Genomic DNA, 115,343 nt, shown 5'->3' with positions numbered 1-115,343 from the left:
GTGCTACGTCAAGGACCGGATCAAGAACATCATCATCCGGGGTGGGCAGAACATCTACCCTGGTGAGATCGAGGAGGCGATCCACGCTCACCCAGCCGTCGAGGACGTAGCCGTGGTCGGCCACGAGCACGAGATCTACGGTGAGGTACCAGTGGCGTACGTCACGATCGATGAGCATACAGACGAGAAGGCGCTGGAGAAACGAATCAGAGAAGACTGCACCGAGCGTTTCGCTGACTTCAAGATTCCCGAGGCGGTGTATATCCTCGAGGAGTTCCCACGAGGGGAGACAGGGAAGATTCTCAAGGAGCGGCTGTAACCCCTCGATTCAGCTTCACCATGTAGTTAGACGCCCGGCCAGTGGGCTCAACTCTTAAGGCTATCGCCGGAGGTCATCAGGGTAGATGTCCGCAGCGTCTGAACTCGTTGTCTACTTCGACGAGGTCTTCATCGAACACGAGGCACCGGATGGCGCGTACCACTTTCCGCCACATGACCTACTCGCGGTGACGGAACCTCACCCTGATCGCCCGGAACGCCTCATCAACATCCGCCACGCGATCAAACGCGCGCTCGCCGACGTAACGACCTGGGAAGCGGTGGTCCCCGCAACGTCCGCGCACCTCGAGCGCGTGCACGAGGTCGAGTACCTTGCTTACCTAAAGCAGCGGAGCGCCGAGGGGAGCGGTCGACTGAATCCCGCTACGGGTGTGAACGAGGCGACATTCGAGGCTGCCAGACATGCGACCGGCGCGGCGATCCAGACCGCGGAGCGCGCACTCACGGGCGGGCCTGACGAGGTGCCGTACGCGCTGGTACGACCGAGCGGCCACCACGCCCAGCCCGCCACTGCGGACGGCTACTGCTATCTCAACAACCTCGCGGTCGCCGCCGCCCATGCCCGTGCGACCGGACGGGCTGAGCGAATCGCGATCGTCGACTGGGACGTCCACCACGGCAACGGCACCCAAGAGATCTTCTACGACAGAAGCGACGTGCTCACGATCAGCGTGCACAACGACTTCGGCGCTTGGGGTCCACATCATCCACAGACAGGAAGGGCAAATGAACAGGGAGTTGGAGAGGGGATTGGATACAACGTGAACGTTCCCGTCCCGCCCGGGACCGGCGACAGGGGATACGCGTACGTGTTCGATGCGATCGTCGAGCCGATTCTCGAAGTGTTCGAGCCAGAACTGCTACTTGTGGGCGCCGGCCAGGACTCTGGCCAGATCGATCCAAACGGGCGCAATCTTTTGACCAAAGAAGGATTTCATGACTTGGGATGTCGGATGCGCGAACTGGCGGCGCACTGCGCTGGGGGAAGCCTCGGTATCGTTCAGGAGGGTGGCTACCAGTTGAGCCACCTGCCCTTCGGGACGCTAGGCGTGCTTGAAGGAGTACTCAACGTTGACACTGGCGTCGAGGACCCGTTTACCCTCCTTGAGGAGTATCTTCCACCGGTCGAAACGTGGACCCGTGAGGCCGGTGCGATCCACGCCCATCACTGGCCACTCCAGTTCGATCCAGCCTCAGACAAATGACTCTATCGATATTCCAATATAATCTGTACACGGGAAGAACATATCGCACTACTTATCACCTCTATCCTCGAGTCACGTCGGTGGTCACCACAGAGAGTACAGAAGTAAATACGCGTATATTTCGCCACCACGTGGGAATGGAACTGATTCTATATTGATATAGATAAAAGGAGAACTAAACCGTGTTTTCCACCTCAGTACTGGCTAAGCCAGAGTTTCTCCGCTACCCGAATTCAAGAGTGTTATCCATTTATCAGTGGATAATGTCACACTGTCGTACGTCCTCTGAGGAATATATAATTAAGCAAATATGACCGCCATCAAATGCTATTGATCTCCAAAATTCCATCTCACTAGCGTATGAATAGTAAGAGCTGTCTTTGCAGGTGATTGGATACCGCCTTTTGAGTGAACGAACAAGCAGTAGTAGCGCGCTAGATAGCCAATGTCCTCTTTGGTGGCGGCTGACAGGATACACGCGCAGAAACAGTCGTTTAGACACCCGAGGTTCTGAGAGCCGCACTCATCGCGATGCCCGAAACAAGTTCTAACCCTCGCTTATTACAGTTGTCCCGTTGCACTGCCGCGTCAATATCTCCCTCCACTGAAGCAGCTCATCTTCTTCAGAGAATCGAGTGATTAGTATTACTGCTACCGTTGTTGTCGACATAAACGCGAGTGGCGTGACGAGGGTACCACCACGTGTCGCAAAGGGCACGATTGTGAGCCGCTCACTGAATACCGTCGAAGCAGCTCTGTCGACATACGACCCTTAAGAGGCGTCGCGATCCCTCGCCATTCCGTCTCAAATCCGATCTCGAAGCCATCCCGACAGACGTTTCCGTGGCCGTTATCGCCCTCGACTTGGCTGCCGGTCAACAGCGGAGAATGAACAGCACCATGGCCCATGATCGTAGTACGGATCCAGCCGGCGAGGAGGTAGACGCGTACGGGGGTGATACGCCTGGGGGCGACGCCGAGAACGGGGACTTATAGAGGGAGATGACCGACGAACCGGCCACACGTTCGAACGGACGGTCGAGCGCCGGGGATCATCGAATACGCCTGCGTCCCGCACGACCGGAACGAACGCGCGTCGACGCGGGTCCGCGAAGTCGTGAAAAAATGTTGTGGTAGTATTACACCCTAATTTATATATACCTCCATTCCACACGGATAGTCGGACTATGACGAAAGATAACAAAGGAGGAACCGCCGGCGGGCTGAGCCGTCGCGGTCTCGTGAAGGTCCTCGGAACGACCGGGATCGCAAGCGCGCTGGCCGGCTGTGGGGGTCGCCGCGCAGCGAGCGACAACGGTGGCGGCGGCGGTGGCGGCGGCGGATCGACCGACACGGCACTGACGTTCGCCCAGTGGGCGGTTCCGCAGGACTCCCAGTACAACCCCTGGAACAGCAAGAACTTCGCGGAACCGCGCCGCATGCTGTGGGACCGGTTCATGCGCTACAATATCGCCGAGCAGAAGTTCTACCCGTATGCGATCTCTGACTGGACGTTCGACAACGACTCGGCGACGCTGACGGTCCGAGACAGCCTCTCGTGGCACGACGGGACGCCCGTGTCCGCGACGGACGTCGTCAACCAGCTGAAGCTGGACATGTACACCGGCGGGTCGCTGCGCCAGTACGTCGACGGCGTCGCTGCGGCGGTGACGAAGCAGGACGAGAAGACCGTCGAAATCACCCTGAATCAGAGGCTCAACGAACAGATCCTCCTGTCGTACCTCCAGCCGAAGCGGCTGGTCGCAAAGGACAGCGTCTACGGAGAGTACGTGAAGCGAGCCGACGATGCCGGCGGGGAGGAGGCCCGTTCGAAGGTCATCTCCGAGCTACAGACCACGGCGATCACGGACCCCGTCGGCAACGGCCCGTTCAAGTTCGAGGACGCAGACACCCAGCGCACGCTGCTCACGAAGTACGAGGACCACCCGGACGCGGGCAACATCAACTTCCCGAATATGGAGTACCTCTACATGCCGACGAACCAGAAGCGCTGGAACGCGCTCATCAACGACCGGACCGACGGGTCGGCGACGCTGTTCATGCCCGCGAACAAGCTCAAGCAGTTGCCGGATCACACCCACGTCGGTCTCATCCCGCGCCACTGGGGACTCGGCCTGGTGTTCAACTTTCGCAACGAACACCTCGCGAAGCCCGAGGTCCGCAAGGCGCTCGCCTACGTCATCGATCGGAAGGCCGTTGCGAAGAACTCCGGTGCCGGCACGGACTCGAAGCTCCCGGTCGAGTACCCGAGCGGCCTCACCGGCCAGTTCAGCGGCGCGATCGAGGACCGGTGGCTCAAGGGCGTCGCGGACACGTTCGAGAAGTACCAGCCCGACCCCGCGAAGGCGACCGAGCTGCTCGAGTCGGCCGGCTACGCGAAGGAGGACGGCACGTGGAAGGACGGGAGCGGAGCGGCGCTCCAGCTCGACATCTCCGCGCCCGCGGGCTTCACCGACTGGGTGGCCGGCGCGAAGACCGTCACGAGCCAGCTATCGTCGTTCGGGATCAAGTCCCAGCTCAACGCGCAGGACACCTCGACCTACTGGGGGAAGGTGTACACGAACCACGAGTTCACCATCGGACTGCAGGGGTGGGCGGACTACGACAACAGCTACCCGTACTTCCACTTCGACTTCCTGTTCAGCAGCACCGACTCCAACGACTACTGGAAGGTGCCCGAGCGCTTCGAGGTCCCGCCGCTGTCTGACCCGTCGGGCGAGCCGCGGTCGGTCACACCCGGCGAACTGGTGACGACGCTCACCGAGAGCAGCGGCGAGGCCGCGCTGAAGCAGATCCAGGAACTCGCCTGGATCACCAATCAGACGCTCCCGGTGCTCCCGCTCCAGGAGAAGCTCGCCCAGACGTTCCTCACCTCAGACGACTGGAACGTCCCCCCGGCGGATAGCGAGAAGATCCAGCTGTACTGGCCGACCGAGTGGCTCCCGCGCACGGGCGACTGGACGGCCAAACAGGGGTGACGGAGGGTGAGGGGCACTACCACATGAGCTATCTCCTCCGTCGCACCGGGCAGGCGGTGTTCACCGTCTTCGCGGTCGTCTCTCTATCGTTCGGCATCATCCGCCTCCTCCCGGGGGGACCGGCCGACTATCTCCGGGCGCAACTCATCCAGCAGGGCGGCGGCCTCACGCAGGAGCAGATCAACCAGCGCATCGCCGCTCAGACCAACATCGCCACCGACGAGCCGCTGTACGTCCAGTACGTCGACTACGTCTGGGACGTTCTGCACCTCGACTTCGGGACCTCCATCTGGTACAACGAGCCGGTGACCGCCGTCCTCGGCCCGGCGCTACCGTGGACCGTCTTCCTGATGGCGTCGGCGCTGTTCATTCAATTCGTAATCGGCGTCTCGCTGGGCGCGTTCATGGCCTACCGGGAGGGAAGCCGCTTCGACACGGCGGCGACAGCGGTGTCGCTCGTGTCGAACTCCATCCCCTTCTACGTCATCGGCCTCCTGTTCATCGCGTTCCTCGGGTACCGGTTCGACCTGTTCCCGACGGGCGGCCGGTACGCGTCGAGCGTCCCGGTCGGTCCGAACCTCGACTTCGTCCTGAGTGTCCTGTACCACGGCGCGCTTCCCATCCTCTCGCTGGTCGTCGCCAGCTTCGGCGGCTGGGCGCTGACGATGCGGGGCAACAGCATCCGCGTCCTCGGCGAGGACTACCTTCGGGTGGCGCGCCTGCGCGGCCTGCCCGAGCGCCGCATCGCGCTCCGGTACGTCGGGCGGAACGCCATCCTCCCCATGTACACGGGGCTGCTCATCTCGATCGGGTTCATGTTCGGCGGGTCGGTCATCCTCGAACAGATCTTCGCCTACCCCGGCGTCGGCTACTACCTCATCCAGGCCATCGGGCAGCGAGACTACCCTGTGATGATGGGGGCGTTCATGATCATCGCCGTCGCCGTCACCATCGGCGTGTTCATCGCCGACCTGACGTACGGCTACATCGATCCGCGGGCGAAGGGAGGTGGGAACAGTGAGTCCTACTGAGGGGACCGGAGCGAACGCCGCCCAGTCGGACTTCGAGACCGTCGCCGGCACGAACCTCTCCCGGCGCGAGCGCTACCGACGATCGTTCGAGGAGGTCGTCGTCGCGCCCGCGAGCATCGTCATGAGCGACCGGCGCGCGCTGTTCTCCTCGGCGATCATCGCCGGGTACGTGCTGATGGGGACCGTCGGCGTGCTGCTCGTTCCCGAGCCGCAACCCAACCAGGGGCCGGCGCTCCTCGGCGCGTTCTACAGCCTGGCGCACCCGCTGGGGACGACGTACTCGGGGGTCGACATCTTCGCGCAGATCGTCCACGCGACGCCGTCGATGCTCGTCATGGTCCTGTCGGGCGCGGTGTTCTCGGTCGCCCTCGGCACCGTCCTGGGGACCGTCTCCGGCTACAAAGGCGGCACCGTCGACAGCGTCATCATGACGTTCACCGACGTCGCCATGACCCTCCCCGGTCTCGTGCTCGTCATCGTCCTCGCGGGCGCGCTGCAGGACGCTCTCACCGGCAATCCGGCCGTGATCGGCGTCCTGCTCGCGATCAACGCGTGGGCGGGGCTGGCGCGCTCGATCCGCTCACAGGTGTTGACCCTGCGCGACGCACCCTACGTGGAGGCCTCGCGTATCCTCGGCATCCCGACGCGGAAGGTCATCGCGGTCGACATCGTCCCGAACCTCATGCCGTACGTCACCATGAACTTCGTCCAGCAGGCCCGAAACGTCATCTTCGGCTCCGTCGCGCTGTACTTCCTCGGCATCCTGCCGTACACCGAAGCGAACTGGGGCGTGATGATGGACAACGCGTACAGCCAGGCCGGCGCGGTCTCCTCCCCGGCGGCGTTCCACTGGCTGTTGATGCCGATGCTCGCCGTCATCGGCCTCGCGCTGGCGCTCACGATGTTCGCGCAGGCCGCTGATCGCCTGTTCAACCCACGGGTCCGCGCTCGACACCTCTCCCGGACGGCGACCGACGAGGACGTCGACGACAGATCGACCGACGCCCGCTCGACGGGGGTGGTCCGCTGATGGCGACGACCGGGCAGCGCCGCGACGAGGCCACCGAGAGCGACACGATCATCGAGATACGGAACGCCGAGGTGACCTTCGAGATGGACCGCGGGGTCTCCCGGGTGCTGAACGGCGTCGACCTCGACGTGAAGCGCCAGGAGATCGTCGGCGTCGTCGGGGAGTCGGGGTCGGGCAAGTCGATGCTCGCCTCCGCGATGCTCGACGCCGTCGATGAACCGGGTCGCCTCACCGGCGAGGTCACCTACTACCCGCCGGACGGCGATCCGGTCGACGTGCTGAATCTCTCGGGGGCGGAACTGAAGCGCCTCCGCTGGGAGGAGATCGCGATGGTGTTCCAGGGGGCGATGAGTTCGTTCAACCCGACGATGACCATCGCGAGCCACTTCGAGGAGACGCTGAAGGCCCACGACGCCGACGTCGGAGCGGGGATGGACCGCGCCCGCCGGCTGCTCTCCGATCTCTACCTGGACCCGGAGCGGGTGCTCGAGTCTTACCCGCACGAACTGAGCGGCGGGATGAGCCAGCGGGCGCTCATCGCGCTGTCGCTGATCCTCGAGCCGAACGTGCTGGTGATGGATGAGCCGACCGCCGCGCTCGACCTCCTCATGCAGCGGTCCATCCTCTCGCTGCTATCCGAGCTACAGGAGAAGTACGATCTGACCGTCATCTTCATCACCCACGACCTGCCGCTGGTCGCCGGGCTCGCCGATCGCCTGGCGGTGATGTACGCCTTCGAACTCGTCGAGGTCGGCCCGGCTGACGAACTCGTCCGGAACGCCACGCACCCCTACACGCGGGCGCTGTTGAAGGCGGTGCCGAACCTCGACGCCCCGCTCGAGACGATGGACTCCATCGCGGGGAGCGCGCCCGACCCGGTGAACATCCCGTCCGGGTGCACCTACGCCGACCGGTGTCCCCTCGCTGACGACCAGTGTCGCTCAGTCGATCCGCCGATGTACGACGCCGACGACGACGGGCACGTCGTCGCCTGTCACCACTGGACGGAGGCGAGCGAGGCCGTCGACTACGACCTCGGGTCGCTCGACGACGAGATCGACGCGGCGGAGCGAACCGGGACGACCGCGACGACCGGGCCGCCCGAAGCGGCCGGACCGACCCCCGACCGCCTCGACGACCGCGACGCGGTCGTCTCGCTCGACGACGTCGAAGTCCACTTCGAGAAGGAACAGGGGTTCGTCGAGGGGCTGTTCAACGACCCCGAGACGGTCGGCGCGGTCGACGGCATCAGTCTCGCGGTTCCCGAGCGCGACGTCGTCGCGCTCGTCGGCGAGTCGGGCTGCGGGAAGACGACGCTCGGCAAGACCGCCATCGGCGTCCAGCGTCCCACCGGGGGGAGCGTGCGCTACCGCGATCGGGACGTGTGGGAGGTGAGAGACGGCGGCGGAGACATCCCCTTCGGGGAGATCCGAAAGTCCCTCCAGATCATCCACCAGGACCCGGGGAGCGCGCTGAACCCGAACCGGACGGTGATGAAGACGCTCGCCGCGCCGCTGAAGCAGTGGCAACCGGACCTGGGGAGCGAGGACCGCCAGGCGCGCATCCTGCGGATGCTGGAGCGCGTCGGCATGAAGCCCGCGACGGACTACGCGCACCGCTTCCCCCACCAGTTGAGCGGGGGGGAGCAACAGCGGGTCGCGCTCGTCCGCGCGCTGCTGATGAATCCCGATCTCATCCTCGCGGACGAGGCGGTGTCGGCGCTCGACGTCTCGCTCCGCGTGGAGATGATGGACCTACTGCTCGAACTCCAGGAGGAGTTCGGTACCTCCTACCTGTTCATCTCGCACAACCTCTCGAACGCTCGCTACCTCGCCGAGACTGCCGGCGGCCGCGTCGGCATCATGTACCTCGGCGAACTGGTCGAGGTCGGGCCGGCCGAGGAGGTACTCCGAAATCCGCGACACCCCTACACGAGGGTGCTCCGGTGGGCGACCGCCGACCTCGATCCCGATGACGACGTCGACGAGCCGCCTGTGCGGGACATCGACATCCCCGATCCCGTCGATCCGCCCAGTGGCTGTCGGTTTCACACCCGCTGTCCGAATGTCATCCCGCCGGACGGGATGGAGATCGACCAGGCGGTGTACAACGAAATCATGAGCCTACGCCACGCGCTCGACGAGCGTTCGGCCGAACTGTTCGGCGAGAGCCCGACCGGATCGACGGTCGACGACCTCCGGGAACGCGCCTTCGACGAGGCGCTCCCCGAACCCCACCGCGAGCGCGTCGACGAGGCGCTCGCGGCGGTCGTCGAGGGCGACTGGGAGCGCGCGAGTGCGGGGCTTCGCGAGCACTACGAGAGCGTCTGTGAGCGGGCTCGACCGGCGGCGGCCGCGGGCGGCCATCCGGTCGCCTGTCACCTGTACGATCCCGACCGGTCGGGCGAACCGAGGGGGTTCGCGGACTGACCATGAGCCGGAGCGGACCCGTCGACGACGAGACCCTCAGACGAGAGCTGAACACGTTCGGCCTCTCGGAGAAGGAGATCGAGACCTACCTCGCCGTGCTCGACCGCGGGGAGGCGACCGCGAGCACGATCGCGGACCACGCCGACGTCTCGAAGCGGTACGTCTACAGCATCGCGTCGCAGCTGGCCGATCGGGGGCTCGTCCAGATGAACGATCACGCCTCGCCGACGACCGTCCGGGCGCGCCCGCCGTCGGAGGCGATCGCCCGGATGTCAGAGCGACTCCAGTCGCTGACGCCGACGCTGGAGAACCGCCACGCGGAGACCGAGCCGCTGACCGCCCGGTTCCAGACGGTGAAGTCCCGACAGACCGCACTGAAGTACCTCCGCGAACTGATCTCGAACGCCCGCGAGGAGGTCTTCCTCTGTCTCCCCCTGTCGGTGCACGAGTCGGTTGCGCAGGACCTCGCGGACGCCGTCGATCGCGACGTGCTGGTGATCGGTCTGTACAGCGACGCGGGGCCGGAGCCGACGCCCCCGTCCCGGTTCGAGGGACGCGCCAGCGTCGTCCGCACGTGGACGGAGAACACCCCCTTCATGCTCGTCGCCGACAACTACGACGCCATCCTCGGCGACGCCGACCTCCTCGCCGGCCCCCACGCCGACGACACGGCCGTCGTGCTCTCGCAGGTCCACCTCGCTGGGTCCGTCCTCGGCTCGTTCATCGGGAGCTTCTGGCCCGTCGCGAGTCAGCGGTTCGTGACGGAGCCGGAACCCCTCCCCCGCCGGTTCGCGTCCTTCCGCCACGCGGTGGTCCAGACCGTACTCCACCTCCGCGCCGGCACCGATCCGGTCGTCGAGGTGGAGACCGCGGCGGGGGAGGAGCTGTCCGGCCGGGTCGTCGACGTCAGACAGAGCCTCGTAGCGCCGGAGACCGGCGACTTCCCGGTCGAGAACGGGATCATCGTCGAGACCGGGGACGGCGGGACGGTGAGCGTCGGCGGTCCCGGCGCGTTCGTCGAGGACTACACGGCCGAAACAATCACCGTGCGGAGGACGTGAGGGGGAACGAGGCATGTCTGCTATGACCGTCTGGCGGGCGATGTTCGCGCTCGATCTCGTGCTGTTGACGCTGCTCGCCCTCGCCTACCCGTTCCAGCCGCCGGGGTCCGCCGCCCGCACGATCTCGCTGATGGCGTTCGTCGTCATCGGCGTCTCGTTACTCGGCCTCGGCCTGCTCATTCGGGCGGACTGGGACCCGTTCTGACGGCGGACGACGCGTCGACGTCGGAGCCGGGGACGCCTGCTTGGAAGCTCGAGACCGCCGTCGGGGCGTCGAACCGGCGTGGGCGATCGTCCGGCGGTCGTTCGCTCACCGCTCCAGTATCCCGTAGTCGTCCATGAGAGCGACCGTCGCCAGCCTGAGCGCGTGGGGCCACCCGAGCGGGGTGGCGCTGTCGGGTGTCCCGTCGTCGAACACCTGCTCCGGGAGGTAGCCGCTGTCGAGACAGAGCGGCCCGCCGGGGAGGACGAGCGCGAGCAGGTCGCGCGCGGTCGCGGCGAGTCGGTCGGCGCGCCCGTCGCCGCGGTCCGCGAGGAGCGCCGCCAGCGACGCGGCCGCGTGGGCACCCCACGCCGTCGAGACCGTCCAGATCTTCTCGCGTTCCTGCTCGCGCCGTCGCCACTCGTCGCCCTCGTACCGGACGAGGCCGGCGACCGCGTCCGTGTCACGGCGCAGTTCCGCGACGACCGTCTCGACGTGCGAGACGAGCCGGTCGAGCCGACGTTCGTCGAGGTCGCCCTTCCGGGCGTAGGCGCGGTGTGCGCTCGCGAGCGCGAGCGTCGCCGAATCGCACCGCCCGTCGAGGTCACCCGCTCGCTCGTGGCCCTCGCCGTACTCCCGCAGGGCGTAGACGCCGCGGTCTTCCATCCAGAGGTCGTCGAGGGCGTCGTAGACGCGCTCGGCGCGATCCGCGGCGCGATCCGCGATCCCGTCTACCCCCGTCGCGACGAGCGCGGAGTACGCCTCGAGGAAGGTGGCGGCGGTGTGTGCGAACCGTCCGGACATGTCCTCCCAGGCGTTCTGACAGGTGACCGGCCGACCGTCTGCCGCGAGGCCGGAGTCGAGTCCGTCGAGCGCTCGTTCGAGCGACCCGCGGTTGTCCCCGTCGGCGTCGGCGAGGAACGCCGCGACGCTCCCCGTCTGGTCGGCCTGGTAGTCGACACCGTCGCCCGCTTCCAGCCGCGCGTTGGCCCACCCCGGGGCGAGCGTGGCGTCGAACGGCCAGACGCGGTGGGGCCACGTCCCGTCGTCGAGTTGCGTCTCGCGGTAGACCGCCGCGCTGCGCGCGTGCCAATCGTCGAGCCCGAGGTCGAATCGGCGGTCGGCCTCCAGGAGGAAGCGGGAGATCTCCGAGTCGTCGCGGAACCACGAGTAGCCGTAGCCGCCGGAGTGGGCGTAGTACGGATCGAAGTCCGGGCCGGCGACGCGCAGGCCGGTCCGCCCGGACAGCAGCGAGAGGACGCGCAAGTCGGCCGCGAGCGCGTCGGGGTGGGGGAGGTCCGAGGCGACCGTCGGCGGTCCACGGCGGTCCGCGACCCGCTCCAGCGACGCGCGGTCGTGGTCGCGTGCGGCCGTGCGGACCGCGTCGAGCGCCGCCTCGCGCGGACGGTTGGCGCGCGTCGTCAGGAGCGTCGCGAGCGTCGCCGTCCCGGCGTCGGTCGGAACGACACACACGACGTCGCCACTCAGCGGGTGTGCGTCGGGGGTAGCCGAACCGCCGCGCGGGTACTCAGCAGGCGTCCGATCGAGCAGTTCCTCGAAGCCGCCGAACGCGACGCCGCGGACCGCCTCGACCCCGGTCGCACTCGCGAGGTAGTCGGTCTCCTCCGCGTGGTACACCTCGACGACGTCGCCGTGGTGAAGCTGTCCGACGCGCGTGTCCCGACCGTCGGGGGCGAAGCCCACGCAGGCGACGATCTCGAGCGATCGGTCGGCCGCGCTCGCGTCGAAGTGCGTGACGTGAACGTCGTCGAGCGCGAGGTCGTACTGCGCGACGCGTCCGTACGCCGTCTCGTGGTCGGTCGCGATGAGCGCGGTGCCATCGCGGTAGCGCTGCGTCGCGCCGGCCTCGAACCACGTCACGTCCGCGTCCCCGGCGTCGGCCGGGCGGACGCCGAACCGGGAGCGAGCGATCCCGGCTAAACCGACGAGCGGGTAGCTGAAGTCCCTGACCGAGCCGTCCGTCTCCACGTGGACGAGTCGCCCCCCGTCGCCGGCGAAGCGACCCGTCGTCGTCCGCCGCTCCCCGGGAAACCTCGTCCGGTCGCCACGGTACCGTTTGTAGTCGTTCAACGCGTCACGCAGGTGCATCGCCGGGGGTTCGGCGGCACGTCGTAATAACGTTGGTGTACTTTTACTTCACGAATTTTTCGAGTGTCGTTCGGCTCGCCGACGCCGTCCTGCCCGCGGTGACCGTGGCGGGGCGCTTCGAGGAACGGCGGACGCGTCCACCGAGCGATGTAAGTACGACCCTCGTACAGTTCGCTCATGGACGACGCGTCGCTGGAGGAATCGCTACGGCGGCAGGGGTTCTCGGCCAAGGAGGTCGACACGTACCTGACGATCCTGGAACTCGGAGAGGCGAAGGCGAGTCCCGTCGCGAACGAGTCGGGGGGCTCCAAGCGGTACGTCTACAGCATCGCCGAAAAGCTCGCCGAGAGGGAGTTCGTGGCCGTCGACGACCACGTCGTCCCGACGATGATCAGAGCCAACCCCCCCGATCGCGTCGTGGCGGCGCTGACGGACGACCTCGAACGGATGCGTCCGGCGCTCGAATCGCGCTTCTCGCGAGCGACGCCACACTCGCCCCGCTTCGAGGTCGTCAAGTCGCGCGTCACGGTGATAAAGCGCGTCTCGGAGCGACTCGACCGGGCCGAGATGGAGGTGACGCTCGCGATTCCCCACCGGTTGCTCGAGGAGGTGGCGGCCGAACTCCGGGCCACGGTCGAGCGCGGCGCGCTCGTCCTCCTGCTCGTCACCGGCGTTAGCCCGGACGATGGCCTCGGCCTCGACGGCGTGGCCTCCGTCGCCCGCGCCTGGGAGCAACCGATGCCGACGATGCTGACGGTCGACCAGCGGGCGGGGCTCGTCGCGCCCGGCGAGATGCTCTCGCGATCCGACAACCCCGCGCAGGCTATCGTCTTCGAACAGGAACACCTCGGCCCGGTCATCGTCGGATCGTTCCTGGGGAACTACTTCCCGATGGCGACGGAGGTGTGTACCGCCGACCCCGACGCGCTCCCGGTCACGTACCGGAACTTCCGTCACGCGGTCCTGCAGGCGGCGCTCCACCGACGCGCCGACGCCCCGGTCCGTGCGCGAGTCGCGGGACGTCCCCTCCACGACGCGGACCTGCCGCCCGAACTCGAGGGGCGCGTCGTCGACGTTCGCCAGTCGCTCCTCGAACCGCAGACCAGTTCGTTTCCCGTCGAGAACACGCTCACCGTCGAGACCGACGAGGGGACCTACAGCGTCGGCGGGCGAGGCGCGTTCGTCGAGGACTTCGAGGCCACCGGGGTCGAACTGCGGCCGGCGGACGCGCCGATTTGACGTCCCGTACGCGATCCCGTCGCGACCCTCACGACCGTCGGTTTCGATGTGACTTCTCGTGGGCAATACGAGTCGTAAGTAAAAACTCGCTTCGACCGTCCGGGATGAGGTTGCGTGTGGCCACTCCGAACGTCGGTCGACTGAGGTCGAACCGCATTACTGCGTAGCGTCTGTCGAGCATCGATCCGCCTCGTTCGGACCCGACGTTCGTTACACCGTCGATGATCGACCAAAGGACGTTTGATGTCCAATAGAGGGCAGAATTCGTTCCATCTAAGCGATCAGGTGAGAAGAGAATAACACTCGTAGCTCGGCGGTCATATAGTCGAAAGAACGAGTGATTACATCGAACGGCACTGTCTAGTTTAGCATCACCTCGACCGGTGTTCGTCCATCGAGCGATTGGTGCGGTCTGGGATGGTTGTAGTAGTGCTCAGATAGCGCAAGCCATTGGCTGACGCTCCGCCGACTGTCCACCCACGAAGTATGGAAGCGGTCGACTCGCATCTTGAGGGTGTGAAACCACGTTTCGATCGGTGTCGTCGACCCGACCGCTCAGTCCAAGTCGAGCAAGGGCAGTCCGATAGCCGAACTGATCGACCAGAAACACGGTGTCTGAGAGATCGTGTTTCTCGGAGAGGCCAGAGAGAAACGCAGCCGCTGGATCGGTGCCGTGGCGTCCGAACAGCTCCACACCCAGAATCAGCTTTGTGTCGAGGGTCTATTGCAGCATACACCCACGACCATTCGCCGTTGATCTTGACAGCGGTCTCGTCGACCGCGACCCGCGACGGCTTCGCCGTCGGCGGGTTCGGGTGCGCTGTCAGACAGTCGATGTACCCAATTCCAGACCGCCCCATGCGACCGTTCAACGCCGAGAGACGCAAGAATAGAAGCTGTCTCCCTGAGCGAACAACCGGTCGCGTGGAGGCGGACGGAGAACGCCCTGACGCAATCGCCGTCCGCTCACGCTCCCAACATTCTTCTAGATCGACTGCCAACGACTCACTGAGCAGGTCTGCGAGCATCTGAACCAATTCACTCAACGACCTGCTCGCTTCTCAAACTGACTCAACTAGACAGTGCCGATGAAAGTAACCAGTACACGAGATGGGGCCGGTTCCAGATCAGTACCAGTCATTTTTGCGGTGGTTCCTCCGATCGGGATGCTATTCGGAAAGTCATAAGAACAACCGGCATCTCGTTTACGTATCGTAAACGAATAATGTCAGATCGATAAGAGTGGACCTTCGAGTGGAGAGTACCCGTCTCACGTTCGTTTCGCAGAAGAACCAGAAACGGCGAGTGTACGATCGGCGAATTCATTGAATCGACGTGAACTCGGCGTGTTTACTAATCAGACAGTACTGTGAGTGTTGTAGAGTACCACATCTCTTTTACTGCAGACTGGCTCATCCCTGAGCTTTTAAGTTCTCGTCTCGTGTTGGCACGTATCGATGGAGTTAGATGCGATACTCGAACGTAGCTGTGAGCGCGACTGGCAAACCACTCCCGCGGAATCGGTCGACACACTCCGTGTCGCTGTCATCGGCCTCGGATGGTTCACGCGCGGGCGTGCCCTTCCCGCACTCGAAGGGAGCGGGTACTGTGAACCGACAGTGCTGGTAAGCGGGTCGGCGGAGAAAGCCCGGAGCGTCGTCGCGGAGACGGACAGTGCCACCCACGGGATAAGTTACGACGACTTCCACGACGGCGTCGCCAGCGACGCCTACGATGCCGTCTACATCGTGACCCCGAACGCCCTTCACCTCGACTACGTCCGGACTGCAGCAGAACTCGGGAAGGCGGTACTGTGTGAGAAGCCCGCCGAACGGTCCAGCGAGCGGGCAGCGAAACTCGTCGAGACGTGCGAGACGCACGACGTCCCTCTGATGATCGCTTACCGGATGCACACCGAGCCGGCGGTGCGCCGAGCGCGGGACGTCATCGATGCCGGCCTCATCGGCGACCCACAGGCAGTCCGGGGGAGTATGAGTCAGCGCCTCCTCGACCGCATCAACGACGACCCAGACCAGTGGCGACTCGACGAGAATGTCGCCGGGGGCGGTGCGCTGTTCGACCTCGGTGTGTACCCGCTGAACACGGCTCGCTTCCTCCTCGGTTCGGATCCGGTTGCCGCCTGTGGACGGACGAAACGCAGTCACGACGCGTTCGACGAGGTCGACGAGACGGTCTCTTTCACCGTCGAGTTCCCCGATGACGTGTACGCATCCTGTTTTGCGAGCCACAACGCCCGCCAGGAGAGCGAGATCGTCGTCACCGGGACGGAAGGACAGGTCGCGGTTCGTCCCGCCTTCTTCCAGGACCAGGCCCGGTCGATTCACGTCTCGCGCGGTGCTGGCCGCGCGTCTGTCGAACTGGAGGTCGTCGATCAGATGCTCGAAGAGTTCGACTACTTCGCCCATCAAGTCCGGACGGGAGACGAGATCCTTGCGGACGGTACGCACGGGCTCGTGGATATGCAGGCGATGGAGGCCGTGTACGAGTCCGAGCGAACCGACGGCTGGGTGGCGCTAGACTGAGTCGGGAAATCCGGCGTGGAAGCCGACGAGCTTCTCGCGGGAGAAGTGCTCAACCGCGTACTTGATGCCCTCTTTTCCGACGCCGCTGTCCTTGAACCCGCCGTACGGCATGTGGTCCGCGCGGAATCCGCTGACCGTGTTGATGTTGACGCCACCGGCGTCAATCTCGTCCGCAGCACGCTTGGCACGGTCGAGATCCTGCGTGAAGAGCCCCGCTTCGAGTCCGTAATTCGTGTTGTTCGCCTCCGTGAGGGCTTCCTCGAAGTTCTCAACGGCGATGACGGGGAGGAGTGGGCCGAACACCTCCTCTTTCGCAGCGGGCATCTCGGGCGTCACTCCGGAGAGCACGGTCGGTTCGAACAGACGACCGTCGTAGTTCCCACCGCACTCGACGGTCGCTCCGGCATCGACCGTGGCCTCGAAGAGCTCGACGACTTTCTCGGCCTGGTCGTCGTCGACCATCGCGGCAACGTCGGTGTCGTCGTCGAACGGATCGCCAACGGTGAGTGACGTGGCGTGCTCGACGAGCGCTTCGACGACCTCGCGCTCGATGTGTTCGGGGACGATAATGCGCTCGACGCTGTTGCAGACCTGTCCGGCATTGGCACACGCGCCGCCGACGACCTGTGCGGCCGCCCGGTCGATATCGGTATCGTCCCAGACGATGGTCGGGTCGTTTCCGCCGAGTTCGAGCGTGAGTTCGCGCATGCCACTGTTCTCTGCGAGGTACTTGCCCACGGCCGTACTTCCGGTGAATGAGATAGCTTCGACAGCGTCGTGCGAGAGGAAGACATCGCCGATGGTGCTCCCACGCGCAGTGACGACGTTGACGAGACCATCGGGGGCGTCGACTTCCGCGCAGGCTTCGTCGAGATACTCGAACAGCGTGACGGCACAGAGTGGAGTCTTCAAAGCGGGTTTGCCGACGACGGCGTTCCCTGCGGCGAGTGCGGGGCCGACCTTGTGAACCATCAGGTTCAGCGGGAAGTTGAACGGGGTGATGGCAGCGACCACGCCGAGCGGTTCGTGCTGAGTGAACGCGTGGCTCCGTGCGAAGCCCTTCTGTGCGTCCATCGGGACGTACTCGCCGAACTGGCGTTTCGCCTCCTCGCCGGAGAGCCGGAGCGTCTGGACGGCGCGGTCGACTTCGACTCGGGACTCGGAGAGCGGCTTCCCCTGTTCGCTCGTGACGAGACGGGCCATCTCCTCGGCGTCGTCTTCGAGTCGCTCGGCAGTCGCGTAGAGGAGTTCGTAGCGTTCGTATGCCGAGAGGGTGCTCTCTTCGGAGGCGCGGTGAGCGGCGTCGACCGCGTCGGTGACCTGTTGTTCCGTCGCGACAGGGACGGAACCGACCGCGCTCTCGTCATAGGGATTCGTGACAGTGGTGCGGTCGTCGCTGTCGACCCACGTGCCGTCGATGAGCATCCGGACGTCGTACTGGCTGGTCGGCTCGAGATTCATGCGTAGGTAACAATCCGACTATCTCTTGTTAAAGCTTGCGCCAGCACCGACGCGGTGGGGACCACGACGGGTTCGAAGGAGTGTCGCCGGTCGAACGAGGGAAAGATATTTACGGGTCGTCTACAAGTCATGTTGTATGTTAATCGCCGGGACAGTCGTCCCTATGGTGACTCCCACGACGGGTCGCGATGGGACGGTCGACGAGCCCTCGCTAGCCCGCTATACCGAACACCTAGTGACGAACGGCGTCCACGGTCTGTTTCCGTGTGGCTCCATCGGCGAGTTCTCCAGTCTCACTCACGACCAGCGAAAGCGCGTCGTCGAAACCGCCGTCGATGCAGCCGATGGCGTACCCGTTCTCGCCGGCTGTGGCGACACCAGCGTCGCCGCCGTCAACCGGCACGTCAGGACGGCTGCAGAGGCCGGTGCCGACGCTGCCGTCGTCGTCACCCCCTACTATCTATCGACGACGCAGGACGGGCTCACGGACTTCTACACCGACGTCGCCACGGACGCCGGCCTCCCCATCGTCCTCTACAACATCCCCGCGCTGACCGGAGCGAAGCTGGATGTCGAGACGGTCGTGGAACTCGGCGAGAACGCGAACATCGTCGGCATGAAAGACACCTCGGGAGACATGACGTACCACCGGCGACTCATCGAGGAGACACCGGACGGCTTCGGCGTCCTGCAGGGGTCGACCGAACTGGCCGTGACCTCGCTCGACGCCGGCGCCGACGGCATCATCGCCGGGCCGGCGAACGTCTTCCCCGGCGTCCTTGCGGACGTCTACGACGCACACCACAGCGGTGACCGCGACCGTGCGGTCGAACTGATGAACACCGTCGTCAACCCGGTGTTGACCGCCACCAGCGACCTCCCCACCGCAGCAGCGCTCAAGTACCTCCTCACGCTCACCGAGTGTGAAACGGGGGCACCGCTCCCACCACTCCCCCAACTCGACGACAGCGAGCAGCAGGCGCTTCGTCGCTGTTACCGGCGCGCTACCGACGGGTACAACGTCACGTCACGGGCGTAATCGGGGACGCTGCCTGGTGGACGAACCGAGCACTCAACACCCCTACTCGTTCTTTCGAGCGGCCACTCCCCAGCCACGGCACGGGAGTGAAACGGAATGACGCGTCGGTGGGGGGCTGCTATCCGTTCGCCTCGCCTGCGAGGTCGCGGACCTCCGCCCACAGCTCATCGTCGACCGTGACTGTGTCGGCGTCGGCACGCTTGACGGACGATTCACCTGGAAGTCGGATCTCGTCGACCGCGCTCGCCCGGGCTGTCCGTTTCAGTGAGCGGACGAACGCCGTCGCACGGTCGGCGAACGCCTCGCCACCGAGCGCCTCGGGGTCGACGACGACGAAGAGGTCACCCTTGGTGCACCGGTTCTCGGTGTGGTAGGTCCCCGAGACGTCGGTCCCCATCGCGGCATCGACGAGTCCACCCGCAAGGATCTCAATCGCGATGGCGAGTCCCGATCCCTTCGCGCCGCCAAACGGGAGGATGACGCCCTCCAGTGCGGCAGCCGGGTCTGTCGTCGGCTCGCCGTCCGCGTCGAGCGCGACACCCTCCGGGAGGGTGCCGCCCTGCTCTTTCAGTTCGAAGACTTCCCCGCGAGAGATACTCGACGTGGACATATCGAGGTTGAACGGAGGATCCGTCGGGATACCCACCGCGAGCGGGTTCGTCCCGAGGATCGACTCGGCACCGCCGTACGGCGGCATGGCAGGTTCGGTGTTCGTCATGCCAATCGCGACGTACCCCGCCGCGCGGACCTGGTCGGTGTAGTACCCGAGCATCCCGAGGTGGTTCGAATTTCGCACCCCGACGACGCCGACACCGTAGTCGTCGGCCCGTGCCATCGCTTCCGCGACCGCCTCGCTGGCGACGACCGGGCCGAGCCGTGATCCACCGTCGAGGGTCGCGGTCGCACCACGCTCGCGGACGACAGTGATGTCGCCGTGGGGATCGACGTTGCCGTGTTCGATGCCACGGACGAACCGCGGGAGTCGCAACAACCCGTGTGAGTGCTTGCCCCGGGTATCGGCGTCGACGAGGACCTCGGCAGTCAGTTCGGCGTCCGCTTCGCTACTGCCGTGGACTTCGAAGGCTCGTGCGGCGACGGCCTCCGCGCGGCATCTATCCACGTCCATCAGTCTATGTGGACGGGCCGATGCGGTGGATGGCGAACTGGCTCTCGCCCATCGTCTCCGAGAGCGTCAGTTTGCCGTTGACCACGTCCACGATTTCGCCCCATAGCTGATCGGTCGCCCACTCGAGCGTCTGGTCGCCGACGAGAGCCTCGCTCACGTCGACGTCGGTTTGCTCGGGCACACGTTCAGCGCTTCCGGGGTTGCCCGTGATTTTGATCGTGGGCATGACGGCATTCGAGAGCGTGTGGCCCTGTCCGGTCGAGATGACCATGAAGTGGGCCCCGCCCGCCCCAATGCCGGTCACGGACTCAGCGCCGTGGCCCGGCGTGTCCATGATGTACATGCCGGACTCGTTGGGGATCTTCGCGCCGTAGTCGACGAGGTCCTGAATCGGGCCGTCTCCCGACTTGACTAGCGCACCCAACGACTTCTCCTCGATGGTCGTGAGCCCACCGTCCATGTTGTCGGGCGTCGGCTGTGCGCCACGCACGTCGTAGCCCGTCGCCCGCAGGCGCTTGTCCCACCGTTCGACGCGGTCGAGGATCGTCTGTTCAACCTCCTCGTCGACCGCGCGGGCTGCGAGGCCCTCTTCGCCGCCGAAGAACTCGGGCGTCTCGGCGAAGACGCCGCGTCCTCCCTGGTCGATGAGTCGCCAGACCGCACCGGCGGTCGCGTGGTGCTGGCAGAGACCGCTCGTCGTGTCCGACGTCGCACAGTTGATCCCGAAGGTGAGCTTCGACATGTCGTGCGGTTCGCGCTGCATCGCACTTGCATCCTGAACCATCTCCTGTGCGGCGTCGACGGCTGCGTCAAGCGCGTTCATCACTCCCTTCTCGTCGTGGATGTTGATCGAGGTACTCGGGCGGCCGGTCTCGGCTGTGTCGTCCGCGAGTTCGTCGCCGTCGACGATCTCGCCGGCGTGTGCGACGACGACGGCGCCGTAGACGTTCGGGTGCGTGGCGTAGCCGAGCAGGGTGCGGTACGTCTGAAAGACGTCCGGTCTGGTCTGGCACCGCCCGAGCGGGTGGGTAATTGGGATCGTGTTTTCGACGATATCCGCCGTGCGTTTCACCGTGTCGTTCGCGTAGGGGGCCGTCGAGACGACGACGACGTGGTTTCGAATGCCGATGCTTCCGTCGGGACGTTCGTAACCGAGGAATTCAGTCATTGTTGAATCAGTGGTGTCACCGGGTCGTTATTCGTGGATCGCCTGCGCTTGCCCGTCGCCCGCGAGGTCGCCGCGGCCGTAGTTGCTGTCGACGTTGTGAACATGGACCCGGTCACCGGCGGCGATGTCGGTGCTTGCGTAGCCGATACTCAGTCCGTACTTGTAGACGGTGTCACCCTCGGGGATGTCCTCGATGGCGACCTTGTGGCCGAAGTCGATGTCTTCGGCGACCGTGATGGTTCGAACCTCCTCGCCGACCTCGACGTCGGCTGTCTCGTTTGCCTCGACGTCGCGGAGAACAGTAGCGACGTTGTCACTGTTCTCTACGACCTTCAGGTAGCGGTCTGGCATACACATTCTCACACAGAATCGACTCTAATAACTCTTCGGATTAAAACAGGAGCGCGATCGCGACGAGTGAGAGCGTACTCACGGTGACGAGGGAGACGAGGACCAGGAGAACGGGCGCGAAACCGACCTGCCGCATCTCTGCGAGGCGAATCTCGAGTCCGAGCCCCGCGAACGCGAGTGCGAACAGCCAGTCGGCGGCCGCATCTATCGAGGCGACCTGCGTGGCCGTCGCGCCGCCGAGGTTGACGAGTGCCGCAACCGCGAGAAAGCCGAAAACGAACTTCGGGAAGCGCGTCCACAGCTCACCGATCCCGGCCCGCTCCGCCCGTGACCGGGCGTAGTACACCGAGTAGGCGAGCACGACCGCACCGATGAGCGAGTTCCGGACGAGCTTCGTCAGCGTGGCCCACTGCCCGGCTATGCCCGAGTGGGCAAACCCGGCCGCAGCGACGGGACCGGTACTGAACATGCTCAGTCCGACCCAGATGCCGAACGTCCGTCCGGAGAGCACGAGCCCTTCACCCGCTATCGGAAACGCGACGAGTGTCACCGCGTCGAAGAGCAGCACCGTCGCGGCCGCGTAAGCGATCTCGTTCTCGTCGGCGTCGATACCGCCGGCGACGGCGACGACCGCGGAGACACCACAGATGCTCGACCCGGCGGCGAGGAGCGACCCGGTTCGCTCTCCCAGGTCGAACAGCGTCCGCGAGAGCACTTCGATGAACAGGACGCCGAACGCGACGACGACCACGACGAGACCAGCCACGAGGGGGCCGGTTTCGAGCACCTGCCCGAGCGTCAACCGCGCGCCGAGGAGAACGATTCCGATCTCGAGGAGGAGCTTGTGGGTGTCCACCCCCGCCTGTGCCCACGCAGGGGTCCCAACGAGATTCGATATGAGGGCGCCCACGGCGACCGCGAGGATGAGATCACTGACTCCGGGGATGTGCGCCGCGGCCAGGTTCGCACCGAGGGCGACGAGCCCCAGCAGGACGAGTCCCGGAAGTCGATTCGGGAGACGAGCGGAACCCATCGGTTACGGGAGCGACAGCGCCAGCTCCGTGGCAGCGATGACGAAACCCAGAACCGCAGCTTTCCAGCCGCGGTCGAGATGGGACCACCACTCTGACGCCTGTGTACGGAGAGAGTCGACGCTCGGGCCGAGCATTGGCTGCGTTGCGATCATGATTCCGTGACATCGCGGTGATGGTAGATCACCCACATAAAACCACGCATCCGGGCCACGGGTCGCGGGGAGTCTCTCCGATGCCCTGACGTTCGCGTACTCGACGCCTCGAGTGTCGAACCATCGCAACCTACGCGTCGCCACGAAAGTAGGCTCTTTCCCGGAGTCGGGAAACTCATAGAGATTATCGTAGCCACCCGAACGAGTTCGTTCAGCCTCACGATCCACGTGCCACAGTTCCCCGACCAGAACTCTATGAACATCTACGATACTCCCTATCAGTCGTCCAGCCGTCGCCGGATGAACCGCTCGAACTCGTCGTGAGATCGGCCGTTCGTCGCCAGCACGGTCTCACGTCGGTTCGCGTGCGATCCCCGGAAGTCCGTCACTGTGCCGCCTGCCTCCTCGACGAGAAGGATTCCGGCGGCGGTGTCCCACGGACTGAGGTCGGTCCGGTAGTACGCGTCGAGCGTCCCGTTGGCCACGGCCACCAGTTCCGCCGTCGCCGACCCGAACCGTCTCACGCCGTGGGCACTGTGTACGACAGACTGGAGTACCTCGAGGAGCCGCTGGTCGGGTTCGGTTCCCGGGGAGAACCCGGTTCCCACGAGCGAGGCCTCGACGGCGTCCGTGGACGAGACGGAGAGGGGTTCGCCGTTTCGATACGCCCCCTCACCACGGACGGCGGTGTACGTGTCACCGGTCGGCGTATGGTGGACGACGCCGACGTCGAGACGACCGCGGCGTTCGAGTGCGATCGAGACGCCGTAGTGTGGAACGCCGTGACAGTAGTTCGTCGTGCCGTCGAGCGGATCGACGATCCATCGGTTCGTCCCCTCACCGTCCTGTCCGGATTCCTCACCGAGGACGGCGTGATCCGGGAACCGCTGGGTGAGCAGGGATCTGACCGCTCGTTCGGCCTCTCGATCGACCGCAGTCACTAGATCTCGCCGCGATTTGTACTCGACGGCGTTCGTCACGTCCGCATCGCGGCGGTGAATCGCTGCTGCTCGCTCGGCGGCGTCGACGGCCGTCCGCAGGTGCGCGTTCGCTACGGGTGGCTGCGATGTCATTACTGGTTCACGTCGGTGAGACGGTAAAACCGTTCCGACCGCGACACCTGAATAGTCGAGTCGTGGGCCGGGAGCGTTACTTCCCGATGCCCGCCGTCAGTCCCTTCACGATCTTCCGCTGGAAGAACAGGATGAACAGGACCAGCGGGATGATGGACATGAACGTCGCCGCCGAAATCGTCCCCCACGGGAAGCTGTACTCGCCCTGGTAGAGCGCGATCCCGACGGTGATGGTCCGCATCGAACCCTGAGTCATGAACGTCAGTGCGAAGAGGAACTCGTTCCACGCGTACACGAACACGATGATCGCGGTCGTCGCCATCGCCGGCGCGGACACCGGCAGGATGATGCGGAAGAGAACGCCGAGGTGCGACAGACCGTCCATCAGCGCGGCCTCCTCCAGCGACGCCGGCAGTTCCTTGAAGTACGCCTGGAAGATCCAGACGGCGAACGGGAGCTGGAACGCGGCGTACGGCAGGATGAGACCGAGGTGCGTGTTCAACAGCCCGGCCGAGCGGAACAGCCGGAACAGCGGGATGAGCCGTCCGATGAACGGCAGCATCGCCGAGACGAGGATGAACATGAGCAGTGGGAGCTTCCCGCGGAAGTCGAGACGCGACAGCGTGTAGCCGGCCATCGCACCGAGGACGACGTCGATGAGCGCCGTCGCTGACGCGATGACGAAGCTGTTGAACAGGTAGGTCGCGAACGGCGCCTGTTCGAGCGCACGTCGGTAGTTCCCGAGGGTGAACGGGTCGGGGAGGTACTGGATGGGGAACTGCGCGATCGTCGACGGCACCTTCAGCGACGTGATCAGGATCCAGACGACGGGGAAGAACGACACGACCACGAGGATACCGACCGCACCGTAGAACCCGACGGTCTCGCCGACCTCCTGTAGCGCGTCGTTCACGTTCCGATATCGGTCTACGATGCTCATGTTAGCGCACCTCCGGTTCGTACAGCGTCACGACGTAGATGAGCGAGAGGCCGAGCGCGATGAGTGTGATGACCGTCGCGCCGGCGGCCCCCTCGCCGAACGCCAGTTGCGTGAACGTGAGCCGGTGGTCGAACAGGACGAGCGTCGTCGTCACCTCGCCAGGGCCCCCGCCGGTCAGCCCGAATGGCAGGCCGAACGCCTGAAACGCCGGGAGAGTGCGGAAGATGAGCGCGACGAGGATCGTCGGCTTCAACAGCGGGAGCGTGATATCGCGGAACTGTCGCCACTTCGAGGCACCGTCCATATCGGCGGCCTCGTAGAGGTGCTCCGGGATGCTCTGTAGCCCGGCTAGCAGGATGAGCGCCATGAACGACGTGGTCTTCCAGATGGTCACCACCAGCATCGACGCGAACGCGATCTGGGGGTGCGCGAGGAACGCGAAAGGTTCTTCGAAAAACCCCACGCGCACGAGGATGTCGTTGAACAGTCCGAACTCGCCGTGGTACAGCCACTGCCAGATGCGCGCGTTGATGATGGTCGGGAGCGCCCAGGGAAACAGGATCGCCGCCTGCGCGACGAACTTCCCGCGGAACTGTCGGTTCACGAGGAGCGCGACACCGAGCCCGAGAACGAGTTCGATTGGAACGCTGATAACGACGTAGAGGAGGCTCACCTTGAGGCTGTTCCAGAAACTGCTGTTGTCGAATAGCGACTCGTAGTTCGCAAGCCCCACGAACTGTGACTCCACCGTCGGGTTCAACATCCCCTGGTGGAAGCTGGTCCACACGTTCATCACGATGGGGTAGTACGAGACGGCGAGGAGATAAATCACGACCGGGCCGAGCAACAACGTGGCCAACTCCGGGTCGGTGAAGTGGAACCGCTTGTATCGACTGTACCGTGATTTCAGCTCGTGAACGGACCTGGCGATACGAGGCCGCGACGTTTCGGCCCGATCGCTGCCCTGTGCAAGGGGAGACATTACACGGATGATACCAACCATCACTATTAAAACTACGGGGTGTCGACAGCGGTGGGGCCGCTACAGCACTGCCCGAACCGTCCTGTCGGTGGCGTCGTACGTCCATTCGCCCCTAGCGGGGTCGGCGTCGACCGCCCGCAGGTCTTCGCCGTTCACGCGGAGGGTGGTCGGGGGGTGGTCGATGTCGACGACGTCCGCGACGAACGAGGGCGTAGCGTTCGGGTCCTCGACCGAGAGGTCGATCGCCTCGCCGTCGGCATCGATGTCGCATTCGAGCGAGACCACCCGGTCCCGGTCCTCGTCGTAGAAGTCGAACGTCGCGCGCGTCTCGCCGGTACTTACGGGCGTCACCCGAAGCGTGGCCTCGTCCGGTGACCCCTCCTGGACAGTCTGACTAGATTCGTGCAGGGGGAGGATACTGCCCGCGCGGACGAACAGCGGGATCTCGTCGAGCGGAACCGTACGATGAAGCGTCTGTCCGCCCGTGTACCGCTCGGCGCTCCAGTAATCGACCCACTCACCCTCCGGGAGGTAGACGTCGACGTCACCCGTCTCCCTGAACACGGGGGCCACGAGAAGTTCCTCTCCGAGCAGGTACTGCGTGTCGAGGTTGTACGTCGTGGGGTCGTCGGTGTATTCGAGGACCAGCGGACGGACGACCGGGAGCCCGGTCCGACACGCGGTTTCGGCGTACGAGTAGAGGTAAGAGATGAGCCGGTATCGGAGCGTAGCGAACTTCTTGAAGACCCGGACGGCCTCCTCGCCGAACGCCCACGGTTCCCGGGGCGTCGTGCCGTGACACCGCGAATGGCTCGAGAGGAGGCCGAACTGGACCCAGCGGATGTACGTCTCCGTCGACGGGGTTCCCCTGAATCCACCGATGTCGTGGCTCCAGAACGGGAACCCTGTCAGGGAGACGCTGAGTCCGCCCCGGAGCGCGGAGTGCATCCCGTTGAACGAGGGCTGTGCGTCCCCGCCCCAGTACATCGGGAACCGCTGGTTTCCGGTCCACGCCGACCGCCCCCAGACGAGGGCCTCGTCGGAACCGTTCACGTCCGCGATCGCCTCGTACACGGTCCGGTTGTAGAGGAACGGGTAGTAGTTGTGCATCGACGCGCCGGTGCGACCGTTCGCGAACACGGCGTCTTCGGGGATGCCCTCGCCGTAGTCCGTCTTGAAAACGTCCACCCCCATCTCGACGAGTTCTCGGGTTTTCTCCTGCCACCAGTCGACCGCGTCCGGGTTGGAGAAGTCCACGATCGCACCGGCGTAGTCGCCCTGACACAAATTGTCCATGACGTACGGCTTTCCGGTCGCGTCGGTGACGAAGTAGCCGTTCTCGCGCGCCGTCTCGAACGCGTCGGTGCCGGTGGGAACGTACGGGTGCTCCCACAGCGACAGGTGGAACCCCTCCTCGTGTAACCCGGCGATCATCGATTCGGGGTCGGGAAACTGGTCGATGTCCCACTCGAGGTCACAGGAATGGAACTCCCGCATCCAGAACGGGTCAAGGTGGACGACGTCACACGGGATCTCCTCCTCCCGAAGGCGGGCCGTGATCGACTCGAGGTGTTCGCGGGATTCGTACCCGAGTCGGGACATCCACACGCCGAAGCTCCACTTCGGGGGGCGCGTCACGCGACCGGTCAGGGCGGTGTACTCCTCGATGATGGCTTTGAACGACGGGCCGTAGAAGAAGACGAACGAGAAGGTGTCATCCGACACCTCGACTGTTCCACTCGCCGTCGACGTGTTTCCGACGTCGTACTCGACTCGGTTCGTCGTGTCGACGAGCATCCCGTACCCCCGCGTCGACAGGTGGAACGGGACGTTCTTGTACGAACGCTCGGTCTCGGTACCGAGCGCTTCGACGTGCCACGATTCGATCCGCTGGCCACGTTTGTCGAACCCAGTGAACTTCTCGCCGAACCCGTAGACGTGTTCGTCGGGGGCGAGCGTAAACGCCGTCCCGGTGTTCGTCACCCGGTTGGGGCCGTTGTTCCGTTCCACGGTCGTGTACCCGAGCGGGTCGACGCGCAGGTCCCCGTGTACGTCGATATCCTCGCGCTGTTCCTCGAAAACAGTGCGCCCATCGGAGGTCGTAACCGCGAACGACCACGCGTCGAGTCCGACCGTCACGCGGAGTGCATCGGTGTCGATTCGGAGGACCCCCTCGTCCGCTTCGACGGTGAGGTCGACAGGTTCGATGATGGCCTCTTCGTCGAACTCGTTGAGCGTCTCGGTGGCTCCGGCGTCGGGGTTCGCGGCGAATTCGAATCGGAACGTCGTCGGGGTGTAGAAACTGAGCGAGACGGGGACGGTTCCGCCGGTGCCGACCTCGGTATCAGTCCCCTCTCTGTACTTCCAGCCGACCGCTTCCTCCTCGTCGTCCGTGATACACTCGAGGGTGACGGTGTCCGTTGACCATCGATACTCGTCGACAGCAACCACTGCGCTTCGTTGCATATAGTTCCCCCCTTCCTGTGTGAACATATAACTTGCGTCGGAGACCGGCAGTACAGGACGGCCGGTCATCTCCTCGCAGCGTGGCCGAAGGAGCAGGACGGGGCCCGAGAGAAGAGCGTCGGTGCGGTCGAGGGATGCCGCCTACGCGTCGTTCACCTTGTTGTCGATCTTCTTCTGGGCAGCGTCGAGTGCCGCCTGCGGCGTCTTGCTCTGGACGAGCGCGGCGTTCAGGTCCGTATAGACGATCTGTGAGAACGTCGTGTACTTCGGCGTCGCCGGACGGGCGTTCGTGCGGGGGAGGATGTCCTTGTACAGTTCGAGCTGTGGGAACTCCTCCTGGTACTTGTCCTCCTCGTAGATCTCTCTGCGGACGGGAAGCCGGCTGAACTCCGTCGCGAGCCGGCCCTGCACCTCTTTGGTCGCCATGAAGGAGGCGAACTTCTGTGCGGCTGCCTTGCTCTGGGAGAACTTGTTGATGAAGATGTTCCATCCGCCGAGACAGGAATTCTTCGCATCGGGATGGTCCTCGTGGGTTGGGAGTGCCACGACGTCGAACTTGTCCTTGACAGCCGACCCGTCCTCGTTCATAACGCTGATGGCGTACGGCCAGTTGCGCATGAACAGCGTGTTCCCGTTCTGGAACGTCTGGCGGTTGCCGTCGGTCTGGCTCGCTGGGACGGACTGAGGGGTCACCTTGTACTTGTGAATGAGGTCGACGGCGTGCTGGAGTGCCTGGACGCCCTTCTCTGTGTTCACCTTCAGCTTTCCATCGTGGTGGACGGTTCCGTCCATCCCCCACAGCCAGTTGAGCCACATGATGGTCAGCCCCTCGTTCGCGCCGCCCTGCCAGATGTAGCCGTTCCAGTCTTTGTCCTCTTTCTTCTTGATGGTCTGGACCTGGTTGACGAGTTCCATGTACGTCTCGGGTGGGTCCATGTCGTACTTGTCCAGGACGTCCTTCCGGTAGTACAGCGCGTTCGCGTCGGTGTAAAGCGGCATCCCGTAGAGCGTCCCGTCGATGGTCGCCGCCTTGACGGGCGTCTCCAGCATCTCGTCGGTGTGTCCCTCCGGGTCGTCCACCTCGGCGATCCAGCCGTTGCTGGCGAACTCTGCCGGCCAGATGACGTCCATCTGGCCGACGTCGAAGTCCGACGACTGCGAGATAAACTGGTTGACATAGTAGTCGTGACTCGACGCCGATTGTGCGGGCGTCTGCTGGTGTTCGACGGTGACGCCATCGGTCTGGTTTTCGAATTCCGGGATGAATGCCTCGGCCTCGCCACCGAACGTCCCGAGATGCGTGAACCTCACCGTCGCGGGCTGTTCTCCACCGCCGTCGCCGCCGCCGTCGCCACTGCCGCCCAGACACCCAGCAAGGCCGCCAATTCCGGTCGCTGCAAGTAGTTTCAGTTTGGCTCGCCGGGTCAACAGCCTAGTCTGATCCGTGTCGGACCTGTTACTCGCTGGCATGGTGTGTTCCGAACTAAGAGCAAAGTATCTTAAATGTTTGGGTGCGTGTGACGAGATAGTCAGTAGCCGGGGGGCAGTGACAGACGAAGTTGTCGCCGTTAGCTACGGTCGTGCAACGGTTGTCATCAAAGTTACACGTTAACGCCGTTGACGACGTTCTCGATCTCCTCGCCCTGCAAGGCGGCGAGGACGTTCTCTGCGGCCGCTCGACGGCGCTCTGCGTTCGCTTCTTCAGAGTACCACGCCACGTGTGGCGTCGTAACCACTCGCTCGTGATCGCGGAGCGGGTGGTTGGCCGCTGGCGGTTCCTCGGGGAACACGTCGAGTCCAGCACCGGCGAGTGCCCCGCTGTCGAGTGCAGTGGCGAGCGCGTCGGCGTCGACGATCGGCCCCCGAGCGACGTTGATCAGCGACGCGGAGTCCTTCATGCGGGCGAACGCGTCGGCGTCGAATAGGTCACGGGTAGACTCCGTCAGCGGCGAGTGGACCGTGACGTAATCCGACCGGGCGAGGAGTTCCTCGAACTCGACCAGTTCGGCGTCGAAACCTGCGACGTCCTCGGGGCCGAGGTACGGGTCACTGACGAGAACGTCCGGGCCGAACCCGCCGAGACGTTCGGCCACCGCCTGGCCGATCGCCCCGAACCCGACGATACCGACCGTCTGCGTCGATAGTCGGTGCAACGGCACGCCGACGTCGCGATCCCACGCTTCATTGGCGACAGAGTCATCGTAACGGACGACGTCGCGGGCCAACGCGAGCACGAGGGTGATGGCGTGCGTGGCGACCTCCTCGAGACAGTAATCGGGAACGTTCGTCACCGGGATGTGCCGCGCGGCGGCGACGTCGACGGCGATGTTGTCGACGCCGATTCCGTAGCGGGCGATGATTCTACAGTTGCCGAGACGGGCGACGGCGTCGGCGTCAAGGTCGTATCGCAGGTTCAGGATGCCGTCGGCCTCGGCAAGTCGTTCGGTGACGTCCTCAGCTGTGTCGCCGATGCCGTCGGTCAACTCGACGACATCGGCGACGCCTCTCAGGACTGCACGTTCGATCGAGAGCTCTTCGAAGTCGTGGTCTGTCACCACTACGGTGTATGCTGCCATGTGCCAGCGGACTCCGGATGCAGATAAAAAAGCTACGGCGTCCTCAGATGATGAGTTCCGAGCCGTCAGTGAGGTGTTCTTCGGCGAGGTCGCGGTCGAGTTCCACGCCGAGACCGGACCCTTCCGGAACGTCGATGTAGCCGTCTTCGAGGACGGGGCCGCTCCCGTGGGTGCGGACGGCGAGGTCGTTCCACCACGGGACGTCACGGGCGTGCCACTCCATAGCCACGAAGTTCGGAATCGCCGCGGAGATGTGTGCGCCGGCAACGGTGCCGAGCGGGCTGGAGATGTTGTGTGAGGCGATCGGGATTCCGTAGAGGTCACAGATCACCGCGATCTTTCTGAACTCCCAGAGACCGCCACACTTGTTGATGTCCGGCGCGGCGATGTCCATGATGCCCCGGCTTGCGGCCTTGTTGAACTCGGCTGCGGTGACGAAGTTCTCGCCGCCGAGGACTGGCAGGTCGAGTTTGTCGCGGACGTGCTTCTGTGACTCGTAGCGCTCCGGCGGGACGGGGTCTTCGAGCCACGCGAGGTCAAACCGTTCGAGTTTCTTCCCGAGGCGCACCGCGGTTTCGGTCGTAAAGTTCCAGTGGAGGTCCATCCCGAGATCGATGTCGTAGCCGATCTCGTCGCGCACGGCCTCGACGAGCGAGACTTTGTGTTCGATCGCTTCGTTGTCCATCCGGCGGTTCGCCGTGTCCGTGTGTCGGTGGGTCGGCACGTCGAGGTCGAACTTCAGCGCCTCGAACCCCTCGTCGACGACTTCGCGAGCGGCGCGCGCGTAGGACTCTGGGGTGTAGACGTCCTTCGGGTCGTGCGAGTCGGCTTCGCCGAGGGACTCGCCAGCGTGCGTGTCGCAATAAATCTTGATCTCGTCGCGGTACTTCCCGCCGAGGAGTTCGTACACGGGCACGTCGAGGATCTTGCCCTTGATGTCCCAGCACGCGGTTTCAATCGCGGTGAACGCCGCCTGACCGATGCGTCCACAGCCGGTGTAGCGCTGATTGAGGAGTTCTGTGATGCGGTCGATGTCGAGCGGGTTCTCGCCTTCGAGGTCAATACCCATTCGCCCGGCCATATCGAGCGCGGCCTCGGCGCGGAACGTCTCTCCGAGCCCGTAGACATCGGCGTCGGTTTCGACCTTGACGATGCCCCACGTGAAGTTGCCCGCGATGGCCATCGTCTCGATGGCCGTGATCTCGATGTCGCGTTCGTCGGGTCGGTGCGTTTCCTCGCGGCTGAGGTTTCGCCACGGGACCCCGCCACCCTGTGGGATACGGTAGTCCGGTTCGTCGTGAGATGACATCACGTAACTCCTCACGAAAATAGTTAATAAGAGTTGTGATGGAACGAATTGCCACCGCCACCTACCAGGGGGAAAATCGGGTTAACGCACCTGGGCGACTGCCACAGAGGGAGAGTCGGCGGCGAGAGGCACTCAATCTATGTAGCGGGCCTCTAAAGGGAATGGATTTATTATGGAGAATCGAATAGGTGGCACATAGATAACCATGGGAGAATTAGAACTCGACACCCTTCGAAAGGTGTTCGGCGAGGGTAGCAAGGACATCGTGGCGGTCGACGACCTCGATATCACCATCGAGGACGGCGAGTTTCTCGTGCTCGTCGGACCGTCGGGTTGTGGCAAGTCGACGACGCTTCGCTGCATCGCGGGGCTCGAACAGGTGACGAGCGGCGAGATCCTGCTTGACGGTCGCGATGTCACCCACGCGAAGCCGAAAGAGCGTGATATGGCGATGGTGTTTCAGAACTACGCGCTCTACCCGCACATGACCGTCCGACAGAACCTCGGCTACGGTCTGAAGATCACGACCGATCTCTCGAAGGCCGAGATCAACGAGCGCGTCGAGAGGATCGCGACGAAGCTCGAAATCCCCGACCTCCTGAACAAAAAGCCGAAAGAGCTCTCGGGGGGGCAACAGCAGCGCGTCGCACTCGGGCGAGCGATCATCCGAGAACCCGAGGTGTTCCTGATGGACGAACCGCTGTCGAATCTGGACGCGAAGCTCCGGACGACGATGCGCACAGAGATTCAGCAACTGCAACAGGATCTCGGTGTGACGACGATCTACGTCACGCACGACCAGACGGAAGCGATGACGATGGGCGACCGCATCGCCATCCTCGACGGCGGCGAACTCCAGCAGATCGGAACGCCGCTCGAGTGTTATCACGAGCCGGTGAACCAGTTCGTCGCGGGATTCATCGGGAGCCCCAGTATGAACTTCGTCAAGGTCGACCACGACGACGGCAGCCTACACCACGACGATTTCGTCTACACCCTCTCTCCGGAACTGACCGAAACGATCGGCAACGAGGCCAAGGCGCTCACCATGGGAATCCGTCCAGAGCACATCGAGATAGCGTCCGCGGACGCACAGAACGGCATTCGAGCGTCGGTGAACGTCGTCGAACCGATGGGTGAACTGTCCTACGTCTACCTCGATATCGGTGGTCAGACATACACTGCAAGCGTCGACGGCGACACGCATCTCACGGCCGGTGACGAGGTGACGGTGGTCTTCCCGGAAGAGAAGGTTCACCTCTTCGATCGCAAGACCGGTGACACGATCATGAACAGTACGCGAGACAGACAGACCGTAGCGAAAGGCCACGTATCTTCGTAGCCGTCGCTTCAGGGAGTGAACCGAAACGGCGATTTTCGTTTACGGGAGGGAAACGCCCGGGCGATCGGAAACCCTCTCTGAGCCGACGGCAGCGGATGTTGCGCGCGAAACACGGGCGGAAACCGCGGTCAATCCGAGAGATGGACGGACCTCCGTTTACGACGGGAAAACAATTAAGCATGAGAAACACGGAGGGTAGCGTATGACAGAAAGGGTCGAACGGACGGGTGGTCGCCAGGTGCAGGCCGTACAGATATCCTGCGACATCCTCCAGGCGCTACGAGAACTGGACGGGGGCGGTGTCACCGAACTCGCAACACACCTCGACGTCTCGAAAGCCGCCGTACACGGTCACCTCTCGACGCTGTACCGCAACGAGTTCGTCGTGAAAGAAGGCGACACGTACCACGTAAGCCTCCGATTCGTCGACTTCGGTGAGTTCGCCAAGAACAGCATCCCGATCTACGAGATCGCACGCGAGGAGACCGACGCGCTCGCCGACCAGACAGGCGAGGTCGCACAGCTCATGGTCGAAGAGCACGGCCGTGGGGTCTACCTCCACAAGGCAGTCGGCGACAAAGCCATCAAGACTCGGTCGTACGCGGGTGAACGGAAGTACCTCCACTGTACCGCACTCGGTAAATCGATTCTCGCTCATCTTCCCATGGAACATGTCGACGAGATCGTCGAACACCACGGCCTTCCGAAGCAGACAGATCGAACGATCAGTACTCGAGACGAGTTGAAGACTGAACTCGAACAGGTCCGAGAACGGGGTGTCTCGTTCGACGACGAAGAGATCCTTCAGGGCCTCCGTTGTGTGGCCGCGCCCGTGATCGGTCACGACGACACCTTGTACGGAGCGATCAGCGTCTCCGGACCGACGAGTCGTATGAAGGGCGAACGGTTCACCGAAGAGCTCCCCGAACTGGTCAAGGGGGCAGCGAACGTTATCCAGGTGAACACGACTCAATTGTAGGGAGACCAGCGCTTCCTCAATAGAAGCTCTTCGCATACATTGGCGTTTACGACTCGAGAACAGAAGAGAGGGCAACGCAGCGAGACACGGGTCGGTGAGAGACATCAGAGCACTGCTGATGTCGCCCAACAGACCATCCCATCGGCTGAAGACGTACGCCTGACATGCCACCAATGACGGGATTCGTTCACCAACGCGTCTCAAGTATCCTGTTGAGGCGCTCTCCGAGCAGGACGTGCAGCGGAAGAACAAAATCCTATAACAATTGTATAATTGTTATTCCCGAAGTGGCGGTGGCTCGTTACAGTAGAACGACATTGTGTTGGAGGCAGCCGATCGAGAACAACGCCGTCGTTTCGCTACGCTAGTGCTTTGTATTCTGCCATGCTCCGAACCTATATAACCGGCGCGAAGGCCAGAAGTTCCGAATACGAGGGTGTCGTGCATGGATTGGGGGCAATCGGCCGGGTGAGCACATGCTAGCCAATGCACGAGCAGCAGGGTACTATCCACTGCGACGTACCCGGGTACGATGCTCGCCATAGGATCAGCGTCCACATCCGCTCCTGCCTCCGCAGCTGACCTCGCCACACAGGTACGAGAGCACTTCGACGCTGGAGTACTCCCGTTCGCCGTGGTCGCCGACACTGACATTCCCGTGACGACAGCCGACGATCGGTATCCTGCCTGGCATTCTGACGCACATCCCTTCGATGCGATCGTCAACGCCCCTGTTCATCAAACAGCTACGCGGGTTCAGTTACGCCCGACTGCATCGAGCGTTGGTCGCGCAACCCGATCACGCGGCGGCGTTCGGCTTCGATCCGGATCGGATTCCGCATCGATCAGTGTTCTCACAAGTGTGGCAATATCGCCTCACCGACGAGGGCCGAACCCCCTGACTGAGAGTGCAGAGCAAATTATCGCTGAGACGCATCCGCTGGCACGGCAATAGCCGTCTCTCGCCGATGCCAAGCCACGAGCGTCTGCCGCTCCTGATCAACCGGTCGGAAACGGGTCCGCGGCGGAGAGCGATCTGATCACGACGCCGCCCCTCACAGCCGTGACGACACAGCTCCGCAAGCACGTTGTTGCGCACTTCGAGACTGAAAGCGCCGCTAACGCACGATATCTGAATACGGCATTCTATGAAGTTCAGAACTACATGAGGCCGCCGAACAAGGAACCACCCTGTTTGCTGATCAGAAGACATGTGAAGGAGGCGCGCTAGGTACTGATACTCATCTCCACACGATTAAACGGTTTGCTGGGGACGAAGGTGGGTGACAAGCACGCGTGAGCGTAGCGGGTTGCCACGCGAACGGCCGTGGGCGAGACGGTCGCATCCACACCTGTGCTAGTGCCCGTCGAAAAGGGGATAACCCGGAGCGAAATCGTCCGCACTCTCGTTTCGACTGCCCAGGAATACCTCTAGATCCAAACGGTACTGGTTGCCAGTGAATTCGCCTCAATTGTGTAATTTACGCGGAAAACGAACTGAACAGCGAGGATCTGATCAAATAACTGCACAAGCGCTGTGAGCAGCGCTTCAGCAACCGACTGAACGACGAGGTTGCGACCAAGCGGGACACGAAACACATAATCAGGACGAGACAGGTCACATCGGTTACGAGCGGTACAATATATTAAAAGTAATAACTTAGATAGAGGACCACTACATCAAAAAATGGGCGTGCATGGTATCGAGGTAGGGACTTAGTCGAATATCGAAACATACCCGACATACGTGACATTAATTGTTTTAAGCCCATATATTTCGATATTGGTTGGATATTTCAACAGAATCATAGAACCTATATACATACTGCTACACCAGGCAACTACCTCATCCTATTGGCTACGCGCAGTGAGGATTGTCTTCGCAGGTAGCGAGATACCGCACCCCGAGTGAACAAACGAGCGGTAGTACGCACGCTAGACAGATAATGCCCTCTCTGGAGGCAGCAGAGGCTGGAGAGTCCAACAGGAAACCGCAGGTCGCACGGAAACGACGCGGTTCCACCTGCACCGACTTCTTCATCGAGTCGATGCCGACTACTGTGGCGGCCATATCCCACCACATATTCGCGTTTTCCGTCGAATTCGTCGAGGTCTGCTGAACGACGCGCCGATGCAGTCGCTGGCACGTCGTCCCCCGCTTCTATCGGTGGTTCGTGTAGCGTTTCTTCCAGCTGTGTCGGCCGCTTTCGCTGGGTTTTCGCGGCCGACCTCTTCGGCACTCGTCGTAGAGAGCTGACTCAAGCGGCTCAAAGAGGAACAACTTGAGTCAGCTAGAGTTCGTCCGGTCCTGATTTCACATCATTTAGCGAGTTCTGTTCGCGAGATACTGCTTTGTACGGTGTTGCCGCCGTCCGGCCCTGTACCAGCTTCTCTGCTTCAACCTCGTCGAGTGCCAGTTGGAGTTCTCTGACAGGAACCTGGGTAATACGATTCACTAAACTCATATTTATCGGGTAGATAATTTTAATGTTTTCTACAGACCATGCTGTGTACTGACATACTCTTTATCGACCGTGTAGAGCACTCGATGAATGAACACCGGTTGAAGAGGCGCTGCACCAGACATCGTCATAACAATCGTAATTGTGTTACGGAGCTGGATCCGTCCGTGGACTGCCAACCGTGGTCCACCTGATATCGCGAAATGTGTCGATGAGAGGGTGAACAGTCCGTTAGTGAGGTATGCTATCGGGCTCAGATCCATTTATCAACTTGGGGTAGCACTTCCCCCAACTACTGTAATTTACGGTGCTGGATCGATTTCGAAGGCGCGATGTACCGATCATTACTCCTCTCTTTGATGCACGAATCATACTCGAGACCCTTGTAGCCCCTCCTATCCAGAAACCTAGTCCCAACCTAACCGTCATGCGGAAACAACCACCGGAACCGTCTGGTATAGACATCGTTTCAAGCACCGAAGGTGAAAGCGTAACGCATCGGACGGATAGAGGAGCACCCCCTTCGAGCTACAAGAGCGTTCCACGTAGTAAAACCGATTACTGAGTTTTTTGCGTCTGCCGATTTCACCCTCACAATCCTCTGAAGCTATCTTTCAAACGTCATATTAGTTCGGTTGTCGACTTATTTCGGCCGGGAGTTCGACCGAACACTCACGAATAGCGAATCTCGAGCTCGACCACGTTCGCCGCGTTCTTGACGAGTTCGGGGATCTCCTTTCTGAACCGTTCGTTTTTCATCCTACTCGTGGGAGCAGCGACCGAGATCGCGCCTAGAACCCTCTCGTTGTGCGTTATGATCGGCGCCGCAACCGTTCGTAGTCCCTTGACGCGCTCTTCGTCGTCGAACGCGATTCCCTCCGCCCGAATCGTTTCGAACTCTTCGAACAGCGTCTCGCGGTCGGTAATCGTGTTCGGCGTCATTGCCGGCAGGCCGAAACGGTCGAGGATCCACTTGACGCGCTGTTCTGGGGTGTATGCGAGGATCGCCTTTCCCAACGCGAAGGTGTGGAGATACACGCGCATCCCCGTTCGAGTATCCGTGCGAACAGCGTTCTCGCCCGCGGTGATGAAGAGAAAAACGCCCTGTCCGTACTCCTCCGTACTGATCCCAGAGAGTTCGCCCGTCTCCTGAGCGAGCTTTAGCACCTCTGGCTTTGCCTTTTGAAAGAGCACGTGCCGGGAGCGCGCGCTCTCTCCAAGCTCCAGATACCGCAGCCCCAGACGGTACGAATCACCAGTTCTCACGACGAATTCTTCCTCTTCGAGCGTCTTCAGGTGATTGAACACGGTCGTCTTTGGAATCCCGAGATGCTCTGCGAGCTCTGTGATGGTCGCATCCTGCAGTTCTCTGAGACCTTTCGTAATCTGCAGTGAGGTCTGTACCGATCGAATCGGCCATTTATTCTCGGTCATGGGGTTTGATCACGTTCCTCACAGTAAAATCTATTCCTCGTAGAGCTACACGTCCGGGAGAATACGCGCAGTCGGTCGTCGACTCTCCGTCTGCAGAGCGGCAGACGGCTGTCGCGTTCAGGTACCTCAACCGCCTCCCTCGGAAGGACACGCCTGAAGGGACGGGTACACGGTTAACTGTTATATTGTCACACGTTACCAGTCCACTCAGTGAAACAGAGTTGGTCGTTCGGCTTCGACAGACGGGGAAGATTCCTCACAGATATCGCACCAATTCGACGAGTAATGCTTACGTCTTCCGCCTCCCGAACCGACGATTCGTCCGCTCTCGTCAGGGATTTCCCTCGAGCAGAGCCCCGGCCACAGTACGACGGCCATCTAGAAACCACGAAAAATCATGGACAATCGTTTCACTTTGTGGAACGATCCAAAGACGAGGGCACTCGGCGGAAAACGAGAGGATGGATCGAGTGATCGTGGTCAGTGATAGCCCGGTAGAGCGCGCGACCGCCCGCTATCCGGACTCGGCGGTCAAGCGCGACCAACGCGACCGCTGCACGTCACGCAAGGAGACGGTCGCACGGTGAACGCGACCTCGGTGAGGAGTGCCCGGTAACGGGTGATTCCGAGCAGAAAACTTGATAATCGCGGACAGAGAGTCCGACACATGGTAGACATTGTCGACCTCGCCCAGCCGATCTACTCGGGCCACCCCGTGTATCATACCCATCAGAAAACCCAGATCTGGACCGACACCTCTCACGAGGACACGGCTCACGTGTTCTCACGGGAACTCGGTCACGAACCGCCGTTCACATTCGAAACGAACGCACTGTTGCTGTGCGACCACGGGCCGACACACGTCGACGCTCCCCGGCACTACAGACCCGACGGCGCATCCGTCGATCAGTTGTCGCTCGAACGCTTCTACACGCCCGGAAAGGCGATCGACGTCTCTCACCGAGAGCCGGGGGAGTACATCTCGGTCGCGGATCTCGAGACGGCGTGCGAACGGGCGAACGTCACCCCGAACGACGGCGACACCCTGCTCATCCGGACTGGTCACTACGACGATACCTATCCGACACGGGCGTACTCCGAGAATTACCCCGGACTGAGTGCCGATGCGACGCAGTGGATCATCGACAACGGGGTCACGAACTTCGGCGTCGATCAGCCAAGCCCTGACACCCCGGACGACCTGACGTACCCCTGCCACACGCTGTGCAAGGAGTACGACCTCCCGCACGTCGAGAACTTGCGCAACCTCGATCGGATCGTCGGCGTCGACTTCACGTTCGTCGGCTTTCCACTCGCGATCCGTGACGGGACCGGGTCGCCGATACGTCCGGTCGCGCTCGTCGAGGAGTGACTCGCTCGAATGTGGGGACAGTCCCTCAGAACAGGGTCCAGGCCCGGCTCAACGAGACGAGGCCGACGAGCACGTACGTCGCGATCATCGCCTTCGCGATCGTCGGCTCGGAGAGACGGCTATTGAAAAACGCCCCTACCTGGCCGCCGACTAGTACGACCGGCGCGATAATCCCCGCGACATACCACGGAACCACCACCTCTTGCCCCGAGAATACGCCGAACTGAACCACGCCGAGGTTCGTGAGCGTCGCGGCGAGGAGCGTGAGATAGAGCACGAGAGTGCTCGTCCCGACGGAGAACTGCATCGGAACGCCGTTTTTCGCGTTCAGAATGGTGTTCGAGACCTCCCCCACCGAGAAGCCGACGAGTCCCGCGAATAGGCCCGAAACCCTGAACGCGATCGCATCGAACGCCGATATCCGGATGGCTACCGCCGAACTCCCGGCAGAGGCCGCGCGACGTGTCGACCCCCACCGCGTAGAGTGAGCGACGGCAACGACGACTGCCAGCACCAATACGAACACAGCGAATAGCGCTAGGAGCCACGAGGAGGGTACCAGAAACGAGATCAATCGCGCGAACACGGCGAACGGAATCGTGAGGACGAGTATCGCTCTCGCGGTCTGCCAGTCGATCTGCCCCCGATACCAGTACCCGCTGACGGCGCTCGTCTGGCCAAAGACCATGATGACGAGCGTGAGGCCGACAGCGCCGTTCGTAGTAAGGGTGGGAAAGCTAGGAACGAGCCGGGGAAAGACGACGAGGATGATCGGGACAAAGAGCGCAGCGCTCTCGATCGCGAGCGCGGTGGCGAGTACACACACCGAAAAGGAGACTAGGACGATACAGAGCAGGTCCCAGACAGCAAAACCGAAGAGCATGGCTGTCCGTTGGACGGTCGACGCTTGAATATTTCGCCCCCTGAACCGTAGTCGTAGTCCGACTGGACTGGTTGCACGTTTCGATCGTCGAGGCGCCGTAGCGAAGTCGTCCGTGTCGCCTCCGGAGTGGAGAGATGAACCACACCGACGACCACCGGTGCCTGAACGGAGTAGGGGATAACAATCGAACGGTGCCAACGTGTCCTCGTGACGTGCGGCGACCGTGCGTACGAGATCGTTTTGAAAAATCAGTCGAACCGTTCGTCCCCAGGGTCTTAATAGTACTTTTCGGGATACGGGTGTTCGAAGTCGTTCTTGAGGATGTGGCGGACCAGATTCGCGGACGTTCGGTCCGCGGGATCGTCACCGATCTGCTGGTAGCGCACGATACCGTCGGTATCGACGATGACGGTCGACGGGACAGGGATCTCTCCGTGCTTGCTGTTGTCCTCCGTGTCGGTGTACTGTCTCGTGACCTCGAGGTCCTCGTCCGAGAGGAGTTGAAGGGTGAGCTCGAACCGGTCGCGCATCTCGACGAGGTCCGGCACCGTACTGCTGCTGATCGGGAGGATGTCCACGTTCAGATGCCGCCACAGGTCGTAGTTGAGGTGGCTGAACGTCCGGAGGTGTTCCTGGCAGTACGAACACCAGTAGCCGCGGAAGAAGACGATCACAGTCGGACCATTACTCAGCGTGTCCGATAACGTCACCGTCTTTCCGGACGTACTTTCGAGTTCGAAATCAGGTGCTTGCTGGCCTACTAAGCTCATACGGTCAAGGATCACAGTGAGCGTATAAATACGTTCCCATCAATCAATTGGCTATCAATTCGTGGGCGACTGCGCTGGACGTTCTGCCTGATCATCAGTTAAAGTTATGTGTCTATAATATTGTATAGTGGACGAGGGTATCACATGTCAGGTCATGAACTAGCATACGGACTCATAGTCGCTGGATACTTGGTGATAATCCTGGCGATCGCACTGTACGTGGGAAAGAAATGGATAGGCGACGAGAGCGACTTCATGGTCGCCGGTCGGGAGATGGGGGCCGTGATCACGAGCGCGAGTCTGGTCGCGATCATCCTCTCCGGGGGGTTCGTTCCCACAGTCGTACTCATGGGGTTCCTCTTCGGGATCGGTGGGGCCTGGTTCCTGTGGGGTTGGGTCGTGGGAATGGCGCTCGTGATGGCCACCTGGGCCGGTTTCTGGCGCTACACCGGCGGATACACGCCCGCGGAATACTTTGAGTACCAGTACGGTGTGAGCGGCAGGCTCTCGGTGCTCGTCGCCACGATGGTGTTCGGCATCATCGCCGGCGCGTTCCAGTACGTCGGCGCGGGTGCGCTGGTGGCCGGTGCCTTCGGCACCGACACGACCGTCACGATAATCGTGATCGGCGGTACGATCACGATCTACGCCCTCCTGGCCGGGATGTGGGGCATCTCCATCACCGATTTCATCCAGGCGATCTGGGTCGTTACGGCGGTGTTCATCGCAGTTCCGGTCTACCTGTTCGTGAACCACGGATTGCCGACGGTGGGCGAAAATATCACGCCCGAGATGCTCTCGTTCCCGTTCGGGTCGATGGAAGTCTTCGGCCTGGCTGGTGGAACGGTCATCACGTTCGTCTGGCTGAACATCCTGCTCGCGAACTCGGCGCACTACTGGATGCGGGCGAGCGCCGCGCGAAACGAACGAACCGTCAGACGAGGCTGGATGCTCTCGATCGTCATCGTGGGGTTCTGTGGCCTCATGGGTGCGGTATTGGGCCTCTGGGCCCGTATGCTCGTTGCGCCCGACGACCCCGCACAGGCGTTCGGGTTACTGCTCGCCCAGGAAACGCCGGTGTGGCTGGGCGCACTCGCTGTCAGCGGCGTGATCGCGGCCACGATGAGCACCGCGGACATGATGTACCAGATGGTGGCGAACACGGTCACCCGCGACTTCTTCCAGCGGTTCACCGGTATTAACTCGCGAAGGGAGCTCCTGCGGTACAGCCGTATCACCATCCTCGGCATGGGCGTGCTGACGATCTTCCTCGCGACGTCGTATCCCGGCTCGCTTCCACAGATGATCGCGTTCGCACTCTCGATGGGTGGGCCGCTGTTCGTCCTCTCGATGGACTCTTGGCTCACCAGATTCGGCACGAAAGAGGGCACCGTGATCATGATCGCTGCGGTGATCGTCGCGATCTTCTACTGGGAGTTCTTCAGCCCTATCAACGCCCAGATTCAGACGCTCTGGATCTCCGGTGCCGTGAGTCTCGTCACGTTCTACAGTGTGAGCGCCCTCGTCCGCATTACTGGCTCTTGGTGGGGCAAATCGACCGAATCGCTTTCGACCACCACTACGCCCAAAGGAGGCGACTAGTATGTCAACGAACGCAACAACACAACAGTCGGACGAACTCTCAGAGATCGATCTCACGATATTGACCGCGGTCAACAAAGGATTCCGCTACGTGGCGGACATCCTCGACTACTGCGGCCCCCAGCTGGACCAGGAGGGACAGGGGTGGGACTGTTCGACCTATATGCTCCGAATCGATCGGTTGATCGATCTGGACTACCTGCGACGAAACGGAAATCGCTTCAACGGCTTCCTCGAAATAACCCTCACCGAGCGGGGACGATCGGCCGTGCCGCCCCTCTCCGAGGAGGAGACGAGCCTGCTGGGGGAGTACGGAATCTCTATCGAGGCGTTGAACGTCCTCAAAGCGGTCATCGAGTACGAGGAGGAACACGGTACGTTTCCGTCGACGAACCAGCTCATCGAGCGGACCGAGTTCAGCGACTCGTGTTACCAGTGTACAGCCCTGTTCAACCGGATAGTCGACGCCGGACTGGCCGTCGAGAGAGGGATCCTCCGGTATAAGATCGAACCGACCGACGAGGGGCGAAAGCTGGTCGCGAACCGTGAGTGAGCGGACCTCCATTCCCGAACCGCTTCTCAACCGTCGGGGGGTAGCGCGGGAACTCCGGTGGAACGAAGCTGCGGGGGCCCCTCAATCCACTATCCGCCGTAGGCTGATGCCGGTGAACGGTACAACGCCAGGAGGATTCAATACACCGACGATCGAAGAGTGCACAGGGGAGTGTTAAACGGCTGCTCAGTAAGCCGGAGCGACAACCCACAACCATGATAGACGACACGATGGACGATTCAGATGGCATGATCGGGGAGGAAGTCGATCGACAGGAGGATCCGCGGTTGATCACTGGCACGGCGACGTATATCGACGACATAGCGCGACCACGGATGGTTCACGCAGCAATTCTCCGCAGTCAATTCGCCCACGCTCGTATCAACAGCATCGATACGAGCGAAGCCGAGCGTCACCCGAAGGTCCTCGCCGTCTACACGGCGACAGACCTGGAGAACGCGGGTGTGGGAAGCATTCCCTACATCTATCGGGTACCGAACATCGCCGACACCGACCACGCGGTCCTCGCGCGTGAGAAGGCGAGATACCAGGGAAAACCGATCGCAGTGGTCGTCGCGGAGGACCGGTACGCCGCGCACCACGCGACTGATCTCATCAGCGTGGATTACGAACGGCTCGAGGCAGTCATCGACCCGACGGAGGCGATCGCGGAGAGCGCACCCTCGATCCACGAGCGCGCGGAGAACAACGTCGCCTTCACTTGGGAGACGGGCGATAAGCAACGAACGGCTGAGGCATTTGCGGACGCAGACCGGACGTTCAGCTTCGAGTTCGAAAATCAGCGAATCGTCCCGAACGCGCTGGACCCGCGGGGGGCAGTAGCCGAGTATAGCTCCGTCACGCAGGAGTTGACGGTTCACCTGCCCAGTCAATTTCCGTTCACCCATCAGGAGGCGATGGCCCAGGTACTCGACCACCCGAAGCGCAAGATACGCATAATCACCCCGGACGTCGGCGGTGGATTCGGGAGCAAGACGATGTACTACCCGGGAGAGACGCTGACTGCGTTCTGTGCCATGCAGCTCGAACGTCCGGTTAAGTGGATCGAAACCCGCACCGAGGCGTTTCAGGCCGACGAACACGGTCGAGGACAGGTCATCGAAGCCGACGTTGCGGTACGCGACGGACGGATCTCCGGCCTGTCCGTCACCACGTACGCGGGGATCGGTGGTGATCTCTCGTCGAAGGGGGTCGTGGGAGCCGCGACGACGTTCGGGCCGCTTCTCTCGGGCCAGTACACGATCCCGGAGATCTACTTCGAGAGTTTCGGCGTGTTCACCAACGCAACCCCGACAGCGCCATACCGGGGGGTGGGGCGAGCCGAGGCCGCATTTACGATCGAGCGTGTGATGGAGCTGGTCGCCCGCGAACTCGACGAGGATCCGGTCGAGTTTCGCCGTTCGCAGTTCATCCCGCCCGAGGCGTTTCCGTACGAGACGCCGCTCGGAAGTACGTACGACAGCGGCGACTACGAAGGGACCCTGGAGAAAGCGCTCGAGATGGTCGACTACGACGAGTTCCGCGAGCGCCAGGCGGAGCTACGCACCCGTGGCAGGTACGTCGGAATCGGCTTCTCGTGTTTCATCGAGCCCGGCGGCTTCGCGCCCACGAACGCCTCGAAATTGCTCGGGGTGGATCTCCCCGAGTCGACGATCAGATCCAGCTTCTGGGAGAGCGGCGTCGTCCGCGTCCACGAAACCGGTGAAGTGATCGCCTACTGTGGCACCGCGAGCCACGGCCAGGGGAGCGAGACCACTCACGCACAGGTCGTCGCCGATACACTCGGCGTGGATGTCGAGCAGGTCGCGGTGACGGAGGGTAAGGACACGAAAGACGGCCCGGCCGGGAGTGGAAGTTTCGGCAGCCGCGCGGCCGTCATGGGTGGGAGCGCGCTCGTCAAGAGCGCGGAGAAGGTCGTCGAGAAGTGCCGCCGGATCGCAGCCCACCGCTTCGACGTACCACTCGAGGACGTCTCCTTCGACCGCGGGCGCTGCGTCGTTCGGGGTGAGCCCGACCGTTCGCTGACGCTGGCGGAGATCGCGGTGATCGCACACCTCGCGACCGACCTCCCGGAGGGGATGGAGCCCGGCCTGGAGGCGACCTCGTACTTCGATCCGGACGGCATGACGTGGTCGTTCGGGACCCACGTCGCCATCGTCGAGGTCGATCCCCAAACCGGGGACGTCGACTTCGAACGCTACGTCGCGGTCGACGATTGCGGTACGCAGATCAATCCGAAGATCGTCGATGGACAGATCCACGGGGGGGTCGCACAGGGTATCGGGGCCGCGCTGTACGAAGGGGCAGTCTACGACGACAACGGAACCCTCGTGAACGGTTCGTTTCAGGACTACACGCTCCCGAAGATCGAGCACGTTCCGCAACTTGAGTTGGCGAGCACCGTCACCCCCTCGCCGCTGAATCCGTTGGGCGTGAAGGGGGTCGGCGAAGCGGGCACGATCGGCGCACCGCCGGCGGTCGTGAACGCAGTCACCGACGCATTGCGTCCCTTCGGTATCGATCACCTGGAGATGCCGCTCACGCCGGAGAAGGTGTGGCGAGCAGTGCGGGACGCGACCGACGACTAGGGAGCGTCCGCGTCCTCGGACGCTCGCAGAGTCGGCTCCGGGCTGTGGTAAACAGCCTGCTCAACGGGGTCGTGGCACTCACCAAAGAAACCGTTTCACTGATCGTCGATTACGCGTCTGGCCAGCGCTCGATGTAGATCGACTTGTCGGTGTAGAAGTGAATCATGTCCTCGCCCTGCGCGTGGAGATCACCGAAGAACGAGTTCTTCCGACCGCCGAAGTGAAAGAACGCCATCGGAGCCGCCGTGCCGACGTTGATCCCTAGATTACCGATATCGGCTTGGTGGCGGAACGTCCTCGCGTCCGCGCCGCTCCCCGTGAAGAGACTGGCCGCGTTGCCGAAGCGGGTTCCGTTCAGAAACTCGATCGCCTCGTCGATATCCGCAGCCGGCATGAGGCCGAGAACCGGACCGAATATCTCCTCCTGCGCGAGGACCGTCTCGGGCCCGACGTCACCGAAGACGGTGGGGCCGAGGAAGTTCCCCTCCTCGTAGCCCTCGACGCTGAGACCCCGGCCGTCGAGGAGCAGCTCCGCCCCTTCGGAGATCCCCGTCGCGATGAACTCTCGAACGGCGTCCACGTGATCGGGCGCGATGAGGGCGCCGATATCCACGCCGTCTTCGAGCCCATAGCCGACCGTCAGTTGCCTCGCCTGCGCGAGGAGTTCCTCCGCGAATTCGTCGTAGACCGACTCTTCGACGACCGCGATGTCCGTCGCGAGACACCGCTCTCCGCCGCAGGCGAAGCACGACGAGAGTGTCTGCTCGGCGGCGAATTGGATGTCTGCGGTCTCAGTAACGATGAGGTAGTTCTTCGCGCCGCCCTGGGCCTGCACCCGCTTGCCATTCTTGGCCGCGGTCTCGTAGACGTGTCGCGCGACCGGCGTGCTGCCGACGAACGAGATTCCGGCGATGCCCTCGTGTTCGAGCAGTGCGGTCACGGTCTCCGGCCCACCGTTCACCAACTGCACGACACCGTCCGGCAGGCTAGTCTCTCCGATCAGCTCGACGAGTCGGGACGCGACGAGCGGGACCTTTTCGCTCGGCTTGAGGACGAAGCAGTTCCCCGTCGCGACGGCGTAGGGAAGGAACCACAGTGGGATCATACCTGGGAAGTTGAAGGGAGTGATCGCGGCAAAGACGCCGAGCGGCTTCCTGACGGCGCTTTCGTCGATGCCCGGGGCAGCGTTGAGCAGTGACCCGGACTGGAGCATCGTGGGGATCCCGCAGGCGACCTCGACGTTCTCGATACCACGGCGCAGCTCTCCCCTCGCCTCGGTCCTGGTCTTCCCGTGGTCGCGAACGAGGAATTCGGTCAGTTCTTCGAGGTTCTCCTCAAGCAGCCCCTTCAGCTCGAACATCGGTTGGATACGCTCGACGACCGGTGTGGATCGCCACTCCTCGAACGCCTTCCGCCCTTCCGTGACCGCCTCGTCGACGTCGGCGACGGAACTGAACTGCGTGTACGCTAATCGTTCGCCTGTTGCGGGGTTGACGACGTCCTGCCCGGACTCGCCAGTCGGCGCCTTCCACCGTCCGCCGACGTGATTTTGGATTTCACCGCTCTTCGAACGAGATCTCGACTCTGCCATACGCGAACAGAACGCACTCACCGGCTATTAAAGGTTCGCGTCGGCGCGTAGATCCGCCATCGTAATGGCTTCTGTTCGCTACCCACGGCGAAGTGCGGACTCAGTCGTCCCTCGATCGACGCGTCGAGGACCCCTGTATGTAATAACACGCTCCCCGAACAGATCGAGACGGGTCGCGTCCGTCCGATCTGCGGACACCGAGCGGATACGGAGCACAAAGATTGAATACGGTGGGGGCAATCTACTGTGGCATGTGCTCCCAGTGGAACGCACGTAACGGCTTTAGAGGTGAAACATGGAGTTCAATGGAACGTTCGAGATAACTGACTCGGGTATCGACGAGGTCTGGGACGGACTGTCAGACCCCGCAGTGATCGAACGCGCACTTCCCGGGTGCGTGTTCCTCGTCGAGGTCGATGACGACGCCGAGGTGAATTTCCGTGAGTTGGCCGACCGGGAGAGCGACGGGGAACCGGACGATGCGGACCGGCCGTCGTTCGAGGAGGGGAAATCGTACGCGGCGTTAGTGCAAGTCAACGTCGGGGCAGTAACGCCACGCTTCGAGACCGTCGTGACGATCGATAAACGCGAGTTTCCCGAAATGGAGGCGTCCGGCGAGGGAAAGTCGGGTTCCAGTTCCTTCGAGATGGCCTCGGGGATGACCCTCACCGAGACCGACACGGGCGTCACGGTCGACTGGTGGTCGAGCGCGGACGTGTTCGGCCGAATCGCACAGATGGGCCAGCGACTGCTGAACCCTGCCGCGAACAAGATCGTACAGCGGTTCTTCACCCAGATCCAAACGGAGATCGCTCGAGAAAACGAGCGTTCGGACGACAGCCAGGTGGAGAGTCGGACCACCGAAGCGGACGAACAGTCGACCGCCGAGGCCGACGGCGGCCTCACCGGCCGGTTTCAGTCGTTCGTGTCCCGTGACGGGAAGTGACGCCGGGGCCGGAGCGAGCGCACAGTAGTCCACACCCCACCCACGGAGGAAGGATCAGTAAGATGTCAACGCACAAAATCGAACTCACCGTGAATGGGACAGAACACGAACTAGAGGTCAGGTCGAATGAACTGCTGGCTCACACGCTCCGGGACACGCTAGGATACACCGGGACGAACGTCGGGTGTGAGAGCAGTATCTGCGGCGCGTGTAGCGTATCGTTGAACGGTGACGTCGTGAAATCGTGCACGGTGTTGGCGGTGCAGGCTGACGGAACCGCGGTACGGACAGTCGAGGGGATGTGTGAGGATCACGAGTTGCACCCGATTCAGCAGGCGTTCACCGAGGAACACGGGCTCCAGTGTGGCTACTGTACCCCGGGGATGATGATGAGCGCGGCATCGCTGCTCGAAACCACGCCGGATCCAGACGAAGCCGAGATCGAACACGCACTCGAGGGCAACCTCTGTCGGTGCACGGGGTACCAGAATATCGTGAAGGCAGTACAGTCTGCGGCGGAGAAGATGGCACCGTCAGAGTCCACGCTCGAGGAGCACCGTGAGGAGTAGCGTGTCCGTGAGCGACGCTCGTCGGCTCGCAGGCGGGCCTCAGTTCCGGCGCGCGCGAGCGGCCGAGTTGATCCCTTCGGTCGTCGGTCGAGGACGAACAGTTCCGATACGGAGCAGTCATGTATCCTAGGGAGTTCGACTACTACAGAGCCAAGACGGTCGCCGAAGCGATCGCGTTGCTCGAGGAGCATCGCTTCGAAGAAACGGAGCTGCTGGCTGGCGGGCACAGCCTGATTCCGACGATGAAAACAGGGTTGGCCGCTCCCGACATCGTCATCGACATCGGCCACATCGACGAGTTGAACGGTATCGTCGATGACGGAGGGCACTTCTCGATCGGGGCGCTCACCAACTACGACGCGGTCGCGAGTTCGCGCCCGCTCCGCGAGCGTACCCCGGCGTTCGCGGAAGCGGCAGCGGCGGTGGGTGACGTCCAGGTTCGAAATCGCGGGACGGTCGGGGGGAACATCGCCCACGCGGATCCTGCCTCCGACCTGCCCGGCGCGGCTCTCGTCTCCGAGGCGGTGATCGTCGTCCGTGGGCCAGATGGTGAACGGACGGTGCCGGCCGACGAGTTCTTCATGGGAATGTACATGACCGATGTTCAGCCTGACGAACTCCTCACACACATCGAACTCCCAGCCCTCGACGCCGTGGGAAGCGGCGGCGCATACGTGAAGAGGGCGAGTCCGTCGTCCGGCTTCGCGATCGTCGGAGTGGCCGCCGTCCTCGAAATCGCCGACGATACCATTCGAACCGCTCGCGTGGCCGCGACTGGCGTCCTCGACCACGCCGTTCGGCTCCCAGCAGTCGAGCGCTCGCTCGTCGGCGCCGCGGCGACCCCCGAAACGATCGCTGATGCGGCCGAACACGCGGACGACAGCCTCGACGCGGCGCTAATTATGGAAGACATCCACGCCTCGGGCGAGTTTCGCCAGCAATTGCTGAACGTGTACACGGAACGCGCACTCGAATCGGCGGCTGAGCGAGCCGACGTCGGATCGAGACCGAACAGCCGCTGACACGAGCCACGGCGATCGTATCCGAGGGCGCGCGAATCCGAACGACGTGTGGAACGAGCCGACGTCACAGGCACCTGCGCACCCGACTCGTCTCAGCCACCCCGTAGGCGTCGTTCGGGTGTATGATTTATATCGACCTACTCCGATAGCAGTCGTGGAGGTATCAGTATGAACGATAGAGAGCCGTTCACGGCGGAACTACGAGTCTCGTCCGAGGATACGTACAAGACGGCGACGCTGCGCGGCAAGCACGAACTCGTCGCGGACGAACCGACGTGGCTGCCCGGTGGGTTGGCGGGACACGACGATCACCCCGCACCCGTCGATTACCTCGTGATGAGCCTCGCCTCGTGTCAGGTCTCCGTTCTCGTCCAGTGTCTCGAACGGAACGGGGTCGACACGTATCGGATCGAGTGCAATGCCGTCGTAGATGAGTACTATCGGGACGACGACCACCCCGAGGAGATGCCGCCACACACCGCATTACGTCTCGGCCACATCACCGTAGAGATGGTACTGACCACGACGGCGGCATACAGAGACCAGGCCGATCAGTGCCTGATCACGTACGACCAGGGGTGTATCGTCGGACAGAGTCTCTCGGGCGGCATCGACTACACGCCGCTTACCGCGCTCGAAATCGTCGATTCCCCGCTCGGCACGGTTGATGAGCAGTGAGCCATGGATCCAGACATATCCCGTTTCCGCTACGTTGTGTCGCCGCAACAGGAACCGAATTTACTGAGAGTGAAATGAAAATTTATATCAATGGTGTAGAGTGATTGGAATCGTCAGGCTCGGTAGTATGAGGAAGCCGACGGTACTCAACCCCCGATTCGGGTGACGCCATCGTCGAGTACGACTGCTCCCATGAATTCGTCGACGAATTGTCGACGCTTGATGACCGGTCTGTCCTCGTTTTCGGCTTCGACTGCCGGCGGGAGGATGGTGACCTCGGGCCAGTCCGCCTCGATCAGGTTGCCCGTCTGATCTTCGGGGTACAGTGGACGACGCTGACGGGAAGGACGTATAGTGGGGCGTCGCCGAATTATCCTCGCTAGCGAACAATCTGCTTTCCACGATAATCTCTAACGTCAACTAGAAATCTCCACGGTGAGGCCGACGTGGTGGTACTCCAGCGCGGGAACCTCACGCTCGAATAAGTGGAGCTATCCGTCGCCGCAGCTCGCCCACGCCACCGGCACCTCGAAGTTGGGCGTCGGGAGGCGTTCGAGTCCGGGCGCCGTCTCGTAGAACACGACCGATTCCTCGAGGTCGTGGGCGACGACGCTCGCGTGGGTGAGGCGCACGACGGCCGTGTCGATCCCGTGTTAATCACGCAGCCGCGCTTCCGCGGAGAGCTGGTGGGCGTGCGTGTCCTCGAGTTCACAGATCTTCGCCGCGTGGGGGGCGAGGTCGGCCGCCGCCTCGGCAGTCAGCTCCTGGTGCGTCGGCGTCTTCAGGTAGGTGCCAACCCAGATGCCGCTGCTGTAGCGGGCGACCTGCAGCGTCGGGAGACAGTGGTTCGTCCCGACGGCCTTGTCGCCGAACACGACGGGGGCATGCTCCCCGATGAACAACGACCCGTAGTTGTAGAGGTCGTCGACGAGTTCCCGGGGCGACTCCACCATGAGCTGGAGGTGCTCCATCGCGTACTCGTTCGCGAGGTCGACGGCCGCCTCGCGGTTCGGGACGACCGCGACCTCCCCGTTTTCCTCCCAGCTCTCGCGGGCGGTCTCCTCCGTTCGAATGCCGGGGAACTGCGCGTCGAGTTCGTCGAGGACCTCGCGGCCGAAGGACTCCGAGAGCGCGATGAGCACGGCTTTCGCGTTCGGGTCGTGTTCGGCCTGCGCGAGGAGATCGGTTGCGACCAGTCCCGGATCGGTCGACTCGTCGGCGACGATGAGAACCTCCGTCGGGCCGGCGAGGAAGTCGACGCCGACGTGGCCGAAGACCTGCCGTTTCGCCTCCGTCACGAACACATTGCCCGGACCGGTGACGATGTCGACCGACGGGACGGAGTCCGTTCCGTAGGCCATCGCTCCGATCGCCTGCGCACCGCCGATCGCGTAGATCTCGTCGGCACCGGCCCGGTCCATCGCGTAGAGCTGTGCGTCGTTGACTGTCCCATCCGGTTGCGGTGGCGCGCAGGCGACGATTCGCTCGACGCCGGCGACCGTCGCGGGGACGATGGTCATCGCGGGCGTCGCGACGAGCGGGTGGGCCCCACCTGGGATGTAGACGCCGGCCGTCTGAATCGGGACGACCCGCTGGCCGAGCATCACCCCTGGCCTGAACTCCCGCTCGAACCCCTGGATGTTGTCACGTTGTGCGCTGTGGAACTCGCGCACGTTCTCGATCGTCTTGTCGATCGCCTCCGTCTCGTCGGCCTCAAGTCCCTCCGTCGCGACATCGATCTCGTCGTCCGTCACTCTGAACGAGTCTCGCTCTACGTCGTCGAACTTCGCGGTGAAGCGGCGAACCGCCCCGTCTCCGTCCGTCCGAACCGCCGAGAGAATGTCCGCGACGGAGTCAGTCACCTGTTCGTTGATCTCGCGTTCCGTCTCCGTCGCTTCCTTCAGATAGGTATGCCCGACCATGGCTTACCATGCGCGGATTTCAGTATAAAACTATGGTCGGTAACAAACGCGACGGCTCCCTCGGAATCATCCGACCGAGCCACCGTCCGGCGGCCTGGTTCACGTCGTTCGCGCTTGCGCTCGCTCAGCCTGCGCCGTTCGGTCCGCCGAGAACATCGTCCGGTGACTAGTCTAGTGAGGGTGGAGCCACCTACCACAACATCTATTCAGGAAGGTGTGAACACATGACTATGCTTCAGGACGTGAATGCGTTCGTGACGGGCGCAAGCCAGGGTATCGGACGGGAGATCGCGATTACGCTCGCCGACTACGGGGCGAACGTCGCGCTCGCGGCGAGAAGCGACGGCGTTTACGAGACGGCCGACGAGATAGACACGAAGGCGTTGCCGCTCACCGTCGACGTCACGGACGAATCGTCGGTCATCGAGGGAATCGAGGAGACGGTAGATGCCTTCGGCGGCCTAGACTGCCTGATCAACAATGCGGGGATCGCCGGTCCGACTGCACCGATCGAGGAGGTGACGGCAGAGGAATGGGATCGGACGATGGCCGTCAACGTCCGGGGAATGTTCCTGACTACGAAACACGCCGCGAACCACTTGCGAAACAGCGACCGTGGCCGAGTCGTCAATATCTCGTCGATCAGCGGTAAACGGCCGCTACGAAATCGAACGCCGTACACGGCTTCGAAGATGGCGGTCATCGGACTCACCCGAACGCTCGCTGTTGAGTTCGGGAACGATGACGTCACTGTCAATGCAGTATGTCCTGGAGCGACGAAAGGGCCGAGAATCGAGGCCGTCATTGACGCTCAAGCTGATGACCTAGGTATCGAGTACGAGCAAGCCAAACGGCAGGTGTTTACCGATGACTCCGCACTGGGTTCGCTCGTCGAACCTAATGACGTTGCCGAGGTAGTCGCGTTTCTCGCCAGCGGACGTGCCCAGACGATCACCGCCCAGGATATAAACGTAGACGGTGGAACGGCGTGGTACTGACTCTACATGGCGAACCACCAGGGTTGTCTGCCTGTTTCAAGTTCTGAACGGTGCAGATGCGGCTTTCTCTCGCCGAGATTTACGTTGCGGGGAGATGGAAGCGTTCCGAATACGGGACGTAGCGATTAACACCAACCCTCATCCCGACCGGTTGTAACTCCCAGTAGCAAGGAGTTCGTTAGCTGCTATTGACGGACAGGGATTCGATATACGTGTTCCTTCTTGATTCGGACGAGTGCTACGAGCGACACCGTCGTTCCGAACCAGGCGGAAAATCCGCTCAGCCGTTCCCTGCCCTGTGATCGGTCCAAGAGTAACACAGATATGCCTCCAGCCACTGGTCATCAGTGATGGAATCAAGTGCATGGAGTGCCCCGGTCCACGAGGTTCACTCTACCATCGCGGCGATGGCCGACAGTGATCGCCGGGCGGCACTGGCGACCGTCGTCGCCGTGGAGGGCAGCGCCTACCGGCGCCCTGGTGCGAAAGCGGTGATCAAGGAGGGAGGCGACGGGACCGGCACCATCACCACCGGCTGTCTTGAGGACGAAGTCGTGGAGTTGGCGAGTAAGGTGATCGAAAGCGGGAAACCCACCGTCGTCACCTACGACCTGATGGACGACGACGACGTCTGGGGGCTGGGCGTCGGGTGTAACGGGATCACCGACATCCTTCTCGAACCGCTGGACGCCTCGTTCGAACCCGTCGCTTCCGCCTACGCGGACGACGATCCCGTTGCAGTCGTGACCGCCGTCGAGTCGGCCCGCGACGACATCGTGGTGGGAAATCGGACGGTCGTGCGCCCCGACGGATCGACCGACGAGGGAGGTCAGCTGCCGATATCCATCGTCGACGCCGTCGCGGACGCGGCAGCGGATCTCGCGACGAACGGGAAGTCGAGATCAATCGCCGTCCCCGGTGAACTGGTCACGGTCTTCGTCGACGGCGTCGCACCGCTGCCGGTGCTCGCGATTCTCGGCACCGGGCACGACGTAGTCCCACTGGTCGAGTGCGGGAAGCGAAACGGGTTCCGGGTCCAGGTCATCGGGTTCCGAGGCGGGACCGATCTCGCGACGAGGTTCCCCAAGGCCGACGGAACGGGGACCACGAGGGTGGCCGATCTCCGGACGGACTACACGTTCGACGAGCGGACCTATGCCGTCGTGATGTCGCACAACTTCGTCGACGATCGCTTTGCCGTCGCGGAACTCCTCAAGACGGATGTCCCATACCTGGGTCTGATGGGACCCCGTGAGCGATTCGAGGAGATACTCGAGTCGTATGACGAGGAACAGCGACGGACCGTCGAGGCGAGCCTCGGTCGGGTGTATACGCCGGTCGGCCTCGACCTCGGCGGCGGCTCGCCCCACCAGATCGCGACGAGCGTCGTCGCCGAAGCGCTAGCCGTCCACAACGACCGGACGCCGGGGCACCTGAAGGCCCGCGAAGGACCGATTCACGACCGCGTCGAACTCGGATCGACGGGGCGAGGCCCCTGAGGTGGGTCGCGGATCATGACGGACGGAAACGATGACGGCGGGCGATTGCCGGTCGTGGACCGGACGGATGTCAACGACCGCGAACCGGTCCGGCAGGGATCCGTCGCAGGAGTGGTGCTAGCGGCCGGAACCGGAAGCCGCTTCGGCCCGGAGAACAAACTCTTGGCGTCCCTCGACGGGACGCCGGTGGTGGAACGCACCGTTCGGACGGTCGACCGGGGCGGCCTCTCGCCGCTGGTGGTCGTGCTCGGTCACGAGGCCGACCGGGTCGAGACCGCGCTCGGCGACGTCAAGGTAGGGACCGTATATAACGCGGACTACGAAGCGGGACAGGCGACGTCAGTCGCGACGGGGATCGAGGCCGTCCGTGATCGGGCAGATGCGGCGCTCATCGCGCTGGGGGACATGCCGTTGGTGGCCGTCGAGTCGATCCGCACCCTCGTCCGTGCCTACCGCGTCGGGATCGGTGACGTCCTCGCGGCTGGCTACGAGGGACGACGAGGCAATCCGGTGGTGTTCGACGAGCGGTATTTCTCGGACTTGACCACCATCCGCGGAGACGTGGGAGGACGACGGCTCCTCCTCGAGGGCGATCGATCGATACTCGTGGAGACGGGTGATCCGTACGTCCGCCGGGACGTGGACACGCCTGCCGACCTCGAGTCCATCGCTACCGGCCGGTAGCGACCTCGACTGCGTCGAACGAGGCGGTGCCGGTGGCTGGAGTGCCGGAGGTGGACTGGCGGCATGGACGAGGCATCACTCGTTCAGGTCGGCGCTCATTCCCACCAGTCGTAACTTCCAGTAGCGACGAGTCCGTTAGCTGCCGTTGATGGACAGAGACTCGGTAGAACTGTTCTTTTCTGATCCGGACGAATCTTACGAGCGGCTCCGTCGATCCACCCTGTCTGTCGTATCAATCAAAAATAAACACTCATTTCTGGATCGAGAGTCGTTCAGGAGCGCCATCGACACTGCGTCGAGTTCGTCGAGCGACCCTACCGACCGGTGCCAGGAGCCTTCCGGAGCCGTCTCCGGTCCGTTCCGACCGGATCGAGTTCCGGCGAGTCTCGCGGGCGTGAGGTCGTCGCGGACCTGGCGATCGTGACGGCCGAGATTCGGAGATATAGGGCACGGTCGGGACGACGACCCCGCCTTGTCGGAATGATCGCGTAGGTGGGAACGAACTGTTTCGCGCTCGGCGGTAGCGTGCTCCTCGAATCGACCGAAAAAGCGATCATCGCCCTCCCATACCCCCGTCGAGCGGGCACGTCCGAGCGGGTCGAACTTCGATTCGACCGAAGACCGCGTGCGCGCGGCGACCCCGCGGCGCGCAACTCAATCTTGAGTCGCTCGAGCCAACTGTAGATTGTCCGCCGCTGAACGTCGTACCACTCGGCTCGCTCGGTCTGTGTGATACCGTTCTTGTACGCGATTGCTGCCAACAGTCGTTATGTCGGCTTCTTTCCGTCTACCTTGTTTAGAGCATCTTGCAACTCTTCGATAGAGAGCTTGTCAAGGTGCTCCACCTCCTACTGCAACACTTACGAGTAAATAATTCTAATAGCTACTATACGTGCCAGTAAAACACAAAAAACACTTCACAGTCACTTTTCGAGTTCGTTCGTACATTCGTCAACGTATAGTCGATATACTCGAAGCGGTAGGTGATAGATGCTAGCTAGGTCCGGAGATGGCCTCCGTTATGACACGGTGGAGTATCGATTCGTATTCCCCATCAGTGAACGTTAAATATACTCGGTGTATGGACACTGAATATGGATCCAAACCGAAACACGCCAGGGAAAACGATCAAATCACTCGATACAGCATTCGATATCGTCGAACATCTGCACGAAGTCGACGGTGCTCGGATTGCCGAACTATCGAAGTCACTCGGGATGCCGAAAAGTACGATCCATAGCCACCTTGCCACTCTCCGAAATCGGGGCTACGTGGTCCAGGAAGGTGATATCTACTACGTTGGACTCCTGTTTCTCAACCTCGGAACCGGCGCACGAGAACGGCACGTTTTATACGATATTGCTAAGCCGAAGATGGAACGACTGGCAAAAGAAACCAATGAGCGGACACAACTCATGATTGAAGAGCAGGGACGGGGAATCTACGTCTACCGAGCCCGCGGAAGTCGTAGCATCCAGACGGCGAGTCGAATCGGTGAACCTCGGTACCTGCACACCTCGGCAGCAGGCAAAGCGATTCTCGCGCGATACCCAGACGACCAGGTCGAACGTATCATTGACCAGTGGGATCTGAAATCCATGACAGAACAGACGTTGACGTCTCGTGACCAACTCTTTGAAGAACTAGCCACCATCCGTGAGCAGGGTTATGCGACCAATCGAGAAGAGCGAATTGAGGGACTATGGGCGATCGGTGCCGCGATAACCGCTCCTCGTAGCGTGTTGGGCGCGCTGAGCGTCTCGGGACCGACCTTTCGCATCAAGGAGCAACAACGAGAGACAGAGATCCGTAATCAATTATTGGGGGTCATCAACGAGATCGAGTTAGAACTCCGAAGTAGCCAGTAGCCGTCGTCAAATCAAAGGAGCCATAACACCAGTATGGATGTCATGCATCCAACTTCGTTCACCGATGGGGAATAGATGATGTAGTTCGAATCGTACATCTGGAAGTTCTCCCTCTATTACGGTCGGCAGTAGAGCTTTTACTGGAATACTTGGCCAGCGGCGAGAAATAGAGCGTTTACCATCGTCGAATGATAGAGATAGGTGATCAGAAACGCTGATAGCGTGGCTAAGGAACAAATGAAATAGAGAGTCGAACTCACTACTCATCCTCAATGGTATCCATCTCCTCCACAAAACGCTCTTCGAACTGCTTTACGGAGAGTTGATAGACCGTGTTTCCGTTAACGTCACGCCGCCGACCCACCTCGAAGAGGGGTGTGTCGTCGGCAAAGACTGTCCAATCATCCGGGTATCGGGTGTCGATGCCGCGAAATCGTATCGTCACGTCATACATGTCTTCAAGGGTAGAGACCCTTTCATGGACATATACATCATCAAGGAACCGAGGGGGCCGGTAGTCAGGTAGATCGAGCTCTTCCTTGATACGCTTGTTCTCGACCCACCAATCTGGAAGCGGTTCCGAGTGGTGTGAAGTCATATTCTTCTATTGTAGTTTACCCTCGGCGGACTAAGACGTGACGATCGCTGGTGCCCTTCTCGTCGACCTCACAGATATATTTATTATTCTAATGTATTTCCCTCTGTCGAGATCCTATCGATGGATACGTGACGGCCATCGCGGTCAGCTATCGAGTTTGTTCGCCGCTCACTAATGCAGTACACGAGTTCCTTCCCCTCTGTGCGCAAGATTTTTATATCTCCTCGAAATCTGCTTTCGTGGAAGCCGCCCTAGAGAGGGAACTGACGGACTCGGTCCTCCAACAAACCACTAATCATGAAGATACACAGGGCAACGCTCTATCGTCTACACGTTCCAATGCGAGGTTCGTATCGTGCCTCAGTGCATGACTTCTCGCTCATGGATGCAGTTCTAGTCGTCCTCGAGACCGTCGACGGGCGTCGGGGTATCGGTACGGCGGATCCATCGCCCGGATACTCTCGACAGACACCCGACGAGATTCAGAAGGTGTTGAGCCAGTATCTCCCCACATTTATCCGCGCGTCGCCGGACGATCCGAACGAGGCTACCAGAGTTCTTGACCGGCTCGATGGATGTGAAAACGCGCGATGTGCTGTCGAGATGGCGTATCTCGATCTCTATTGCCGTGCCGAACATCGGTCCATAGCTGATTTCTTCGGCGGCCGACGCCGCGCGTCAGAACCATTGAACGCGTGGATCGGAGTCGATATACCGGAAAGGATGGTAGCGGAAGCCAAACGATGGCGTGACCGAGGTTTCCAATCGTTGAAGTTGAAACTAGATGGTGACGCTGACCGTGATATTCAGCGAGTTGAAGTCGTCCATGACGCAGTCGTAGACGAGATGCAGATACGAGCCGACGTTAATGGTGCCTACGACGTCGAGACTGCCATCGAGGTCGCGCAGGCACTAGAACCACTCGATCTCGCTCACCTCGAGCAGCCGGTTCCGCTTGATGATATAGACGGACTGGAGGCAGTGACGCAGGCGACGAGTATTCCGATCATGGCTGATGAATGTCTCCTCGGTCTACGGGAGATTAAGGAGGTTATCGACCGGAAGGCTGCGGACCGACTGAAAGTGAAGACCCTGCGATTGGGAGGACTGCAGACGACCCATCGCGCCCTGGATCTCGCTGCAACTGCTGGTATCTCTTGTGTCGTCGGTCATGGATTTGGCCTCATGCCGGCGACCAGCGCCGAACTCCAACTCACTGCATCCCATGACGACGTATTTCGACCCGTCGAAAATGTGGGCATGCTGAAAATGGCCGATGAACCCTTCAATCAGGCTGTGACGGTCACCGACGGAAGCGCGAGCGTCGGTGATAGCCCAGGTCACGGGGTCGAACTCCGCGAAGATCGACTTTCCGAATTTGTAGAGGAACGGATAGACATCACGGCCGGCTAACGGGGATATTCACCGAAATAGTTCCAAACCCGACAAAAATTTTATGCCGATATACCGGGGACTGTAGCACATGGCAGCCCAGTCACAACAGTCGAAGTTGTTAGAGGAGACAACCATCGTCGATACGGACGTCCATCTATCCATCTCACCGAAGGAGGTGGCAGAGTATACCGACGAGCCGTTCCGAAGTCACATGGTAAACGAGGGGTACTCGCCGCTTCCATCGAGCGGATGGGATCGCAATCTCCGGGGAAAGATCGAACACTACTCGGTCAAGAGTCCGGAGGATGTCCAAGAGACCCTCTGTGAGGAATTCGGTATCGATCATCCAATTCTCAACGCCACGTCAAAGCTGACCCGCCTCCCACAGACGGATCTGGCAGTCCACCTGCAGTCGGCCTACAACGACTTCCTCTTGGACCAGTATCTCGACGAGTACGACCACTTCTACGGCCTTGCCTCGCTAGCCACTCAGGATCCTGAGAAGGCCGCGGAGGAACTCGATCGACTCGGTGACGAAAAGCAGATCGTCGGTGCGTATATCGCGACGACGGGGCCGAACCCGCCGCTCGGTGATCCCAGCTACGACGTAATCTACGAGGCGGCCGAAGACAATGACCTGCACATCGGGTACCACGGTAGCGGTGGCGCCTTCATGTTCGAGTTTCCCCGACAGAATCAGGCGTTCGAGAAATTCATCGAGGTTCACACCGCAGCTCATACCTGGAGCCAGATGATGACCCTCACCAGCCTCATCGTCAATGGAACTCCAGTGAAGTTCCCGGATCTCAACTTCACGTTCCTCGAGGCAGGTATCGGCTGGATTCCGATGATGATGTTCCGACTCAACAAGGAGTATTCGATCCGACGCAGCGAAGCGCCGCTGCTGGAGAAGAGTCCTGAAGAGTATATTCGGGAGTTCTACTTCGCGAGCCAGCCCATCGGAGAGTCGAACGATCCGAAGCATATGCAGCAGCTCATCGAGATCGTCGGAGCTGACTCCCTCGCATTCGCCACCGACTATCCGCATTGGGACTTCGACCACCCGGAAGCGCTTGACAAACATCTCCGCGCTTACTTCACCGCGGAGGAACGTGAGAAGGTGCTCTACAAAAACGCGGCGGAGGCGTTCGGACTGCGTCTATGACCGACTACGTCGTCGCGCGGACCACCGAGATCAGTGAGGGTGAACGTATCGTAACGCAACTTGAGGGGCGAGAGATCTGCGTGTTCAACATCGATGGAGAGTACCGAGCGTACACAAACTGGTGTCCACATCAGGCCGGGCCCGTCTGTGAGGGAGCCATCACCGGTACCACCGAAGCCACGTTCGATCGCGAGAATCTCGAAACTACACTCTGCTATACGAAGGAGGGACAGATACTCAACTGTCCATGGCACGGGTGGGAGTACGACATCACAACCGGTGAGTGTCTCTCTCGTCAGCAAGTCAAGCTCCCGGAATACTCCGTGACGGTTCAGGACGGGGATATCATCGTTTCCGTATAGACGCTGTGTGCTGAGTTGGCGCGCCGAAACCCTCCTCTACGTCCTTACGAGTGATGGAGCCGCCAGTTGTTGGAGGAGCTTCAACGAGAGCAACATGAGCAGACAGGCTCCCAAGAGACCGGTCAGAACAGTGAGCGCGGTAACGAACCCGAACGCGTCGGAGAGATAGCCGACTACGACCGGACCAGTGCTCCCCATCCCGGTCATGATGGTCCTGACGATGCCGAGTGACCCTCCGACGATAGCGTCCGGGATTATATGAGTGAGGTAGGAGTCGCGGACGGGGCGGAATCCGTGGAAACTCAGCCCGAGCACTGCGACCAGACCGATGATCACGGTCGTTGAGGTGGCCCCGAGGAGTGCACCGAGTGTGAGCGTACCGATCATCAACAGCGCCGCCGAAAGCAGTAGACGGTCTGCACGATCACTGAGACGCCCGGTCACGAGTTGACTAAAACTCACTAGGAAAAACACGCTGTACGTAAGCCCGGCCGTAGCTGCATCGAGTCCCTTCGACGTCATCAGATAGAGCGGCAAGAATGCCGAGATAGCGTTCCAAATGAATGTAGTCATTGAAATGACGATGACGAACAGGAGCAGGTGAGCGTCACCGAGGAGGTGTAGATATTCTATCGTCTCTACCTCCCTTATCTGCCCCTCGTCATCAGTAGTATCAGCGGGTTCGTCTACCGATGCCGTGTCGGTCTGCTGGTGATCCGCCGATTGCTGGTCCGAAACGTACACGAGAAAGGCGAGTGCGATGCCGACACCCCCCGAAATGATGAACAAACCACTCCAGGGGACAGAGAGTTGTTGGAGGAGGACGATCGTAGCCGGTGCCGCGACTCCCCCGAATTGACCGATGGTGTCGAGCGTTCCGAGTGCCGATCCCCGCTGTTCGGGGTAGCGAAGGGAGATCAGACCGATGACGACCGTCTTGTGCATCCCTGAACCAGCGCCGATGATGACCGCTGCCACAGCGAGAAGGGTAAACGTCGGGGATACCGCGAAAACGAATGCTCCAACAGAGACGATCAGTATTCCGAGAAGGATCACTTGGTGGGATCCAACCTGATCGGAGAGGATACCGGAGGGAAACTGCATTACAGAGTACGTGAACATCAACGCCGAGAAGAGGAACCCGGTTTCCGTGTTTGAAACCCCGAACTCCTGCTTGAAGGCCCCGAATAACGGTGGAAACGACTGACGAAGGAACAGGATGAGAAACCAAATAAGAGAGACGACGAGGAGCAATCCATATCGTCGGAGGAAACGGGACTGGTTTATACGACCCATCATATGAACTTAGTGAGGAGTGCTCGGTGGTTGTAGGTCTATAGCTATTCCGCGAACGGCTCTCATTCGAGGTAATGAAATAGATCGTGCACGGGCTATTTCAACATTCCTCCTCCGAAAGCACCGACATGGTTTTGCAGAATAGTTATCCGGAATGTTATAAACAACCTTTAAATAATGGTGTGAGAATGTAGGTATGAGTGGTGGTGCCATATGGTAGGATACTCCCTTTCGGCCAGTAATCGACGCACCTTTCTGAAGAGCATTGGGGTTGCAGCAACTGCGGCCATAGCAGGCTGCACAGAGGACGTCAGTATCGGCAGCGAGAGCAACAACACCGGAGGCTCAGGGTACGGTATTGACCCGGTCACGTTTATCGTTCCGTTTGGAGCGGGCGGCGGTGTCGACCGAAGTACACGACAGATTCAACCGTACTTCGAGGAGAACCTCGGCGTGAAGATCAAACCCGAGTACAAACCAGGAGCAGGGACACAAATCGGGACGCAGGCTGTTCTCAACGGTCGGCCGGACGGTGGTACCATCGGTGCTGCCTCCATTCCAGCGTTCGACTTCACGATGCTAGTCGGCGGCGCGGAGTACTCGATGAGTGACTTCACGTGGATCGGTAACCTACTCGAAGATCCTGGGCTGCTCCGCGCACACAAGAACGACGACCGGTTCGATACCGTCGAGGATGTCTTCAACTACGCCAAGCAGAATCCAGGGGAACTAAAAGTGTCCACCTCCGGCCCCTACAACCAGAACGTTCTCGGATTAGCGCTCCTACAGGAGGCGACGGGGGCGAAGTTCAATATTGTCCCCTACGACGGCGGGAGTGCGTCACGAGGAGCTCTCGTCAAACGAGAGGTCGACCTCGTCCACGCGAACGTCTTTAACAGCCTGGGGACAGCCGACTCCACTCGCGTCCTTGCCGTCCACGCCGACGAGAACAAGTGGGGTCAGCTCACCGACGACGCGCCGACGTTCAGTGATGCCCTGGGGTTCGATCAATCGGCGGTTCCGCCGTCGGCACCCCAAGTGCGATATGCCTGGTTCACAAGCGCAAAGGTCGAAGAACAGCATTCCGATCGTATCGAGCAACTACGGACCGCGTTCGAAAAGAGTATCAAGAGCGATCAGTACGTCCAGGATTTGAAGGAGAAAAATCCGCCTATCGACACACAAGTGGCCTACTATAGCGGTGAGGAGACGGCACAGATGAACGAGGAGAAGCACAACCAACTGAAGGAATATCTCGATCTCATGGAGAAGGCGGTCGATCAATGACACAGGTGCCGGAGAACGCAGAACTCGGACGACGCGGCGGTGACGTCGACTCAACTGACGCGACCGCAGACATCGACCACAGTCGATTCGCCTACCGACTCGGCAAGCGTCTGCTCTTCCCGGCCATTGTCGTCGTCTTCGCGGCGTTGTATGTGATGAACACGTACGGTAGTATCGCGCTCAAAAACCTGGTCTATCCGTTCGTGGTGATTGGCGCCCTGCTCATCGCCTTGATCGCCGCCGTAGTCGGTGATCTCCGAACGACGATGGAGGAACAGCGCGAACTCCGCACCCTAGCAGGAGACATCGACGGAAGTGAACTCAACGACTCCGTCACCGAACGGATCGCACGGCTACGTAATCCGATTCTCACTGCGATCGGTGCGATTGGCTACCTGCTGTTGATCCATCTCGTCGGATTCTTCCTCGCGTCGGCGCTCACGATGATCGGACTCATGCGTGCGACCGGGACCGAGCGAACGAACGACTGGCGATACATCATCGGCGTCACCGTCGCGCTCCTACTCGCGATTTACGTACTGTTCGTTCAGTTCCTCGGACTACGGGTACCGCAGGGAATTCTCGGGTTGATGTGACATGGTACTCGATAACCTCGCTACCGGACTCGCGATCCTGCTGACACCGACGAACCTCATTCTGATAGCCATCGCGGTCGTGATTGGCGTGATCGCGGGCTCGATCCCCGGGTTCACCGGCACCAACACGGTCGCTATCATGCTCCCGTTCACACTGGCGATGCGCCCGGAGTCGGCAATCATCTTCATGGCTGCCATCTACGTCGGTGCCGAGTACGGAGGCGCAATCCCAGCAGCGCTGATCAATACGCCCGGAACGGCAGGCGCGACGGCAACTGTACTGGACGCGTACCCGATGAGCCGTCAAGGGAAAGCGGGCCAAGCACTCGGCATCTCGATCTTGTCGAGCGTTGTCGGAGGCTTCCTCTCGGCGCTGGTACTCCTGTTTCTGATCGAGCCGATCGGCCAGGTGTCGTATATGTTCGGGGAGCCGGAGTTCTTTGTGTTGGCCGTCTTCGGCATCGCAATGCTCTCGTCAGTAGTCGGCGATAACGTCTGGAAAGGTCTGGTCGCGGGTTTCTTCGGGATGTTGTTCGCCGCGATCACCGTCGATCCGCTAACGGGACAGCGACGACTCGATTTCGGCTTCCCCGAACTCTACTCTGACATCCCGTTCATCCCGATTATCGTCGGCCTGTTCGCTATCTCGGAACTATTGTATCTGATCAATCAAGACCGTGTCAGCGAGACCGATATCGACGTGAAGTCGTATCACGACATCGTTGAAGGGTTTCGAGAGGTGATCAAGCGTCCTGGCCAAGTCGCCCGAGCACTCTCTCTCGGAACCATCATCGGTGCTGTACCGGGTGCTGGAACCTCTTTGGCGAATTTCGTCAGCTGGTCGGAAGCAAAGCGGGCGTCGAAAACCCCCGACCAGTTCGGCAAGGGCGCACCGGAGGGTGTCATCGCCTCCGAGACCTCGAACAACGCGGTCACCTCCGGATCGCTCATCCCCACGCTCATACTCGGCATCCCCGGAAGCGGAACGACAGCAGTTATGTTAGGAGCGTTACTCCTGCACGGTATCCGTCCCGGGCCGGGGCTCATGCGCACGTTCGGCCCAGAGGCGATGGCCATTATGCTCTCGCTTCTCATCGCGAACGTTGTCCTCCTGATCTTCGCATTTAGCGTCTCGAAGTACCTCGTGCGGGTCGTCCTGCTGCCGACGAAATGGCTCGTCCCGTGTATCCTTGTGCTGACCGTTGTCGGTGCGTTTGCGCTCCACAGTACGATGTTCGATCCGTGGTTTATGATCCTGTTCGGATTCGTAGGGTACCTCATGCGTGAAACAGACTATCCCATCATCCCGTTCATCCTCGGGATCATTCTCGGCCCCATTGCTGAGGAGGGATTCCGGCGCAGTCTAGCGCTGAGTCAGGGCGATCCGATGATCCTCTTCACTTCGAGCAGCATCACGATCGTCCTCTGGGTACTCACCGTCCTAGTGTTCGTAGGACGACCAGTCGTCTCACAGATACAGGCGCGACGTACTATCTGAGCACCACTCTCGCCAGTTCTTATTCCGGGCAAAGAGATGTGATGCAGACTGGAGTCTCTTGTCGTATTGGCTAACAAAGAGTTAAGTAGAGAATCATTCACTGAATACCTGAGATGGATCTCGGGTTAAAAGGCGCTACTGCGATCGTAACTGCTTCGAGCAAGGGACTAGGTCGAGCAGTGGCCACAGAACTCGTCCGTGAAGGAGCGACCGTCGTCATCAGTTCAAGGAGTGATGAGAATCTCACCGAAGCAAAGGACGCCATTATTGATGCTACTGATGCCAGTTCTGACGCGATCATTCCTGTCGTCTGTGACCTCTCGAATGTGACCGAGATCCGTGAGCAAATGGCGATGGCTATTGAGCGTCTCGGTGGTCTCGACGTACTCGTCGCAAACCATGGCGGTCCACCAGCACAAGGGTTCGATGCGTCATCACTGGCTGATTTCGACAACGCCTATGACAGCGTCCTTCGGAGTACCGTTGCGATTGTCGATGCGACCCTGCCATCACTTGTAGATGATGGAGGATCGATTACGACCGTCGTGTCTGCATCAGCCCGCGAGCCGCCCGCGGATCATATACTCTCTAACACGTTCCGCTCAGGGCTGTATGGGTTCTCGAAGGGACTCGCGAAGGAATACGCGGATCAAGACGTTCGCGTAAACTGTGTGTGCCCCCGGGGTGTCCTAACTGATCGAATCGAGTACAAGATCCGTGTACTTGCAGACCGTGAAGACATCACGGTTGAAGAGGCGCGACAGCGACGGGAAGCTGAACTCCCACTTGGTCGTCTCGGTGACCCAGAGGAGTTCGCCCGAGCAGTTGCATTTATGGCCTCCAATGCAGCCAGCTTCACTACTGGCTCAGTCTTCCAAGTAGATGGTGGATGGGCAGATAGGATTCTATAACAGCGATCTGATTAGAAGTAATTACTTAATATCGAATGCATCCTAAAATAATGCGTCCGCTCACTGGATAGGGAAACTCCACACGTCAGACGTACCCGTCTTGCCAGTCGCGTGTAGATCAGTATGGATCCGGCCATGCAGTTATACAGGTATACAGGAATGTTCCTTGGGCGAACATGGGTCGGCTAGACGACTGCCGTCACATCGATCATCACGCATTGGACCTGTTTTCTGAGATGGTCTCTCTCATGGGGTGATCCACCAAAAACGTTGATGACTGGTGAGTAGAAACATGAGATTAGCTCACTATATGACGTCACTTCATATCACCGACTGTGCTGACTACGAGACCTTCGCCCGCACGTGGCACGCCCACTCCCTCGAGCAGCACGATGTGTCGCTAGCGACCGCTTGCGATCGGGGGCTTATCACCGAGGACGAGACGCGATTGTTCTGGCAGTTACTCGGCCAGCTCGCTCCTGATGAACTGCTGTTTCGGTTGCCCGAGTGGCTGGCCGAGGAGAAGGTCGGTTTCGTCGAGGGGGGGCACACCGACGGTGTTTGTTGGCCGGATCGAGCGGGAGACGGACAAGGCGATCCTCGTCGCTGAGTCGGCGGCAGCCCGCCCACTCATGAAACTCGCCCACCGCATTCACCATCTCGAGGACGCGCTTGAGACGCTTTCGGACGCCGATCCAGAACGGCGAACATGGTTATCGCACCGCCGTGAGACAGCGCGACGAGCGTTCGAGCAGCGCGAGGATGTCACCGATCTCCGTGAGGGATGGCTCCCGAAAAGCCAACTTCGTACTGTGATCAGACGGATCTGACTGGACTTCATCTCCACCGATGGCATCGTCTCGAGTGACACTCCCTCGTCCGGGTCGGGGATGGCGAGCGAGCGTAGCGGCTACCGGCTCCCAACTCTCGTAGAAGTACTTGCTCATCAATGATTCTGACGATGGTCGGATATGTCCTCGGTAGTGTGGCGGTGAGATCCCGCGTGAAGCAGTGCGTACCACGCCTTATCTGTGCGGTTTATCCCTCGATTGGGCGGTGCGCAAAGAGAAGAGCCAGGGGTTTATTTTTGTTGAACGTTCCGTGTTCGATATGACTACTCTTGCACTGACGGTCTCGGATCGAAGTGATTATTAACTTGACTCTGGTTGAGCAGGGCGAGTTCTTAAACTAGGAGTTGGTGATCATAGTGCGCCGAACGATGGACGTTTCGTACACTGAAATGACTAACGATGCTCCGGACGAGATGGAGGAAGAGCTGGTTACACAGATGGTCGCCGAGCAGTAGAATCCGGCGTGGCTAGATACCCTACCGGACGTTCAATACACCGTCTGATTAACGAGTGAGTAACTATTTTTGTATTAATCTACTGAACAACGAGTGCCACTCCAGCGTAACCGATTCAGAGGAACGCCAACACGGTGGAGTGTCTCGTTGGCTGGCCTACATCGGACGGTGGAAACGTTTTCAGAGCACCTGCATTAGGCCAGTCGGTCTCTGACGAACACTAGTGTTGCTTTAGTCGTGAAGCGCTAGTTTCCAGTCCTCCGTGTCTACCGTTTGAATTTAGCAGTTGACGGCTGAAGACCCACTAGCTCCCTACGGATGTGCTGGACCTTGCGTTCGTAACGATCCCTAAATCTGTTCTCGGCGAGGATAGCTACATCGATGATGTCGTGAGGATCTGAGCAACAGAGCTCGGATGCTATCTCTCCGGGGCTGTCGTCTCCCTCTTCGGCCAGCCACCTAGTCGACGGAGATCACAACCTTCTCGATAGCCCCCTGAGCACAATCGAGCAGTATGGCTACTGACCCGGACGCCGATGTCGACGGATGGCCAACCGGGCGTGAGGCACTTACCTATCAAGAAGCTCGTGCCGTGCTCGATGCGCAGCGTGACACGCTCGCCGACATCGACGACAAGGCTGTTCGAACGGTCCGCCTGACAGCGGTGCTCCTCGGTGTGTTCGTCGCCGCTGGCCGCATCGGCGGGCTGGCCCTCTTCGATCCCCATCTCTCTGCCCTCGGTATTCTTCTCCTGTTCGGCTCGATCGTGGCTAGAATCGCGACGTACAGCGAATCAAATATTTATCTCGGGCCGAATCGCCGCTATGTCGAGCAGCTCACGACCGATTCGTTCGTCGGCACCGACTGACACACTGACTGCCTCGTGACGGCTGCCTTCTGGATCGGGGAGAACGCCGACGATATCCACTGGAACGAGCAGCTCCATACGCTCACACAAGGGTTACCTGTGTTCGGGCTCGGTGTCCTCACCCCTTCCGTCGCTTTTTAGCGCTGAAGGCATAACATGTACGCGAATGCCTGACACTGACCAGCCAGCATCGCCGGCTGAGAAGGGCCAGCGCAGCAAGAAAGGTCCCGCCTGGTTCTCGCGACCCTTGGTCGTCGCGACGACGATTAATCCCACACCGCAAACGTCATTCCGTTTCGAGTTCGTACAGGTGTCTCTGTCTCGCCGCTATTCACGTTCGAGCTGGGCACTACCATAGAGCGTCAATACATACCGGCGTGATCGCGGGAGATACCCGTCCAGTGTGGACATCGCTATCTGCCCGGCGTGAGGTAGAGGAGCTCGTTGACTTCGTAGAGATAGCCCGACTGAGTAGTTGTGTGAGCGCGACATCCGTTTCCGCCTCTGCGAATCCGTGGTCCTGCAGCATCTCACGTGCGGTCGCTGGGCGCATCCCCTCCGTCTCTTGGAGGGGTGATTCGAGCTGTGCGAGTGCGTCGCTCGCGAGTGGGCCAAGCGGTGTCGATCGAGTCGAGGTGGGATCCATGAGCGATCGGTTGGACTCGTGGCGATCAGCTGAGTCGGGTAGTATACGCTCTGCGGTGCCACGTCTTGAAGCTTCGGCCACCCGTTGCTCTCACGCTGCGGCCTAGCGGGGCCCGTTCTCACGGCCATCGTGTCGTTCCGTCTGACGTGCTCGTCCTCTCAGCCGTCTGTGGCGCTGCCGATCGCTCTATGAGGGGTATGCGGACATCACGGGGGGATCGTGTCGGTGACGGAGGTACCCCACGTTGCAAGCGAAAACCGACGAGAACGATCGTATCTGTCGGTCTCTCTGCGATCTAGAGGCGGTAGCTGCGTTGGCAACTCCGTGTTTCGTCGGTAGCCATGGGTGCTCACTCGACCGTGACGGGATCTCGAAACGCCCTATGACTGTGGTGATGCCGACACTGACTACGATCACTCATATATCTCGACCAATTGGTGGTCGAAGAACGCCGTTGCCCGCTCCTCGAGCTGCTGCTGGACGCTTTGTGGTTCGCCGTCGATCTCGAGCCCGGCGGTATGAACCGTATACATCCCGCGGACGTGCTCGAGAAACGCCGAGTGCGCCGCCTCGACCGATTCGAAGGCGGTCGCTGGTCGACTCACGAGCAGGTTTCTGGCGTCATGGAAGGTCTGCTCGCGGACCGTCTCTCCTCACCGGCTGAGTGCTTGTCTACTCGCATGGGGTATTGTTGGTCAAGGCGTCGGGACCACGGCTCAGCGTGATCCCACTAGTTCGTATGGTACTCGTTAGATACCCCTGAATAATAACGGTTGCTCGTGTCGAAGGTACTGCCCAGATGTACTTATACGGCCGCGTCGTAGCGAGCGCCATGACCGGCGACGAACCAGTCCAGCACTGTGAGGTGGCTACCCCCATCGATCTCGAGGGTGCGCTGTCGAGGGCTGGTATTGAACATCTCGAGGTGGACGAGCAGCGGACGGTGGTGATCTACCAGACGGCCATTCTCATGCTGATCGTTACGGAGGGGGAGCCGACGGCCACTCAGCGGTTCGACGTCGAACTCTGGAAGGAACCAGCAGATGCACCTGACCACGATCCTGAGGACCTCCTGTCAACGTTTCTCGACGAGCTGCTGGCAGCCACTAATATCCCTTGTCAGTGCGGAGCGAGCAAGTCTAGCCAGCCCCACGACCGCTAAGCAGCGGTCCGAATGGCCTCCTGTTGACTGTGCAACCGCTCCAAGAGAGCTCGTACTGCGGTTGGTAGAGGTGAGAATCGAGAGGGCAGTCTCGACTGCCTCCTGCGGTCACGCGCTGGCCTGGCCGAGGGGGAGACTGCCGATCCGTAGTAGAATCGCTCCCCGCGTTAGTAGTCGGGATCGGTGATGTGCAGCTCCCCATTAGCCTCGTACAGCCACCCCTGCTTGAGGAGGCGATCGATGGCATACCGGGCGTCGGTCGGCTCGTCGACGAAGGTCTCATCGGCCAGCAGCCACTCTTGCGCCTGTCGCGGGAGAACCCCTCGTGTCGCCCATTGACGGTGGCAGTGAGGCGGTCGTAGGTCTGCTCGATCCAGCCGGGTACCGACGTTGGGTCAGGGGTCCACATCGCGATCACACGCCTTGTAGAGAGAGGTGAGGAGGTGGTCCGGCTTAAACCTGTAGGATACTCGTCAGACGGAGCGCTGACGAAACCCGTCCGCTGGCACGAAATCTAACGAGCTGAATCGCCTCTCAATTCGACGGACCAGTACCGCGAGTTCTCACCACACTTCGTGACAACTACGTGAGAGACAACGGATGGGCCTCAAATCGATCACACCAAGAGCAGGCTGTCATCCCATCAGTGCCGTTTGAGGAGTTGAATGCAATTCTGGCGTAACCGTATTCCCCTGCTGTTTTTAGATGATGCTATCCTGATCTTTTAAATATCGGTGTTCGCGCAGACCGTGAAAATGTTAGTCGGCTTGTTAGTAGCTAAAACTCGTGGTTCCATAATTGGTGTCGCTTCGACTCGGATCGGTAGCCGCTATTCAACACAGCAGAAGAAACTGATTTTCAAGCCGGCTCCAAACGGTGAGAAATCTGCGGCACGCGTCGAACGCTGATCGCCACGACGGTTAGATGGAGAGCGTCAGTCTATCGTTGAGAGGATTCGGCGCAAGTACCAACGACGCACTACTGCGTTCTGATATGTATACCAACCCCATTAACGAGTAAATTCAATTGTACGGCTGCCGCCGATCGGGCTCTGTTGAATCGAGTTTTCCGAAATTTTCATGGGTGCTACTAGCAAGCAAGGAGCATGCAATACGCCACAATCACTTACCGACATCCCAACGGGTGGCCACAGTCACTTGGTAACGCATTCGCTGCACATGATGACATGGTGCCCGTTGCGCTCCATTCCTCGCACCTACTCGAGGATGGAACGGCGGTCATGCTTTATGAACTTGAAGGTGACCCCGCCGACGTCTCTGAGATCTTATCAGAAAGTCAAATAACAATGGATTATCGGGTGACTCAACACCGTGACTGCACGATTGCATATATCCACTACAATCCGACGACGACTGTCAAACAACTCACCAGGATCCCCAGAAGAAATGGACTCATCATCGACAAGCCCATGATGTTTCATGAAGATGGTGGGCTAGAGATTACGTTTATCGGACTCCGAGCGAACATCAAGCAGGCTCTTGAGGAGACACCCAGTATTCTCACAACGACAATTGAACGTATCGGCGAGTATGAACCCAGCATACAGAAGTTGTTTACTAAACTGAGCGACCGTCAGCGCGAGATTCTCCGGACGGCGCACAAACTTGGGTACTACCAGCAGCCGCGGGAAACTACATGCCAAGAGATCGCCAGCGAACTCGATTGCACAGCAGCGAACGTTGGAGATGTCTTGCGGCGTATCGAAAACTCACTCATCGACGAAATCGTCCGAACTGCCTTCGACACGAAGTACGAGGATCCCCCGATGCGGTCGGTGTGGTGAGCTGAGGCGACTGTTGTCGGCGAGCGCTCACCGGTATATAAATTCCTATCTATGAAAAGGAGAACGCTGTATGCTGACTCTTCCCGAGTATTATCTCATGTCACAACGGAGCATCGATCCGTACGCGATCGACATGTTCGTCGACGAAATCGAAATCACCGAAGTTGCCGACAGTACCTACTACTTCTCGGCGTTCAGCGGCGTGACGGCGTTTGAAACGAGCGAAGGGTTAGTGCTGATCGACACCGGGTTGTCAGCGACCTCCGCGACGATGGCCGAGGCACTCCGCGAGTATACTGATGCATCAGTGCATACGGCAATCTACACTCACGGTCATCTCGACCATGCGTTCAATCTCGATGATTACCTAGTGAGTGGACAAGATTCACCGAATGTAATCGCCCACCAGGTGATGCCCAATCGATTCGACCGATACGAGCAAACCGTCGGCCACAATGATGCCATCAACAGCCGACAGTTTGGGGGCACTACGTCTGGAATCGACGAACTCGACGACCTAGCTGAGTCAAGCCAGTTCGGGTGGCCCGAGTACCCGCCTACTACGATCTACGACGATAATCTCACGATCCAAGTGGGCGACATCACGCTCGAACTCCATCACGCTCGTGGGGAGACCGACGACCACAGTTGGGTGTACTGTCCTGAACGAGAGGTGCTCTGCCCTGGTGATTTCGTTATCGGTGTCGCTCCAAATGCTGGAAACCCGCAGAAAGTCCAGCGTTACCCCTGGGAGTGGGCGGACGCACTTCGAGAGATGACTGCTGTCGACGCCGAGACACTCTGTCCAGGTCACGGCAGACCGATCATCGACGACTCGGAGGAGATCCGACGTCGATTACTCAGGAGTGCAGAGTACCTCGACACCATCGTCGAGCGAACACTTGACACTCTCAACGATGGCTCGCCACCGCACGTTGATATTATCCGAGATGTTGAGCTTCCTGATCCTGATGAACCGTGGTTACAAGAAGTCTATGACGACGGGGAGTTCATCGTCCGGAACGTCCTCCGGTACTATGGCGGCTGGTGGTCCGGCCGGCCGAGCGAATTGAAACCTGCAAGCCGTGATGCGCTCGCCGAAGAGATTACCGCGCTTGCTGGTGGCGTTGAAACGCTGGTGAGTCGGGCTGAGGAATTCGCGGCAGATGGAGACTCGCGTATAGCTTGTCATCTCGCCGACTATGCGCTAGAAGCCGCTCCGGACAACAAGCGCGTCCAGTCTGTGGTCGCAGATATCTATGAGCAGCGGGCCGAGGCGATGACTGATCTGATGTCGAAGAACATCTTCTCGTCGGCCGCCGAGTACGCGAATGAAGGCCGGAGGTTTCGGTGACAATGAGCACCGAAACTACATACGACTACATCGTTGTCGGTGCCGGATCTGCAGGCTGCGTACTTGCAAACCGGCTAAGTGCGGACAGAGGGACTTCAATACTGCTACTCGAAGCCGGTGAACCGAACGAAAAACAGGAAATCGATATCCCGGCAGCGTTCCCCGAGTTGCTCACAAGTTCGGTCGACTGGGAGTATTATACGGAGCCACAGACCGAGTTGAACGGCCGCGAACTGTACTGGCCCCGGGGGAAGACGCTCGGCGGGTCTAGTTCGATCAATGCAATGATCTACATCCGGGGCCACCAAGCAGATTACGATCACTGGGCGTCGTTGGGGAATGACGGGTGGGGCTACGATGACGTATTGCCGTATTTCAAGCGGAGCGAGCACTTCGAGCCCGGTGGCTCAGCGTACCATGACCAGAGCGGCCCACTGAACGTCAGTTCGCCTCGAACACCGCGGTCGCTATCGCAGACGTTTGTTGAGGCTGCAGTTGAGACCGGCCATATTCGGAACGAGGATTTCAATTGCGAGCGGCAGGAAGGTGTCGGATTCTACCATCTTACCCAGAAAGATGGCCAGCGCCACAGTGCTGCCGATGCGTTCCTTAAGCTGGCACTCGACCGAACCAATCTCACAGCACTCACTGGTGCACAGGTTACACGGATAACGTTCGACGGTAGTCGCGCAACTGGTATTGAATACGAGATTGACGGTGATCGAGTTCGAGCCAACGTCGACCGCGAGGTTGTGCTCTCCGCTGGAGCGATCAACTCCCCTCAGCTACTTATGCTCTCGGGCGTTGGGGACGCCGAACACCTCCGCGAGCACGATATCGACGTGCAACACAACCTGCCCGGTGTAGGACGGAACCTCCAAGATCATCTCGTTACGTTCGTGGTTTGCGAGTCTACAGGGACAGATACTCTTGATGATGCCAACTCCCCCCAGCACTTCGATACATATTCGCAGTACAGACGTGGCCCATTGACCTCGAATATCGCCGAATCCGGCGGGTTCGTCCGAACAGACTCCGATTTGCCAGCGCCCAATCTCCAGTACCACTTCGGGCCGACGTACTTCATGCGCCATGGCTTCGACAATCCGGCGGACGGGCAGGGGTTCTCTATCGGTGTAACGCAACTACGTCCGGAGAGTCGTGGGCGAATTACTCTTGTATCCAAGGACCCATTTGCCACACCTGCTATTGATCCACGATACCTTACTGAAACAGCGGATCTGAATGCGCTCGTCGATGGCCTCAGAACCGCTCGTGAAATCGCCCGCGCTGACGCCTTCGACGAGTACCGAGGCCGTGAAGTCTGGCCGGGCGAAGAGGTACAGACCGACGAGGGACTCGAAGCACACATTCGTGAGACAGCCCATACGATCTATCACCCAGTTGGCACCTGCAAGATGGGTGATGACTCGATGGCTGTCGTAGATGATAATCTGCGAGTCCACGGTGTTGAAGGACTCCGAATCGTTGACGCATCGATCATGCCGACTATCGTCGGTGGTAACACCAACGCGCCGACGATCATGATCGCCGAACGGGCCGCCAATCTCATTACTGGGGGTGATGCGCTATGATGGCTTCTACCGAATATGGCTCTCATCTCCTGTTGGGAGGGAATAAAGCAGTTGCTGTAAGCGAGACACCAAGTAGCACGGGGGCGTGTGCATCCGGTGATCGCCAAAAGTGGTCTCAATGACTTCCTCAGAAACTCTGCCCGGATACCGGTGGGTGATCCTCTCGATAGTCACCGTCACGCATATTGTCGCAATTAGCCTCATCTGGACGGCTATATCGGTTCTAGTCCCCGAGATCGCTAATGAGTTGGCGATCCCAGCTACAGAGGTGGTTTTCGCGTATTCATTGATTAGCATCATGTTTGTGTTCCTGATGATTCCTGGTGGGATATTAGCCGATCACTTCAACGTCCGATGGGTCGTTGGTATTGGGGGACTCATTGCAGGAATCGGTACGGCTCTACGGTGGGCGGTTCCAACCTATACAGGTCTGATCGCGGGAAGCGTTGTCGCGGGAGTCGGTATGTCACTCGTCAATCCGAACCTCATCAAGACAGCGACGGAGTGGTTTCCGTCGAACCAGCTTGGCTTTGCACAGGGAGTCGTATTTGCAGGGTGGGGGGTTGGGGCCGGTCTCGCAGGATTTCTTTCGAGGGATGCGCTTCTCGACATCGTCGGTTCGTGGGAGAACGTTTTTCTCGTTTACGGAGTCGCTACCCTCGCGATTGCGGTCATCTGGTTGATCGTAGTTCGGTCACCCACTGCTCAGGAACAACCGTACTACGAGAGTAGATCTGGGATTCAAAGTAACTCAGACGAATCGACCATTGGTATTATCAGGGATATACTTTCACGGAAGAACTCATATTTCGCGTCACTACTGACGACATGTGGATTCTATACTGGTGTCGGATTCGTTGGTCTCTTCCCCACCTGGGCGTCGATATCACCGTTCTCGATCTCTGGTGTTCTCATCGGTGGATCGTTCTTCCTGATCGCGGCTGGTTCGCTGCTGTTTTCGGCCGTTTCCGATTATACCGGGAGAAAAGCGGTGCTCTATCTTACATTGGCTGGACAGATATCCGGCACCCTCATCGTCGGGTTTGCTCCCTCGCGTCCGGTTTTCGTCTTTGGGGCAGTGTTGACCTCGCTCTGTGGGGGAGGCCTCTTTGGGATGTTCTATGTGCTTCCTGGAGAGCTTCCTGGTATCAGCCCAGCTCGTGCCGGTACTATGGCAGGCGTCCTTCTCTCGATCGGCCAAATCGGCGCAGTTGTCGGTCCTATCGTCGGTGGTCGGTTGCTTGAGTTAGGTGGCATCTCCGCGTCTGCACTTGCTGTCAGTTTTCCGTCATTGGTGGGGTTACTGGCGATCTGGCAGCTAAACCTTCACTCAGAAGAAGCCGTGGCTTCAGGAAATCCGGCACTGTCAAGTTGAGGACCTTGAGGGGCGAGCAGGTCGTAGTAAGTGGTGTACATACAACTGCGAACCTGCTCAGGGAGGTTAGCCGTGGATTGTGATGAGGCTTGGGAGAACGGGTGCACCTCCATTCGATGGTGCTGTGACTGCGTGAGGCCGTCGCAGTGTTCGACTGGCTCGGTGTCGATTGCTCTCATGGCGCTATCTTGAGCTGGACGTATACGCTCGCGGACAGCCGGTCCGACCCGCGACGGCCGTACCTCAGATGGGTCGCCAACGCTATCAGATCTTGGATTAGGAGTGGAACGAATCGAGTACGAACCGGAACAGTTCCCAGGACTGGTCTATCGGATCGATGAGCTGTTAGTAGTTATTCTGCTTTTCGGCAGTGGGAAGCTCGTGATTACCGGCAGGACGACACCGACCGACGCAGAAGACGCGCTCGAGACGGTGCAGGCGCGACTTGCAGCCGTCGATCTCCTCGACTAACTATTTTGGCTGCCCATATAGTGCATCGTACCGACGCTTCTCGCACAAATCTCCCACTGACACACCTACTCGGAGCCGCGTGCGGGTAGTATCTGGAGTCGCTCGACTGAGACGACTCCTAGCGCCCCGATACTCATCGGACATGTACCCTTCTGGCTGACGGGACCACTGATATCGGTGGCAATCCACCGCAGGACCGACAGCAGGGCAACTGTTAACACGCACGTGCACGAACGTCTCAGTGACCGGCTCGCGCGTGAACAAGTGTACGAGGGTATGGCGAGCCGGTCTCTACCGCGACATGCTCCCGAAGCGGTGTGAGGATACTACGCGTAGCGATGCATCCATCGTCCCCCTCGACAGGGACACTTCTTACCGACTGACCGAGAGACGACGGATGGTGACCGAGCGACCCACTCGGGCGGGATGGTCACCGGAGTTGCCTGGTAGAGCCTCTTGCGCGCGTCCGGGAGATACACCGAGTGGTCGACAAGGTCCGCAGCGTGGAGGTCGGTTAACGCATACCGAGCGGTTCGAGCAGAGAGCCTCGTTCGCTCGCAGAGTTGCTGTTGGGTGAGTGGGCCCTCGCGGTCAAGGACGAGATAGACGAGTTTTGCACTCGGTGGTAGCTCCAGCAGCCGCTCATAGCGGGCGGCCCCCGCCGGCTCAGGCGGCATGGTGCTGTCCGCGAGGAACACGAGCATTGGTGGTCCGTCTCTACGACGCTCTTACTGGGACAACGGTAAATCAGTGTCCCTCGCTCTGACTCAGACAGGCAGTAAACCACATGCGTGCTACTAGCTCGTCACGTGGTGACCGGTGAGCGACCGCTCCTGTCTTGTGCGGCGAGGCAAACCACCTATACCCGAATTCCGGACACACCCCCTCTAGTACAACGGGCTCAGGGGTCGTCATAGGGATGGCTACAGGCCGCATACCGAGGGCCATTCCCGCAGTTATAGAATACTGCACTCCGTGTACCGCAGTCGGGACACTGATACCCGTCAGTGCTTTCTGCTTTCCCTCCACGGCCTGTGTAACGGGACCCCCCTCTCTCCCATCTTGTGACGATCCCTCCGCTGAGTGACACCGCCACGAGCGAGAGCACATCGAGGAGGCTTCGCAAGAGGTTCACTCTCATATAACACGATTCGAAGAGAGCGACTTATGGGTTCTTCACTCTGTGACGAACGTCTTTCCTACGATCAACCACGTCTCTTCGATATCCTCTACCTCCACCATATTCCTCCCCGGGCTACTTTCATTCTCCTTACTGGCGAGACTGAGATGAGCGGAAGAGCCACCAGATGGTGGAGCGTCAGGTACGAGATTTACCTATCTGACCGACATGTCGGTGACGACGCTGAACTCCTTCCCACCGCAGGGACACCCTCCGTTTCCCCGCATCGTGACCACAGATCCATCTCCGGATGTGGACGGCGCGCGGCGTCCCACATCTCATACAGACTCCCATGACCGTGTTTTCTCTGGGATTCATATCCGGTAGAACAAGAGGGGCCGAGATAAGTGCTATTCATAATATATACCAACTCACTTTTGGCGGAGGTTCTACAATCTCAGATACTGTAAGACCGGTTAATTTCAGTGTAGTAAGCGGCTCTCCTGGTGTGGGGAAGGCCTCACAGTATCTATCTGCGCTACCTACTAGAACCCTCTCACCCTTTCAGTCCTTCGCGTAACCTTGTAGGGATTGCTGAGAGGCTACACACGGAGAAGATAGGGCTATGGGATGCTCAGTCATGGCTTTCTCCGATGCTCCGGTCCGGGAGCGTCTATCATGCTGGCCCGCCCAATTGTTGGCGCATATCGACACAAACCGCGATGTCGTAGCATCCCTCGCTTTATGCGAGGAACTACCCACGACGACCGTCGTGCACGCCCTCGTAAGGACTTCACGGATTCTTCCCAGCCGCTCTCCCATCCTGATCCTTCCGGATGGCTCCTCACGAAAGGAGGTACTGATGAGGGTATTGCCTACCGATAGAGAGCGACGGAGTGAGGACATAAATGACCCTCTCGGGCAGTCGCGGTTGGTCAGCGATACCAAGCTCAGCTGAGTGATCGAAGGCAGGTGAACAGAACGGATGTCACCTGCTTGCACAGAGCTGTGGGCGGCCAGCCCTGCGACCATGCGTGACAAGGGGGACAGAGTCACGGAGTCACGGCGGGATTGACATGTCGAACGACTACATTCTTGTAGCCGCTGTCCCCCCGATAAGAGGACACGGCTGCTAACCATAATGTCTATCGCTGGCCGTTGCCACTCGTCGGAGCCACAGCGATGGAGGAGAGTGACTCCCAACACGGCAGCGAGCAACGGAGTGATCCAACCGCCGGGGGACGGGGCGAGCGTTATGAACGTGTCACGTGCTAAACGCTCCCCCGACGGGCGGGCCGAGAGCAGCAACGATTGGGTGGAGAGGGATGTCGCCCGCAGGCGGTAGAGACGCCTTGGATCTGAAACTTGTCCGGCTAGCTATCTAATGACTCCGAGCATGCGGCTGGGTCCCTCGCCGGAAACGGTGAGCTGGAAGCCCTCACGACGGTGACTGTCCTCCCTTCTAAGTACGTGTGCGCGCTCAGTTCCTTACCCGTTTACATCGTGCGGTAAGTATCGTGCTATGACGCCTGAGCGCGGTCAACCGTGTCGATCGATGGATACACTGGTCGTTGCTGGAGTCACCACTCCCCTTGTCGTTGGCTCTACCGTGTTTAGACCGGCATGAGAGAGACCACCGCTGCCGTTGGAGAGATACCCTCCCGGTGAGCAGTGCGCGAAGTCGCGGCTATCGAGCCATAGATGATTCTTACTAACTCTCACGAGGAACGCCGCGGTGACGAGGACACCGCGAATTATGGCTGGTCCTTGTCGGCCTCAATCGACTCAACGAATACGATCCCTTGTTCTTCGACGGTGACGCGGCAGTTGGCATAGGTGAACGAGACGAGGCCATGCTCTAGCGACGCGATGAACGCATCTAGCGCGTCCGGTTCGATGATAGCGTATAATGGTGGACGCTCACTTACGGGCGTCCCAGTGACGGTACTGAGCGCCTCGACGATCGCCGTACTCAGCGCTTCCTCTGGGGCACTGCAGTACAGATGGGGTTCCTCAGCGGCCTGTTCAGAGACGGGCATCGAGAACGACGTCAGATACCGCGGTTAAAGTACCTATGCAACAGAATTGTATTGAGAACATCGGCGGTCGATTTTACGGAGAATTTACGCTGAAGTACTCACTCAGCGTCTCCGCCAACGTGCGGTGGGTCTTAGAGATCGCGTGGCTGCACCGTTTTACGGTTGTTCGCGTCTGCTCGCCGGGCCGCATCGTCGAGCAGTGCCGACACCCGACCGTCCAGGGCATCGTAGAAGTCTGCCGCGACGTTGTGCTCTTCGAGCCTGTCCTTGACCGCGCTTTTGACGACCAGATCGGTCATATGCGTGCAGTTACCGACCAGACATACTTGAAATTATCTATGTACTTCGCGGTAACGCCCGGCGAGAAGCGCTGTCCACGGGTAGCACTGGACAACTGGCTGTCGCCTCGTCCCACCACCGCCACAGCAGGTGGTTTCGGTCGGTAACCGTGACCACGCAACGCGGACCAACTGATCTCTCAATGGCCACCTAGAGCATAGAGATCAGTAACGAACCCGGTTGCATGTGACAGCGCTGAGCGCAGCGGCTCAATGCCGACGACATCACTCCGTCCGACCGCTGAAATGAGGAGGCGAGTGTCAGAGGCACGAGGTCCCACGGTGGCCGCCACTTTCTGACTGGGAACTTACTCGAGTTCGGGGCGGAGTTGACCACCCCACGGGCGACCACCGTCCTCCCACCTGTGCGCTAGACACTCACACTCACTGATGAACGGCTATTACTTAATACTTCAGCTTGCCGGAGAAAGTACTCTCTCGAATCGTCAGCTCAATAACTCAGTCACCAGCAGTTGTGCCTCCGCTGTCGGTGACCCCTCTCTGTGGAGATCAGTAGGCTACCAGCTCGCGGCGCTCCGTCGGCTTGGGGCACTATACACTCAGTGCGGCTGAAAGCACAGGTGGGGAGGAATGGCCGAAGCATGGACAGGGTGGGGCGTCACATGCACCGATGTCCGGAACTCCCTGGGAACTCCTCGCTGAGCGTCGGTTGCCGGCGTGTCCCCGTGACTTCGTGCCTCCTCCACACGGGAGAGGTATATGGTTCATAATAAAAATTTCGATATTTTACGCGTGATAATACTCCATAGAAGCGGTTCACGGAGTAGGCCGAAGACCGTCAGCCGGCGTACTGTTGCTTCTCTGGGGCTCTAGTGGGGTAACCGATGGTCGGAATGGCAATGAGTCGGTGTGTCAGACGTTCGAACCACGCTTCGTGGCGTGACCACTCCTCCCCTACGGTTTTCACACCTCTCCACACGGACAGAGCGCCAGCGGTCGTCAATCACGGGTTGCGGTTCTTGCTCGACTGGAGACGGACGTTGAAGGTGATCTCTCGCCGACGAACTGGTCACGTGAGAAGCTCGGCGGTCGGAAAGCGAGGGTCGTCCCCGCTCGAATAGGTATGACCGTTCTGCACCGTCACCGGACCTCACACACTTCGATGACAGATACTCACACGCATGGCATCACCATTGTAACGCACTGGATTATCCAAAATAAGTGGGTACTAACCAGAGTGTCCAGCAACCGTGTCGACACCGAGTCCCCCAGTGTGCTGCACAGCCATCCTATTCCGTTTGGTGGCATTCTGACCGGCATCGGAAACCAGGCGCGCAGGCTTTGGCGTTCCCTTCTCTCCGTGCTACTGTGTGCCTGACAGACACATCAGGGAGCCGGCTCCCCCAGATTTAGCCCGGAATTTGCGGTCGGTTGTGATGCCAGCCAGGCCAAGGACCGACTCTATCCATGCTGCCTGACATATCACACGCAGGTTCAAGCGAGCCGGCAGACTACAGCACGGTACTGAGCTCCCACGACCAGCGGAAGGCCGACGAGGAACGTGAGGCCTACCGCGACCGGATTCACCAGCTTATTGACGAGGATCGCGAGCTGCTCAACGCCCTCGCCTAACGGACTCTTTCTGCCGATACCCATGTTCCGCTACCCATCGTCGCAATCACCCCCCGCGCGACCTTCGCGGCGAGTTCGACGATGTCTCGGTCGGGGTCCCGCTCGACGTCACTGCTCATACTCTTGGTTCAGGTCCGACAAACACGACCGTTCCGCCGTCGGCGATCCGACGGGTTACCGATCGCCACAGCGACGACCCAGCGGCACGTGGGTCCCCATCCGTAAGGCGCGGCCAGAAGCGGGGGCGTGCCCCCGACCCGGACGCCTGAGCGTCACCCCGACCCCCGGAGGAGGGAGGGGAACATCCGGCGGTGGTGATGGTGACGGTACACGCTCACTCGCCCCTCGCCAAAAGGTAGTGCGAGGGGCGACCGAAGGGTGCCCTGGCGGTCGCCCTCGCCACAGGTGGGGTGCCCGCTCCGCTGCGAGCAAGCCATGTTTGTGCCCACGACGGATAATTGTTGTTCAAACGTTATAACACCGTGAGCGTACGTAGGCGCGAACCGACGCCACTGGGAGACGATTACGGGTACTGGGAAGACGCGCCCCGGTGTCCCCTCAGCTGTCTGAGGGTAAAAACGGTTGTGTATGGCAAGCGCGAGCGTGATGCACCGGCGGCGAGTAAATGATCGTGCGCGTGGACGACGAGAGACCATACCCATGCGCGCCGACATATCCCCGGCCCGCAGCGTCTTGTTCGAGGTGGAACCCGGAGTGCTGCGGGCCACCTGTCGGCCGGCGCAAGCACTCTGTTGCCCGTCACCCGCATAGCGAGGCGACAGCCGGTTAAGTGCGATATTACCAATAATATCTCGCGAGTAACTAATCATACGGCCGCTAATAGTCACCTGTCGCCGTGGGGCGCCATACCCCGCGCGTGACGTACGTACATTCGGTCGCACAGGCGCCGCGAGCCTATGGACTCGCACAGAATCACCAGCCTCGGACCAGCCGCCCCCGACCTCTGTGCCGGGGCGGAGGCGGCTCTTCAACACATGAGTGAGCCGACGCTGTTGCTCTCACGTCTCTTCAGGATGTCACACAGGTGGGGCGAGAGAGCCCCGTGAGCACCGGCACCCCTCGCTCGCGGTTCCACACTCTGGAACAGGTGACTTAGTTGTATCGACTTCCCCCGCGTAGAAACTCTCACCGGACGATTTGACACCGCGTTTCTCTCGGACTGCGTTACATAATAACCGGCTAAATCAGCCGGTATCGTGGAAGTACAGCGCGGAATAACTGTTGAATCGCTACACGGTGCTGGCGTGAGCCCATGAGCACAGTGTATTTCCTTATGTGTGAACAGAGGTCTACCACCTCATCGTACGGGTTATAGGAGCCCCCATGCTTGTCGGGCAAGCCGAGAAGACAACGGCCCTGCTGCCACTTGGGGCGTGGTGGCATTAGGACCGCAACCATGCCGGAAAGGCACGGGCGTGGTATCCAGCCAGCCAGCCACGTGCAGCCGTCCGTTGCATGCGGATTGATATCACAGTTTTACTTGCGAAGTGAAACCGTACGAACACCATGGTGAGGGGGCCGCTGACATCGAACTCGTGGAATGCGGCGCAGAAAACTGCCTGCGGCTCCAACTCCCCACCTGCACGTCGTTGGTGGAGCCGCGAGCACGGCACACGAGTATGCACGCGATGGATGTCTCAGTCGCACCACGTGCAGGAATCCTTCAGCTATGAAGGGATATCACGTGCGTACTTGCGATAGGAGACCGTTGTTCCCCTTCGCGATTACTCACGAGCGTAGACCATCAAGTGCTCACCTGCCGTGTGTCACGCTGGACTGATCGAGGAAGAGCGGCGCACCGTGACACTCTCTTGGCGGTCACTGGCGGGGAAGGAGTCACGCCGACCCTGAAATGCCATGCGGAAGCGGTTCCAGCGTGGGTCGGCGCGGCGGATGATACATGGTTGCTTGGCGATGCGTCCTCGCGTTCACGGACGATGGCGTCCGTGGCCAACATATAGCTACACAGTGCCATGAGATAAAGTAATACAGCACGTTCTGCATCAATCGAGAGTTAATCGACAATGAACAATATCGGGCGATAGCACCTGATGTACTCTCACAGGCCTAGAGAAAACGAGAGGAGAGGTAGTCCCCGTCAGTCTCACGTTCACTTTCGCCCGCCAGAAGTTCACCCGCGGGATCCGGGCGTCGGGCGCACGGGAGGGCAGTACGGGTACTTCTCCATGTTGGATGACGGCCTCGCCGTCGAAATCAACGAGGCCTACCAGCGGGCGCGCTCGTGATGGGACGTAACATTCTGCAGACGGACACATCGTCGATGCCGACGATTGGACAGAAAATACGCTGATCGGGCCGCTAGAACGGTCGACATGATACATCGAACCGGAGGCTCGGTGCCCCAAACGAGACTTCGCGATTCCTCGGCGTGCAACCGCGCGCAGTTTTGCCCCACGCCGGCATCAACGCGGGAAGAGGGACAAAAGTATCCATCCTACTCGCTTCCAGTCAATGAACAGAATACAGAGTGGCCTTCTGAACAGTCTGATCGAAATCAATTTCAAAAAATGAGTCGAAATGTTGGCTCAATCTGATGATCGTTAGATTGTGGAGGTAACGTTCGATGCGCCCAGATCCTCTATCAACTTTTCGAGCAACTCGATCAGCTCCTCGAGGAACTGGATGCTGGTCTGCCGATCGTTCCCGTTCGTGAGGTTGCCACCGTTATCGTCAGTACTGTCACTCGTGGCATAAATCGGGCTCGTCATCGTGCGGTCGCCCTCGGCGTCCTCAACGTGGAGGACGAACCACTTGGTTCCGCTCACGTCAACGTCATAGGAGATGGTCGTCTCCTCGCCGTCCAGATCGAACGTCTTGACGACCGCCCCGTTCTTCACGAGTTTGGTGCTCTTGAGGTCCTCCGTGTTCTGAAGGTCTGCCTGTAGGGTGACGATGCCGTCCTCGGCTGTCACCGTCTCACCAGGGATCGCTCCATCGCCAGCAGTGAAGTAGACAAGTGGCCCGTACGTTGCGAAGGTGTACTGATTGTTTACAGCTTCAGCTCATTCGGTCTCGTTCGCTCGTGGTCCCGCGCCGGGATCGGCGTATGCATAGGTCCTCGGTGTGCCGTGCTCAGCGTCGGCTACTTCGGACGCATTGTGGTTGTCGCTCACACCCACGACCGCGTAGCGCTCCCCCTGGTTCCAGAACTCGTACATCTGCTGGATGGTGCGGTTCTCGTTCCCCCTCTCGTCAAGCCCGTTTGTAGACTCCAGCTGCGTTGAACGAGCCGTTGAAGTCGAATGTGCCGACCATCTGGTTGAAGTACTCGATACCGCCCCCATAGTACGGGTGGTTGACGTGGATAGTGTCAGCCCCCGCATCGCGGGCATCCTCATAGAACTCCGAAGGTGAACCGCTTTCGTTCACGTACTCGTTTTCATGGAGCGGATTGGTGTTATGGTGCCCACAGGTAGTCGATCCGTTCGAAGAGAGCGAGGTAATATCTTGGCTGAGTATATAGGGCATCTCAGCCTCTTGAGCGAGATTTTTTGTCGGCGTATGGCCTGCTACCGAGTAATGGTCGCTGACCGTGATCGCATCGAGCTGAGCGGCAATTTGTGCGGACACGAACGTCTCGATGGGTGTTTCACTATCGACTGAGAATTTACTGTGTCCGTGTGGATCAACAGCATACCAGCCACGATCGTTCGGTTCATAGAGTTGGGTGACCTCAACATCCAGGCTGGTTGTCTCCCCTGACTCGACCGTGATAGTCCGATTTACCCCCTTCGAGATGTGATTCCCTCCGGCATCAATCTCGAGTTCGTACTCGCCAAGTGGAAGCTCGAAGGTGGCAGTACCTGTGTCAGTGAGGTTCGTGTAGACGAGATCTACCACTCCTCCGCTCGAGTTTCGGGCGACCACCTGAGCGTCTTCGGGGGAGCCGTCCATAGTTACGTTCACGACAACGGTACCACTATTGTTGGAAGTCTCCTCAGCGGCGACCGCCGGATCGGCGGCGGCAACCACCTCGCTCTCGAACAACGGTATGAAGACAGGCTCCGGGCACGGACGTGATTCGACCAATTCGTGACCTTGTCCTGAAAGCCGCCAGCAGAAACACTGAGCATGCGTCCTGATCCACCTGTGCCCTTCATAACTGATACGTTCAGACGCTTAGTGGTCAATACAGAGGGGATACCTGTCCGAGCCAAGGTTGTCCAACGAGCGAGACAGGGGTGGTCGGGGCGTATTCATCAGCGGTGTATTAGTCCCTGTATCCGGCTTCGAACGTCATCGGCGGAACCGTACGTTTGGTTGTCGGTTGGGGCAAGCACTGCATGGAGGGGTTTCCACCCACCCTGAGTTTCGATCTCGTAGTCGCCATAGGCCTCGACCAATTCATCTGTTGTAGTTGGATAGTCATGGGTTTCGAGTGCTTCATCAAGATCACCAAGTTGCTCACCAGGATCGTCGCGCATCGGTTCGGCTTCATCGGCGCGGTTACGTGCCTCCTCTAGCTCCCGCTCTCGCTGGCGTCGCTTTTCGTCATCCGCTTGCTTGTCTCGGCCCTGTTTGTCATCTGCCATCCCCTGCGATTGGAGACCGATTCGGATAATAGTGTGGTCGCTCATCGGTGTGACCACTTCGAGCATACCGTATAACCACCTCCACAGACCTACCTTGAGAGCGATACATACGCATTTGTACTGATCGGCTGATTCAGCCAACACAGTACCTGAAGAGTGAGAGGTCGATATAGTTCTGCTCGCTGTGGTTCTGCGTCTCAACAAGGCACTCTCCTAGAAATTTTAAGCTGAACATCTCCCGGACCGACAGCGCTTTGCGGTACGCTTTTCGATGTCTCAGTACGATGGCAACGATTGTCACTGGCACGCTTCCGGCGGAGGAGTTTGCGCTTCGAGACTCGCTGGCGACCCTCCCAGATGTCGAGTTCGAGGTCGAACAGATCGTCGAGAGTGGTGAAAATGCAGTGATGCCAGTCTTGTGGGTACGCGGAGCCGCGCCCGACGTGGTTGATGAGACGTTCGAACGCGATCCGAGCGTCACCGATCCTTCGCTCCTGTTAGATCTCGACGGCGATTTGTTCTATCGAATGGAATGGATCTATCGCGTACAGCTAGTCTTCCAGATACTCACCGACTCGGAAGCGACAGTGACTGCCGCCTACGGGGCCGGAGATATGGTACCTGCGAATATTCTATCCGACTCGTGAATCCGTCTCGAGGACAACTGAGTACTGTGAGTCCAACGGCTTGTCGTTCGATATTGATGCGATCCGTGAGCTTGACGGGGAGCCAGTCGGTCGGTACGGACTTACCGAAGAGCAGTACGAGGCACTCACCGAGGCCGCCAAACAAGGCTATTTCGAGGTCCCACGCGACATACAGTTGGGAAAGCTGGCGGACGAGCTCAGCATCTCGCATCAAGCACTGTCCGAGCGAATACGACGAGCAATGCTAGCCCTGGTCGGGGATACGCTGTTGATCGGACCGGAATCAGACGAATGACTGAATAAGAGTCCGCGATCGGATCGTGTCGGAATGGTTAGCTACTGGGATTCAGATCGATCCACTCTCGTTTGTAACTGACCATTTGTCGATCACTATTCCACGCACGGGATTGATAACGACAACTGTCGCGTTCACGTTTGCTGGAACGTACACTATCTTTAGCGCTATCAGTCGTTTGCCGTAACGACCGAACAGGGTGGCGTCCTCCCAAGTGGGTTCTGGGAGGACGCAGTATTACTGGTTCGTCGAGAGCGTGACCTGCTCGACGGAGCGTAAATCGATTGTCGCATCGTCGCACGTTATCTTGTGACATCCCCCCGTGCAAGCGCGTCGATGATCGCTTCATAATGGGTTCGTAGCGTTACCGTCGAGACGTCTGCTGCCTCTGCAACGCGCGTCTGTGTCACACTCCACTCGCATTCCTGGGCAGTAGTATAGAGACAGGCGGCAGCTACGCCTGCTGGATGACTCCCATTCGAGATCCCGGCCTCCGCAGCCACCTCTGCGAGTTCACGCGCTCGGTGACGGATTCGGTCACGAAGGTCGAGGTCCGAGGCAAGCTTCGGAAGAAACGCTCGCGGCGTAACCGGCTGGGCTGGAAGGCCCAATTCGCTGTTCAGCGTGTTATATGCCGTCGTTAGCTCTGACCGCTCACACCGAGCGACCGCGTCGGTCTCTTCGAGCGTTCGGGAAAGGCCGTTGCACCGACACGCACCATAGACGCTTGCCGCGGCGATCGCTTCGATCGATCGCCCCCGGAGGAGATCCTCGTTCTGAGCACTCCGGAAGAGCGTACACGCCTGGTCACGGATCGACGTCCCAAAGTCGAGAGCGCTCGCAATCCGTCGCACCTCGCCCAGGCCGTGGGCGAGATTCTGATCGGCCGTCGACTGCCAGCGCGCCCATGTCTGCTCACGGCGAAGCCGGCCGAGCTGGCGCTGTTTCGCCCCGCTCAGCGTCCGTCCACGACCGTCACGCTTCCGCCCGATCGTCGTCGAGAGCCCACGATCGTGTCGTGCCGGCGTGAGTGGTGCACCGGTCCGTTCACGGGTCGTCTCGTCGTCTGCGAAGAAGCGCCACTCCGGGCCGTGATCGATCTGCTGTTCATCAATCACCAGCCCACAGTCTTCACAGACGGTTTCGATCGCCGTCGTCTGTACCTGACCACTGCACTCCGGGCAGTCAGTTGTTGTACCATGCTGTACATCCTCGTCGAAACCAGTCTCGTAGATGTCCCTCGTCGCCATTGGTCTGATCTCACCGACTTGTCGAGGGACGCAGCACGTCTGAGCGCCCCTCACCCCATCAGGGGCTGAAAAACTCGTCGGCGTGATGCGGTACTCGCTGTCTCCTGAGTCTGCTCAGTACGAACATTCCGACTCGCTACTCCGGGAGTGACCGCTTTCCCGTCTGGTAGCATTCCCTGCACGGAAACGCATCGTTGAGGCCCGCGCAGGCACACTCCTCGATGTCCTCTGCCTCCTCGGCCTGGTCGACATCAGCCACCGATCCAAGCGTCCCACCATCGGGTATGATCTCTCTCTCGGTCGCTGCCTGCAAGACTGGCTGTCGAATCGCCACCGCAATGCGGTGCTTACAGGCGCCCGAATACGTCCGATCGGCTGGACAGTTGCATCTCACCGGGACGCCGTCGTGCATCCGCACAAGATACTCGTGCTCCTCCGGCGTGGCGTGACTTCCATTCCGGACGAGGATACCGTCAGACCGGAGTTGGAATTCGAACGCTTCGTACTGCGCGCGTTTGATCGTCCGTGTCGTCGGCTCAAGTTGGGTCAGCAGATGAGTCGCCATTCCGTGATCATCTGCAGCGCACGTCTCTCGTGAGCGCGCCCTGCACCCTTCTAGGGCTGAAAAACCGGACCGTACGACAGCGAGCGATCAAGCGCGTTAGAGAAGACGGCTGCCGGGAGTTAGCGCCAGTTCACTCGGCAAGGAGCTCGATGAGCTCTGCTGCCGTCCGGCTGATACGGCCAAGACGCTCGTGAACGACCTCGGCGTCGTCAGTTTCCCACGCTGCAAGGTAGAACGCAGATCCACTCGTATCCAGTCCGAAAAATCGACCAACGATGTATGCGACGGCTTCCGCTTCGACTTCGCGCTTCGACCGTTCGTCCTCATCGTCGACGTCGAAATGGAGCAGCGCATGGGCGTACTCGTGAAGCAACGTGACCGCGAGGTCGGCTTGGTTCGCGCGGGCTTTCGCCTCGACCACTGGTCGAAGGTCGTGGAGGCTTCGCTGTTTGCAGACGCCCTTCGCCTCGCCGTGCACCCACTCGTCGGCGTCGACGATGCGAACCGTCACGCCGAGCGAATCCGCTGCTGCTGTGAGTGTGGGTACGAGGTCCTCTGCGTCGCCTGTCGCCTCCGTTTCTATCTCGGGAAGCGGCTCTCCCTCGGTCTGGGAGATATCGAAGACAGCGGTCGGTTTGAATCCCACGAGCCCTTTCGACCACTCTTCGGGAGGCGTCTCGTCGTAGTCACAGTCGCATTGCTCGTGGTAACTGGGCGAATTCTCGCATTCGGGGCACTGCTTCGTAATAATCGGTGCCCAAATCCAGATTGCCTGCTCGCCCTCCTGGACGTGCCGGTCGAACTCATTCCGCCAGGTGTTGAAGCCAGCGACCTTCGTTGCCTCGGGACACTGGAGTTTGATGAGCAGCGTGTTGCGATGGGAGTAGTCGTGGAAACGACTCTGGACGTCGAGCCACTCTTGGAACTCATCGCTAGCCTGCGCCGCATCAATGTCGCCAACGAGTTCGTCGATCCATGCTTCAATCGTACTGTGCATCTCGTCTGTTCGCGTGTCGGTCTCCTCGAAGGAGGCCGACGAGTCGCTCGTCGTAGCCATGATATTCTGAAAGTCGCCTTCCTGCGATCGCTTCACTTCAGCCCGCGCCGCACCCCTGACGGCGCATAAAAACCTCGTGACGGCGGTTACCGGAGGGCGGCTTTCTCATCAGCGAAGCCGACTGTGACGAGGTAGTCGAGAAATGAATCGAACTGGTCGACGTCGCTGGGCGTGTCAGTCGCGAGGTGGCGTGCCCACTCGATGGCCCACTGGAACACCGGATCAGTACCGCCCTTGCCGTGGATATACCACCAGCGAGCTGCCTTCAGGACGACAAGTGGATTCGTCGGTGGCTGCTCGGTCGCGAGCGCCTGCGTAATCGACCGGATTTCCTCGGGAACATCTTCTGGTTCGACCCCGGCTGATTGGCTGTTCGCTACGTCGACTGGAATTGCATCGATCGAGACGTCGTTCGCATTCTGTTGTTGGCTCACGGAAATCACCATCTCTGAGAGCCTGATTTAGCACGCCCTCGCACTCTCCGGAGGGCGCGAAAAACAGGTCGCTGTATCAGGCAGACGGGAGATAGACGCTCCGATCACCGGCAATCTCCTCAAGGTTGTTCCGATGCCGGTGCGAGAAGTAGCACTCATAGCAGCAGTACCCACAGACTTCGCTCGTACCATACTCGGCGACGTATGGGCCACGATCAGTCGTCCAGACGTTGGCGCGGCACTCGGTACACGCCGCGCTCTCGATATCGCTTGGCGTGGGCCCGGAATAGGTGAGTTCAGTCTCGTCCGCCTGGGGTGTCGAATCGGGCCAGACGCCGTGGTCCTGCCAGAATTCTTTGAGCCGGCTGAGGCTATGCCGGACCGTCTTCCGGACCGTGACGTGGTCGGCGTCACGACCACTGTCGTCCCAGCCGTCGGCCGTCCAGAACTCGCCGAACTGCGCCCCGCGATGCAGACCATTCCAGTCGAGGCCGACGATGTCGGCCGGCGGGTCCCCCGTCAGCGTTGGTTGGGTGAGTTGCTCCACGACTTCGAGTTGCTTGGGTGGACTGCCACCAAGGATGTGGACCCGACGGCCCCGCCAATCGACGGGGTCGGAGAACTCGTGTGCAAGTGTGTCCGCGTAGCCTCGCGAGTAGCCAAGCACAATATCGTCGGGAACCGCCTCAATGGCGGCCCGGCATTTCGGGACGATGATGAACTCCGTCTCGGGCAGACTCCCCTGGAGCTCTCGAATCGTGTCGACGTACCTCTGTGCTTCCGAAGCATCGTAGGCGTCACCGATGATACCCACGTTGGGCTCGTACTCGAGCACCCGATCGACGTACCGGTCGAGATCAGGGTTCCGAAAATCGTTATCGAGCATTCCGACCGGGCACTCGAGGGTCTCGAATTGCGACTGCTGATACGTGCAATCCTCGCGAAACCCAGGGAGGAAGCCGAGGGTCAGCGCATCAATCGCAAACGGAACCCGATGGAGGAACGCCACGTACGCCGCTTGCCGGGCGTCAGAGTGTGTCTCAGTAGAACTGTTGCTAACTGGGTCTGCGCTGTCGTGAATGGCCATGAGGAGTCTCCTGCGGGACTCCGTCGCCCCGCAGGGCTCTCCGGGGCACGACAGACCTCGCTAGTATTAACCAACGAAATTCGGGAACAAGACTGCGTGTTGGTTAATCCCCGAAAAGGCAGTGCATCGCTGCCTCGTCACCTGTGAGCGTCTGTTGGTCGGCGTCAGTATCCGCGAAGAGCGTAGACTGATCTCCTGTTGAGGACTGCGTTACTTCTGGCCGGTCGTCGACGCCGAAGTCACTTGCTTCGGGTCGATCGAGCCGGGAGTCTCGGTCGCGATGATCGACGTCTGCGCCGAAGTCCTCAAGCGAGGTCTCGACGCTCGTCTCGGCCAGTTCGAGCTGGCCGTCCTCACTGAACGCCGTCTGTTGCTGAAGCTCAATCTCGGGTCGGTCGCTCATCTAGTTCGAAGCCTCTACCCCTGACGGCGTCGACAAACAGCCCGTGAGCGTCCATTCAGGTATCTTCTGACCGAAGCTCGCTGGCACGGTCATCGAGCCGTCGGAGGATCTGGACGCGTTGCTGGTGAGCGTTCTCATAGGCAACGCACGCTCGCAGTGTTTCCATGTCGTTGATCGTCGTTATGCCGGCGTTGATGAGTCGTGTATTCGGTGGGTCGAGACGCTGTGCTGGGGACAGTTCGCTCGAATCTGGATCGTGCTCTCCTGTGTCGCTCACTCCTGGTCGCCTCCACGCCTCCTGAGGCGACGAAAAACAGCACCCGCTCGCTACTCGTCGTCTCCTGGTTGGATCTGGCGAGCGTCCTCGGCGAGGTCGTGGATGTACTCCCGAAGCGTCTCCATGTCCTCGCGGGCCTCTTCGAGCGTCTTGCCTTTCGCTTTCGCGATCACCTCCTCCTGATCCCTGGTTCCGGTTCCGCGTTTGAGCTTCACCGTGAGGGAGACGCCGACGTCGCTTCGCTCGACGTACTCGGTCGGTGTCTGTTGCTCACGGTTCTCGGTCGATTCTGCGTTCGTACGGGACTGCTGTGTGTGTTCTGACATAGATTGCTCTCTGACTGTTAGTTGACGGACGGTGCGACCGGCTCGTCGACGGCCTCACGAAGGGCCGCATCTATCTCGTGTCCTGTGAGTCGCCAACAGCCGTCTGGTTCTGTACACTCCAACTGGCTCACGGCCTCGGTTTTGAACCCCATGTACTCCGCCAGTGCGACCTCCTCGTCGCCGGTGTAATCGAGCAGGAGTGCGAGCGCGAGTTGGGCCGGACCACTACCGTTGTATCCCCAGCTGAATCCGGAGGGACTGTGGTTCGCTAGCTCGAGACTCCGATCGGGTGTGAGTTGTTCCTGACCGGGCTGTTTCTCGACGATGGAGCGGCCTCGCCGGCGGTAGCCGACGTAGACGATGTCGGTCTCATTCGAGGTGCGTGACTCTTCGATCGGCTGTGGATCACTAATTCCACTCATAGTTCTGTTCGAGGAGTGCTCGTTCGAACACCCCCCGCACCCCTCAGGGGGTGAAAAACTGCCCACCGAACACCTCTCCTTACGCTAAGTGAGACACCTCAGCAGGTTCTTCGATGTCGTCGAACTTACCGCGCTCGACCGGTTCCCAGTCCTCGCTGGGTTCGGGACTCCACCAGTCGATCTCGTAGGCACCCGGTGCGCCGAGAATCTTCACCCTCGCCGACCCGTCAGGCAGGTCGCGACGATGTTTTTCGTCGACGTGGAGATTCCAGGCCGTGTCGGTATCGAAGCAGGCGAGGACGGCTTCCTCGTAGCCACGATCCTCATGTGATTCTTGGAGTTCAACCTGCGTGTTGCAGTGCTTGCAGAACACCCCCTCGAACGGGATGTGGGTGAAGACCTCCTGCCCGCAGACGGGGCACCAGAGGAACTCGAACAGTGCCTCACTGTGTCGGTCAAGTACTTCAAGGGTCATTGGTTGACTAACCCGGCCGTCCCGGGCCACCACCTCGTGCCCGGCCGAAAAACAGCGCCCACCGCTCATTCACTCATCGTTCGGCGCCGTAGACGATGTGTGAGGGGGCTTGGTACCCACAGTCGGGGCAGTCGTACCACCGCTGGACTTTTCGCCCCATCTGCTGACTTCTCGCCGACGCGAACGTCGTCATTCGGACACTCAGGACAGCTGAGTTCCGGAGCAGGCCGCTCCCGGAACTCGTCACGGAACGACTTCGCGCCCTTCGCCTCGTATCCCCGCGACCAGACAGGATAGCCGTCGACGAGAATTGTCGCACGCCATTTGTACCGGTAGGAGTCAGGTGCTCGATGCAGGACGGCTCGCGCTCCAGTCTCGGTGTTCCAATACCCAAGGGGCGGTGATCGGCTCTTGCGTCGCCAGTTGGTGATTCTGGACATTGTTTAAAAGTGGACGTCAGCGGGCACGATCCAGAGCTCCTCACTCTCTTCGAGGAGCCGATCCAGCTGTCCCCGGTGGCGAATGCCGGTTCCGTGTTTGGTGTACAGGAAGATCGTCGGGCCGTCGTACGCACCGACCTGGTGGAAGGCGTGCCGGGCAAGGTCCTCGTCGCGCATGATCGCCTCGTCGGAGAGCTCGTCGATGGCTTCCTTCACTCGATCGAGGTTTTGCTCGAACTCCTTCTTCGTCGCCTCCCAGCCACGCTCGAGAAGATCCTGGCCGTCATCGGAGTCGATGGGGGCTGCAGTCGGGAGTTCACCCATCGCGCCTTCCCCGCAACGGACGTGTCCTCCTCGTTGAAAGTCACGTAGTAGTCGAAGACGGCGCCAGCGTGTGGGTCCGCGCCGACCAGGCGGTCGAACACCGTCTTTCCGGTGGCCAGGGCGTCGTCGTGGGTCGATGCCTCTACGAGGGCGTAACTCACCATGTGCATCTCGAACACCTCGAAGCGCCGACGCTCCGGGGATCGTTGCTTGCTCGCCCCTGCTGCGCCGGCACCCATCGCTGGCGCTCGAAAAACCTGCTCTGACGGTTGGTTTTCAGGACTCGTCCACTCGTTCGACAGTGATCGTTAGCTCTCCAGACTTGTAGTCAGCTTCGAAAATCATAATCGCTGCAGGTAGGAATCTAGACGTTTCCCGACTCTCGAAAAAAACCCGTCTGCGGAATTGTGAGATGAAACTGATTCATCGTGATCCTGATGAGCGTGGTTTGTCGTATGAGATATCCCTAATCCGCTATCGGATGTGATGGTGATGTGTAGGCCTCGAACCACCGGTTTCCAGACTGTGGTTTGGTCTGTGGTTCCCTGTGAGTCAATGAGCCCAATGTCTGCAAGTGCGTTGAGCGTATCGCGGACTTCGCGCATATCCATATTAATCCCGCGGGCGATTTCGCCGGTCGATGATGGACCTTCTGTGAACAGGTAATCGAGAATACGGAGACTGTCCCAGCGGCTGAGGATTTCCAAAAAGTAGGCTTCCTCACCCAGCTCCTGATCACCAAGCAATCGTGCGAGTTCTGATCTTGAAATACTATCCATAACTTATGATTTGCGTTGGCCGCTGAGTTCTTTCCGTGCCAATTCTGTCAGCTTGTACTGGATACCACGGCCCATTTTCGTCGCGCGCACCAGGCCGTTTTTCTCCAGCATATCGAGCCGTTCTTCGACAGTGTACGAGCTCATGCTCAATCCCTCTGAGATTGCATTGATACTGTTGGGTCCCTCGGTGGCCAAGAAGTCAAGGATCGTCATCGCCTCTTCATCGCCTATCGCCTCGATCTTTCGGGCGGCGGACCGTTCAAGGAACGCTTCAGTAAACTCGAAGTTGATCTGAGCTTGTTCGGTTTCAGCAGCCTCCTCTAGGATCGCGTTGAACTCCCGGCAGAGATGGCGGGGATACGGGGTAATGTCCTGATGGACGAGTTCGATGCTCTCGGTAGTGAATGGCGTCACGTCCCCCTCATCGTGAGTGCAGCCGGGTCCATCGCGCCACTCGCTTCGGGAGCAGTAATACCGTAGCCGTTTGTTGACGAGATCGAGTGTGCTCTCTGCATCTAGGCCCGTGAGTTTGATTTCATCCCCGATCCGGTCGGCCAAGGGTTCTATCTTGGCATGGATGCGGTCCAGCATGTGCGTCGTGCCATTGAACACTAGAACCGGTTCCCAGTCATCGACGTCGCGCTGGAGGTGCAGAATTTGTCGCAGGGTTCCGTCACTGCCCGCGATGACTTCGTCATAGAAGATCACGGTTCGAATCCCCTCTTCGTAGTGATGTTCCATCTTCTGCATGACCTGATCATACAGGTCGCTCTGACTGGCAGTCGAATCAAAGTCAACGTCTAACTCGCGCAAGATATTTTTTGCCATGGTCTTGCTGAACCGGCCTTTCTGCACGTGGATGAATACCGGTTGATACCCCTCAATGTCTGCTAGGATATCGTACATCACCCGGGTTAGGATGGTCTTCCCAGTCCCGAACGGTCCTGTGATGAAGGTGTTGACGTTCCGTTGGATGTTCTTTTGCAGTTGCCGGAGCTCATCTTCGTATCCCGCAAACAAACGATTGTCCGGCCAGTTCTCGGCGAATGGGTTCTGTACGAGCTGATGGCCATCGATCGCATAGGGCCAATTCCCACCGCCTTCCATCTCCTGTTTTATTGATGAAATGATGTCCTCAGACATGTCCGTGTTCACCTCTACAAAAGATAGCAGCATGACTGGCCATAAAAACTCTGTTACGTCTGGCGGCGCTATCAACTCTAATCACTCTATCGACCCGAAATACTTTAATCAATGTGACCTCTCTGGACGTGTATGGGTTCAAACAACCCAGCACAGAACGACCGGCCCGACGAACAGACCTCCGTCACCCTGACCGTGAAGAGCGGGCGAGGCGACGACCCCCAAGAGTTCACGTTCCCGCAGGAGACCACGGTCGGAGACGCCGCCCAGGAGGCCGCGGACGACTTCGGCCTAACCGGCAACAACCCGACCTTCGTCCACGACGGCACCCCGCTCGACCAGCAGCGTCCGCTCGTGAGCTACGACCTGGACGGGGCGACCGTGATCCTCAGCACCAACGATGGGGGCGTATGACGGTCGGTGCGGCCGTCACCCGTGAACTTCTGCGGGACGAAAAAAACACGGTGGACGAACTCGCCGCGGACCTCGACTGGGCGGTCGACGCCGCGCTGGACGACCTCGTGATGACGGTCACCATGGAGAGCCAGCTCGACAGCGAGGTGTATCTCGTCGAACTTGAGTGCACGAACTACGACGAGGAGCCTCCGTACGTCGAGATGATCCATCCCGACACGGGTGAGCGCGGTGTTCCGGCCGCCTACTTCGATGACCGCGGCACGTCCCCCAACCTGTGCTACCCAAAAGGGCCGGCTTGGTGTCACCAGTTCAACCGGAAGCTGTACCAGGACACCAACGCGCATAACGACTGGTCGATGGCGGCGTGGAAACGTGAGGCGGGCGACTATACGACGCTCGGGAGTATCCTGCTCCTGCTATACCGCCGCATGAACGATCCCGAATCGTATCAAGGGCGGTTGCAAGCGTAACCATGAGCGTGCTGACCCGTCTCCGGTCGGTTTTCCGCCTCGGATCCCGGTCCACCTCCGCGGACGCAGCGCCCTCGTGGCCGGCGCACGTCCTCGTCCCGGAAGCGATCTACACACATACCCGACGTGGGCTACGGTCGCATTCTCCGGCGACCGAGGAACACGAGGGCGTGGTCTACTGGGCCGGAACTACTGTTCCATCTCTCGACACCGTGGTGGTCCTCTCCTGTCTCGTCCCGACTGCCGAGACCGGTCCCGGCCGGTTCGATGTCTCTGCAGGCGCGTATGCGCGTATCGTCGAAGCGGTGCACGACCATGATCTCCAGCTGCTGGCTCGCGTACATAGTCACCCAGGATCGTGGACCGGCCATTCAGATAAGGACGACGGGCCGAACCTGGTATACGACGGGTTTTACTCGATCGTTGTTCCAGACTATGCGGCTAACGGTGTTCAACCTCTCACCGACTGCGGCGTTCACCGGTTCGAGGACACCGAATTCAAGCAGCTCGACTCAACAGAGGTGGCCCAGACCTTTCGAACGATAACATCACCGCCGCAGTACATTGATACCCGGAACCCATGACCATCCCGCTTTCAGAAGACGAGTTCTACCGCCGTCGGGACGACCGAACGGACACCGTTCTGACCGATCTGGGGGAGGAGACGTACTACCAGAACGCCAAGCTGCTGGTAACGGCTGACACCGATATCGCCACCACGTACGCCGGCCAGGTCGCTATGCTTACGCTCGGCAACGTGCTCAGCCGATTTGCTCGCAACGTCGATCTCCAGGTCCCCGCTGTCCCCCTTCACGAACAGCTCCGGGTCTCACAGGAGCGGCTCCCTGATCGGCTCAATCACGAGATGACGGCGGCCAACCCGTTCGGCGCATTCAACCCCGAGCAAACTTGGTCACCTGCCGAATACGACGCTGCTATCGCCCTGGGAACCACCGGAACCCCGATCGATCCAACAGTCCACCTCGATGTCAGTGGGTGGCAGGCCCGAATCACCCGGAATGCACCCCTGCAACCGTTCGATGCCCGTAAAGCAAACCCGATCGGGCCGGCCGTTGGCGCGTGTCTCGCGGTGGCCGAAGTGTTCAAAATCATCGCGCAGCTGTCACGGGTCCATCCCACGAACGGGTATACTTTTGATGCGTTCGGCCTTGAGGCGCTACCCCCGACGGAACAAGCCCACCGGCCAGCGCTCCCTGAGTCGGTGCGGCTAGGTGACGTCCACCTGATCGGCGTCGGGTCCGTCGGCTCCGCCTTGCTCTACTTCCTGCGAATGCTCCCGGTTCATGCGCACTTTGACCTCGTGGATTTTGACGACATCGAATACGCGAATCTCAACCGCTCACCGATCTTCACCGCGCAGCAGGCCACGGCCAAGACGGCGAAACCGGCAGCTGGTGAAGAGTATCTCGCAGGCCACGTCCCGGCGACCGGCCACCATATGCCCTATGATGAATTCGTGGACACAGGGCAGGCCGACACCCCTGATGTGGTCATCCCGGTTGCCAATGAGCACGATGTCCGGGCATCCATTCAGTTCAATCGCCCACCGGTCATGGTTCACACGACGACCGGTGGCTCCCGGGTCTATGTTCGCCGGCATATTCCAATCGTCGACCCGTGCCTCCTGTGTCACTTCCCGCCGGACGATCCAGGGTTCGATCCGGAGTGTGCCACTGCTCCGGTTACCAATACTCCAGCCACCACGGAGGATGCAGAACAGGCCGATGCCGCTCTTCCTTTTGTCTCGGTCATGGCCGGAGCACTACTCGCGGGCGAACTGGTGAAGCTCACGCTCCCCGACTATCCGGTAACGAAAAACTTCGTCGAATTAGATATGTTCTCGACCTTTGCCGAATCCCCATTGGCATACGACCGTCCATGCTTGCCAGGTTGTCCATTTTGCTCGTCACAGAGCGAAACGGTCCACCGCCGGCTCATCAAGAAAACTCAATTCGCTCATCTCTCCGACAATTAATCTCGTACCGAACACCAACTCACAGGGCGATCACGACTGGATCGCCCCGCACCCCTCCCGGGGGACGAACAACGCTACTCGTCGATCGGGTCGGGGGAACTGAGGTCTGCATGGAGGACTTCGCCGTCGCGAACGACGTACCGCTTCGCCAGCACGGGGAAGCGGCACTTGGTGAACCCCGCCGTCTGGATATCGAGTTCTTCGTCGGCTTCAAGAAGGTCAGCGAGTTCTCGCAAGAACTCATGGGTTACGATGCCGCCCTCGTAGTCCGGGAGGCCGTTCTCCCGCGCCTCGTACACTTCGAAGTCATCGTACCCCCAAATCGTGAGCTCTCCGTCTTCGGTAACCTCCCAGTTGAGCGTCCCGAAGCAGTAGCTCTCACAGAGCTCGCGGACTGCCTGCGGATCCGATACGATCGCGCCGGTCGACGTCGTCGCAGCTTGCAGTGTGGCCATATCTGGACTTCACGGGGTCGCCCCCGCACCCCTGTCGGGGGCGATAAACCGACGCGAGAGGCACCTCGCTTGGCGTGGTCGGGGACTCTAGTTAAGAGTCTGCGTGGGCGTCTGCCCCGGCTCCGTCGCCCGGCCGCGTGAGGAGGCTCACATCTTCCAGGAGGTCTCTCGCGGTCTCAACTCACTCTCGATCCGCGTCGTCCAACCGGTCGACGTCAAGTCGGTTGAGATTGCTGAGTACACGATGCATCCGGTAGCCCTGTTTAAATTGTTGGTCCATCGGAAGCGCCTCACCGCCCGCCGGCGTGGAAAGACTCCCCATAGAGACTGGCGACGGGCTTGCAGGAGATCACGGCCTTAACCAACTAACCTCGACGCTACTCGCAGTCTGTTGGTTAACTGATGCCCAGTCATACCGCTACTCGAGACTGGGGCCGTAGCGGGCCGAGCAACACACCCGGCACTCCCAGATCGGTTGTCCCGTCCACGCCTCATCTGGAACCGATTCATGGGTCTTGAACCGATGGTCGGTCGTCCGCCCACAGTTCTGACAGTCGAGTTGCTGCGTCGTCGGTACCGAGGACCGCTGGCGATTAGCCTTGGCCTCGCCAGCGGATTCGCTCAGCGCCATCGCTGGAACCAGCCACACCGTATCGTCGGCGTCGTCGAGGACCGCTCCGAGACCCGACTCATCGCGGATGCCGTTCCCACGCTGGTCGTAGAGCCGCGTCGGGGCCTGCTCCTGACGCTCCGACGCTCCCTGCCCGTTCCAGCCTGTCCGGTCACGGGCGGCTCTGAGAAGCTGCCCTTCCTCCTTTGACGACACCTGTACCGCGTCGGGGAGTGAGGGCCATTGCTCGGCCAGCTGGCGCGCCGGTGCCTCGTCGAGATCGTAGATGAGTGTGTAGTCGTCGACGGCCGGCTCCGCCTCGTTGGCAGAGAGGAGATTCGCCGCGGCGCCGCCCTTCGCGACGGCGCCGTAGAAGGTGGTCGACTCGACGACCAGGTGGACGATGCCGAGGAACGTCGTCGTCGCCACCTCGTCCGTGCTGGTGGCTTCACTACCGAGATGGTTGGTTAGACAGAACCGGCATTTCGTCTGCCCGTCTGGGACTGACGCCCCACAGGACCGGCACTCGCCGTCGGTGGTCGACGGCTCGTCAGGGTAGCCACCCGTGGTCGTCGCGACGCGTTGTCGTCTGGGGCCACCCTCAACCCCGTCGTCCAGCCTCGTGTCTGGAATGTGTGACGCCTCGCCGGTCGGCCGCAGTTCCTCAAAGTCAGAATATCTGTTGTGCATTGGTTGGCTCATAGCTTCCATCCGTTTCGCATTTCAATCTCCGGATGTCTATGCTCTGAACGTACTCTCGATTATGCGCGAGGGTACAAACATATATGGGAGTAGGGTACGAACACTGTTGCAAGAGGTGCCAAGCATGTCCGAATCTCCACGGAATGGCGTCCAATCGTGGACTGAGTCGATGAGCGCCCGCGACCGTATTCGAGCCGTCGCCGAGACGCTTCGTGAACCCCGGTCGGTTAACTGGATCAGCGAGCAGGCCGACGCCGCCTGGAGCACGACCAACGAGGAGCTCCAGGATCTCGTCGACCGGGGCCAGCTGCGCCGCGTCGAGGCCGGCGAGACGACGCGCTACCAGCCGGACTACACGCGACTGCTCTTCGAGGAAATCCGCACGCTCATCGAGGAGAACACGCGCGAGGAGTTGCGGAACGAATTGGCCGCGATCACCGAGGAGATTGAGGAGTGGCAGGCGACCTACGACGTCGAGACGTGGGAGGAGCTCGAACAGTCGCTCGCCGACGGCGACCTCACAAGTGCCGAGCTCCGAGAACGCCGTGACGTCATCGCGTTCTGGCGCGAGAACGAGGAGGATCGCCGCCTCATCAAGCACGCACTGGAACTCTACTCGGATGTGGAAGCCGCCCGCGAACAGATGACCGACGTGGCTGACCGCGCCACGAGCTAATCCTCCTCTATCACAGTATGATCTTTCTTGCCGGTCGCGACCGCTATACACAGCGGACCCTCCTTCGAGACGTTCACGACCGATTGACGAATCAGGCTGGGTGTGAGGACGTGCGCTATCGCCCGTCTCGACGACGCCCTCGGTACGTCATCGCAGATGTCGACCCGACGACGTTCCTGAGTGACTCTTGCGATGCGGCGACCGCACGACTGGAGATTCGGTTCTGGTATCCTGCTGGCGTTGACCACGAATACTACCGCATCAACTGGGTCGAACCGGACCGAAACCTGATGCTCGGCTTCCACCAGGACGCCGACCATCCGGACCTTGGGCCCTGCCACATCCAGCTCAATTTCGAAGACACGCCCGTCGATCGGCATAGCGCGACGTTTCTCGACGCGCATCCACTCGCCGTCCTCGATGACCGACTACAGCAGTTCCCGGCGGCGGTAGGGGCGATTCGGTGGGACGGTGACACTCCCTCGCTCCCTACCTGGCCAGTCTAGACCGCCAATTCGTTCAGCGTGTCTCGATTCGACCGGATGGTCGTTGCAGTGACGCTCGCCACCTCCGCGACTTCCGCCTGCGTCAGCCATCGTCCCTCTTCGCGACCTGCCTTGTACAGGCAGGCAGCTGCGAAGCCTGACGGTTTGACACCCGACGCGGCTCCTGACGATTCTGACTGTTCAGCCGACCTCCGAGCCTGCTGCCGGATTTTCGCCGGGACATCGAGTTCTGACGCGAGACGAGGGATGAATTCGCTCGGTCGAACAGGCTGAGTCGGGAGTCCAAGTTCTGTATTCAGCGTCTTGTACGCATTCGTGACTCGCGATTGTTCAACGCGTGCCGCGTCGACGACGTCGTCGAGTAGCCGCGAGAGGCCGTTACAGCGACAGGCTCCGTAAATGCTTGCTGCAGCTATCGCTTCGGTTTATCGGCCTCGAAGCAGGTCTGCATTCTGAGCGCTCCGGAACAGTTGACACACCTGGTCACGAATCGAATCTGAGAGTTCGAGGACGCTCGCGATTCTTCGAACTTCACCCAGCCCGTATGCGAGGTTTCGCTCGGCTTTCGACTGGAACCGACCACGATCCTGTTCCCGCCGCATTCGGGATAGACGCTGGCGCTTTTGCCCAGAGAGTTCGTTCCCGTTCGCATCTTTCCCGCGACCGATTTCCGTCGACAGCCCTCGGTCGTGACGTGCCGCAGTCAGTGGAGCGCCCGTCCGCTTTCGCTGGTCCTGATCGTGAGTTCTCCATTCAGGGCCATGGTCAATCCGTTGCTCGTCGATAACGAGCCCACAGTCCTCGCAGATTGTTTCGACCGAGTTGGTAGTGCCCCGGCCATCGCATCCCGGACATTGGTTCGTGCTGGAGTTCGTCTGTACGTCCTCGTCGAAACTCGTTTCGTAGATATCTCTCATCGTCATGTTTTGTCGTCGGTTTTCTGTAGATTCGCCAGTACGGCGAACCCCTCACCCACTGAGGAGAAAACAAACTCTATGCAGGACTGGCGTACCTACTGAGGGAGTTGGGGTGATTGAATTACGGCGTTGTAGCCCTCGATAACGTAACGAAGGACTCAAAGAGTACCGAGATTCGCTTTCTAAACGTGAAATGGAGCGCAGAACGGGATCCATGGGTGGTGCGGTTTTTCATTTGTGCGGTTATTAGATGCAGTATATCCCGATGGCTCTCTCACCAGTACATCGCTACGGTTTTCGCTTCAATTCGGAAGACGTTGCTACTTTCGTCTAATCCATCGATTTGATCGCCAGCCCCGACAGTTTCTGAAGCGTCTGAGCGTAGTTGCTGACGTTTCTCATCACTAATAGGGTCTAGGTCAAACATCTCGATGAACGAATCTGTATACGCGTTAAGCACTTTCTTTCGCTCTGCTGTTTGACTAACCTCATCGCCAACATCAACAGTTCCCAAAGCCTCGACAATCAACTGCTCCTGTTCGTCCTCGGAAACATCTTGATCGTACTCGACTTCCAAAGATTTGGTGTACTGCTGAATATCTCGGCCCCACTGCGCAGCTGAATCAGTGGACCAGTCGGTGAAATTCTGAATCTCAGATAATTGGTTTCTTACATCTTGGAGCCCTCGTTCGAATTCCCGGTTCAAATTCTCCGCCGCCGCCTCTGAGAGACTGTTAACCGCACGAGTCACCTTCAACGGATACCAACGATCAATATCCACATCTTCCACTCTACAGTAGACCACGAACCGGTCGTTGTTGAATAAGGTCTGTATCGGGTCAACCCACAGACTATCCAAATTAAGCAGTGTAACAACCTCCAGATCTTCTGCGTCCTCCTTCTCGTCGCTATCAAGTTCAGCACTGCTTTTGATCGTCTTCCCGTCTTCTTCGTCGACGACTTTGTAATCAACAGCCTTGCCAACAACCGGAATACGATTGCCAAGACTATTGCCGATCAGCTCCAGCATTTCTTCGGTATCAGAATCAATTTGGTCTTCGAACGCATCAGCGAAATAGTCAATTGTCCGATATAACCTGAACAAAAGATTTGCGGAAATATTCACTCGAAGTTCGACTACATCACCACGAGTCAACTCATAGGTCGCAAGTCCTGAAAACGGTTCGTCTACAGAACCATCTTTTTTCGGTATCTGATCTAGTGACAGCTTCTTCTCCACTACATCGCTCTTGTACAACCTCGTAAACTTTGACTGAATCAAGTCGTAGTTCCGAGTCTCAACTGTCGTCCTTTGATGTTCACTTTCCTCTGAAACCTTCGCATTGACAGAGGCCGGGCCAGCAGATGCCGAACAACCTACACTAGACCCAGAACGCCGCCTTCGCATCTCCTCATTGACCGTCTCAGTAACAATACCGCCCTCACCAGTAGACGCTAAGAGACTCCTTACACTGATTTCGTCCAGATAAACGAATTCCCGGAGATCGTCAAATTGGTTATTAGCAAGCCATCGCTGTAGCCGTGACACCACTGAATACATTCTTTGACGGATTTTTAGACGGGTCATTCCTGCTGCCTCACCTCTTTTGTCTGCTGGCGTTTGGCCTCCCTTTGCTCATCGAACCTTTCGAGAGCGATCATGAAGTCCTCGTGATGAACTTCTGGTCGGTCTTCTTTGACCGCTATGAGTCCGGCTTTCTTTACTATGGATTCGAGGTCAGCACCCGACCATCCACGAGTCTGTTCTGCAATATTCTTGAAATCCACGGAGGATGAAACAGGCATATTCTGTGAGTGGACTTTTAGAATATCTCTTCGTTCTCCGGAGTCAGGCAGGCTGAATTCAATTTCCTCGTCAAATCGCCCTGGTCGTCGCACTGCCGGATCAATTACCTCGACCAAGTTGGTTGCGCCGATCACTACGATATCGCCTCGGTCCTCTAACCCGTCTAGCTCACTCAGAAACTGTGCAACGATCCGGCGTTCCGTCTCATCGGCACGATCCCGGCGAGGTACGACGCTGTCAATCTCGTCGATGAATACTACTGCGGGTTCGTCTTCTTCCTCTGCCTTCTGTTTGGCAGCTTCGAAGACATCTCGGATCTGGCGTTCGCTCTCTCCGTAGTATTTGCTCACGATTTCTGGGCCGCCGATATGGAAGAATGAGTCGGAAGACCCCCATTCGTTGGCAGCTGCCTTTGCCATCATGGTTTTCCCGGTGCCTGGAGGCCCGTAGAATAGGATTCCAAACCGGCCTTCAAGATCGAATTCAGCCATCTTGTCGGGCTTTTCCATTGGAAGGCTCACTGCCTCTGTGAGCCGGTCTTTTGCGTCCTGTAACCCGATTACGTCGTCAAATGTTACATTCTCAATATTTTCAGGCAGGAATAAGCTCCTTTGCTCGGTTTCTTCCTGCCTGTCTTCGTTGTCAGATCCCAGGTTCAGGTTGATTGCGTCTACTTCGATATCTGGCTTGGGCGTGATCTCGATCGGTTCCTCGTTTAAGACCTGAGAGAACGTTTGAGAAGGTGTTATTGCGATAGTGTATCCTTCCTCTATGGTTTCATCGGGACGATTGACTTCGACGAGTCCGTTTTCGGTTCTTATTGCAATGGTCTCGTCGAAGACGGCTTCTACAACTCCGACAGTTCTGCCTCGGTCAAAGCCTCCCTTCTTGACTACGTCCACTGCCCTGTCATTGTTACGACTAGAGATTGTTTCTTCGACTTTGACGATATCACTGACTTCGGCATCGTCCGTATGATTGGATACAGTGGCTGACCCGGAACCATCTATATAGCCTACAATGAGGTCGCCATTGTAGGCTATTTCATTAACAAGGGCCAGCTTCCCGTCACTCATGTTCTAAACTGATGATTCATACTTTCTTGAATCTACTTGATGAATGCTCACCGGTTCATGTCGTCGATTAGTAGACTTCGATAGATGTAACCTTTCATAGCCACCGCTGTGTCGAGGTAGCACAGTCTTGAAGACAGATTGGTTACTTTCCTTACTATGGGTAGTTCGGGCAGCGAATTGAAGCAGCGGGTTAGTGAGTGTGTGGATGATTTCGTCGAAACCGTTCGTGAGGAGCAGGATTTCGTCCCTAAACTCCGAATTGCCACAGGAGATCGGATGGACAGGAAAGAGAAGTTCATCGATGAGCCCTCCCGGATTATTACGTTCTATTCTTCACGCCAGCAGGAGTTCTTCGAAGAGACTGCAGAGTGGATGCATGAGACCGGAAACGGATTTGGTCTTAACGAGCCTGGTGACCCTGATGACGAAGACGTTGTATTTCTCGGCGCACCGGAGGACTACGAGCCTCCTGAGGAGCCGAATCTATTCTCCTACGTTAACGCGCTTTTCAACTTCGCTGGCACAGTGATGGATTATTCGGGAGGCTACGTGGTCACGGATGGAGGGTTCGATCGAGCATACGAGGAGCACTGGCTTCCGAAGTACGAGACTGGGCTGGAAACCTTCGAGATCATCATTCCATTTCACCTATTCAATATTCCACGAGACGACGAGGCAGTTATCGAATTATCGCCAGAATTTGAACTCCGTCGAAGACGTCACAATTACTATCGAGTTGAATCGCTTAAGATCTGCCCCATCACCGATTCAGAAAGGCTGGGTGTTCATACATCCTCAGCAGGTGGAGGGGAGCGGTTCGGTCTCAACCCTGTTGACGCCTGTGAGTACAAAATCCATGCAGAGATCGCGGCACGAGAATCTGAAGGCTCTCTCTATGATCCGGGGGAAGAAATTGGAGAGCGGTTAGCGACCGCACTGCGGCTTTTTGACCCCGACCCAGAAACAGGAGACCTGATAGTTGGCACATCCTTCCGACAAGAACCCAGTTGGCTTGAATTCAGAGAGGGAATCCCCGACTTCACAGTAATCGGAGACGCACACAAAGACCGAACACAACGGCAAGAAGCATACCTACTGTATCCAGATTCCGTTGATGAATTCACCGAGTTTTGGGGACGCCACTGTCGACGAATTCGTCTTGATAGGGACGGTCAGTTCACGCGTTCAATTCAGCGCTTTAACGAGATATGGTCGAAGCGGTTCTACGAAGATCAGCTCCTTGACTGTCTAATCGGGCTTGAGGGGCTTCTTCTCCAAGGAGTTGGATCGGGGGGCTCGATTACTCTCCGACTCAAACTACGTGGAGGCCAGATATTGCACGATAGGCTACCCTACAGACGGGAGTACATCCAGAAACTCCTACAGGACATCTACTCACTCAGGGGAGATATTGTGCACGAGAATCAGTATCTTGCGGATGTTTTAGAGCGGAATAGCCGTTTGAAGGTGTTAGACGAGAAGTTCGACCATCCGAAAGACGTGGTGGCTGAAGCGCGCCGTTTCATGGGCGCTTCTGTCGTCGCTTATATGGACTTGACTGAGAAGACAAGACTGAGTATCGACGAAATCGGCGAGCTGATGGATGAAGCGGCCCTTGGTGTGGACTCGTCTGAGTTATTCGGCTAATTCTTGGATTTACGTAGAGGGTTTTGAGTCACGAAATGAGTCACCACGCCGCATTAGAACTGAATACTCTCACTATTCTGATCTTGGGTTTCACACCTGTGTTGCTGGATTCGTTCTGGCAACCCAACTTTCCCACAGATCGGACACTCCTGTAACGGCGTTGGCGGCAGGCTGTCCCAGACGTCCAATGCGGCCGTCAACTGTGCCTCGACGATGGGAGAGGTGGTCGCTCGTTTCGCTTCTTCAAGATGAATTCGAAGTCGCTCACGTGTTGTGAGAGTGGTTTCCTTGGACATACTTCGGTGAGGGCACGCTATCGCTGTGCCCTCCGCCCCTCGAGGGACAACAAAATCTACACGTACTAAGAGCGGTCTTGGGATTCCTTCAACAAGGAGCTTCTACAGAAACACTCGACTGTTACGAGATATCTGGACGTAATGGAGAGAGTTCTTCCCACTGTGCATGATGTTCGACGCAAAGCGTCACGAGGTTTTCGAGCATATTTGCTCGTTCGTAGTCGATCTCTCCATCATCATCCTGAAACGAGCGTGGTGGGATGATGTAATGCACGTGCAGGCTATTGCTGAACTGATTTCGATGAGTTTCACTGGAGATTTAACATCCTGGATGTAACACTCGTAAGAATCACGCTCTAACGCTCGTTTTCGTGTTGTCTTCCAATTCGGCCCGTACCAGAGCCGTTCTCGTTTTTCCGCCCCGGCCCACAATGGATGGTCAGGGCCGGTAAACAGGGTGAATGGCTCGTACCCTGCAGTCGTGATCGCTTCATTCCAACTCCCAAATTTCCGGATGTAGCCACGGAGAGAGTACCGGCCATCGCTCTTCAAATCGGAGATGAAGGGAGCACGACCGAGGTTCTCGGCTAATCGGTGGATCTCTTCGAGGAGTTCTTCACGCGGAATTTTCTCGTGATTGGGCTCGAATCCGGAACTTCGTAGCGCATTATTCCAGCTTCCGAAGTGCTTGCTGGCTGCTTTTCTCGAATACTGTCCGTACTCGTTCATCTCCTCGGCCGTCGGCGGATGCCCGAGCTGCTCGCTCAGTGATTGAATGGCTTCGACAACCTCCGCTTTCGAGACGGTCGATGGTTTGTTGATTTCGAGACCCGCCTCCCGGAGTGCATCGTTCCAGGTTCCAAATTCAGTGATTGTACGTTTTCCGCGTGTACCGCCCCTCTTCGTCCATCTCGCTCATAGTCGGTGAATGACCGAGTTCCGTCGCGAGACGCTGTAGCGCGCGTATGAATTACAGTCTCGCTGCTTGTCATCTCGGTGGTTCTGCGAGATGTGGCCTGCTTTCTTTGGGCCTGATTCGAACTCGGTGCCGCAGTACTCGCATTCGTAGCTGTCTGTCTCGTTGGACATACTGGGTCAGCGAACGCGAACCGAAGGCGCTCGCACCCCTTGGTGCGCCAACAAACTCTCAGTGCCTCGCGGACTGACCTGTTATCAAGGTCGTGGCTGCGCGCGCAGCGACCGCCGGGAGCGAGCACGGAGCGGAGGGTGGGGCGGTGGGGTCCGGGTCGGTCCGGTACGTAGCAAAAAACAGGAGATACGACGACCGGCTACTCCCACCACCGACCGCGCTCGGGGAAATGAACGGTGCTCCACCCGGTCAGAGCCACGGAGACGCGCCCGTTGTACCAGTTCTTCGCCGCGCCGTGAATTCGAACACGCTCGCCCTCTTCGATCCAGGGTTGGTCACTCGCAACCCACGACGTCAGCTTCGTTCGACCACTTTCGTCTTCGATGAGGCCGACTTGGGAAATCGCTGAACTCGACGACTCCCAAAGCTGCGTCACACGACCCTCGATACTCACCTCTTTGCGACTGACGTCCCTGAGCTTTCCGATGGGAATCATCGTCCCAGGTGCCGTCTGCAACTCCTCGAACACCCCGACGACCGCGCTCATCAGGTCTTTCCTACCGACGACGGCTTCACCCAGCCGCCGACCAATCGCCGCTCGCGACCAGCCATCCAGCTTCTTCGCCAGCCGTATCGACTGCTTGTTCACCGCCGCCAACTGCTCCTGCGTGAGTTCTGCCCGGGGATCACCTCGTTCCGGGTCCGCCATCGGATTCACGCTTGCCGCCCGTTTCTGAAACTCGACACGTCGCTCAGCGCTCCGCTTCGCCGCGATGTCTCGCGTCCGCTTCTCCCGACCGTTTTGCGTCCCCAGTTCAGCCTGGCCACTGATGCGCTCCAGCTCAGCCTCCCGCGCCCGAATGCGCTCTTCCTGCTCGAGGGTCGCACCGTAGATTCGCTCGTCACTGGTGTCGACCATCCCGTCCGGGTGGTTGGCATCGACCTTCGCTTGGATCTCCATCTCGACCGTCGCCCGGAACTCCGGCGTCTCATCGACGACTTCGAAGCCGTCCTCGTCGACCGCCGCTTCGTCCGCTTTATCGAATGCCTGTTCATCGACCGAAACCTCATTACCGAAGACGTTCTTACTTGACATTGGAATCTACCTGGATTCCGAAGGCGCTCACGCGCCCGACACCGCGATGCTATGACATCGCGGTTCTTCGACGACACCGACCGACAGAACCATCTGCGCGCTCTCGCTCGCGCCTTCGCGAGCACCCCCTGGGGCGCGAGCGAGAGCGCGCCTCAGGGAGGCTACCCAACCAGCACCGCGCGCCGTCTCATCGAGCGCAGCGAGGTGAGGCTCGGGGCGCGAACGTAGTGAGCGACCCGGCGACCGCCCGGAGCGAGTGTCCAGCGGAGTAAGCGTGGGGGGTGAGCAGCCACGCCGCGCAACCCCCCCGCGGTTACCCGCTGGCGTCGAGACCAGATTCATTTTAGCCCGGAACGGGCGCGGGCGGTGCGGAGAGCGCCCGCAGGCCCGGAATGGTCGGTCGCGAGCGACGCAGAGGGCGGCAGCGGCGAGCGGGGCGGGCCGTAGAGTATCACCTGTTCAGCCGGACACGACGCTCAGTGACCCAACCGACATCCTGGTGGACTCAGAAAGGGCGAGGCCGTCTCGGTCGTCCCCCGACCCCGCTAGCACCGAGTGAAACGAGGCGCGCAGCGTGGGTCGGGGGATGCCGAGCGGCCGAGGGCTTTCGAGACTGTGTGGCCTGTTGCAGGGCGCAGCCTCGTTAGTTGGAGGCCGAACCCCGGAAAGTAGGTCTTCAATGAGCTGGCCGGCAGTCACGAACGACGCCGTAGAAAGCAACGGGGAGGGGAATCAGTCACTCGTCCTCGAGTGCCGCGTAGATTTCGGCGTGCCGGCGTCCATCGAGCTTCCCCATTTCGAGAGCGATCTCGTGGCGTTCCTCGTCGCTGTCGGCCGCCTGATACCGCTCGTACAGCTGGCGGACTTCGTCGTCGACCGTCGCCGAGGAATCGGTGCTGGACGCCATCTCTGTGTCGAACATACTCTGTGTGTCCCTTTATCAGTTGCGACGAGCGCACGCTCGGAAGTAGACGACTGCTGTTTCGGTGTCGGCGGCGGCTTCGTTGGTTGCGAACCGATGCAGTAAGGCGCGAATCTCGTCACCGTAGTCGAACGTGTACCCGTTCAGCATGTAGAAGACGACCACCGTTCGGAGCGCCGTTCGCTTGTTCCCGTCGACGAACGGATGATCCGCAACAAGAAGCCGCATCAGATGTACCGCTTTTTCGTGTATGGTCTGAGGCACCTCGTCGAAGAACCCCTCCGAAATGTACTGCAGCGTGGATGCAATCGCGTCCTCCGATCGAACTCCGGGTTCCGTGGCGTCGCCTTCCTCGACGATCTGCTCGTGTAGATCGAGGATGAGGTCAACGGAGGGATACGCGATGTCGTCAGTCACACGCTGACTCTCTCATGCCAGCCGATAATCGTTTCTGAGGAGGCTGCTCCCATCCACCCCTATGCAATCTAGCCGAATGGTCGGTCGCGAGGGAAGCGAGGCGCTCCCTGCAGCCAGCGCTTCTTGGACCATGTATGCGTTGATCGCTGATGTCGTCTCACCGCGGTCAATTTCGGCAAGCAATTCAGCGGCTTGCTCGTTGGTTCGCAGCGTCCCGAAGACCCACAGATTCGTATCGAGAATCTTCACGCGTCGGACCCGTATACCTGCTCAGACGTCTCCTCACGTGCTTCTTCGACGGCTCGTTCGAGGTCGTCCGCATCGACCTTTTCGCCGAGCGCCGCGAGCTCAGCGTCGATCTCACTATCGGACTCGCGGCTCTGTTCAGCTTGGGCGTGTAGCTGTTCAAGCCGAAGCGCAGCGATTGCTGTGTCGTCGTTGAGTTCTCGGAGGTGGGCGCGGCAGGCCTCCTTGATAAACTCGCTTTTGTTTGTATAGATGCCCGTTTCATCGAGGAACCGCTCGATCTCGGTGTCAAGCTCGACTGGAAACTTGACGCTAACACTTGCGTATTTCATGGTAATACCATCGTGCTACAGGAATATAAACGGCGTGCTCAGACTGTACTCCGGTGGTAGAGAGGGCAACAGTCAGCAATACCTCTCATTCGACGAGATGCTCATCGAGATCTCGAGTCCAGTACGTTGCGAGCCCGCCAGGACTACAGCGGACACAGAGGTGTAGTGTCCCCTCGAGATGCCCGAGATCCACACGAAATCTCGTGAGCGCGGCGAGCGTGTCGACGACGAGGCCACAGCTATCACAGGCGTGGTGATCTCGGTCGTCGGGGTCGGCCCGGGCTTGGACGGCGCAGTCGACACAGATCGGATGCGAAACCCGCTCGTCTTTGCCCCAGGTGAAGGCGGCGCCACGCTCCGCCCCGGGAAGCGCATCGCAGAACGCACATCCCGAAAGCGTCTGCTGCATTACGACGTCTCCTCGTCGGCATCCCGGCCAGCCGTCCACCCACGATGGAAGACGGCGAGCTGCCAAATCGAGTCGAACGCTTCGCCACTCGGTTCGTGAACGTGGACTCGCTGGTCGACGACCGCCGTCACGACGTCGTCGTCGACGAGGTGACTGACGAGTCGTCGTGCGGTCGTCTCGTCGACGTCCGCCGTCGCCACCCGGGCCACATCCCGGTCCTGTGTGAGATATTCGGCTTCGAGTCGTTCGTGATCGGCTGCCGTATCATCGAGTATATCTGGACGAGTCATGGAACCTCATGCTCCGGCACGCTCGCAAGCGCGCCTCGCGCCTCCTGGCGCTGACAAACCTCAACGAGAGCGGTATGAGTGGTCAGATCGGAGTGGGAGGGTTTGTTGAAACCCTCAATAACTGATAGCACTGACGTGCGAAATATAGAGGCTGAGTTCAGCACGAATAGTTATCTGGATACGAGCTGAAGTATGAATTTATGCCAGTTACCGAATGCAATGGAGCTACCCTCTATTATGAGGAGTACGGAGAGGGGCAGCCGCTCGTGTTTCTCCATGGGGCGTGGATGGGGATCCGGTTTTTCGAGCCACAGCTAACGGATCTTTCGGACGAGTATCGAACAGTAGCTCTCGATTTCAGAGGCCACGGTCGGTCGGAGAAGACAGAGCACGGCCACACTGTACGCCAATATGCCCGTGATGTAGACGAATTTCTCACCAACCGGAATCTGGACGATGTTGTGCTGGTCGGGTGGTCGATGGGTGCGGGTGTCACATGGGAGTATGTTGATCAGTTCGGAACGGAACGGGTACAAGCACTGGTCAATGTAGACGCTGAGCCATCCCCGTTCCAGCAGGACGACTACGAATTCGGACGAATGGGGCTGAAGGGGCTCAGCGATGCCTTCGTCGATATCCAGACTGATCATCTGAGTCTCATCGAACGGGAGAACGAATTACTGCTCAAAGATTCACCTCCACGGGAACTCGAAACCATGATGTTCGACGAGGCATCACGTACTCCACCCCCGATCAAGAGCGCAATCTACGCCGATATCTTGCGCAAACCACCAGACGTCTTCCCTGACATCGACGTCCCAATGTTAGTGTGCGCCGGAGCGGACGAGAAGTGGCGGAGCGTCGAATCTGTCAAAGAGGTCGCGGAACTCGTCCCGGACAGCAGATTTGAATTATTCGAAGAAAGCGGTCATTGTATCACCATCGAGGAACCCGAGCGATTCAATCAGATCCTGAGCGATTTCGCTGACTCACTTTGATGCATATGCACTGTCTATTCAGACGGGTAGTCCAAACTCCGCAGACTCTATTAGGAACTTCGTGACCGACTCGGAGCATGCATTCAGCAAAGAGTCTCCGTTTATTTCCCTGTTCCTTCTCTGAAACAGTGGTCAGCACGAGAGAGTGAGTTCCGCAGAGGGGACGATCAGGGTAACCAGCCCGACGACCGAATCAGGCCGTCGGCGCGACGTTCTGGTTCCGGTGGAACAGGTTGTCTGGGTCGTACTTCCGCTTGAGCTCTACAAGCCGGTCGTAGTTCTCGCGGTAGGCGGCTCGCTCCTCGCCCACCTCCTCAGGAATGAAATTGACGTAGACGCCACCGGTAGCATGGGGAGTCATCGCCTCGTGAAGCTCACGGGTCCAGGCGATGCACTCGTCGTCTTGGGCCGGGGTGGTCCAGCGCGTGTGGAGGTTCATGAGGAACTCCGCATCTCGATGGGGGTACGCCGTTGCGTCCACGGGCACGTCGTTGATAGCACCGCCGAGCTGGGCGATGGCAATCTCACTCTCCGGTGTGGGAAGCGACTCACCGTACTTGACGAAGGTGTCGATCATCCCGTCAGTGAACTCGACGAAGTTGTGGGACTTCCAGTAGTTCCGCGCCCCGGAGGTGAGCAGGCCGTCGAACCCCTGCTGCCAGCCGGCGTAGGGGTGGGGGCCGATGGCGTCGGCGATGGGGTCGCCGATCTCCCGCAGCGGCTGCAGGGCTGCCTCGCCGTCGGTCAGAGCGCCATCGTAGTAGACTGCGATTACGAGCACCTTCTCGCCGTGCCACTCCTCCGGGATGAACGGGAGCGGCGGGGCGTGCCTGATGACCATCCAGGCGGTCACCTCGTCAGGGGCCTCGGCGACGAACTCGCGGTAGGCCTCCATCACGTCGGCCGTGTCATCGAACGGGTGAACGAGCAGCCCCGAGAGCACCTCGGGCCCAACTTCGTGGAGGTCGAACTCGAAGGACGTGACGACGCCGAAGTTGCCGCCGCCACCGCGGAGCCCCCAGAAGAGGTCGGCGTGTTCGTCCT

General features: G+C 59.9%; 104 protein-coding genes and 7 pseudogenes (2 of these 111 only partly in view). 51 read left to right on the top strand and 60 right to left on the bottom strand.

Annotated features, from left to right (window positions below):
- The 8 genes from P1K31_RS20490 to P1K31_RS20455 all read left to right on the top strand — a co-directional run.
- Positions 1-319, top strand: the 3' portion of a protein-coding gene (locus tag P1K31_RS20490) for a class I adenylate-forming enzyme family protein (protein WP_276306201.1). The gene continues 1,163 nt to the left of window position 1, outside the view; only the last 319 of its 1,482 coding nucleotides appear in the window; its start codon lies off the left edge, out of view; its stop codon occupies positions 317-319.
- An 85-nt stretch (positions 320-404) separates the two neighbouring features.
- Complete coding sequence (locus tag P1K31_RS20485; RefSeq protein WP_276306200.1) at positions 405-1,544, top strand: arginase family protein; 1,140 nt, start codon at positions 405-407, stop codon at positions 1,542-1,544.
- A 1,187-nt stretch (positions 1,545-2,731) separates the two neighbouring features.
- Positions 2,732-4,543 (top strand): ABC transporter substrate-binding protein, encoded by a 1,812-nt coding sequence (locus tag P1K31_RS20480; RefSeq protein WP_276306199.1) that lies wholly within the window; start codon positions 2,732-2,734, stop codon positions 4,541-4,543.
- Between the two features lie 23 nt (positions 4,544-4,566).
- A complete protein-coding gene (locus P1K31_RS20475; protein ID WP_276306198.1) occupies positions 4,567-5,574 on the top strand; it encodes an ABC transporter permease in 1,008 nt (335 codons plus the stop codon).
- A complete protein-coding gene (locus P1K31_RS20470; RefSeq protein WP_276306197.1) occupies positions 5,561-6,604 on the top strand; it encodes an ABC transporter permease in 1,044 nt (347 codons plus the stop codon). The genes P1K31_RS20475 and P1K31_RS20470 overlap by 14 nt, the downstream gene beginning before the upstream one ends.
- The gene (locus tag P1K31_RS20465; RefSeq protein WP_276306196.1) at positions 6,604-9,033 is read left to right on the top strand and encodes a dipeptide ABC transporter ATP-binding protein; all 2,430 of its coding nucleotides are present in this window, start codon (positions 6,604-6,606) and stop codon (positions 9,031-9,033) included. The genes P1K31_RS20470 and P1K31_RS20465 overlap by 1 nt, the downstream gene beginning before the upstream one ends.
- 2 nt (positions 9,034-9,035) lie before the next feature.
- Positions 9,036-10,094, top strand: coding sequence for a TrmB family transcriptional regulator (locus P1K31_RS20460; RefSeq protein ID WP_276306195.1), 1,059 nt, complete (start codon positions 9,036-9,038; stop codon positions 10,092-10,094).
- A 22-nt stretch (positions 10,095-10,116) separates the two neighbouring features.
- Positions 10,117-10,299, top strand: coding sequence for a hypothetical protein (locus P1K31_RS20455; RefSeq protein WP_276306194.1), 183 nt, complete (start codon positions 10,117-10,119; stop codon positions 10,297-10,299).
- A gap of 105 nt (positions 10,300-10,404) precedes the next feature.
- Here the strand turns inward: P1K31_RS20455 and P1K31_RS20450 are convergent, their stop codons facing one another.
- Complete coding sequence (locus P1K31_RS20450; RefSeq protein WP_276306193.1) at positions 10,405-12,405, bottom strand: DUF7997 domain-containing protein; 2,001 nt, start codon at positions 12,403-12,405, stop codon at positions 10,405-10,407.
- A gap of 177 nt (positions 12,406-12,582) precedes the next feature.
- Here P1K31_RS20450 and P1K31_RS20445 point away from each other — a divergent pair, with 177 nt between their 5' ends.
- Positions 12,583-13,644 carry a TrmB family transcriptional regulator sugar-binding domain-containing protein gene (locus P1K31_RS20445; RefSeq protein ID WP_276306192.1) on the top strand — a complete coding sequence of 354 codons (1,062 nt, stop codon included), beginning with the start codon at positions 12,583-12,585 and terminating at the stop codon, positions 13,642-13,644.
- Between the two features lie 360 nt (positions 13,645-14,004).
- Here P1K31_RS20445 and P1K31_RS20440 read toward each other — a convergent pair.
- Positions 14,005-14,672, bottom strand: a pseudogene (locus tag P1K31_RS20440) (IS6 family transposase).
- A gap of 429 nt (positions 14,673-15,101) precedes the next feature.
- Between P1K31_RS20440 and gfo6 the strand changes: the two are divergent.
- Positions 15,102-16,187 carry a D-xylose 1-dehydrogenase Gfo6 gene (gfo6, locus tag P1K31_RS20435; RefSeq protein WP_276306191.1) on the top strand — a complete coding sequence of 362 codons (1,086 nt, stop codon included), beginning with the start codon at positions 15,102-15,104 and terminating at the stop codon, positions 16,185-16,187.
- Here the strand turns inward: gfo6 and P1K31_RS20430 are convergent.
- Positions 16,179-17,612, bottom strand: a complete 1,434-nt coding sequence (locus P1K31_RS20430; protein ID WP_276306750.1) for an aldehyde dehydrogenase family protein — start codon at positions 17,610-17,612, stop codon at positions 16,179-16,181. The genes gfo6 and P1K31_RS20430 overlap by 9 nt on opposite strands.
- A gap of 172 nt (positions 17,613-17,784) precedes the next feature.
- On the opposite strand from P1K31_RS20430, the gene P1K31_RS20425 reads away from it, so the two are divergent.
- Positions 17,785-18,687 carry a dihydrodipicolinate synthase family protein gene (locus P1K31_RS20425; RefSeq protein ID WP_379794731.1) on the top strand — a complete coding sequence of 301 codons (903 nt, stop codon included), beginning with the start codon at positions 17,785-17,787 and terminating at the stop codon, positions 18,685-18,687.
- Positions 18,688-18,805: 118 nt separating this feature from the next.
- Here the strand turns inward: P1K31_RS20425 and P1K31_RS20420 are convergent, their stop codons facing one another.
- The 11 genes from P1K31_RS20420 to P1K31_RS20370 form a co-directional block, all read right to left on the bottom strand.
- Positions 18,806-19,813: an Ldh family oxidoreductase gene (locus P1K31_RS20420; protein ID WP_276306189.1), complete on the bottom strand. Its 1,008-nt coding sequence runs from the start codon at positions 19,811-19,813 to the stop codon at positions 18,806-18,808.
- A 4-nt stretch (positions 19,814-19,817) separates the two neighbouring features.
- Positions 19,818-20,981: a UxaA family hydrolase gene (locus P1K31_RS20415; protein WP_276306188.1), complete on the bottom strand. Its 1,164-nt coding sequence runs from the start codon at positions 20,979-20,981 to the stop codon at positions 19,818-19,820.
- Positions 20,982-21,008: 27 nt separating this feature from the next.
- The gene (locus tag P1K31_RS20410; RefSeq protein WP_276306187.1) at positions 21,009-21,332 is read right to left on the bottom strand and encodes a UxaA family hydrolase; all 324 of its coding nucleotides are present in this window, start codon (positions 21,330-21,332) and stop codon (positions 21,009-21,011) included.
- Positions 21,333-21,372: 40 nt separating this feature from the next.
- On the bottom strand, positions 21,373-22,365 hold the full coding sequence (locus P1K31_RS20405) for a YeiH family protein (protein ID WP_276306186.1): 993 nt from the start codon (positions 22,363-22,365) through the stop codon (positions 21,373-21,375).
- A 431-nt stretch (positions 22,366-22,796) separates the two neighbouring features.
- Entirely contained in the window at positions 22,797-23,591 is a 795-nt protein-coding gene (locus P1K31_RS20400; protein ID WP_276306185.1) for an inositol monophosphatase family protein, read from the bottom strand.
- A 76-nt stretch (positions 23,592-23,667) separates the two neighbouring features.
- On the bottom strand, positions 23,668-24,531 hold the full coding sequence (locus tag P1K31_RS20395) for a carbohydrate ABC transporter permease (protein WP_276306184.1): 864 nt from the start codon (positions 24,529-24,531) through the stop codon (positions 23,668-23,670).
- 1 nt (position 24,532) lies between these two features.
- On the bottom strand, positions 24,533-25,390 hold the full coding sequence (locus P1K31_RS20390) for a carbohydrate ABC transporter permease (RefSeq protein ID WP_276306183.1): 858 nt from the start codon (positions 25,388-25,390) through the stop codon (positions 24,533-24,535).
- Between the two features lie 183 nt (positions 25,391-25,573).
- Entirely contained in the window at positions 25,574-27,979 is a 2,406-nt protein-coding gene (gene yicI, locus P1K31_RS20385) for an alpha-xylosidase (RefSeq protein WP_276306182.1), read from the bottom strand.
- A 141-nt stretch (positions 27,980-28,120) separates the two neighbouring features.
- Complete coding sequence (locus P1K31_RS20380; protein ID WP_276306181.1) at positions 28,121-29,290, bottom strand: ABC transporter substrate-binding protein; 1,170 nt, start codon at positions 29,288-29,290, stop codon at positions 28,121-28,123.
- A 290-nt stretch (positions 29,291-29,580) separates the two neighbouring features.
- On the bottom strand, positions 29,581-30,555 hold the full coding sequence (locus tag P1K31_RS20375; protein WP_276306180.1) for a C-terminal binding protein: 975 nt from the start codon (positions 30,553-30,555) through the stop codon (positions 29,581-29,583).
- A 43-nt stretch (positions 30,556-30,598) separates the two neighbouring features.
- Positions 30,599-31,864: a mandelate racemase/muconate lactonizing enzyme family protein gene (locus P1K31_RS20370; protein ID WP_276306179.1), complete on the bottom strand. Its 1,266-nt coding sequence runs from the start codon at positions 31,862-31,864 to the stop codon at positions 30,599-30,601.
- Positions 31,865-32,069: 205 nt separating this feature from the next.
- Between P1K31_RS20370 and P1K31_RS20365 the strand changes: the two genes are divergently transcribed.
- A complete protein-coding gene (locus tag P1K31_RS20365; RefSeq protein WP_276306178.1) occupies positions 32,070-33,206 on the top strand; it encodes an ABC transporter ATP-binding protein in 1,137 nt (378 codons plus the stop codon).
- A 202-nt stretch (positions 33,207-33,408) separates the two neighbouring features.
- Positions 33,409-34,185 (top strand): IclR family transcriptional regulator, encoded by a 777-nt coding sequence (locus P1K31_RS20360; protein WP_276306177.1) that lies wholly within the window; start codon positions 33,409-33,411, stop codon positions 34,183-34,185.
- 3,134 nt (positions 34,186-37,319) lie between these two features.
- Here P1K31_RS20360 and P1K31_RS20355 read toward each other — a convergent pair.
- Positions 37,320-38,081 carry an IclR family transcriptional regulator gene (locus tag P1K31_RS20355; RefSeq protein ID WP_276306176.1) on the bottom strand — a complete coding sequence of 254 codons (762 nt, stop codon included), beginning with the start codon at positions 38,079-38,081 and terminating at the stop codon, positions 37,320-37,322.
- A gap of 667 nt (positions 38,082-38,748) precedes the next feature.
- Between P1K31_RS20355 and P1K31_RS20350 the strand changes: the two genes are divergently transcribed.
- Positions 38,749-39,453 carry a cyclase family protein gene (locus P1K31_RS20350; RefSeq protein ID WP_276306175.1) on the top strand — a complete coding sequence of 235 codons (705 nt, stop codon included), beginning with the start codon at positions 38,749-38,751 and terminating at the stop codon, positions 39,451-39,453.
- A gap of 25 nt (positions 39,454-39,478) precedes the next feature.
- On the opposite strand, the gene P1K31_RS20345 is transcribed toward P1K31_RS20350, so the two are convergent.
- Together P1K31_RS20345 and P1K31_RS20340 are read right to left on the bottom strand one after the other, a co-directional pair.
- Entirely contained in the window at positions 39,479-40,336 is an 858-nt protein-coding gene (locus P1K31_RS20345) for a sulfite exporter TauE/SafE family protein (protein WP_276306174.1), read from the bottom strand.
- A gap of 275 nt (positions 40,337-40,611) precedes the next feature.
- Entirely contained in the window at positions 40,612-41,106 is a 495-nt protein-coding gene (locus P1K31_RS20340; RefSeq protein WP_276306173.1) for a peroxiredoxin family protein, read from the bottom strand.
- A 144-nt stretch (positions 41,107-41,250) separates the two neighbouring features.
- On the opposite strand from P1K31_RS20340, the gene P1K31_RS20335 reads away from it, so the two are divergent.
- The 3 genes from P1K31_RS20335 (at position 41,251) to P1K31_RS20325 (ending at position 45,870) form a co-directional block, all read left to right on the top strand.
- Positions 41,251-42,708, top strand: a complete 1,458-nt coding sequence (locus P1K31_RS20335) for a sodium:solute symporter family protein (RefSeq protein ID WP_276306172.1) — start codon at positions 41,251-41,253, stop codon at positions 42,706-42,708.
- 1 nt (position 42,709) lies between these two features.
- Entirely contained in the window at positions 42,710-43,261 is a 552-nt protein-coding gene (locus P1K31_RS20330) for a hypothetical protein (RefSeq protein WP_276306171.1), read from the top strand.
- Positions 43,262-43,476: 215 nt separating this feature from the next.
- Entirely contained in the window at positions 43,477-45,870 is a 2,394-nt protein-coding gene (locus P1K31_RS20325; RefSeq protein ID WP_276306170.1) for a xanthine dehydrogenase family protein molybdopterin-binding subunit, read from the top strand.
- Between the two features lie 109 nt (positions 45,871-45,979).
- Here the strand turns inward: P1K31_RS20325 and mmsA are convergent, their stop codons facing one another.
- A complete protein-coding gene (gene mmsA, locus P1K31_RS20320) occupies positions 45,980-47,461 on the bottom strand; it encodes a CoA-acylating methylmalonate-semialdehyde dehydrogenase (RefSeq protein ID WP_276306169.1) in 1,482 nt (493 codons plus the stop codon).
- Between the two features lie 295 nt (positions 47,462-47,756).
- Here mmsA and P1K31_RS20315 point away from each other — a divergent pair, with 295 nt between their 5' ends.
- From P1K31_RS20315 to P1K31_RS20300, 4 genes are all read left to right on the top strand, one after another.
- Positions 47,757-48,407: an SRPBCC family protein gene (locus P1K31_RS20315; protein WP_276306168.1), complete on the top strand. Its 651-nt coding sequence runs from the start codon at positions 47,757-47,759 to the stop codon at positions 48,405-48,407.
- 62 nt (positions 48,408-48,469) lie between these two features.
- On the top strand, positions 48,470-48,976 hold the full coding sequence (locus P1K31_RS20310; protein ID WP_276306167.1) for a (2Fe-2S)-binding protein: 507 nt from the start codon (positions 48,470-48,472) through the stop codon (positions 48,974-48,976).
- Positions 48,977-49,095: 119 nt separating this feature from the next.
- Complete coding sequence (locus P1K31_RS20305) at positions 49,096-49,998, top strand: FAD binding domain-containing protein (RefSeq protein ID WP_276306166.1); 903 nt, start codon at positions 49,096-49,098, stop codon at positions 49,996-49,998.
- Between the two features lie 168 nt (positions 49,999-50,166).
- Positions 50,167-50,676, top strand: coding sequence for an OsmC family protein (locus P1K31_RS20300; RefSeq protein WP_276306165.1), 510 nt, complete (start codon positions 50,167-50,169; stop codon positions 50,674-50,676).
- A 491-nt stretch (positions 50,677-51,167) separates the two neighbouring features.
- Here the strand turns inward: P1K31_RS20300 and P1K31_RS20295 are convergent, their stop codons facing one another.
- Both P1K31_RS20295 and hisD read right to left on the bottom strand, forming a co-directional pair.
- Entirely contained in the window at positions 51,168-51,308 is a 141-nt protein-coding gene (locus P1K31_RS20295; RefSeq protein WP_276306164.1) for a VOC family protein, read from the bottom strand.
- A 21-nt stretch (positions 51,309-51,329) separates the two neighbouring features.
- Positions 51,330-52,598, bottom strand: a complete 1,269-nt coding sequence (hisD, locus tag P1K31_RS20290) for a histidinol dehydrogenase (protein WP_276306163.1) — start codon at positions 52,596-52,598, stop codon at positions 51,330-51,332.
- 230 nt (positions 52,599-52,828) lie between these two features.
- Here hisD and P1K31_RS20285 point away from each other — a divergent pair, with 230 nt between their 5' ends.
- The 3 genes from P1K31_RS20285 (at position 52,829) to P1K31_RS20275 (ending at position 55,779) form a co-directional block, all read left to right on the top strand.
- On the top strand, positions 52,829-53,596 hold the full coding sequence (locus P1K31_RS20285) for an SDR family NAD(P)-dependent oxidoreductase (protein ID WP_276306162.1): 768 nt from the start codon (positions 52,829-52,831) through the stop codon (positions 53,594-53,596).
- Positions 53,597-53,946: 350 nt separating this feature from the next.
- Positions 53,947-55,095, top strand: coding sequence for an XdhC family protein (locus P1K31_RS20280; protein WP_276306161.1), 1,149 nt, complete (start codon positions 53,947-53,949; stop codon positions 55,093-55,095).
- Positions 55,096-55,110: 15 nt separating this feature from the next.
- Positions 55,111-55,779, top strand: coding sequence for a nucleotidyltransferase family protein (locus P1K31_RS20275; protein ID WP_276306160.1), 669 nt, complete (start codon positions 55,111-55,113; stop codon positions 55,777-55,779).
- Between the two features lie 661 nt (positions 55,780-56,440).
- On the opposite strand, the pseudogene P1K31_RS20270 reads toward P1K31_RS20275, so the two are convergent.
- A pseudogene (locus P1K31_RS20270) lies at positions 56,441-56,624 on the bottom strand (helix-turn-helix domain-containing protein); the annotation flags it as partial.
- 249 nt (positions 56,625-56,873) lie between these two features.
- Here P1K31_RS20270 and P1K31_RS20265 point away from each other — a divergent pair.
- Positions 56,874-57,647: an IclR family transcriptional regulator gene (locus P1K31_RS20265; protein WP_276306159.1), complete on the top strand. Its 774-nt coding sequence runs from the start codon at positions 56,874-56,876 to the stop codon at positions 57,645-57,647.
- Positions 57,648-57,906: 259 nt separating this feature from the next.
- Here P1K31_RS20265 and P1K31_RS20260 read toward each other — a convergent pair whose 3' ends face one another.
- Positions 57,907-58,245 (bottom strand): hypothetical protein, encoded by a 339-nt coding sequence (locus P1K31_RS20260; RefSeq protein WP_276306158.1) that lies wholly within the window; start codon positions 58,243-58,245, stop codon positions 57,907-57,909.
- 297 nt (positions 58,246-58,542) lie between these two features.
- On the opposite strand from P1K31_RS20260, the gene P1K31_RS20255 reads away from it, so the two are divergent.
- The 3 genes from P1K31_RS20255 to P1K31_RS20245 all read left to right on the top strand — a co-directional run bounded on the left by P1K31_RS20255 (position 58,543) and on the right by P1K31_RS20245 (position 61,167).
- Positions 58,543-59,658, top strand: coding sequence for a mandelate racemase/muconate lactonizing enzyme family protein (locus P1K31_RS20255; RefSeq protein WP_379801565.1), 1,116 nt, complete (start codon positions 58,543-58,545; stop codon positions 59,656-59,658).
- Between the two features lie 70 nt (positions 59,659-59,728).
- Positions 59,729-60,805: an amidohydrolase family protein gene (locus tag P1K31_RS20250; protein WP_276306156.1), complete on the top strand. Its 1,077-nt coding sequence runs from the start codon at positions 59,729-59,731 to the stop codon at positions 60,803-60,805.
- Positions 60,802-61,167, top strand: a complete 366-nt coding sequence (locus P1K31_RS20245; RefSeq protein ID WP_276306155.1) for a Rieske (2Fe-2S) protein — start codon at positions 60,802-60,804, stop codon at positions 61,165-61,167. The genes P1K31_RS20250 and P1K31_RS20245 overlap by 4 nt, the downstream gene beginning before the upstream one ends.
- 36 nt (positions 61,168-61,203) lie before the next feature.
- On the opposite strand, the gene P1K31_RS20240 is transcribed toward P1K31_RS20245, so the two are convergent.
- Entirely contained in the window at positions 61,204-62,421 is a 1,218-nt protein-coding gene (locus P1K31_RS20240) for an MFS transporter (RefSeq protein WP_276306154.1), read from the bottom strand.
- Between the two features lie 255 nt (positions 62,422-62,676).
- Between P1K31_RS20240 and P1K31_RS20235 the strand changes: the two genes are divergently transcribed.
- From P1K31_RS20235 to P1K31_RS20210, 6 genes are all read left to right on the top strand, one after another.
- Positions 62,677-63,750, top strand: a complete 1,074-nt coding sequence (locus tag P1K31_RS20235; RefSeq protein ID WP_276306153.1) for a Bug family tripartite tricarboxylate transporter substrate binding protein — start codon at positions 62,677-62,679, stop codon at positions 63,748-63,750.
- Complete coding sequence (locus tag P1K31_RS20230; RefSeq protein ID WP_276306152.1) at positions 63,747-64,346, top strand: tripartite tricarboxylate transporter TctB family protein; 600 nt, start codon at positions 63,747-63,749, stop codon at positions 64,344-64,346. The genes P1K31_RS20235 and P1K31_RS20230 overlap by 4 nt, the downstream gene beginning before the upstream one ends.
- A 1-nt stretch (position 64,347) precedes the next feature.
- A complete protein-coding gene (locus tag P1K31_RS20225; protein WP_276306151.1) occupies positions 64,348-65,844 on the top strand; it encodes a tripartite tricarboxylate transporter permease in 1,497 nt (498 codons plus the stop codon).
- Between the two features lie 113 nt (positions 65,845-65,957).
- Positions 65,958-66,755: an SDR family oxidoreductase gene (locus tag P1K31_RS20220; RefSeq protein ID WP_276306150.1), complete on the top strand. Its 798-nt coding sequence runs from the start codon at positions 65,958-65,960 to the stop codon at positions 66,753-66,755.
- A 280-nt stretch (positions 66,756-67,035) separates the two neighbouring features.
- Positions 67,036-67,365 (top strand): hypothetical protein, encoded by a 330-nt coding sequence (locus P1K31_RS20215; RefSeq protein WP_276306149.1) that lies wholly within the window; start codon positions 67,036-67,038, stop codon positions 67,363-67,365.
- A 1,210-nt stretch (positions 67,366-68,575) separates the two neighbouring features.
- Positions 68,576-68,929 (top strand): hypothetical protein, encoded by a 354-nt coding sequence (locus tag P1K31_RS20210; RefSeq protein ID WP_276306148.1) that lies wholly within the window; start codon positions 68,576-68,578, stop codon positions 68,927-68,929.
- A gap of 1,059 nt (positions 68,930-69,988) precedes the next feature.
- Here P1K31_RS20210 and P1K31_RS20205 read toward each other — a convergent pair.
- Complete coding sequence (locus tag P1K31_RS20205; protein WP_276306147.1) at positions 69,989-70,180, bottom strand: hypothetical protein; 192 nt, start codon at positions 70,178-70,180, stop codon at positions 69,989-69,991.
- Positions 70,181-70,407: 227 nt separating this feature from the next.
- Between P1K31_RS20205 and P1K31_RS20200 the strand changes: the two genes are divergently transcribed.
- From P1K31_RS20200 to P1K31_RS20170, 6 genes and pseudogenes are all read left to right on the top strand, one after another.
- On the top strand, positions 70,408-70,737 hold the full coding sequence (locus P1K31_RS20200) for a hypothetical protein (protein WP_276306146.1): 330 nt from the start codon (positions 70,408-70,410) through the stop codon (positions 70,735-70,737).
- A gap of 1,105 nt (positions 70,738-71,842) precedes the next feature.
- Positions 71,843-72,541 carry a helix-turn-helix domain-containing protein gene (locus P1K31_RS20195; protein WP_276306145.1) on the top strand — a complete coding sequence of 233 codons (699 nt, stop codon included), beginning with the start codon at positions 71,843-71,845 and terminating at the stop codon, positions 72,539-72,541.
- 70 nt (positions 72,542-72,611) lie between these two features.
- A complete protein-coding gene (locus P1K31_RS20190; RefSeq protein WP_276306144.1) occupies positions 72,612-73,895 on the top strand; it encodes an alkyl sulfatase dimerization domain-containing protein in 1,284 nt (427 codons plus the stop codon).
- 2 nt (positions 73,896-73,897) lie between these two features.
- Complete coding sequence (locus P1K31_RS20185; RefSeq protein ID WP_276306143.1) at positions 73,898-75,490, top strand: GMC family oxidoreductase; 1,593 nt, start codon at positions 73,898-73,900, stop codon at positions 75,488-75,490.
- A gap of 118 nt (positions 75,491-75,608) precedes the next feature.
- Positions 75,609-76,865: an MFS transporter gene (locus P1K31_RS20180; RefSeq protein WP_276306142.1), complete on the top strand. Its 1,257-nt coding sequence runs from the start codon at positions 75,609-75,611 to the stop codon at positions 76,863-76,865.
- 270 nt (positions 76,866-77,135) lie between these two features.
- Positions 77,136-77,336 (top strand): annotated as a pseudogene (locus tag P1K31_RS20170) (TATA-box-binding protein); the annotation flags it as partial.
- Positions 77,337-77,662: 326 nt separating this feature from the next.
- Here P1K31_RS20170 and P1K31_RS20165 read toward each other — a convergent pair.
- From P1K31_RS20165 to P1K31_RS20155, 3 genes are all read right to left on the bottom strand, one after another.
- Positions 77,663-78,040 carry a MarR family transcriptional regulator gene (locus tag P1K31_RS20165; protein ID WP_368410904.1) on the bottom strand — a complete coding sequence of 126 codons (378 nt, stop codon included), beginning with the start codon at positions 78,038-78,040 and terminating at the stop codon, positions 77,663-77,665.
- A gap of 2,170 nt (positions 78,041-80,210) precedes the next feature.
- Complete coding sequence (locus P1K31_RS20160) at positions 80,211-80,495, bottom strand: HalOD1 output domain-containing protein (RefSeq protein WP_276306141.1); 285 nt, start codon at positions 80,493-80,495, stop codon at positions 80,211-80,213.
- A gap of 131 nt (positions 80,496-80,626) precedes the next feature.
- Entirely contained in the window at positions 80,627-80,794 is a 168-nt protein-coding gene (locus P1K31_RS20155) for a DUF1931 domain-containing protein (protein ID WP_276306140.1), read from the bottom strand.
- Positions 80,795-82,261: 1,467 nt separating this feature from the next.
- Here P1K31_RS20155 and P1K31_RS20150 point away from each other — a divergent pair.
- Positions 82,262-82,426 (top strand): hypothetical protein, encoded by a 165-nt coding sequence (locus tag P1K31_RS20150; protein ID WP_276306139.1) that lies wholly within the window; start codon positions 82,262-82,264, stop codon positions 82,424-82,426.
- Here the strand turns inward: P1K31_RS20150 and P1K31_RS20145 are convergent.
- The 4 genes from P1K31_RS20145 to P1K31_RS20130 all read right to left on the bottom strand — a co-directional run bounded on the left by P1K31_RS20145 (position 82,423) and on the right by P1K31_RS20130 (position 87,000).
- A complete protein-coding gene (locus P1K31_RS20145; RefSeq protein ID WP_276306138.1) occupies positions 82,423-82,545 on the bottom strand; it encodes a hypothetical protein in 123 nt (40 codons plus the stop codon). The genes P1K31_RS20150 and P1K31_RS20145 overlap by 4 nt on opposite strands.
- A 2,463-nt stretch (positions 82,546-85,008) precedes the next feature.
- The gene (locus P1K31_RS20140; protein WP_276306137.1) at positions 85,009-85,380 is read right to left on the bottom strand and encodes a hypothetical protein; all 372 of its coding nucleotides are present in this window, start codon (positions 85,378-85,380) and stop codon (positions 85,009-85,011) included.
- A 280-nt stretch (positions 85,381-85,660) separates the two neighbouring features.
- Positions 85,661-86,497 carry a PHP domain-containing protein gene (locus P1K31_RS20135; protein ID WP_276306136.1) on the bottom strand — a complete coding sequence of 279 codons (837 nt, stop codon included), beginning with the start codon at positions 86,495-86,497 and terminating at the stop codon, positions 85,661-85,663.
- Between the two features lie 170 nt (positions 86,498-86,667).
- Positions 86,668-87,000 carry a DUF5789 family protein gene (locus P1K31_RS20130; RefSeq protein WP_276306748.1) on the bottom strand — a complete coding sequence of 111 codons (333 nt, stop codon included), beginning with the start codon at positions 86,998-87,000 and terminating at the stop codon, positions 86,668-86,670.
- 284 nt (positions 87,001-87,284) lie between these two features.
- On the opposite strand from P1K31_RS20130, the gene P1K31_RS21995 reads away from it, so the two are divergent.
- Together P1K31_RS21995 and P1K31_RS21990 are read left to right on the top strand one after the other, a co-directional pair.
- Positions 87,285-87,647, top strand: a complete 363-nt coding sequence (locus tag P1K31_RS21995) for a bacterio-opsin activator domain-containing protein (protein ID WP_368410902.1) — start codon at positions 87,285-87,287, stop codon at positions 87,645-87,647.
- A 40-nt stretch (positions 87,648-87,687) separates the two neighbouring features.
- The gene (locus P1K31_RS21990; RefSeq protein ID WP_368410901.1) at positions 87,688-87,942 is read left to right on the top strand and encodes a helix-turn-helix domain-containing protein; all 255 of its coding nucleotides are present in this window, start codon (positions 87,688-87,690) and stop codon (positions 87,940-87,942) included.
- 302 nt (positions 87,943-88,244) lie between these two features.
- Here P1K31_RS21990 and P1K31_RS20120 read toward each other — a convergent pair whose 3' ends face one another.
- The 14 genes and pseudogenes from P1K31_RS20120 to P1K31_RS20060 form a co-directional block, all read right to left on the bottom strand.
- Entirely contained in the window at positions 88,245-89,192 is a 948-nt protein-coding gene (locus P1K31_RS20120) for a transcription initiation factor IIB (protein ID WP_276306135.1), read from the bottom strand.
- A 136-nt stretch (positions 89,193-89,328) separates the two neighbouring features.
- Positions 89,329-89,757 (bottom strand): SWIM zinc finger family protein, encoded by a 429-nt coding sequence (locus P1K31_RS20115; RefSeq protein ID WP_276306134.1) that lies wholly within the window; start codon positions 89,755-89,757, stop codon positions 89,329-89,331.
- A gap of 130 nt (positions 89,758-89,887) precedes the next feature.
- On the bottom strand, positions 89,888-90,814 hold the full coding sequence (locus P1K31_RS20110; RefSeq protein ID WP_276306747.1) for an ArdC-like ssDNA-binding domain-containing protein: 927 nt from the start codon (positions 90,812-90,814) through the stop codon (positions 89,888-89,890).
- 86 nt (positions 90,815-90,900) lie between these two features.
- A complete protein-coding gene (locus tag P1K31_RS20105) occupies positions 90,901-91,248 on the bottom strand; it encodes a DUF8013 domain-containing protein (RefSeq protein WP_276306133.1) in 348 nt (115 codons plus the stop codon).
- A gap of 76 nt (positions 91,249-91,324) precedes the next feature.
- On the bottom strand, positions 91,325-92,335 hold the full coding sequence (locus P1K31_RS20100; protein ID WP_276306132.1) for a DUF6610 family protein: 1,011 nt from the start codon (positions 92,333-92,335) through the stop codon (positions 91,325-91,327).
- A gap of 103 nt (positions 92,336-92,438) precedes the next feature.
- Positions 92,439-92,738, bottom strand: a complete 300-nt coding sequence (locus P1K31_RS20095; protein ID WP_276306131.1) for a hypothetical protein — start codon at positions 92,736-92,738, stop codon at positions 92,439-92,441.
- A 55-nt stretch (positions 92,739-92,793) separates the two neighbouring features.
- Positions 92,794-93,015, bottom strand: coding sequence for a DUF8129 domain-containing protein (locus P1K31_RS20090; protein WP_276306130.1), 222 nt, complete (start codon positions 93,013-93,015; stop codon positions 92,794-92,796).
- A gap of 50 nt (positions 93,016-93,065) precedes the next feature.
- Entirely contained in the window at positions 93,066-93,341 is a 276-nt protein-coding gene (locus P1K31_RS20085; protein ID WP_276306129.1) for a DUF7389 domain-containing protein, read from the bottom strand.
- A 17-nt stretch (positions 93,342-93,358) separates the two neighbouring features.
- Complete coding sequence (locus P1K31_RS20080) at positions 93,359-93,763, bottom strand: DUF6166 domain-containing protein (RefSeq protein ID WP_276306128.1); 405 nt, start codon at positions 93,761-93,763, stop codon at positions 93,359-93,361.
- A gap of 79 nt (positions 93,764-93,842) precedes the next feature.
- Positions 93,843-94,238, bottom strand: coding sequence for a DUF7567 family protein (locus P1K31_RS20075; protein WP_276306127.1), 396 nt, complete (start codon positions 94,236-94,238; stop codon positions 93,843-93,845).
- 73 nt (positions 94,239-94,311) lie between these two features.
- Positions 94,312-94,678, bottom strand: a pseudogene (locus P1K31_RS20070) (DUF7568 family protein).
- Between the two features lie 3 nt (positions 94,679-94,681).
- Positions 94,682-95,166, bottom strand: a pseudogene (locus P1K31_RS20065) (DUF7995 family protein).
- 177 nt (positions 95,167-95,343) lie between these two features.
- A complete protein-coding gene (locus P1K31_RS21985; RefSeq protein WP_368410900.1) occupies positions 95,344-95,781 on the bottom strand; it encodes a winged helix-turn-helix domain-containing protein in 438 nt (145 codons plus the stop codon).
- A gap of 3 nt (positions 95,782-95,784) precedes the next feature.
- Entirely contained in the window at positions 95,785-96,924 is a 1,140-nt protein-coding gene (locus P1K31_RS20060; protein ID WP_276306126.1) for an AAA family ATPase, read from the bottom strand.
- Positions 96,925-97,056: 132 nt separating this feature from the next.
- Here P1K31_RS20060 and P1K31_RS20055 point away from each other — a divergent pair, with 132 nt between their 5' ends.
- The 4 genes from P1K31_RS20055 (at position 97,057) to P1K31_RS20040 (ending at position 99,807) form a co-directional block, all read left to right on the top strand.
- Entirely contained in the window at positions 97,057-97,338 is a 282-nt protein-coding gene (locus P1K31_RS20055; protein ID WP_276306125.1) for a hypothetical protein, read from the top strand.
- Positions 97,335-97,811 carry a hypothetical protein gene (locus P1K31_RS20050; RefSeq protein ID WP_276306124.1) on the top strand — a complete coding sequence of 159 codons (477 nt, stop codon included), beginning with the start codon at positions 97,335-97,337 and terminating at the stop codon, positions 97,809-97,811. The genes P1K31_RS20055 and P1K31_RS20050 overlap by 4 nt, the downstream gene beginning before the upstream one ends.
- A 170-nt stretch (positions 97,812-97,981) precedes the next feature.
- A complete protein-coding gene (locus P1K31_RS20045) occupies positions 97,982-98,395 on the top strand; it encodes a hypothetical protein (protein WP_276306123.1) in 414 nt (137 codons plus the stop codon).
- Positions 98,392-99,807 (top strand): ThiF family adenylyltransferase, encoded by a 1,416-nt coding sequence (locus P1K31_RS20040; RefSeq protein WP_276306122.1) that lies wholly within the window; start codon positions 98,392-98,394, stop codon positions 99,805-99,807. Before P1K31_RS20045 ends, P1K31_RS20040 begins: the two co-directional genes overlap by 4 nt.
- Positions 99,808-99,881: 74 nt before the next feature.
- Here the strand turns inward: P1K31_RS20040 and P1K31_RS20035 are convergent, their stop codons facing one another.
- The 3 genes and pseudogenes from P1K31_RS20035 to P1K31_RS20025 all read right to left on the bottom strand — a co-directional run bounded on the left by P1K31_RS20035 (position 99,882) and on the right by P1K31_RS20025 (position 101,562).
- Positions 99,882-100,262, bottom strand: coding sequence for a hypothetical protein (locus tag P1K31_RS20035; RefSeq protein WP_276306121.1), 381 nt, complete (start codon positions 100,260-100,262; stop codon positions 99,882-99,884).
- A 91-nt stretch (positions 100,263-100,353) separates the two neighbouring features.
- A pseudogene (locus P1K31_RS20030) lies at positions 100,354-100,542 on the bottom strand (DUF8012 family protein).
- A 138-nt stretch (positions 100,543-100,680) separates the two neighbouring features.
- The gene (locus tag P1K31_RS20025; protein WP_276306120.1) at positions 100,681-101,562 is read right to left on the bottom strand and encodes a biosurfactant protein 1; all 882 of its coding nucleotides are present in this window, start codon (positions 101,560-101,562) and stop codon (positions 100,681-100,683) included.
- A 136-nt stretch (positions 101,563-101,698) separates the two neighbouring features.
- Between P1K31_RS20025 and P1K31_RS20020 the strand changes: the two genes are divergently transcribed.
- Both P1K31_RS20020 and P1K31_RS21980 read left to right on the top strand, forming a co-directional pair.
- Positions 101,699-102,250, top strand: coding sequence for a DUF7342 family protein (locus P1K31_RS20020; RefSeq protein WP_276306119.1), 552 nt, complete (start codon positions 101,699-101,701; stop codon positions 102,248-102,250).
- Between the two features lie 17 nt (positions 102,251-102,267).
- Complete coding sequence (locus P1K31_RS21980) at positions 102,268-102,756, top strand: hypothetical protein (RefSeq protein ID WP_368410897.1); 489 nt, start codon at positions 102,268-102,270, stop codon at positions 102,754-102,756.
- Here P1K31_RS21980 and P1K31_RS20010 read toward each other — a convergent pair.
- The 3 genes and pseudogenes from P1K31_RS20010 to P1K31_RS20000 all read right to left on the bottom strand — a co-directional run bounded on the left by P1K31_RS20010 (position 102,753) and on the right by P1K31_RS20000 (position 106,556).
- A pseudogene (locus P1K31_RS20010) lies at positions 102,753-103,679 on the bottom strand (transcription initiation factor IIB). The gene P1K31_RS21980 and the pseudogene P1K31_RS20010 sit on opposite strands and share 4 nt — an antisense overlap.
- Positions 103,680-103,947: 268 nt before the next feature.
- Positions 103,948-105,234: a DUF6414 family protein gene (locus P1K31_RS20005; protein ID WP_438268330.1), complete on the bottom strand. Its 1,287-nt coding sequence runs from the start codon at positions 105,232-105,234 to the stop codon at positions 103,948-103,950.
- A gap of 23 nt (positions 105,235-105,257) precedes the next feature.
- On the bottom strand, positions 105,258-106,556 hold the full coding sequence (locus tag P1K31_RS20000; RefSeq protein WP_276306116.1) for an ATP-binding protein: 1,299 nt from the start codon (positions 106,554-106,556) through the stop codon (positions 105,258-105,260).
- A gap of 201 nt (positions 106,557-106,757) precedes the next feature.
- Here P1K31_RS20000 and P1K31_RS19995 point away from each other — a divergent pair, with 201 nt between their 5' ends.
- Positions 106,758-108,203, top strand: a complete 1,446-nt coding sequence (locus tag P1K31_RS19995; RefSeq protein ID WP_276306115.1) for a HEPN domain-containing protein — start codon at positions 106,758-106,760, stop codon at positions 108,201-108,203.
- Positions 108,204-108,685: 482 nt separating this feature from the next.
- Here P1K31_RS19995 and P1K31_RS19990 read toward each other — a convergent pair whose 3' ends face one another.
- The 8 genes from P1K31_RS19990 to P1K31_RS19955 all read right to left on the bottom strand — a co-directional run bounded on the left by P1K31_RS19990 (position 108,686) and on the right by P1K31_RS19955 (position 113,301).
- Positions 108,686-109,267, bottom strand: a complete 582-nt coding sequence (locus P1K31_RS19990) for a homing endonuclease associated repeat-containing protein (protein WP_276306746.1) — start codon at positions 109,265-109,267, stop codon at positions 108,686-108,688.
- A gap of 97 nt (positions 109,268-109,364) precedes the next feature.
- Complete coding sequence (locus P1K31_RS19985; protein ID WP_276306745.1) at positions 109,365-109,466, bottom strand: homing endonuclease associated repeat-containing protein; 102 nt, start codon at positions 109,464-109,466, stop codon at positions 109,365-109,367.
- 322 nt (positions 109,467-109,788) lie between these two features.
- Entirely contained in the window at positions 109,789-110,685 is an 897-nt protein-coding gene (locus P1K31_RS19980; RefSeq protein WP_276306114.1) for a DNA-binding protein, read from the bottom strand.
- Between the two features lie 736 nt (positions 110,686-111,421).
- Complete coding sequence (locus tag P1K31_RS19975) at positions 111,422-111,607, bottom strand: hypothetical protein (RefSeq protein ID WP_276306752.1); 186 nt, start codon at positions 111,605-111,607, stop codon at positions 111,422-111,424.
- Positions 111,608-111,625: 18 nt separating this feature from the next.
- Positions 111,626-112,024, bottom strand: a complete 399-nt coding sequence (locus P1K31_RS19970; protein ID WP_276306113.1) for a type II toxin-antitoxin system death-on-curing family toxin — start codon at positions 112,022-112,024, stop codon at positions 111,626-111,628.
- 245 nt (positions 112,025-112,269) lie between these two features.
- Entirely contained in the window at positions 112,270-112,602 is a 333-nt protein-coding gene (locus P1K31_RS19965) for a ribbon-helix-helix domain-containing protein (protein WP_276306112.1), read from the bottom strand.
- Between the two features lie 85 nt (positions 112,603-112,687).
- The gene (locus P1K31_RS19960; protein WP_276306111.1) at positions 112,688-113,011 is read right to left on the bottom strand and encodes a DUF7558 family protein; all 324 of its coding nucleotides are present in this window, start codon (positions 113,009-113,011) and stop codon (positions 112,688-112,690) included.
- Positions 113,011-113,301 (bottom strand): DUF8069 family protein, encoded by a 291-nt coding sequence (locus P1K31_RS19955; protein WP_276306110.1) that lies wholly within the window; start codon positions 113,299-113,301, stop codon positions 113,011-113,013. Before P1K31_RS19955 ends, P1K31_RS19960 begins: the two co-directional genes overlap by 1 nt.
- A gap of 200 nt (positions 113,302-113,501) precedes the next feature.
- Here P1K31_RS19955 and P1K31_RS19950 point away from each other — a divergent pair, with 200 nt between their 5' ends.
- Positions 113,502-114,299: an alpha/beta fold hydrolase gene (locus P1K31_RS19950; protein ID WP_276306109.1), complete on the top strand. Its 798-nt coding sequence runs from the start codon at positions 113,502-113,504 to the stop codon at positions 114,297-114,299.
- 193 nt (positions 114,300-114,492) lie between these two features.
- Here the strand turns inward: P1K31_RS19950 and P1K31_RS19945 are convergent, their stop codons facing one another.
- On the bottom strand, positions 114,493-115,343 hold the 3' portion of the coding sequence (locus P1K31_RS19945; protein ID WP_276306108.1) for an FAD-binding oxidoreductase. It continues 547 nt past the right edge of the window; only the last 851 of its 1,398 coding nucleotides appear in the window; its start codon lies beyond the right edge, outside the window; the stop codon is at positions 114,493-114,495.

It is taken from the genome of Halomarina halobia (assembly GCF_029338575.1).
Lineage (GTDB): Archaea > Halobacteriota > Halobacteria > Halobacteriales > Haloarculaceae > Halomarina > Halomarina halobia.
This window is presented reverse-complemented; position numbering and strand designations above follow the sequence as displayed.

Bases quoted from the DNA above. Each gene is read 5' to 3' on its own strand.
- P1K31_RS20335 (WP_276306172.1), top strand. From the start codon at position 41,251: ATGTCAGGTCATGAACTAGCATACGGACTCATAGTCGCTGGATACTTG.
- P1K31_RS20245 (WP_276306155.1), top strand. From the start codon at position 60,802: ATGACCGACTACGTCGTCGCGCGGACCACCGAGATCAGTGAGGGTGAA.
- P1K31_RS20310 (WP_276306167.1), top strand. From the start codon at position 48,470: ATGTCAACGCACAAAATCGAACTCACCGTGAATGGGACAGAACACGAA.
- P1K31_RS20355 (WP_276306176.1), bottom strand. From the start codon at position 38,081: ATGACCGAGAATAAATGGCCGATTCGATCGGTACAGACCTCACTGCAG.
- P1K31_RS20305 (WP_276306166.1), top strand. From the start codon at position 49,096: ATGTATCCTAGGGAGTTCGACTACTACAGAGCCAAGACGGTCGCCGAA.
- P1K31_RS20370 (WP_276306179.1), bottom strand. From the start codon at position 31,864: ATGTCATCTCACGACGAACCGGACTACCGTATCCCACAGGGTGGCGGG.
- P1K31_RS20195 (WP_276306145.1), top strand. From the start codon at position 71,843: ATGCAATACGCCACAATCACTTACCGACATCCCAACGGGTGGCCACAG.
- P1K31_RS20085 (WP_276306129.1), bottom strand. From the start codon at position 93,341: ATGTCAGAACACACACAGCAGTCCCGTACGAACGCAGAATCGACCGAG.
- P1K31_RS20465 (WP_276306196.1), top strand. From the start codon at position 6,604: ATGGCGACGACCGGGCAGCGCCGCGACGAGGCCACCGAGAGCGACACG.
- P1K31_RS20220 (WP_276306150.1), top strand. From the start codon at position 65,958: ATGGATCTCGGGTTAAAAGGCGCTACTGCGATCGTAACTGCTTCGAGC.
- P1K31_RS20005 (WP_438268330.1), bottom strand. From the start codon at position 105,234: ATGTATTCAGTGGTGTCACGGCTACAGCGATGGCTTGCTAATAACCAA.
- P1K31_RS20420 (WP_276306189.1), bottom strand. From the start codon at position 19,813: ATGGACGTGGATAGATGCCGCGCGGAGGCCGTCGCCGCACGAGCCTTC.
- P1K31_RS20410 (WP_276306187.1), bottom strand. From the start codon at position 21,332: ATGCCAGACCGCTACCTGAAGGTCGTAGAGAACAGTGACAACGTCGCT.
- P1K31_RS20040 (WP_276306122.1), top strand. From the start codon at position 98,392: ATGACCATCCCGCTTTCAGAAGACGAGTTCTACCGCCGTCGGGACGAC.
- P1K31_RS20275 (WP_276306160.1), top strand. From the start codon at position 55,111: ATGACGGACGGAAACGATGACGGCGGGCGATTGCCGGTCGTGGACCGG.
- P1K31_RS20225 (WP_276306151.1), top strand. From the start codon at position 64,348: ATGGTACTCGATAACCTCGCTACCGGACTCGCGATCCTGCTGACACCG.
- P1K31_RS20055 (WP_276306125.1), top strand. From the start codon at position 97,057: ATGGGTTCAAACAACCCAGCACAGAACGACCGGCCCGACGAACAGACC.
- P1K31_RS20050 (WP_276306124.1), top strand. From the start codon at position 97,335: ATGACGGTCGGTGCGGCCGTCACCCGTGAACTTCTGCGGGACGAAAAA.
- P1K31_RS20020 (WP_276306119.1), top strand. From the start codon at position 101,699: ATGTCCGAATCTCCACGGAATGGCGTCCAATCGTGGACTGAGTCGATG.
- P1K31_RS20200 (WP_276306146.1), top strand. From the start codon at position 70,408: ATGACCGGCGACGAACCAGTCCAGCACTGTGAGGTGGCTACCCCCATC.
- P1K31_RS20345 (WP_276306174.1), bottom strand. From the start codon at position 40,336: ATGCTCTTCGGTTTTGCTGTCTGGGACCTGCTCTGTATCGTCCTAGTC.
- P1K31_RS20000 (WP_276306116.1), bottom strand. From the start codon at position 106,556: ATGAGTGACGGGAAGCTGGCCCTTGTTAATGAAATAGCCTACAATGGC.
- P1K31_RS20120 (WP_276306135.1), bottom strand. From the start codon at position 89,192: ATGGCGACGAGGGACATCTACGAGACTGGTTTCGACGAGGATGTACAG.
- P1K31_RS20160 (WP_276306141.1), bottom strand. From the start codon at position 80,495: ATGCCCGTCTCTGAACAGGCCGCTGAGGAACCCCATCTGTACTGCAGT.
- mmsA (WP_276306169.1), bottom strand. From the start codon at position 47,461: ATGGCAGAGTCGAGATCTCGTTCGAAGAGCGGTGAAATCCAAAATCAC.
- P1K31_RS20325 (WP_276306170.1), top strand. From the start codon at position 43,477: ATGATAGACGACACGATGGACGATTCAGATGGCATGATCGGGGAGGAA.
- yicI (WP_276306182.1), bottom strand. From the start codon at position 27,979: ATGCAACGAAGCGCAGTGGTTGCTGTCGACGAGTATCGATGGTCAACG.
- gfo6 (WP_276306191.1), top strand. From the start codon at position 15,102: ATGGAGTTAGATGCGATACTCGAACGTAGCTGTGAGCGCGACTGGCAA.
- P1K31_RS20075 (WP_276306127.1), bottom strand. From the start codon at position 94,238: ATGACCCTTGAAGTACTTGACCGACACAGTGAGGCACTGTTCGAGTTC.
- P1K31_RS20455 (WP_276306194.1), top strand. From the start codon at position 10,117: ATGACCGTCTGGCGGGCGATGTTCGCGCTCGATCTCGTGCTGTTGACG.
- P1K31_RS20445 (WP_276306192.1), top strand. From the start codon at position 12,583: ATGGACGACGCGTCGCTGGAGGAATCGCTACGGCGGCAGGGGTTCTCG.
- P1K31_RS20230 (WP_276306152.1), top strand. From the start codon at position 63,747: ATGACACAGGTGCCGGAGAACGCAGAACTCGGACGACGCGGCGGTGAC.
- P1K31_RS20025 (WP_276306120.1), bottom strand. From the start codon at position 101,562: ATGCACAACAGATATTCTGACTTTGAGGAACTGCGGCCGACCGGCGAG.
- P1K31_RS20425 (WP_379794731.1), top strand. From the start codon at position 17,785: ATGTTAATCGCCGGGACAGTCGTCCCTATGGTGACTCCCACGACGGGT.
- P1K31_RS20315 (WP_276306168.1), top strand. From the start codon at position 47,757: ATGGAGTTCAATGGAACGTTCGAGATAACTGACTCGGGTATCGACGAG.
- P1K31_RS20115 (WP_276306134.1), bottom strand. From the start codon at position 89,757: ATGGCGACTCATCTGCTGACCCAACTTGAGCCGACGACACGGACGATC.
- P1K31_RS20190 (WP_276306144.1), top strand. From the start codon at position 72,612: ATGCTGACTCTTCCCGAGTATTATCTCATGTCACAACGGAGCATCGAT.
- P1K31_RS20260 (WP_276306158.1), bottom strand. From the start codon at position 58,245: ATGACTTCACACCACTCGGAACCGCTTCCAGATTGGTGGGTCGAGAAC.
- P1K31_RS20475 (WP_276306198.1), top strand. From the start codon at position 4,567: ATGAGCTATCTCCTCCGTCGCACCGGGCAGGCGGTGTTCACCGTCTTC.
- P1K31_RS19975 (WP_276306752.1), bottom strand. From the start codon at position 111,607: ATGTTCGACACAGAGATGGCGTCCAGCACCGATTCCTCGGCGACGGTC.
- P1K31_RS20255 (WP_379801565.1), top strand. From the start codon at position 58,543: ATGAAGATACACAGGGCAACGCTCTATCGTCTACACGTTCCAATGCGA.
- P1K31_RS19980 (WP_276306114.1), bottom strand. From the start codon at position 110,685: ATGTCAAGTAAGAACGTCTTCGGTAATGAGGTTTCGGTCGATGAACAG.
- hisD (WP_276306163.1), bottom strand. From the start codon at position 52,598: ATGGTCGGGCATACCTATCTGAAGGAAGCGACGGAGACGGAACGCGAG.
- P1K31_RS20415 (WP_276306188.1), bottom strand. From the start codon at position 20,981: ATGACTGAATTCCTCGGTTACGAACGTCCCGACGGAAGCATCGGCATT.
- P1K31_RS20210 (WP_276306148.1), top strand. From the start codon at position 68,576: ATGGCTACTGACCCGGACGCCGATGTCGACGGATGGCCAACCGGGCGT.
- P1K31_RS20110 (WP_276306747.1), bottom strand. From the start codon at position 90,814: ATGGCTACGACGAGCGACTCGTCGGCCTCCTTCGAGGAGACCGACACG.
- P1K31_RS20375 (WP_276306180.1), bottom strand. From the start codon at position 30,555: ATGGCAGCATACACCGTAGTGGTGACAGACCACGACTTCGAAGAGCTC.
- P1K31_RS20485 (WP_276306200.1), top strand. From the start codon at position 405: ATGTCCGCAGCGTCTGAACTCGTTGTCTACTTCGACGAGGTCTTCATC.
- P1K31_RS20360 (WP_276306177.1), top strand. From the start codon at position 33,409: ATGACAGAAAGGGTCGAACGGACGGGTGGTCGCCAGGTGCAGGCCGTA.
- P1K31_RS20450 (WP_276306193.1), bottom strand. From the start codon at position 12,405: ATGCACCTGCGTGACGCGTTGAACGACTACAAACGGTACCGTGGCGAC.
- P1K31_RS20130 (WP_276306748.1), bottom strand. From the start codon at position 87,000: ATGGCAGATGACAAACAGGGCCGAGACAAGCAAGCGGATGACGAAAAG.
- P1K31_RS20185 (WP_276306143.1), top strand. From the start codon at position 73,898: ATGAGCACCGAAACTACATACGACTACATCGTTGTCGGTGCCGGATCT.
- P1K31_RS20330 (WP_276306171.1), top strand. From the start codon at position 42,710: ATGTCAACGAACGCAACAACACAACAGTCGGACGAACTCTCAGAGATC.
- P1K31_RS20280 (WP_276306161.1), top strand. From the start codon at position 53,947: ATGGAATCAAGTGCATGGAGTGCCCCGGTCCACGAGGTTCACTCTACC.
- P1K31_RS20405 (WP_276306186.1), bottom strand. From the start codon at position 22,365: ATGGGTTCCGCTCGTCTCCCGAATCGACTTCCGGGACTCGTCCTGCTG.
- P1K31_RS20250 (WP_276306156.1), top strand. From the start codon at position 59,729: ATGGCAGCCCAGTCACAACAGTCGAAGTTGTTAGAGGAGACAACCATC.
- P1K31_RS19960 (WP_276306111.1), bottom strand. From the start codon at position 113,011: ATGCAGCAGACGCTTTCGGGATGTGCGTTCTGCGATGCGCTTCCCGGG.
- P1K31_RS20180 (WP_276306142.1), top strand. From the start codon at position 75,609: ATGACTTCCTCAGAAACTCTGCCCGGATACCGGTGGGTGATCCTCTCG.
- P1K31_RS20235 (WP_276306153.1), top strand. From the start codon at position 62,677: ATGGTAGGATACTCCCTTTCGGCCAGTAATCGACGCACCTTTCTGAAG.
- P1K31_RS20350 (WP_276306175.1), top strand. From the start codon at position 38,749: ATGGTAGACATTGTCGACCTCGCCCAGCCGATCTACTCGGGCCACCCC.
- P1K31_RS20430 (WP_276306750.1), bottom strand. From the start codon at position 17,612: ATGCTCATCGACGGCACGTGGGTCGACAGCGACGACCGCACCACTGTC.
- P1K31_RS19950 (WP_276306109.1), top strand. From the start codon at position 113,502: ATGCCAGTTACCGAATGCAATGGAGCTACCCTCTATTATGAGGAGTAC.
- P1K31_RS20285 (WP_276306162.1), top strand. From the start codon at position 52,829: ATGCTTCAGGACGTGAATGCGTTCGTGACGGGCGCAAGCCAGGGTATC.
- P1K31_RS20035 (WP_276306121.1), bottom strand. From the start codon at position 100,262: ATGGCCACACTGCAAGCTGCGACGACGTCGACCGGCGCGATCGTATCG.
- P1K31_RS20400 (WP_276306185.1), bottom strand. From the start codon at position 23,591: ATGACATCGCAGCCACCCGTAGCGAACGCGCACCTGCGGACGGCCGTC.
- P1K31_RS20340 (WP_276306173.1), bottom strand. From the start codon at position 41,106: ATGAGCTTAGTAGGCCAGCAAGCACCTGATTTCGAACTCGAAAGTACG.
- P1K31_RS20155 (WP_276306140.1), bottom strand. From the start codon at position 80,794: ATGACCGATCTGGTCGTCAAAAGCGCGGTCAAGGACAGGCTCGAAGAG.
- P1K31_RS20145 (WP_276306138.1), bottom strand. From the start codon at position 82,545: ATGAGCAGTGACGTCGAGCGGGACCCCGACCGAGACATCGTCGAACTC.
- P1K31_RS20150 (WP_276306139.1), top strand. From the start codon at position 82,262: ATGCTGCCTGACATATCACACGCAGGTTCAAGCGAGCCGGCAGACTAC.
- P1K31_RS20395 (WP_276306184.1), bottom strand. From the start codon at position 24,531: ATGAGCATCGTAGACCGATATCGGAACGTGAACGACGCGCTACAGGAG.
- P1K31_RS20165 (WP_368410904.1), bottom strand. From the start codon at position 78,040: ATGCTCGTGTTCCTCGCGGACAGCACCATGCCGCCTGAGCCGGCGGGG.
- P1K31_RS21980 (WP_368410897.1), top strand. From the start codon at position 102,268: ATGATCTTTCTTGCCGGTCGCGACCGCTATACACAGCGGACCCTCCTT.
- P1K31_RS20095 (WP_276306131.1), bottom strand. From the start codon at position 92,738: ATGAGCGACCGACCCGAGATTGAGCTTCAGCAACAGACGGCGTTCAGT.
- P1K31_RS21985 (WP_368410900.1), bottom strand. From the start codon at position 95,781: ATGGATAGTATTTCAAGATCAGAACTCGCACGATTGCTTGGTGATCAG.
- P1K31_RS20480 (WP_276306199.1), top strand. From the start codon at position 2,732: ATGACGAAAGATAACAAAGGAGGAACCGCCGGCGGGCTGAGCCGTCGC.
- P1K31_RS20060 (WP_276306126.1), bottom strand. From the start codon at position 96,924: ATGTCTGAGGACATCATTTCATCAATAAAACAGGAGATGGAAGGCGGT.
- P1K31_RS20080 (WP_276306128.1), bottom strand. From the start codon at position 93,763: ATGAGTGGAATTAGTGATCCACAGCCGATCGAAGAGTCACGCACCTCG.
- P1K31_RS20365 (WP_276306178.1), top strand. From the start codon at position 32,070: ATGGGAGAATTAGAACTCGACACCCTTCGAAAGGTGTTCGGCGAGGGT.
- P1K31_RS20265 (WP_276306159.1), top strand. From the start codon at position 56,874: ATGGATCCAAACCGAAACACGCCAGGGAAAACGATCAAATCACTCGAT.
- P1K31_RS19955 (WP_276306110.1), bottom strand. From the start codon at position 113,301: ATGACTCGTCCAGATATACTCGATGATACGGCAGCCGATCACGAACGA.
- P1K31_RS19965 (WP_276306112.1), bottom strand. From the start codon at position 112,602: ATGAAATACGCAAGTGTTAGCGTCAAGTTTCCAGTCGAGCTTGACACC.
- P1K31_RS20300 (WP_276306165.1), top strand. From the start codon at position 50,167: ATGAACGATAGAGAGCCGTTCACGGCGGAACTACGAGTCTCGTCCGAG.
- P1K31_RS21995 (WP_368410902.1), top strand. From the start codon at position 87,285: ATGGCAACGATTGTCACTGGCACGCTTCCGGCGGAGGAGTTTGCGCTT.
- P1K31_RS20460 (WP_276306195.1), top strand. From the start codon at position 9,036: ATGAGCCGGAGCGGACCCGTCGACGACGAGACCCTCAGACGAGAGCTG.
- P1K31_RS20100 (WP_276306132.1), bottom strand. From the start codon at position 92,335: ATGGCCATTCACGACAGCGCAGACCCAGTTAGCAACAGTTCTACTGAG.